Origin of the sequence: Flavobacterium rarum (SeqCode) (assembly GCF_965234445.1) — a bacterium.
GTDB classification, from domain to species: domain Bacteria; phylum Bacteroidota; class Bacteroidia; order Flavobacteriales; family Flavobacteriaceae; genus Flavobacterium; species Flavobacterium rarum.
In genome coordinates this window covers 1-115,343 of the sequence record NZ_OZ248505.1, presented here as the reverse complement: position 1 = coordinate 115,343, position 115,343 = coordinate 1, and the positions used below count along the sequence as shown (strand labels likewise).

Annotated in this window: 101 protein-coding genes and 3 tRNA genes (1 of these 104 running past the window's edge); 83 read left to right on the top strand and 21 right to left on the bottom strand. The window is 32.5% G+C overall.

All coding sequences use genetic code 11. The features are described 5' to 3' along the window. From AC8GF4_RS16600 to AC8GF4_RS16585, 4 genes are all read right to left on the bottom strand, one after another. A protein-coding gene (locus AC8GF4_RS16600; protein WP_506596245.1) for a M15 family metallopeptidase crosses the window boundary here: on the bottom strand, positions 1-563 show its 5' portion. Its footprint begins 94 nt before the window's first position; the window shows 563 of its 657 coding nt (coding positions 1-563); the start codon lies at positions 561-563; the stop codon falls past the left edge of the window. Positions 564-888: 325 nt separating this feature from the next. Beyond that, positions 889-962: transfer RNA gene (locus AC8GF4_RS16595), tRNA-Arg, on the bottom strand. A 20-nt stretch (positions 963-982) separates the two neighbouring features. Next, positions 983-1,057: transfer RNA gene (locus AC8GF4_RS16590), tRNA-Pro, on the bottom strand. Positions 1,058-1,133: 76 nt separating this feature from the next. After that, a tRNA-Ser gene (locus AC8GF4_RS16585) sits at positions 1,134-1,217 on the bottom strand. Positions 1,218-1,673: 456 nt separating this feature from the next. Between AC8GF4_RS16585 and AC8GF4_RS16580 the strand changes: the two genes are divergently transcribed. Both AC8GF4_RS16580 and AC8GF4_RS16575 read left to right on the top strand, forming a co-directional pair. Continuing rightward, positions 1,674-2,855 (top strand): acetyl-CoA C-acyltransferase, encoded by a 1,182-nt coding sequence (locus AC8GF4_RS16580; protein ID WP_506596244.1) that lies wholly within the window; start codon positions 1,674-1,676, stop codon positions 2,853-2,855. Between the two features lie 115 nt (positions 2,856-2,970). Continuing rightward, on the top strand, positions 2,971-3,732 hold the full coding sequence (locus tag AC8GF4_RS16575; RefSeq protein WP_506596242.1) for a C40 family peptidase: 762 nt from the start codon (positions 2,971-2,973) through the stop codon (positions 3,730-3,732). 279 nt (positions 3,733-4,011) lie between these two features. Here AC8GF4_RS16575 and AC8GF4_RS16570 read toward each other — a convergent pair whose 3' ends face one another. The 3 genes from AC8GF4_RS16570 to gyrA all read right to left on the bottom strand — a co-directional run bounded on the left by AC8GF4_RS16570 (position 4,012) and on the right by gyrA (position 10,169). Next, the gene (locus AC8GF4_RS16570; protein WP_506596241.1) at positions 4,012-5,076 is read right to left on the bottom strand and encodes a tetratricopeptide repeat protein; all 1,065 of its coding nucleotides are present in this window, start codon (positions 5,074-5,076) and stop codon (positions 4,012-4,014) included. Between the two features lie 1,140 nt (positions 5,077-6,216). Further along, positions 6,217-7,485, bottom strand: coding sequence for a tetratricopeptide repeat protein (locus AC8GF4_RS16565; RefSeq protein ID WP_506596239.1), 1,269 nt, complete (start codon positions 7,483-7,485; stop codon positions 6,217-6,219). A gap of 38 nt (positions 7,486-7,523) precedes the next feature. Continuing rightward, positions 7,524-10,169 carry a DNA gyrase subunit A gene (gene gyrA / locus AC8GF4_RS16560; protein ID WP_506596237.1) on the bottom strand — a complete coding sequence of 882 codons (2,646 nt, stop codon included), beginning with the start codon at positions 10,167-10,169 and terminating at the stop codon, positions 7,524-7,526. A gap of 262 nt (positions 10,170-10,431) precedes the next feature. Between gyrA and AC8GF4_RS16555 the strand changes: the two genes are divergently transcribed. The 3 genes from AC8GF4_RS16555 (at position 10,432) to AC8GF4_RS16545 (ending at position 15,157) form a co-directional block, all read left to right on the top strand. Then, a complete protein-coding gene (locus tag AC8GF4_RS16555) occupies positions 10,432-12,999 on the top strand; it encodes an ATP-dependent Clp protease ATP-binding subunit (protein ID WP_506596235.1) in 2,568 nt (855 codons plus the stop codon). 139 nt (positions 13,000-13,138) lie between these two features. Then, positions 13,139-14,509, top strand: coding sequence for a 30S ribosomal protein S6--L-glutamate ligase (rimK, locus tag AC8GF4_RS16550; protein WP_506596233.1), 1,371 nt, complete (start codon positions 13,139-13,141; stop codon positions 14,507-14,509). 132 nt (positions 14,510-14,641) lie between these two features. Further along, on the top strand, positions 14,642-15,157 hold the full coding sequence (locus AC8GF4_RS16545) for a DUF421 domain-containing protein (protein ID WP_506596231.1): 516 nt from the start codon (positions 14,642-14,644) through the stop codon (positions 15,155-15,157). Between the two features lie 319 nt (positions 15,158-15,476). Here AC8GF4_RS16545 and AC8GF4_RS16540 read toward each other — a convergent pair whose 3' ends face one another. From AC8GF4_RS16540 to hutH, 3 genes are read right to left on the bottom strand one after another with little or no spacing between them, the layout of a single operon-like run. After that, positions 15,477-16,760 (bottom strand): inorganic phosphate transporter, encoded by a 1,284-nt coding sequence (locus AC8GF4_RS16540; RefSeq protein WP_506596229.1) that lies wholly within the window; start codon positions 16,758-16,760, stop codon positions 15,477-15,479. A gap of 30 nt (positions 16,761-16,790) precedes the next feature. Next, complete coding sequence (locus AC8GF4_RS16535; protein ID WP_506596227.1) at positions 16,791-17,435, bottom strand: DUF47 domain-containing protein; 645 nt, start codon at positions 17,433-17,435, stop codon at positions 16,791-16,793. A gap of 49 nt (positions 17,436-17,484) precedes the next feature. Next, positions 17,485-18,999 (bottom strand): histidine ammonia-lyase, encoded by a 1,515-nt coding sequence (gene hutH / locus AC8GF4_RS16530; RefSeq protein ID WP_506596225.1) that lies wholly within the window; start codon positions 18,997-18,999, stop codon positions 17,485-17,487. Between the two features lie 728 nt (positions 19,000-19,727). On the opposite strand from hutH, the gene thrA reads away from it, so the two are divergent. From thrA to thrC, 3 genes are all read left to right on the top strand, one after another. After that, positions 19,728-22,175 carry a bifunctional aspartate kinase/homoserine dehydrogenase I gene (gene thrA, locus AC8GF4_RS16525; RefSeq protein WP_506596223.1) on the top strand — a complete coding sequence of 816 codons (2,448 nt, stop codon included), beginning with the start codon at positions 19,728-19,730 and terminating at the stop codon, positions 22,173-22,175. A 153-nt stretch (positions 22,176-22,328) separates the two neighbouring features. Continuing rightward, positions 22,329-23,249 (top strand): homoserine kinase, encoded by a 921-nt coding sequence (locus AC8GF4_RS16520; protein ID WP_506596222.1) that lies wholly within the window; start codon positions 22,329-22,331, stop codon positions 23,247-23,249. 106 nt (positions 23,250-23,355) lie between these two features. Then, positions 23,356-24,651 carry a threonine synthase gene (gene thrC, locus AC8GF4_RS16515; RefSeq protein WP_506596220.1) on the top strand — a complete coding sequence of 432 codons (1,296 nt, stop codon included), beginning with the start codon at positions 23,356-23,358 and terminating at the stop codon, positions 24,649-24,651. Positions 24,652-24,740: 89 nt separating this feature from the next. Here thrC and AC8GF4_RS16510 read toward each other — a convergent pair whose 3' ends face one another. After that, positions 24,741-26,030, bottom strand: coding sequence for an ATP-binding protein (locus tag AC8GF4_RS16510; RefSeq protein ID WP_506596219.1), 1,290 nt, complete (start codon positions 26,028-26,030; stop codon positions 24,741-24,743). 507 nt (positions 26,031-26,537) lie between these two features. On the opposite strand from AC8GF4_RS16510, the gene AC8GF4_RS16505 reads away from it, so the two are divergent. Next, complete coding sequence (locus AC8GF4_RS16505) at positions 26,538-27,728, top strand: BaiN/RdsA family NAD(P)/FAD-dependent oxidoreductase (protein WP_506596217.1); 1,191 nt, start codon at positions 26,538-26,540, stop codon at positions 27,726-27,728. A 198-nt stretch (positions 27,729-27,926) separates the two neighbouring features. Here AC8GF4_RS16505 and AC8GF4_RS16500 read toward each other — a convergent pair whose 3' ends face one another. The 3 genes from AC8GF4_RS16500 to AC8GF4_RS16490 all read right to left on the bottom strand — a co-directional run bounded on the left by AC8GF4_RS16500 (position 27,927) and on the right by AC8GF4_RS16490 (position 30,527). Continuing rightward, positions 27,927-28,310, bottom strand: a complete 384-nt coding sequence (locus AC8GF4_RS16500) for a DUF3037 domain-containing protein (RefSeq protein ID WP_506596215.1) — start codon at positions 28,308-28,310, stop codon at positions 27,927-27,929. Continuing rightward, positions 28,288-29,082 carry a HipA family kinase gene (locus AC8GF4_RS16495; protein ID WP_506596213.1) on the bottom strand — a complete coding sequence of 265 codons (795 nt, stop codon included), beginning with the start codon at positions 29,080-29,082 and terminating at the stop codon, positions 28,288-28,290. The genes AC8GF4_RS16500 and AC8GF4_RS16495 overlap by 23 nt, the downstream gene beginning before the upstream one ends. A 596-nt stretch (positions 29,083-29,678) precedes the next feature. Continuing rightward, positions 29,679-30,527, bottom strand: a complete 849-nt coding sequence (locus AC8GF4_RS16490) for an NAD(P)H-hydrate dehydratase (protein ID WP_506596212.1) — start codon at positions 30,525-30,527, stop codon at positions 29,679-29,681. A 722-nt stretch (positions 30,528-31,249) separates the two neighbouring features. On the opposite strand from AC8GF4_RS16490, the gene AC8GF4_RS16485 reads away from it, so the two are divergent. Then, on the top strand, positions 31,250-31,375 hold the full coding sequence (locus AC8GF4_RS16485; RefSeq protein WP_506596210.1) for a hypothetical protein: 126 nt from the start codon (positions 31,250-31,252) through the stop codon (positions 31,373-31,375). A 317-nt stretch (positions 31,376-31,692) separates the two neighbouring features. Continuing rightward, complete coding sequence (locus AC8GF4_RS16480) at positions 31,693-32,274, top strand: hypothetical protein (protein WP_506596208.1); 582 nt, start codon at positions 31,693-31,695, stop codon at positions 32,272-32,274. Positions 32,275-32,348: 74 nt separating this feature from the next. On the opposite strand, the gene AC8GF4_RS16475 is transcribed toward AC8GF4_RS16480, so the two are convergent. From AC8GF4_RS16475 to AC8GF4_RS16465, 3 genes are all read right to left on the bottom strand, one after another. Continuing rightward, entirely contained in the window at positions 32,349-32,897 is a 549-nt protein-coding gene (locus AC8GF4_RS16475) for a helix-hairpin-helix domain-containing protein (RefSeq protein ID WP_506596206.1), read from the bottom strand. A gap of 23 nt (positions 32,898-32,920) precedes the next feature. Next, complete coding sequence (locus AC8GF4_RS16470; RefSeq protein WP_506596205.1) at positions 32,921-33,505, bottom strand: OmpA family protein; 585 nt, start codon at positions 33,503-33,505, stop codon at positions 32,921-32,923. A 370-nt stretch (positions 33,506-33,875) separates the two neighbouring features. Continuing rightward, positions 33,876-34,322 (bottom strand): DUF1572 family protein, encoded by a 447-nt coding sequence (locus AC8GF4_RS16465; RefSeq protein ID WP_506596204.1) that lies wholly within the window; start codon positions 34,320-34,322, stop codon positions 33,876-33,878. 346 nt (positions 34,323-34,668) lie between these two features. Between AC8GF4_RS16465 and AC8GF4_RS16460 the strand changes: the two genes are divergently transcribed. The 15 genes from AC8GF4_RS16460 (at position 34,669) to AC8GF4_RS16390 (ending at position 49,879) form a co-directional block, all read left to right on the top strand. Continuing rightward, positions 34,669-35,721, top strand: a complete 1,053-nt coding sequence (locus AC8GF4_RS16460) for a serine hydrolase domain-containing protein (RefSeq protein WP_506596202.1) — start codon at positions 34,669-34,671, stop codon at positions 35,719-35,721. A gap of 32 nt (positions 35,722-35,753) precedes the next feature. Beyond that, positions 35,754-36,461 (top strand): DNA alkylation repair protein, encoded by a 708-nt coding sequence (locus tag AC8GF4_RS16455; protein WP_506596201.1) that lies wholly within the window; start codon positions 35,754-35,756, stop codon positions 36,459-36,461. A 20-nt stretch (positions 36,462-36,481) separates the two neighbouring features. After that, a complete protein-coding gene (blaOXA, locus tag AC8GF4_RS16450; RefSeq protein WP_506596199.1) occupies positions 36,482-37,297 on the top strand; it encodes a class D beta-lactamase in 816 nt (271 codons plus the stop codon). A 220-nt stretch (positions 37,298-37,517) separates the two neighbouring features. Then, positions 37,518-39,380, top strand: a complete 1,863-nt coding sequence (locus tag AC8GF4_RS16445; RefSeq protein ID WP_506596197.1) for a peptidase U32 family protein — start codon at positions 37,518-37,520, stop codon at positions 39,378-39,380. Positions 39,381-39,728: 348 nt separating this feature from the next. Next, positions 39,729-40,322 (top strand): hypothetical protein, encoded by a 594-nt coding sequence (locus AC8GF4_RS16440; protein WP_506596195.1) that lies wholly within the window; start codon positions 39,729-39,731, stop codon positions 40,320-40,322. A 216-nt stretch (positions 40,323-40,538) separates the two neighbouring features. Next, positions 40,539-41,114 carry a DJ-1/PfpI family protein gene (locus tag AC8GF4_RS16435; protein ID WP_506596194.1) on the top strand — a complete coding sequence of 192 codons (576 nt, stop codon included), beginning with the start codon at positions 40,539-40,541 and terminating at the stop codon, positions 41,112-41,114. 421 nt (positions 41,115-41,535) lie between these two features. Continuing rightward, positions 41,536-42,042 carry a GNAT family N-acetyltransferase gene (locus AC8GF4_RS16430; RefSeq protein ID WP_506596192.1) on the top strand — a complete coding sequence of 169 codons (507 nt, stop codon included), beginning with the start codon at positions 41,536-41,538 and terminating at the stop codon, positions 42,040-42,042. A 53-nt stretch (positions 42,043-42,095) separates the two neighbouring features. Beyond that, complete coding sequence (locus AC8GF4_RS16425) at positions 42,096-42,560, top strand: Mpo1 family 2-hydroxy fatty acid dioxygenase (protein WP_506596190.1); 465 nt, start codon at positions 42,096-42,098, stop codon at positions 42,558-42,560. A gap of 301 nt (positions 42,561-42,861) precedes the next feature. Beyond that, entirely contained in the window at positions 42,862-44,436 is a 1,575-nt protein-coding gene (locus AC8GF4_RS16420) for a contractile injection system sheath protein (RefSeq protein ID WP_506596188.1), read from the top strand. Between the two features lie 33 nt (positions 44,437-44,469). Beyond that, positions 44,470-44,934 (top strand): phage tail protein, encoded by a 465-nt coding sequence (locus AC8GF4_RS16415; protein WP_506596186.1) that lies wholly within the window; start codon positions 44,470-44,472, stop codon positions 44,932-44,934. Next, positions 44,927-45,352 carry a phage tail protein gene (locus AC8GF4_RS16410; RefSeq protein ID WP_506596185.1) on the top strand — a complete coding sequence of 142 codons (426 nt, stop codon included), beginning with the start codon at positions 44,927-44,929 and terminating at the stop codon, positions 45,350-45,352. Before AC8GF4_RS16415 ends, AC8GF4_RS16410 begins: the two co-directional genes overlap by 8 nt. A 40-nt stretch (positions 45,353-45,392) precedes the next feature. Further along, entirely contained in the window at positions 45,393-47,192 is a 1,800-nt protein-coding gene (gene vgrG, locus AC8GF4_RS16405; RefSeq protein WP_506596182.1) for a type VI secretion system tip protein VgrG, read from the top strand. 5 nt (positions 47,193-47,197) lie between these two features. Next, on the top strand, positions 47,198-47,497 hold the full coding sequence (locus tag AC8GF4_RS16400) for a PAAR domain-containing contractile injection system baseplate protein (protein WP_506596180.1): 300 nt from the start codon (positions 47,198-47,200) through the stop codon (positions 47,495-47,497). Between the two features lie 164 nt (positions 47,498-47,661). Beyond that, positions 47,662-48,666: a metal-dependent hydrolase gene (locus AC8GF4_RS16395; RefSeq protein WP_506596178.1), complete on the top strand. Its 1,005-nt coding sequence runs from the start codon at positions 47,662-47,664 to the stop codon at positions 48,664-48,666. Between the two features lie 16 nt (positions 48,667-48,682). Further along, a complete protein-coding gene (locus AC8GF4_RS16390) occupies positions 48,683-49,879 on the top strand; it encodes a phospholipase D-like domain-containing protein (RefSeq protein WP_506596176.1) in 1,197 nt (398 codons plus the stop codon). A gap of 18 nt (positions 49,880-49,897) precedes the next feature. Here the strand turns inward: AC8GF4_RS16390 and AC8GF4_RS16385 are convergent, their stop codons facing one another. The 3 genes from AC8GF4_RS16385 to AC8GF4_RS16375 all read right to left on the bottom strand — a co-directional run bounded on the left by AC8GF4_RS16385 (position 49,898) and on the right by AC8GF4_RS16375 (position 52,812). Then, positions 49,898-51,736 (bottom strand): adenylate/guanylate cyclase domain-containing protein, encoded by a 1,839-nt coding sequence (locus AC8GF4_RS16385; RefSeq protein WP_506596174.1) that lies wholly within the window; start codon positions 51,734-51,736, stop codon positions 49,898-49,900. Then, positions 51,733-52,269 carry a hypothetical protein gene (locus tag AC8GF4_RS16380; protein ID WP_506596172.1) on the bottom strand — a complete coding sequence of 179 codons (537 nt, stop codon included), beginning with the start codon at positions 52,267-52,269 and terminating at the stop codon, positions 51,733-51,735. Before AC8GF4_RS16380 ends, AC8GF4_RS16385 begins: the two co-directional genes overlap by 4 nt. Before the next feature lie 90 nt (positions 52,270-52,359). Continuing rightward, positions 52,360-52,812 (bottom strand): hypothetical protein, encoded by a 453-nt coding sequence (locus AC8GF4_RS16375; RefSeq protein WP_506596170.1) that lies wholly within the window; start codon positions 52,810-52,812, stop codon positions 52,360-52,362. 492 nt (positions 52,813-53,304) lie between these two features. On the opposite strand from AC8GF4_RS16375, the gene AC8GF4_RS16370 reads away from it, so the two are divergent. The 55 genes from AC8GF4_RS16370 (at position 53,305) to AC8GF4_RS16100 (ending at position 105,633) form a co-directional block, all read left to right on the top strand. Continuing rightward, on the top strand, positions 53,305-54,192 hold the full coding sequence (locus AC8GF4_RS16370; RefSeq protein WP_506596168.1) for a YitT family protein: 888 nt from the start codon (positions 53,305-53,307) through the stop codon (positions 54,190-54,192). 36 nt (positions 54,193-54,228) lie between these two features. Continuing rightward, the gene (locus AC8GF4_RS16365) at positions 54,229-54,891 is read left to right on the top strand and encodes an HD domain-containing protein (RefSeq protein ID WP_506596166.1); all 663 of its coding nucleotides are present in this window, start codon (positions 54,229-54,231) and stop codon (positions 54,889-54,891) included. Positions 54,892-55,213: 322 nt separating this feature from the next. Further along, a complete protein-coding gene (locus tag AC8GF4_RS16360) occupies positions 55,214-55,681 on the top strand; it encodes a DUF1569 domain-containing protein (RefSeq protein WP_506596165.1) in 468 nt (155 codons plus the stop codon). A 980-nt stretch (positions 55,682-56,661) separates the two neighbouring features. Next, positions 56,662-57,705, top strand: coding sequence for a tyrosine-type recombinase/integrase (locus AC8GF4_RS16355; protein WP_506596163.1), 1,044 nt, complete (start codon positions 56,662-56,664; stop codon positions 57,703-57,705). A gap of 643 nt (positions 57,706-58,348) precedes the next feature. Next, positions 58,349-58,846: a hypothetical protein gene (locus tag AC8GF4_RS16350; RefSeq protein WP_506596161.1), complete on the top strand. Its 498-nt coding sequence runs from the start codon at positions 58,349-58,351 to the stop codon at positions 58,844-58,846. Positions 58,847-58,983: 137 nt separating this feature from the next. Continuing rightward, a complete protein-coding gene (locus tag AC8GF4_RS16345; protein WP_506596159.1) occupies positions 58,984-59,556 on the top strand; it encodes a hypothetical protein in 573 nt (190 codons plus the stop codon). Between the two features lie 43 nt (positions 59,557-59,599). Next, positions 59,600-60,007: a hypothetical protein gene (locus tag AC8GF4_RS16340; protein WP_506596158.1), complete on the top strand. Its 408-nt coding sequence runs from the start codon at positions 59,600-59,602 to the stop codon at positions 60,005-60,007. Positions 60,008-60,189: 182 nt separating this feature from the next. Beyond that, on the top strand, positions 60,190-61,317 hold the full coding sequence (locus AC8GF4_RS16335) for an FAD-dependent monooxygenase (RefSeq protein WP_506596156.1): 1,128 nt from the start codon (positions 60,190-60,192) through the stop codon (positions 61,315-61,317). A gap of 1 nt (position 61,318) precedes the next feature. After that, on the top strand, positions 61,319-61,747 hold the full coding sequence (locus AC8GF4_RS16330; protein WP_506596154.1) for a DUF3995 domain-containing protein: 429 nt from the start codon (positions 61,319-61,321) through the stop codon (positions 61,745-61,747). Positions 61,748-61,907: 160 nt separating this feature from the next. Beyond that, positions 61,908-62,474 (top strand): hypothetical protein, encoded by a 567-nt coding sequence (locus AC8GF4_RS16325; protein ID WP_506596152.1) that lies wholly within the window; start codon positions 61,908-61,910, stop codon positions 62,472-62,474. Between the two features lie 247 nt (positions 62,475-62,721). Continuing rightward, complete coding sequence (locus AC8GF4_RS16320) at positions 62,722-63,630, top strand: hypothetical protein (protein WP_506596150.1); 909 nt, start codon at positions 62,722-62,724, stop codon at positions 63,628-63,630. A gap of 35 nt (positions 63,631-63,665) precedes the next feature. Continuing rightward, on the top strand, positions 63,666-64,130 hold the full coding sequence (locus AC8GF4_RS16315; RefSeq protein ID WP_506596148.1) for a hypothetical protein: 465 nt from the start codon (positions 63,666-63,668) through the stop codon (positions 64,128-64,130). Between the two features lie 11 nt (positions 64,131-64,141). Further along, positions 64,142-64,369, top strand: a complete 228-nt coding sequence (locus tag AC8GF4_RS16310; RefSeq protein ID WP_506596146.1) for a hypothetical protein — start codon at positions 64,142-64,144, stop codon at positions 64,367-64,369. Positions 64,370-64,535: 166 nt separating this feature from the next. After that, positions 64,536-65,288, top strand: coding sequence for a hypothetical protein (locus AC8GF4_RS16305; RefSeq protein ID WP_506596144.1), 753 nt, complete (start codon positions 64,536-64,538; stop codon positions 65,286-65,288). Between the two features lie 454 nt (positions 65,289-65,742). Continuing rightward, the gene (locus AC8GF4_RS16300; protein ID WP_506596142.1) at positions 65,743-66,120 is read left to right on the top strand and encodes a hypothetical protein; all 378 of its coding nucleotides are present in this window, start codon (positions 65,743-65,745) and stop codon (positions 66,118-66,120) included. Positions 66,121-66,844: 724 nt separating this feature from the next. After that, positions 66,845-67,846, top strand: a complete 1,002-nt coding sequence (locus AC8GF4_RS16295) for a hypothetical protein (protein WP_506596140.1) — start codon at positions 66,845-66,847, stop codon at positions 67,844-67,846. An 897-nt stretch (positions 67,847-68,743) separates the two neighbouring features. Beyond that, on the top strand, positions 68,744-69,145 hold the full coding sequence (locus AC8GF4_RS16290; RefSeq protein ID WP_438064631.1) for a hypothetical protein: 402 nt from the start codon (positions 68,744-68,746) through the stop codon (positions 69,143-69,145). A gap of 169 nt (positions 69,146-69,314) precedes the next feature. After that, complete coding sequence (locus AC8GF4_RS16285) at positions 69,315-69,974, top strand: hypothetical protein (protein ID WP_506596138.1); 660 nt, start codon at positions 69,315-69,317, stop codon at positions 69,972-69,974. A 185-nt stretch (positions 69,975-70,159) separates the two neighbouring features. Continuing rightward, positions 70,160-71,482, top strand: a complete 1,323-nt coding sequence (locus AC8GF4_RS16280) for a tetratricopeptide repeat protein (protein WP_506596137.1) — start codon at positions 70,160-70,162, stop codon at positions 71,480-71,482. A gap of 206 nt (positions 71,483-71,688) precedes the next feature. Further along, the gene (locus AC8GF4_RS16275; protein ID WP_506596136.1) at positions 71,689-73,023 is read left to right on the top strand and encodes a metal-dependent hydrolase family protein; all 1,335 of its coding nucleotides are present in this window, start codon (positions 71,689-71,691) and stop codon (positions 73,021-73,023) included. Between the two features lie 695 nt (positions 73,024-73,718). Next, on the top strand, positions 73,719-74,243 hold the full coding sequence (locus tag AC8GF4_RS16270) for a hypothetical protein (protein ID WP_506596135.1): 525 nt from the start codon (positions 73,719-73,721) through the stop codon (positions 74,241-74,243). Positions 74,244-74,428: 185 nt separating this feature from the next. Then, complete coding sequence (locus tag AC8GF4_RS16265) at positions 74,429-75,286, top strand: hypothetical protein (protein ID WP_506596133.1); 858 nt, start codon at positions 74,429-74,431, stop codon at positions 75,284-75,286. 218 nt (positions 75,287-75,504) lie between these two features. Continuing rightward, positions 75,505-76,527, top strand: a complete 1,023-nt coding sequence (locus tag AC8GF4_RS16260) for a hypothetical protein (RefSeq protein ID WP_506596131.1) — start codon at positions 75,505-75,507, stop codon at positions 76,525-76,527. A gap of 348 nt (positions 76,528-76,875) precedes the next feature. Then, the gene (locus AC8GF4_RS16255) at positions 76,876-77,289 is read left to right on the top strand and encodes a VOC family protein (RefSeq protein ID WP_315145199.1); all 414 of its coding nucleotides are present in this window, start codon (positions 76,876-76,878) and stop codon (positions 77,287-77,289) included. A 211-nt stretch (positions 77,290-77,500) separates the two neighbouring features. Continuing rightward, positions 77,501-78,010, top strand: a complete 510-nt coding sequence (locus AC8GF4_RS16250; RefSeq protein ID WP_506596129.1) for a nuclear transport factor 2 family protein — start codon at positions 77,501-77,503, stop codon at positions 78,008-78,010. A 286-nt stretch (positions 78,011-78,296) separates the two neighbouring features. Next, the gene (locus tag AC8GF4_RS16245; protein WP_506596127.1) at positions 78,297-78,758 is read left to right on the top strand and encodes a Crp/Fnr family transcriptional regulator; all 462 of its coding nucleotides are present in this window, start codon (positions 78,297-78,299) and stop codon (positions 78,756-78,758) included. 226 nt (positions 78,759-78,984) lie between these two features. Further along, positions 78,985-79,542: an RNA polymerase sigma factor gene (locus AC8GF4_RS16240; RefSeq protein ID WP_506596125.1), complete on the top strand. Its 558-nt coding sequence runs from the start codon at positions 78,985-78,987 to the stop codon at positions 79,540-79,542. 114 nt (positions 79,543-79,656) lie between these two features. Continuing rightward, the gene (locus tag AC8GF4_RS16235) at positions 79,657-80,859 is read left to right on the top strand and encodes a M23 family metallopeptidase (RefSeq protein ID WP_506596124.1); all 1,203 of its coding nucleotides are present in this window, start codon (positions 79,657-79,659) and stop codon (positions 80,857-80,859) included. A 467-nt stretch (positions 80,860-81,326) separates the two neighbouring features. Next, positions 81,327-82,034: a class I SAM-dependent methyltransferase gene (locus tag AC8GF4_RS16230; RefSeq protein ID WP_506596122.1), complete on the top strand. Its 708-nt coding sequence runs from the start codon at positions 81,327-81,329 to the stop codon at positions 82,032-82,034. A 200-nt stretch (positions 82,035-82,234) separates the two neighbouring features. Next, positions 82,235-83,458 carry an aminotransferase class V-fold PLP-dependent enzyme gene (locus AC8GF4_RS16225; protein ID WP_506596120.1) on the top strand — a complete coding sequence of 408 codons (1,224 nt, stop codon included), beginning with the start codon at positions 82,235-82,237 and terminating at the stop codon, positions 83,456-83,458. A gap of 243 nt (positions 83,459-83,701) precedes the next feature. Beyond that, positions 83,702-84,259, top strand: a complete 558-nt coding sequence (locus AC8GF4_RS16220) for an RNA polymerase sigma factor (protein ID WP_506596119.1) — start codon at positions 83,702-83,704, stop codon at positions 84,257-84,259. 173 nt (positions 84,260-84,432) lie between these two features. After that, entirely contained in the window at positions 84,433-85,305 is an 873-nt protein-coding gene (locus AC8GF4_RS16215) for a DoxX family protein (protein WP_506596117.1), read from the top strand. A 43-nt stretch (positions 85,306-85,348) separates the two neighbouring features. Beyond that, positions 85,349-86,017: an MBL fold metallo-hydrolase gene (locus AC8GF4_RS16210; RefSeq protein ID WP_506596115.1), complete on the top strand. Its 669-nt coding sequence runs from the start codon at positions 85,349-85,351 to the stop codon at positions 86,015-86,017. Between the two features lie 137 nt (positions 86,018-86,154). Further along, positions 86,155-86,625, top strand: coding sequence for a hypothetical protein (locus tag AC8GF4_RS16205; RefSeq protein WP_506596113.1), 471 nt, complete (start codon positions 86,155-86,157; stop codon positions 86,623-86,625). A 101-nt stretch (positions 86,626-86,726) separates the two neighbouring features. Continuing rightward, positions 86,727-86,921, top strand: coding sequence for a hypothetical protein (locus AC8GF4_RS16200; RefSeq protein ID WP_506596111.1), 195 nt, complete (start codon positions 86,727-86,729; stop codon positions 86,919-86,921). 253 nt (positions 86,922-87,174) lie between these two features. Continuing rightward, positions 87,175-87,768 (top strand): Crp/Fnr family transcriptional regulator, encoded by a 594-nt coding sequence (locus AC8GF4_RS16195; protein WP_078213297.1) that lies wholly within the window; start codon positions 87,175-87,177, stop codon positions 87,766-87,768. 56 nt (positions 87,769-87,824) lie between these two features. Beyond that, positions 87,825-88,244 (top strand): hypothetical protein, encoded by a 420-nt coding sequence (locus AC8GF4_RS16190; RefSeq protein ID WP_223253757.1) that lies wholly within the window; start codon positions 87,825-87,827, stop codon positions 88,242-88,244. After that, complete coding sequence (locus AC8GF4_RS16185; RefSeq protein ID WP_506596108.1) at positions 88,219-88,659, top strand: hypothetical protein; 441 nt, start codon at positions 88,219-88,221, stop codon at positions 88,657-88,659. The genes AC8GF4_RS16190 and AC8GF4_RS16185 overlap by 26 nt, the downstream gene beginning before the upstream one ends. Positions 88,660-88,906: 247 nt before the next feature. Then, positions 88,907-89,815 (top strand): WD40 repeat domain-containing protein, encoded by a 909-nt coding sequence (locus AC8GF4_RS16180; protein ID WP_506596107.1) that lies wholly within the window; start codon positions 88,907-88,909, stop codon positions 89,813-89,815. Positions 89,816-90,531: 716 nt separating this feature from the next. Next, the gene (locus AC8GF4_RS16175; RefSeq protein WP_506596105.1) at positions 90,532-91,707 is read left to right on the top strand and encodes a hypothetical protein; all 1,176 of its coding nucleotides are present in this window, start codon (positions 90,532-90,534) and stop codon (positions 91,705-91,707) included. Between the two features lie 251 nt (positions 91,708-91,958). Continuing rightward, entirely contained in the window at positions 91,959-93,098 is a 1,140-nt protein-coding gene (locus AC8GF4_RS16170; RefSeq protein WP_506596103.1) for a GmrSD restriction endonuclease domain-containing protein, read from the top strand. Continuing rightward, entirely contained in the window at positions 93,077-93,913 is an 837-nt protein-coding gene (locus AC8GF4_RS16165) for a HEPN domain-containing protein (protein ID WP_506596102.1), read from the top strand. The genes AC8GF4_RS16170 and AC8GF4_RS16165 overlap by 22 nt, the downstream gene beginning before the upstream one ends. A gap of 168 nt (positions 93,914-94,081) precedes the next feature. Then, positions 94,082-94,648 (top strand): Crp/Fnr family transcriptional regulator, encoded by a 567-nt coding sequence (locus AC8GF4_RS16160; RefSeq protein ID WP_506596100.1) that lies wholly within the window; start codon positions 94,082-94,084, stop codon positions 94,646-94,648. Between the two features lie 61 nt (positions 94,649-94,709). Then, positions 94,710-95,165: a DoxX family protein gene (locus AC8GF4_RS16155; protein ID WP_506596098.1), complete on the top strand. Its 456-nt coding sequence runs from the start codon at positions 94,710-94,712 to the stop codon at positions 95,163-95,165. Between the two features lie 696 nt (positions 95,166-95,861). After that, on the top strand, positions 95,862-96,611 hold the full coding sequence (locus tag AC8GF4_RS16150) for a hypothetical protein (protein ID WP_506596096.1): 750 nt from the start codon (positions 95,862-95,864) through the stop codon (positions 96,609-96,611). A gap of 225 nt (positions 96,612-96,836) precedes the next feature. Beyond that, positions 96,837-97,199, top strand: coding sequence for a hypothetical protein (locus AC8GF4_RS16145; protein ID WP_506596094.1), 363 nt, complete (start codon positions 96,837-96,839; stop codon positions 97,197-97,199). Between the two features lie 169 nt (positions 97,200-97,368). Then, positions 97,369-98,259, top strand: a complete 891-nt coding sequence (locus tag AC8GF4_RS16140) for a hypothetical protein (protein ID WP_506596092.1) — start codon at positions 97,369-97,371, stop codon at positions 98,257-98,259. Further along, positions 98,240-98,764, top strand: a complete 525-nt coding sequence (locus AC8GF4_RS16135) for a hypothetical protein (protein ID WP_506596090.1) — start codon at positions 98,240-98,242, stop codon at positions 98,762-98,764. Before AC8GF4_RS16140 ends, AC8GF4_RS16135 begins: the two co-directional genes overlap by 20 nt. A gap of 175 nt (positions 98,765-98,939) precedes the next feature. Further along, the gene (locus tag AC8GF4_RS16130) at positions 98,940-99,188 is read left to right on the top strand and encodes a hypothetical protein (RefSeq protein WP_506596088.1); all 249 of its coding nucleotides are present in this window, start codon (positions 98,940-98,942) and stop codon (positions 99,186-99,188) included. A gap of 14 nt (positions 99,189-99,202) precedes the next feature. Beyond that, the gene (locus tag AC8GF4_RS16125) at positions 99,203-99,655 is read left to right on the top strand and encodes a hypothetical protein (protein ID WP_506596086.1); all 453 of its coding nucleotides are present in this window, start codon (positions 99,203-99,205) and stop codon (positions 99,653-99,655) included. 1,687 nt (positions 99,656-101,342) lie between these two features. Next, positions 101,343-101,726, top strand: a complete 384-nt coding sequence (locus AC8GF4_RS16120; protein WP_506596085.1) for a ubiquitin family protein — start codon at positions 101,343-101,345, stop codon at positions 101,724-101,726. Beyond that, the gene (locus tag AC8GF4_RS16115; protein ID WP_506596353.1) at positions 101,723-102,583 is read left to right on the top strand and encodes an IS3 family transposase; all 861 of its coding nucleotides are present in this window, start codon (positions 101,723-101,725) and stop codon (positions 102,581-102,583) included. Before AC8GF4_RS16120 ends, AC8GF4_RS16115 begins: the two co-directional genes overlap by 4 nt. 322 nt (positions 102,584-102,905) lie before the next feature. Next, positions 102,906-103,919 (top strand): IS30 family transposase, encoded by a 1,014-nt coding sequence (locus tag AC8GF4_RS16110; RefSeq protein ID WP_506596083.1) that lies wholly within the window; start codon positions 102,906-102,908, stop codon positions 103,917-103,919. A 162-nt stretch (positions 103,920-104,081) separates the two neighbouring features. Continuing rightward, positions 104,082-105,209, top strand: a complete 1,128-nt coding sequence (locus tag AC8GF4_RS16105) for an FAD-dependent monooxygenase (protein WP_506596082.1) — start codon at positions 104,082-104,084, stop codon at positions 105,207-105,209. A gap of 1 nt (position 105,210) precedes the next feature. Further along, entirely contained in the window at positions 105,211-105,633 is a 423-nt protein-coding gene (locus AC8GF4_RS16100) for a DUF3995 domain-containing protein (protein WP_506596081.1), read from the top strand. 395 nt (positions 105,634-106,028) lie between these two features. On the opposite strand, the gene AC8GF4_RS16095 is transcribed toward AC8GF4_RS16100, so the two are convergent. Further along, positions 106,029-108,626, bottom strand: a complete 2,598-nt coding sequence (locus AC8GF4_RS16095; protein WP_506596079.1) for a DUF6923 family protein — start codon at positions 108,624-108,626, stop codon at positions 106,029-106,031. Between the two features lie 768 nt (positions 108,627-109,394). On the opposite strand from AC8GF4_RS16095, the gene AC8GF4_RS16090 reads away from it, so the two are divergent. Continuing rightward, entirely contained in the window at positions 109,395-111,200 is a 1,806-nt protein-coding gene (locus AC8GF4_RS16090; protein ID WP_506596077.1) for a serine hydrolase domain-containing protein, read from the top strand. A gap of 632 nt (positions 111,201-111,832) precedes the next feature. After that, a complete protein-coding gene (locus AC8GF4_RS16085; RefSeq protein WP_506596075.1) occupies positions 111,833-114,661 on the top strand; it encodes a M16 family metallopeptidase in 2,829 nt (942 codons plus the stop codon). The last annotated feature ends 682 nt before the right edge of the window (positions 114,662-115,343 follow it).

Sequence of the window (115,343 nt, the reverse complement as noted above, 5' to 3'; positions counted from 1 at the left end):
TGAGCTTTAATCATAACTTTTCTCAAAAGATTTCTATTATACTTTATACTTTTTGAAAATTCAGGATAATCATGGCCAGCTTCTTTGCCAAAGTAATCAAAAGTAGTACCCATATCCAATTCCTTTCCTTCAAAATCTACCAAAGTAATATCAACAGCTCCTCCTCTATTATGAATTGAACCTTTGCTTGGATTAGCAACATATTGGGGATTTGGCACAATTGCCCACATTCTTTTTTGAATATCCAAAGGACGATAGCAATCGAAAAGCTTAATTTTCAATCCCTTTTTCATGAACTTATGATTTGCTTCTAACAATGCTTTAACTGTCTTGTATCGCAAATAACATTCGGCACAATCATATACTCTCGCTTTCAAAAAATTATCATCAGTTGCATATTTCATGTCATACACAAAATCTTGACTGTAATCCTTTAGATTTACAAAAGTGGTATCACTTACTGTATATAAATTTTCAGTAGCGGTTTCAATGGATTGCGAATTACAATTTATTAAGCAAAAAAGAAAAAAGAAAACTGAAAAAGGTTTGAAATAATAAATCATGTCTAATAATTTTTAATAAAAATAGAAAAATTAAAAGTAACAAAAGTATTTTAAAAAAAAGATACTCTTTCTAGTGCTTATTTTCAATTGAAGAATGAAAGATCCGAAACTTAGACTGTTCTGATTATTAATCGAGACGCGCTATCCAGCTGATCTATGACGTTTTAGTAATGATCATTTTCTGAATTCGTTTGATTAAATTTTTACTTACCTCCAACTTTTACGATTTACCCTTTTTTTCAACTTTTTAAACTTAAGAAATTAAAAAAAAAATAACGAAAAGTATAAAACACAAAAAACCCACTGAAATCAGTGGGTTTCTCTGTGAAGGCAGAAGGATTCGAACCTTCGACCGCCTGCTTAGAAGGCAGGTGCTCTATCCAGCTGAGCTATGCCTCCATTGCTCTTGAATAATCTAGTCGGGGTGGCAGGATTCGAACCTGCGGCCTCCTGCTCCCAAAGCAGGCGCGATAACCGAGCTACGCTACACCCCGAAAATGCAATTTATGTTTCATTATGAAATATCAATGAAGATATTGAATTTTGCTAAAATTCTTAACATAAAAAAAGCGGAGAGACAGGGACTCGAACCCTGGCACCGATCACTCGATGACAGTTTAGCAAACTGCTCCATTACCACTCTGGCACCTCTCCAAAACCCTAGGAAACGTGTCCTGTTTTGCGGTTGCAAATTTAAGACATGTTTACGTTTCTCACAACTTTTTCGATGCTTTTTTTTGTTTTTTTTTAATAAAATATTAAAATGACTTCACTATCAATCATATAGAAAACGAATAAAATCAATAAAATCATAGTTTTACAAGTTGTAATTAAATTAAAACTCCTTTATTAAAAAAATCAAAATCCTAAACTACTTTCTAAATAGATACCTTTAAATATAAATTTAAAACAAAAACACTATATATTGGTTATTGTTCTCATTAAATTACAATAAGTCAAAGACTATTTTTAAAATAAAACTTTATTGATTCTATCAAAAAAATACAATTAATAGCGAATTAACTAATAAAATATCATTATTATTCCCTAAAACATTTTAATTCACTAAAAAAAGATTAAATTTGCATTATAAACCAACATATCATAAACATGAACAAAAGAGTTGTTATCGTTTCTGCAGTTAGAACACCTATCGGCAGTTTTTTGGGAGGATTGTCTACTGTTACTGCACCAAAACTAGGAGCTATTGCTATAAAAGGCGCTTTAGATAGAATACAATTAGATCCAAATTTAGTAGATGAAGTTTTTATGGGAAATGTTGTTCAAGCTGGAGTTGGTCAAGCTCCTGCTAGGCAAGCCGCTATTTATGCCGGACTTTCTAATGATGTTTCATGCACAACTGTAAACAAAGTTTGTGCTTCCGGAATGAAAGCAATAATGCTTGGAGCTCAAGCAATACAATGTGGAGATGCAGAAATTGTTGTTGCTGGAGGAATGGAAAATATGAGTTTGATACCACATTATATGCATTTGAGAAATGGTACGAAATTTGGACCAAGCACAATGGTTGATGGTTTGCAAAAAGACGGCCTTACAGATGCATATGACAATAATGCAATGGGAGTTTATGCAGACTTATGTGCTACAGAATATAATTTCACAAGAGAAGATCAAGATAATTTTGCAATTCAATCTTATGAGCGTGCTGCTAAAGCATGGAATGAAGGTAAATTTGATAATGAAATTGTCCCAGTTCCTGTTCCGCAAAGAAAAGGCGAACCAATCTTATTCTCAAAAGACGAAGAATACACTAATGTTTCTTTGGATAGAATACCAACCTTAAATGCTGTTTTTACAAAAGACGGAACTGTAACTGCTGCCAATGCTTCTACAATAAATGATGGAGCAGCTGCTGTAATTTTAATGTCAGAAGAAAAGGCATTATCATTAGGTCTAAAACCTTTAGCTTTCATAAAAGGATATGCAGATGCAGCACAAGAACCAAAATGGTTCACTACAAGTCCTGCAAAAGCAATTCCGAAAGCATTATCAAAAGCTGGAATATCTATAGATGATGTTGATTATTTTGAATTTAATGAAGCTTTTTCGGTTGTTGGATTAGCCAATGCTAAAATACTAGGTTTACCGAATGACAAAGTAAATATAAATGGAGGCGCAGTTTCATTAGGACACCCTTTAGGCTGTTCTGGTGTTCGAATTATTGTTACCTTATTAAATGTTTTAGAACAAAATAATGGTAAAATTGGTGCTGCCGCTATTTGCAATGGAGGTGGTGGCGCATCAGCAATTGTTATTGAAAGAAATATTTAATAATTTAATTTATTTTACCTAGGAATAAAACACTTTTTTTTAAACTATACGAATTGAAAATCATTAATTTTGCCAATATTTTCAATTCGTATTTTCTAATTTCTAATTTATATAAATGTTTGGAATTTGTAATTTAGCCATAATCCCACTTCGTGCAGAAGCTAGCGATAAAAGCGAAATTGTTTCTCAAGTTTTGTTTGGAGAACATTTTGAAGTTTTGGAACAGCAAAAACAATGGTTTCGAATTAAGTTACAATTTGATAATTATGAAGGCTGGATAGACTCAAAACAGTGTCAACAAATATCTGAATCAAATTACAATCAAATCTCCTCAGAAGCTATTATTCTAAATGCAGATTTAATTGAATATATTACAGGACCATCAAACTTATTAATGCCAATACCTTTGGGTGCTTCATTATCTTTTTTAAATTATAATGAAATAAATACTTCAAACTTTGAATTTGAAGGAACAAAAATAAGCGGTGTTAAAAACAAGAAAAATCTCTTGAATTTTGCATTTATGTACTTAAACGCTCCCTATTTATGGGGCGGAAAAACACCATTTGGAATTGATTGTTCAGGATTCACTCAAATGATTTATAAGCTAAATGGGCATAAATTATTTCGTGATGCATCTCAACAAGCTTTACAAGGAGAATCATTAAGTTTTATTGAAGAAAGTGAAGCTGGTGATTTAGCTTTTTTCGATAATGAAGAGGGGAATATTACTCATGTTGGTATTATTATGGAAAATAACTATATAATACATGCTAGTGGCAAAGTACGCATAGATCGTATTGACCATTTAGGTATTTACAATGCAGAAACAAACAAACATACCCATAAACTTAGAGTAATTAAAAAAATTATATAATCAAAAAGAATTAATACTAACCCGTTGGGTGAAATTCAAATAAAATAAAAAATTAACCACATAGAATCATAGATTAATGCTGAATAGGCAAAGAATAAATAGAAATAGTACTATTTCACACATAGAATAGCTATGTGAATAGTAAAACGTCTATCTCTTTCTTTTAAGAACTATAAATTCTATGTTTCTATGCGGTAAAAAATAATTTCACCCAACGGGTTAATACTAATAAAAAATGCTAGAAATCATCTAGCATTTTTTATTTAAAAGTAAAGTTTTTTACATAGTAGATTTTAAAGCATTATATTCATTTGTCATATCCAATGCCCTATAAACACCCATTAGTGATTTCAGTACATCTTGATTCTTTGGCTCAATTACTAATGCTTTCTTTAAAAAAGGAATAGCACTTCTTATCAAATCATCTTTTTTAATTTTTAATTTATCATATTGATCCATTTCTTGAGGCGTATTTCCCAACGCAGCCATTTGATCTACAAATACTTTTTTCCCTTCTAATTTCACATAAGCAAGATTAATATAGGCATCAATATAATTAGGATCCATCTCAATTACTTTATTGTAGCAAATTTCGGCATTTGATAAATTATTTTTTTCTAAATAAATAAATGCCAAATTTTTATTAATCTCTAACTTTTTAGAGGGAGAATTTACATTCCTAGGTTTCTCATAAAGTTCAGCTTTTATTGCAGCATCTCTAACACTTGAAGAAACAAAAGATTCTTCAACTTTTGCTTTTTTATTAAACGCATAAAAAATAACACCTTTCCCAGAATAATTAATTTTCTTTAATTCTTCATAATATTTAATAGCTGAATCGTAATCTTTGGCCATCATGGCAGAGGACGCAGCATTGAATAAATTGAGAGTATCTTTTTTATCGAATAAATACACTTTATAACTTTTCTCCGAACCCTCCTTAAATCTACCAGCTCCATAATCATCGGCCGCTCCATTTACAAGTGATGATTTCATCTCTCTTAAAGATGCATTAGCCTGTAAGGTATATTTAAATTTACCTGACTCACTTTCAGCATTAATTAATTCTTGATAAGCTCCTGATGCCAATGTGTAATTATTAGACATGTCAATATTTTTCGAAGCCAAATCTTTTAAAACATTTCCTTTCAAAAAATAAAAATCTGACTTGTCTTCATCTGTTGCGTTAATAATAAGATATTCGGCTGATTTTAATGTAGCTAATGCTTCTTTCGACTTTCCACTACCAAAATCAATTTGAGCATTTTTAATTTGATCTTTTTGAGCATACACTCCAGCATTTACCAATAATACTATTGATAGCATTAGAAATTTTCTTTTCATCGGGGTTAAGTTTAATTGTTAATTATTTAATTTGGGGTTTACCTTTCATTCTTAGTACAAACTTTTTTATTGTGAATTTATCTTCAATTATTTAACATATAAATCATTAAATTGTAAACAATGTAAGAAATAAAATAAATTAATTGTAATTTTCAAACACATAAAATATTATTTATACAATTAACACTATTAAAACTACAGTGCTGTTTTTTTTAAAGCAATTTTATTTATAGCTTAATTTTTGCTCTAAAATAAAATTAAAATTTGACTACACAACTAATTTAGCCGTAAATTTTTAACTTTAATATAACGATTTCGTAATTAAAATATAAATGGTGGAATTTGGAAAGAAATTTCAAATATTTTGTACTGATTTTCAATTATCAAATAAAACAGCCTTCATCAATTGATTAATCTTTTATCCAAAAATATTTCCAATTATTAAACGGAACTACAAATTTCCGAAATGCTTTATTTTCCATAATCAAATAAAAGCATAATATTAAAAACTCAAACCTAGAATCCGCATTAGACTTCGTCACGAAACTGAATTATTCAATAAAAGCAAGAGCTCACGGACTATTTTTGAAGATGTAATACTTTCGTATTTTGAATTTAAAAATAGGAGAATCAAGCGAAGCGTATCTTGAACTCCAATGTAAAATATAAAACGTGAAAAAAGTTCTTGGTTTTGAAAAAGAATTCAGATGCAGTAGATTTCTAATGCGGAATCTGGGTTAAACTAAGCTCATTTAATACCAAACACAAATACTATATAGTCCAAAGGCCCATTCTAATTTGGAGAGCAATAGTAAAAAAAGCAACCGCTCCTGATATTTATCGGGACGCAGAATATTCCTTAAAAAAAATAAAATTTTAAAGAAATTAATTCGCGCTAATTCCGCTGTAAGTGGCTAATTTATAGATTAACTTATATTTGAAATCTGCGAATCTGCGGCAAAACAAATCATACGCTTGTCTTGGGGAGAGAGTTTGGGTTGAGGATAAATAATTGGACTAATTTATATATGTGTTTGGTATAAGATCTAATAATTTCAATTCTTCTTGAAAATTAATACAATAAAAAAATCCTGCATTGATAATTATCATGCAGGATTTTTTTTATTAGTTCTATTTTATTTACATTTTTGCTTTCAACGCTTTATATTCAGTAGTCATTTCAAGAGCGCTATAAACATTCAACAATGTCTTTACAACATCCGTATTTTTAGGCTCTAATTCTACAGCTTTTGAAAGATAAGGTATAGTACTTCTAAACAAATCTTCTCTTTGTTTTTTCAATACATCATAACGTTTCATATCATTAGTTGAAGTACCTAGTTTATTCATTTCGTCAATGATTACTTTTTCATTGTCTAATTTCAATGCCGCCATGTTAATATAAGCATTAATGTATTTTGGATCTAATGCGATAACTTTATTATAAAATTTTTCAGCTTCTACATTATTTTTAGCTCCTGCACTTACAACTCCAAGATTAAAAATCAAATCAACGTCGTTTGGATTTTTCTCTAATGCTTCAGAAATTAATTTCTTGTAGGTTTCCATATCTTTAGATTCAAGATATAAATTAGCTTCTGTAAGAATTAAAGAAGTGTCTTCTGGATTTGCTTTTCTGGCATCAGAAACTGCTTTTTTAGCCAGATCCATTTTACCTTCTTGAACATAAATCAAAGCAACGTTTTTGTATATTTCTCCTCTTTTTGACAATATTTTTTCGTCTCTAGGTTTTTCATGCGTTCCCATTTTTACCAAACGATCCCTATCCGCTGCATTGTTAAAAAAATCTTCTTGACTATTCACTTTATTAACTGCGTAATAGTAAGTTGCTTTACCCGAATAGTTTAATACTTTTAACTCTTCATACAATTTAAGTGCATTATCATAGTCTTTTGCATTTACAAAAGTAGACGCTGCATAATAAAGATTTATAGTATCTTTCTTATCCAACATATATGCTTCATACAATTTCTTAGCACCGTCAGCATCTTTTGAAGCTTTAGTGTCAGCAATTGCAGAATTTATTAATTTCCCCTTAATCTCAGTGATTGAAGTTGCTGCTTGTGTTGAATATTTAACTTTACCAGAAGCTTTTTCTAATTCTAACAATTCCTGATACGACTTTGCAGCAAGACTCAAATTTTTACCTTCTTCTACATTTTTACTTGCCAAATCCAAATATGCATTACCTTTTACAAAATGATACTGTGCTTTTTCTACTTCTTGAGCATTAGTCATTAAGTATTCTGCACCATTCAAAATTGTAATTGCTTCTTGAGAATTCCCTCCTTTAATAGCTTTTTCAGCTGCTTTTATTTCATTTTTTTGAGCAAAACTTGCTGCTGATAAAAATAATGCTGACGCTATTATTACATATCTACTTTTCATATTAATCTATTTTTATTTATTATTCTATTCTCTTTTATTTAAGCTTCATCATCAGAATCATCATCTTCTGAATCATCCTCTTCTACTTCTTCATCTTCGTCTTCTTCCTCTTCTTCTATAACTCCGTCATCTTCTAGAACTTCTAGAATAGGCTTAACTCTTTCGATAGCATCTGTTTCTATAACATTACCATCTTCGTCAACAACTACTTCAGCCACATCGTCTTTCATAACTTTGGTAACAGCTGCAATAGAGTCTTTCCCTTTTAGATTTATCAATTTAACACCTTGAGTAGCACGTCCCATTACACGTAAATCTTCAATAGCCATTCTAATAGTTAACCCAGATTTATTGATAATCATCAAATCATCTGCATCTGTAACGGCATTTATAGAAATTAGTGTTCCTGTTTTTTCTGTAATATTTAGTGTTTTAACTCCTTTTCCACCACGATTTGTAATTCTATAAACATCTTCACCATCTTCATCAACCAATTTGGTACGTTTACCATATCCATTTTCAGTTACTACTAAGATTTGGGAATCGTTAATATTATCTTTATCAACAGTAACCATACCTATCACTTCGTCAGAATCATCTTTCAAAGTAATACCTCTTACTCCAGAGGCCGTTCTTCCCATCGGACGTGTTTTGGTTTCTTCAAATCGAACTAATTTACCGGATTTAACTGCTAAAATAATCTGACTTTCACCATTGGTTAATTTAGCTTCCAACAACTCATCCCCTTCTTTAATAGTAATTGCAGCAACACCATTTACTCGAGGCTTAGAATACTTCTCTAAAGAAGTTTTCTTTACCTGTCCTTTTTTAGTTACCATTATAAGGTTATGACTATTGATATAGTCTTTATCTTTTAAATCTTGAGTACAAATAAAAGCTTTCACTTTATCATCACTTTCAATATTTACAAGATTCTGAATTGCTCTACCTTTAGCAGTTTTACTTCCTTCTGGTATTTCATAAACACGCATCCAGAAACATTTTCCTTTTTGAGTAAAGAACATCATATATTGGTGATTTGTCGCAACAAACATGTGCTCTAAGAAATCTTGATCTCTTGTTCCAGCACTTTTTTGCCCAACTCCACCTCTATTTTGTGTTTTGTATTCCGAAAGATTGGTTCGTTTGATGTATCCTGCATGCGATATTGTAATTACAACATTTTCATCAGCAATTAAATCCTCAATACTTACATCACCTCCTGAATATTCAATTTGAGAACGACGTTCATCACCGTATTTATCACGAATTTCAGTTAATTCTTCTTTAATCAAAGCAATTCTTAAGTTTACATCTGCTAATAAAGCTTTTAAATGCTCAATTAACTTCATGATTTCTTCGTATTCTGATCTTAACTTATCTTGTTCCAGTCCAGTCAATTGACGCAAACGCATTTCTACAATAGCACGAGATTGAATATCCGACAAATTGAATCGTTCGATTAATTTTTCTCTAGCTTCTTCTGTACTTTTCGACGCTTTGATTAATGCAATTACTTCATCAATATTATCTGAAGCAATAATCAACCCTTCTAATATATGTGCCCTTGCTTCTGCTTTCTTTAATTCAAATTGCGTTCTGCGAGTCACAACATCATGACGATGTTCAATAAAATAATGAATCAGATCTTTCAGATTCAACATTTGTGGACGACCTTTTACAATAGCAATATTATTTACACTGAAAGAAGATTGTAATTGTGTAAATTTATATAGCGTATTCAAAACTACATTTGGTGTAGCATCTCGTTTTAAGATGTAAACAATACGCATTCCGTTTCTATCCGATTCATCACGGATATTAGCAATACCATCAATTTTCTTTTCATTTACTAAATCAGCAGTACGTTTGATCATATCTGCTTTGTTAACTTGGTATGGAATTTCGGTAACAATAATACTTTCTCTTCCGTCAACTTCTTCAAATCCAACTTTGGCACGCATTACTACCCTTCCTCTTCCTGTTTTGAAAGCTTCACGAACTCCTTCATAACCATATATTATTCCTCCAGTAGGAAAATCTGGAGCTTTGATATGTGTCATTAACTCATCAACTTCAATGTCATTATTGTCCATATAGGCCAAAGTACCATTAATTACTTCCGTTAAGTTGTGAGGAGGCATATTTGTAGCCATACCTACTGCAATTCCTGTTGCTCCATTTATCAATAAAGTAGGAACACGAGTTGGCATTACTGTTGGTTCTTCTAGTGTATCATCAAAATTTAGTTTAAAATCAACTGTTTCTTTATCTATATCTGCCAAGATTTCTTCCGAAATTTTACGCATTCTAGCCTCAGTATAACGCATGGCTGCTGGACTATCCCCATCTACAGAACCAAAGTTACCTTGACCATCTATCAACAAATAACGCATACTCCATTCTTGAGCCATACGAACCATGGCATCATAAACAGATGTATCACCGTGCGGGTGATACTTTCCAAGAACTTCCCCCACAATTCTGGCGGACTTTTTGTGTGCAGATCTTGAGTTAACCCCTAAATCATGCATTCCAAATAATACTCTTCGATGTACTGGTTTCAAGCCATCTCTAACATCTGGAAGCGCTCTGGATACAATTACTGACATCGAATAATCGATGTAAGCTGTTTTCATTTCATCTTCGATGTTAATAGGAATTAACTTTTCTCCTTCAGACATAATATATTCTTAAATTAAAATTATTTTGTTTTAAAAAATCCCGCTAATATAACCTTTCTCAATATGTTTTCACTTATAAATAAACATATTTTTTTTTGATTTATTAACAAATTATTGTTGTCATTCGGTTAATAAATTAAGTGTACTTTAACTTTAAATTTATTTATTTTTTTGTCAATTAGCCAAACTAGTTATTTAAGGTATGATTTTTGTATTTCATTAACTTATTTACTAAATTTACAATACAATAAACATAGAAAATATGGATGATAATTTTTCACCTAGAGTAAAAGACGTAATAACTTATAGTAAAGAAGAGGCATTACGTTTAGGGCATGACTTTATAGGTACCGAGCATTTAATGTTGGGAATACTAAGAGATGGTAATGGAAAAGCAATTCATATTCTGAATAATCTATCCATTGACCTTGATCATTTGCGAAGGAAAGTAGAAATATTAAGTCCTGCAAGCCCAAGAGTAGAAGTGAGTGTAGAAAAGAAAAATTTACATCTTACTCGTCAAGCGGAACGGGCTTTGAAAACTACTTTTCTAGAAGCAAAAGTTTTTCAAAGTTCTTCTATTAGCACTGCACATTTGTTACTGTGTATCCTAAGAAATGAAAATGATCCTACAACCAAGTTATTGAATAAACTTAAAATAGATTATGATATAGCTAAAGAACAATACGTTAATATGACTCCAAACGAAGAAGAATTTTTAGAAAACTTACCAAAAAACGAATCATACAATGATGATTCAGGACAAGATGACAGTCTTAAAGAAGGTAATTTTAATAACCCAGCCAACAAATCAAATAAAAAATCTAAAACACCAGTACTTGACAATTTTGGAAGAGATTTAACAGAAATGGCTGAAGAAGGCAAACTTGACCCAGTAGTTGGACGTGAAAAAGAAATTGAACGTGTTTCTCAAATTCTAAGTCGTCGTAAAAAAAACAATCCGCTATTAATTGGTGAACCTGGTGTTGGTAAATCAGCTATTGCAGAAGGACTTGCTTTGAGAATTATTCAAAAGAAAGTTTCTCGTATTTTATTCAACAAAAGAGTGGTAACACTTGATTTGGCAAGCTTAGTTGCCGGAACAAAATACCGTGGACAGTTTGAAGAACGCATGAAAGCGGTTATGAATGAATTGGAAAAAAATGACGATATCATTCTTTTCATTGACGAAATCCACACTATCGTTGGTGCAGGTGGTGCTACAGGGTCACTAGACGCATCAAATATGTTTAAACCCGCTTTATCAAGAGGCGAAATTCAATGCATCGGAGCTACTACTTTGGATGAGTACCGTCAATATATCGAGAAAGATGGCGCTTTAGAAAGACGTTTTCAGAAAGTTATTGTTGAACCAACATCTGTTGAAGAAACAATTACTATTTTGAACAACATAAAAGACAAATACGAAGATCACCATAATGTTACTTATACACCAGAAGCAATTGAAGCTTGTGTAAAATTAACAAATCGTTATATGTCCGAGCGTTTTTTACCGGACAAAGCCATCGATGCGTTAGACGAAGCAGGATCTAGAGTACACATAACCAATATTGATGTTCCCAAACAAATTTTGGACTTGGAACGTCAATTGGAAGAAGTACGTGAATTAAAAAATCTTGTAGTTAAGAAACAAAAATACGAAGAAGCTGCAAAACTACGAGATGACGAAAAAAAGTTAGAAAAAGATTTAGCTATAGCTCAAGAACAATGGGAAGAAGATTCAAAAAACAATCGAATTCTTGTAACTGAAGATAATGTTGCCGATGTTGTTTCTATGATGACTGGAATTCCTGTAAACCGTATTGCACAAACTGAAAGCAACAAATTAGCTAAGTTACCAGAATTAATTCAGAACAAAGTAATTGGTCAAAACGAAGCAGTCTTAAAAATTGCCCGTTCAATTCAAAGAAATCGCGCAGGATTGAAAGATCCTAATCGACCAATTGGTTCGTTTATTTTCTTGGGACAAACCGGAGTTGGAAAAACACAATTGGCCAAAGTTCTTGCCAAAGAATTATTTGATTCCGAAGATGCTTTAGTTCGAATAGACATGAGCGAATACATGGAAAAATTTGCAATTTCAAGATTAGTTGGAGCGCCTCCGGGATACGTTGGTTATGAAGAAGGTGGCCAATTAACCGAAAAAGTTCGCAGAAAACCCTATTGTGTAGTATTGCTAGATGAGATTGAGAAAGCACATCCAGATGTTTTCAATATGATGTTACAAGTATTGGATGATGGATATTTGACTGACAGTTTAGGACGTAAAATTGATTTCAAGAATACTATTATCATTATGACTTCAAATGTTGGAGCTCGTCAATTGAAAGATTTCGGACAAGGAGTTGGATTTGGAACAGCCGCCAAAGTAGCACAAGCTGATGACAATTCGAAAAGTATCATTGAAAACGCTTTGAAAAAAACATTTGCACCTGAGTTTTTAAATAGGATTGATGATGTGATTGTGTTTAATACATTAGAAAAAGAAGATATTAATTTAATTATCGAAATCGAATTAAAAAAATTAGTTGACCGTGTTAAAGAACTTGGCTATCAATTGAATCTTTCTGATAAAGCAAAAGCTTTTATTGCAGATAAAGGATTTGACAAGCAATTTGGAGCTAGGCCACTAAAAAGAGCCATTCAAAAATATGTAGAAGATGCACTTGCTGAAGAAATTATAACTTCAAAAATAACTTCTGGTGACGAAATCTTTATGGATATAGAAGAAGGAGCTCAAGAATTGACTGTAAAAGTTCAAAAAGCAGAAGAACCTTCAAATCAAGCCGAAGAGCCTACAAATCAATAATTTAGATCAAATCACATATTTACAAACCCGTTACGTTTTAATAACATAACGGGTTTATTCTTTATATGAATTTATCGTATTTTTTAAAAACAAATATTTACATTTGATACTATTATAAAATTTCAACTAAAATTATTTTATGCTTCAAAATAAAGTTATACTGGGTAGTGAAGAATGGTGCTCTTTTCCAGAATTAGGAATTCCAACAATAAAAGCACGAGTTGATTCAGGTGCTAAAACATCTGCTCTTCATGCAATCAACATTGCTCCTTTTATAAAAAACGAAGCCAATTGGGTTAAGTTTGACATTAACCCTATTCAAAACAACATAAAAACAGTTATACATTGCGAAGCGCCTTTGGTTGACAAGCGTATTGTAAAAAGCTCTAGTGGTTTTAGAGAACATCGTTATGTTATCCAGACCAATCTGGCTATAGGCGATTCGAAATGGCCAATCGAAATGACTTTGACAAATCGAGATTCGATGGGTTTCAGGATGCTTTTGGGACGCGAAGCTATGAGTGGGAGAATTTTGGTAGATCCAGAACAAAAATATCTTTTAGGACAACCTACTCCCGAAAGTTTAAAAGAATTGTATGTTAATTCGGAAAAAGCTAGTTCAGGATTGCGCATTGGTCTTTTGGCTAGTAATCCAGAATTATACAGTAACAAACGCATAATGGAAGCTGGAGAAATGCGAGGACATGAAATGCATTTTTTAAATATTAAGGAGTGCTACATGAAATTGGATGCCAAAACCCCAGAAATTCATTATCGTGGCGGAAAAATATTAAATCAGTTTGACGCCATTATTCCAAGAATTCGGCCAAGTATAACTTTTTATGGCTGTGCTTTAACTAGACAATTTGAGGCTCTTAAAGTATTTTGCCTAAACTCCTCTACTGCAATCACACAATCGAGAGACAAGTTGTTTTCATTACAATTATTACTAAATCATGGTGTTGACATTCCAACAACTGGTTTTGCCAACTCCCCTTTGGATACAGACAACTTAATAAAAATGGTTGGCGGTTCTCCTCTAATTGTAAAATTATTAGAAGGAACTCAAGGAAAAGGAGTTGTATTGGCCGAAACCAAAAAAGCAGCAGAAAGTGTAATTAATGCTTTCAAAAGTTTAAATGCCAATATTTTGGTGCAAGAATTCATCAAAGAAGCCAATGGAAAAGACATTCGTTGTTTTGTAATTGACGGAAAAGTAGTAGCCGCTATCCAAAGAGAAGCTATGCCTGGTGAATTTAGGGCCAATATTCATCTTGGTGGAACTGCATCAATAATTAAAGTTACACCTGAAGAAAAAAAAATAGCAATTAAAGCAGCCAAAGCTATGGATTTGAAAGTAGCTGGTGTAGATATCATTCGTTCGGCAAAAGGGCCATTATTACTTGAAGTCAATTCCTCACCTGGTTTGGAAGGAATTGAAGGTGCTACCAACAAAGACATTGCTGGAGAAATGATAAAAGCTATTGAAAAGAACTTTAAAATTAAGTAATCAGTATTCAGTTTTTAGTATTCAGTGATTTTACTTAAAGGCTCGTTGCTAAGTAGCTAAAAAACAAGTAAAAAAATTGCTTTCTATTCTTAATCTGAACACTTAAAAACTGAACACTGATCACTAAAAAAAATGAATCCATACCTAGACATTGTCGTTCGCAGTGCTGCTGTATATTTATTTATGGTAGTTGCCTTACGTATTTTTGGTAAAAAAGAATTATCACAACTCAACACTGCCGATGTAATATTAATATTATTGATAAGCAATGCGGTACAAAATGCGATGGTAGGCAATAACACTACGCTTTGGGGAGGTATTGCTGCTGCTACAGTATTATTCGCAATTAACTTCGTATTAAAAAAGTTGATGTTCCGCTATAAAAAATTCAGCGAATTTATGCTTGAAAAGCCTGAAATCCTGATTCACAATGGAGCTTTAGATTTTAAAATTTTAAGCAAACTAAACATCACTTCGGATGAATTAAAAGAAGCTATGCGAGAGCATGGTGTTGAATATTTCAAGGATATAAAACTAGCGATGCTTGAAATTGACGGAAACATTAGTATTATTACTGGAGACAAAACTTTAAAACAAACCCATTACAAACGCAGAAAAAATCATAAAAATTTAATGCAAGGGAACTAAAATTATTTCAAAATTTAATTTTGAATTTTTTTCATATTACCTCTAAACTCCTATTTAAGTAGATTTTTTTTTGGAGGAAAATTTGAATATAAAACTAAATTTGTGGTTTAGCCCCGATGGAAGCAAGTATCCTTTTGCCCCAGGTTTTGGGGTAAAAGATACTGTGAACAGCGGGACTGATCTTCTTGATTACGGAATGTTATGCTTCTAAAAAAATAACTGAATACAATTTAACTTCACAATAGAATATTTTTCTTTGAGGCATAAAAAAACCATCAGCAACTACTGATGGTTTTTAAATTTTTAAATCTTGTGTATTTTATTTTACGAACACACTCAGTATATAGTAAATCAAAGCGGCTAACAGAGCTGAAACTGGTATAGTCAATACCCAAGCCCAAACTAAGCTAACAGTTACTCCCCAACGAACAGCAGAAACACGTTTTGTTATCCCTACTCCAATAATAGAACCAGTAATAGTATGCGTGGTACTTACAGGAACTTTAAAATGTTCTGTAAAATATAATGTTAAAGCTCCTGCAGTTTCTGCAACAACACCTTCAAAAGAAGTTACTTTGGTAATCTTAGACCCCATTGTTTTTATGATTTTCCAACCACCACTGAGTGTACCCGCAGCAATAACAGAATAACAAGCTATGGGAATCCAAGCTGGCATTTCGGGTTTTATACCTTTATCTTCATCTGGAAGAACTACATTTAACCAATCTGGCATAACTTGTCCATGACCCGTTGTATTGATATAAACTGCAACAGCAGCTGCTATTATACCCATAACTTTTTGAGAATCGTTTCCACCGTGTCCTAAACTAAAGGCTGCAGAGGATAATAATTGCATTTTCTTAAGAGCTGAATTTGATTGACTTAAATTTAAGCTACTAAATATAAGAGCAAAAAGACTCATAGAAAGTATAATAAAAGCAACAATAAACCATTTGATGTTGTGCTTTTCAAAAATAAAACTCAAAAAAGGAGAATCAAATCGAGGCTTTTCTATCTCTTCAAAAGGAATTAATTGTCCTGAAATATACCAAATAGACAATCCCATTAATGCAAGAGTAAACAATTTTGGAAAAATACTTTTCTTTGAAGCATTAAGCAACCAAATAGACATCAAGTAAGAAATCAACGCCCCCAGCAATGGAGCTAAAACAATAAAAGCTACGATAATTAAAACACCTGAAGGCATTCCTCCATCTTTTCCTTCTTTGTACCATGAAACTACACCAAAACCAGCATGAGCAATAGCTGCTCCAGCAAATCCGCCTATTAAAGTATGCGAAGAACTAGAAGGAATACCTAACCACCAAGTCGCTAAATTCCAAATAATTGCAGCAATAATACCCGCTAGAATTACAACTAGATTGATATCCATAGTACTAGCCGTTTTTGCAACCGTATCAGCTACTCCAAAACCAAATACAAAGTATGCTAAAAAATTAAAAAAAGCAGCCCAAACAACTGCTTGAAATGGAGACAAAACCTTGGTTGCTACAACAGTAGCAATAGCATTGGCAGCGTCATGAAAACCATTAATATAATCAAATATTAAGGCTAGAACAATAATAATTAAGAGTAAAGTCATATCTATATCTTAGATTGAATAAGAATTAAATTAAGAATGTTTTACTGTAATAGATTCTAAAACACTGGCAACACTCTTACATTTATCAGTTGCAGATTCTAAAACTGACAATACTTCTTTATATTTAATAATGTTTTTGACATCCGTTTCATTTTCGAAAATCTCAAAAACAGCTTTATTATACACCATATCTGATTTATTTTCCAACTTATTGATTTTGGCGCAAGCATTGGTTATCATTTTCATGTTATGCAAGTTTTTCAACTCCTTAACCGCTATATCAATATTTTGACAGGCTTCTAGATTGATTTCTGTCATTTTACGTATTGATTTTGTGATTTTATCCACTTGATACAAACGCATTCTACTTGCTGCTCCATGAAGATAATCGGCAACATAATCAATAGAAGTAATTAAAGCATAAATATCTTCTCTATCAAAAGGAGTGATAAAATTTCTGCTCAATTCCAGATTAGTTTGACGGGTAATATCCTCTCCTTTTTGTTCTAATTCATCTATTTTAACAAACAAAGCTTCTCTTTCTTTCAAAGGAAGGTTTACAGCTTCGTGCAAAATTGAAGCTAATTCGATTAAATTACTTGACGCTTCTTCAAAAAGAGGAAAGAATTTTTTGTCCTTCGGGACTAAAAATTGAAAAATACTATTTAATGACATTTGTATATTTTTTAGTAGTGCAAAATTACTTCATTATTTAATGCTAATGTTAAGCTAATGTTAATAAATTTTCTTCAATTTGAAAACTATTTAGGAAAGCTACCGTTTTTTCAATGTCGTAATGTAAGATCCTATCTTCATTTACCAAAGGAACTTCTTCTCTGTAAGATTTTAAAAACATTTCGATAAAATTGCTTGATTGTAAAGGCCTTCTATACTCAATTGCTTGGGAGGCATTCATTAATTCGATAGCCAAAATACGTTCTAAATTATCCATTACACGCAAGCATTTTGTAGCTCCATTTGCTCCCATACTTACGTGATCTTCCTGACCATTACTTGAAACAATACTATCCACACTTGATGGAGTCGCCAACTGTTTATTTTGACTTGCAATACTAGCTGCGGTATATTGTGGTATCATAAATCCGGAATTCAGCCCTGGGTTGTCAACCAAAAAAGCAGGAAGGTTGCGTAAACCTGAAATCAATTGATAGGTTCTGCGTTCAGAAATACTTCCCAATTCTGCCAAAGCAATTGCCATAAAATCTAGCGCTAAAGCCAAAGGCTGACCATGGAAATTTCCACCAGAAATAATCTGATCGCTTTCTACAAAAATATTTGGATTGTCTGTAACCGAATTAATTTCGGTTTTGAATACTTTTTTCACATAGTCAAAGGCATCTTTTGAGGCACCATGCACTTGTGGAATACAACGGAAAGAATACGGATCTTGAACATGTGTTTTGGATTGCTCAATAATCTCACTACCGTTTAGAAAATCTTTTACTCTTTTGGCAGTTGCAATTTGACCGTTATGTGGACGTATATAATGTATCAACTCATTAAATGGCTCAATTCTTCCATCAAAGCCTTCTAAGGAAATAGTTCCAATTAAATCAGCTAAATAAGAGAACTTATTGGCTTTCATTACAATATAAGCACCATAAGCGCTCATAAATTGAGTTCCGTTTAACAACGCCAATCCTTCTTTGGACTTCAAAACAATAGGCTCCCAACCAAAATGTTTTAATACTTCACTCGAATGCACTTTTTTACCTTCAAACCAAACGTCACCTTCACCTAATAACGGTAGCGACAAATGTGCCAAGGGCGCTAAATCTCCAGAAGCTCCGAGAGAACCTTGAGTATATATTATAGGTAGAATATCATTATTATAAAAATTAACCAATCGTTCTACCGTTTGCAATTGAATTCCTGAGTGACCATAACTCAACGATTGAATTTTTAACAACAACATCAATTTAACAATATCGTTTGGGACTTCTTCACCAGTTCCACAAGAGTGCGATTTCACAAGGTTTTCTTGAAGTTTTGAAAGGTTTTCATTGGATATTTTCACATTACAAAGAGAACCAAATCCAGTATTGATGCCGTAAATAGGTTCCGAATGCGAAGCCATTTTTGCATCCAAATAGTCTCTACACTTTTGAATATTTATTTTTGCTTCATCTGAAAGTGCTATTGTTTTATGATGTGAAATAATCTCGTTTAATTCTTCGAAAGAAAGTAAGCTTGTACTTATATAATGTGTATTCTCCATTTTATATGTAGATTTTTATTGATTTTTTTATAGGTCATATAGAATTCGCATATCATAGTTGGTGCCAGTGTCCAATTTAAAGTATGCTCATTTCATTTGATTTTAAGAGTCCAAAATTCAACAAATCAATATTAAAAAGCAATATTTTTTAAGGATTATTTAATAATTGATTCGAAATAAAACCTAGACCCTACTCCAATGATTCATTTTGTATCAATATTCACCACATTTATGCTTTCACTCAAACAATCTATTATTTTTAAAACCCAAATACCTTTGTTTTCAAACTTTATCCATGACTTAATAAAGCTAAATCCTCAGATTAAAAAAAGAGTAATCTCAACAAACAAAGAAATAATTTATGCAATGTTTATTTTCAAGGTATAATGATTTAAATTATTAAACTATTCGTAAAAAGAACCTTAAATGCTTTGTTCTTTTATAAAAAACAGTACTTTTGAAAAATCAAAATGAAGAAAATTAACAGCACATATCATCCTTCGATAACAACTCAAATCAGAGTTGCACTTGCTGTTACAACTACATCTACTACAACTACTACCCCTTAGGGGTATACATTTTACATATAATCCAGTTAAAGCACTTTTTTCTTAAAAGAAAGAAAGTCTTGGGTGTATAAAAGACATTTGCATTAATAACAAACTAACAATATACATCGTCTTATTTTAAAATAAAAATGACGATTCTATTCCATAATAAACCAGCATATGAAAGTATTAAAATTTGGCGGCACTTCGGTAGCCAATGCAGAAAACATAAAACTAGTTTTAGACATAGTAATAAACAAAGCCCAAGATGAAAAGCTTGTGGTTGTAGTATCCGCTTTAAGTAAAGTAACCGATTTATTGCAATTAGCGGCGTCAAAAGCGGCTGCCAATGATGAAAGTTTTAAAGACATCGTTGCAGAAATTGAGAAAAAACATTTAGAGGCATTAAAACAACTTATTCCAGTAAGCGAACAAAGCGGTTTGTTGAGCCATATTAAAAGAATCATAAACCATCTGGAAACTTTATTGGATGGTTGCTTTTTGTTGGGAGAACTTTCCCCTAGAACTTTAGATACTATTTTGAGTTTTGGAGAATTATTATCTTCTTATATTATTGCCGAGGCTTTAAAACAAAAGCTAAAAAACAGCAGTTACAAAGACAGTCGTGAATTGATTAAGACCAACAATCAATTTGGAAAAGCAACAGTAAACTTTGAAGTTTCAAATCATTTGATCGCTCAATTTTTCGCTTCCAATGATAATCAAGTAGTAGTAATGCCAGGTTTCATTGCCACTTCTGAAGATGGAATCAATACTACATTGGGTCGTGGAGGATCTGATTACACAGCAGCAATAATAGCGGGAGCTTTGAATGTAAGCGATTTAGAAATTTGGACTGATGTTAACGGAATGTTTACTGCGAATCCTAAAATTGTAAAACAAGCACAGCCAATTGCCACAATTTCGTACCAAGAAGCGATGGAGTTGTCTCATTTTGGTGCCAAAGTATTGTATCCGCCAACTATTCAGCCTGTTCTTAGAAAAAACATTCCTATTTATATCAAGAATACTTTCGAGCCAACAGCCGAAGGTACTTTGATTTCTAACACCGTTTCTCCTCAAAGCAATCCGGTAAAGGGAATAACTCATATCGACAACATTACTTTGATCACTCTGGAAGGTTCCGGAATGATTGGTGTTGCTGGTTCATCCAAAAGATTATTCGAAGTACTATCGAATGAAAGTATCAACGTAATTTTTATTACTCAAGCTTCATCGGAACATTCAATCTGCATTGGTATTTTAAATTCGGATGCTGATACAGCTGAAATTGCCATAAACAAAGCTTTTCTAATAGAAATTGCACAAAACAAAATAGATCCTTGTATTGTAGAACAAAACCTTTGCATCATTGCCTTGGTAGGTGAAAACATGAAAAACCATCAAGGATTAAGCGGTAGAATGTTTAGTACTTTAGGAAAAAACAATGTCAACATACGTGCGATTGCGCAAGGTGCTTCTGAAAGAAACATCTCTGTTGTTATCAACGAAAGAGATGTCAAAAAAGCACTAAACACTTTGCACGAAAACTTCTTTGAAGAAAATACAAAGCAGTTAAATTTATTTGTAATGGGTGTTGGAAATGTAGGAGAGAAATTCATTGAACAAATCCACCAGCAAAAGAAATTCCTAAAAGAAAATTTAAGAATTAACTTAAGAGTTATTGCAGTTTCCAATTCCCGAAAAATGTATTTTGATGAAGATGGAATACCTTTAAAAGAATGGCAATCGCTTCTTGAAAAAGGAGAAACTGCCAATAAAGAACAATTCATATCAAATGTAAAAGCACTCAATTTACGCAACAGTATTTTTGTTGATATTACTGCCAACGAAGAAGTTTCTAAAACTTACGAGCAGTATTTAAAACAAAATGTAGCAGTAGTAACTTGCAACAAAATTGCTTGTTCATCTGCTTATGACAATTATAAAAACCTAAAAAGTTTATCCCGTAAATTCAATGCACCTTTCCTTTTTGAAACTAACGTTGGAGCTGGGTTACCGATTATAGATACTGTAAAAAACCTAATTGCATCTGGCGATAAAGTACATAAAATTCAAGCCGTTTTGTCAGGTAGTTTAAACTTTATTTTTAACAATTTTGATGAAAATAATACTTTTCATGACGTAGTCAAAGAAGCTGGAGTTCAAGGATTTACAGAACCAGACCCGAAGATTGATTTGAGCGGAGTTGACGTTGCCAGAAAAATTCTTATTTTGATTCGCGAAAGCGGTTACCAAATGGAAATTGAAGATATTGAAAACAAATCTTTTCTTCCTGCAGCATGTATGGAAACTACAAATAACGATGCTTTTTTCGCTTCATTAAAAGAACACGCCAAACACTTTGAATCCATTTTGGCAGAAGCCAATCAAAAAGAAAGCCGATTAAAATTTGTCGCTCAGTTTGAGAATGGAAAAGCTAGCATAGGTTTGCAATTCATTCCAAAAGACCATCCTTTTTACAATTTGGAAGGAAAAGACAATATCGTTTTATTCTATACAGATCGTTACGTAGATCAGCCGTTATTGATAAAAGGTGCGGGTGCGGGTGCTGCAGTTACAGCATCAGGAATTTTTGCCGATGTTATTCGAATAGGAAATATATAAAAAAGTTGCTAAGATGCTAAGAATCTAAGATACTAAGCCATCTCAGAAACATAGGATCTTAAAAAGCTGATAAGAGACTTAGAATCAAAGATGTTAAGTCATCTCAAAAACTTAGAAACTTAGCATCTCAGAAACTTAGAAACTTTAAAAAAAATGAAAGAAATAAAAATATTTTGCCCAGCCACTATTGCGAATCTTTCGTGCGGTTTTGATGTACTCGGTCTTTGCTTAGCGACTGCTGGCGATGAAATGATTATTCGTAAATCAGATGTAAAAGGAGTGCGTATTACTAAGATATTTGGTGCCGATTTACCAATGGAAACTGAAAAAAATGTGGCCGGTGTTGCTGCTTTGGCGATGCTGGAAGAAGTAGAAACGGAATTTGGATTTGAAATCGAGATCTACAAACACATCAAGGCTGGAAGCGGAATTGGAAGCAGTGCTGCCAGTTCGGCGGGTGCTGTATTTGGAATTAATGAGTTACTCGGACGACCTTTTACCAGAAAAGAATTGGTGAAATTTGCCATGCAAGGCGAAAAATTAGCCAGCGGTAATGCCCATGCCGACAACGTAGCCCCTGCCCTTTTGGGAGGTTTCACTTTGGTAAGATGTTCGAATCCTTTGGATATCATCAAAATTGAAAGTCCATCTGAATTGTATGCTACTGTAGTTCATCCTCAAATTGAACTGAAAACATCGGATGCGCGTTCGGTATTGAAGCAAACCGTTTCTTTAAAAAGCGCCATTACCCAGTGGGGAAATGTGGGCGGATTGGTAGCCGGATTGTACACTCAGGATTATGATTTGATCGGACGTTCCTTACACGACGAAATAATAGAACCTGTTCGCAGCATGTTGATTCCCGGATTTGACTTAATCAAACAAACGGCCTACGAAAACGGAGCTTTAGGTTCGGGAATCTCTGGTTCAGGCCCTTCTATTTTTGCTTTAAGCAAAGGAAAGGAAAACGCCGACAAAATTGCCAAAGCCATGTGCGCCGTTTACGAAGAAATGAATTTGCCTTATGAAATTCACGTTTCCAAAGTTAATGACGAAGGAATATCAATAATATAAACACGAATTTCACGAATTAGCACGAATTTTTATCGAGTAAAATTTCACAAAACAGTAAAAACATAATTCGTGTAAATTAGTGCAATTCGTGTGAAAAATTTTAAAAATGAAATATTACAGTTTAAACCATAATGCACCCAACGTTTCTTTTCAAGAAGCGGTAATACAAGGATTAGCAACCGACAAAGGATTGTATTTTCCAGAAACAATTACACCTTTAGAGCCAACATTTTTTGATGCTATCGAAAGTTTATCTCATGAAGAAATCGCTTATGAAGCGATAAAACAATTTGTGGGTGACGAAATCCCAACCGAAACTTTAAAAGAAATCATAACCGAAACGCTTTGTTTTGAATTCCCATTGGTAGAAGTTGAAAACGGAATCTATTCCCTTGAATTATTTCATGGTCCAACCATGGCGTTCAAGGATGTTGGAGCGCGTTTTATGTCCCGTTGCCTCGCCTATTTCAACAAAGACAATGCCGAAAGCAAAAATACCGTTCTTGTAGCGACTTCTGGAGATACAGGAGGTGCTGTAGCCAGTGGCTTTCTTGGTGTAAAAGGTGTTGATGTTGTAATTCTTTACCCTTCCGGAAAAGTGAGTGACATTCAGGAAAAACAATTAACGACTTTGGGTCAAAATATAAAAGCGCTTGAAGTAGACGGTGTTTTTGACGATTGCCAAGACATGGTCAAAAAAGCGTTCTTGGACGAAAGCCTGAACCACATTCAATTAACGTCTGCCAATTCTATTAATATTGCGCGTTGGTTGCCACAAATGTTTTACTTTTTCTTTGCTTTCAAAGCGTTAAAAAGTCAAGGCAAACCATTAGTTTTCTCTTGTCCAAGCGGCAATTTCGGAAATATTTGCGCGGGTATCATTGCCAAGAAAATGGGATTGCCTATTGAGCATTTTGTAGCTTCTACCAATGTAAATGATACCGTTCCTAGATTCCTTGCTAACGGAATTTACGACCCAAAACCATCGATAGCTACGATATCGAATGCTATGGACGTTGGAAATCCAAGTAACTTCATTCGTATTCAAGAGATGTATCAAAATGATTTGGAGCAATTCAAAAAAGATTTTAGCTCTTATACGTTTACCGATGCAGAGACTTTAGTGGCTTTAAAAGCCATTTATAACGAAAGAGGTTATATCGCCGAACCACACGGAGCTGTAGGGTATTTGGGATTGAAAAAAGAATTGCAAAACTTACCCAACGCGATTGGTGTTTTCTTGGAAACCGCACACCCTATCAAGTTTTTGGATGTAGTAGAACCTGCTTTGGGCGTTACTATGCCTCTGCCGAAACAAATAGAAAGCGTAATGAATAAAGAAAAAGTAAGCGTTAAAATTTCGAGTTATGAGGAGTTGAAGGCTTTTTTGAATTCGAAGTAGTTATTTTTTAAATCCCATAAGTCATAAAAGACCATTTAAGTTTTGCTGTTGATTAGTGAAATTTGAGTGGTTTTTTTTTGAAAAAAAAATTAGCTAACAATTTCGCCTATTGCATATAAAGGAACATTGGTAAGCCAACTTTCTGTTCTAAATTTACTCATGGAAGTTCTTATCGCATTTTTATTTTCAAATTTTTCAACGAATGTTTTCAAGCTTTTAGACTTTAAATTTTCTTCCGCTTTTACTTCAACAGGAATAATTTCATTATCCTGTTGAAAAATAAAATCTAATTCAGCAGTTGCATTTGGAGCTGTCCAATAATAAATTTCAGTTTTAATTTTTAATTGCTGACATACAAATTGTTCCGTTAACGCACCTTTGTATTCTGTTAAAATGGAATTGCTTTCCAATATTATTTTTTGATCCAAATTACCTATGGCATTGAGCAATCCAATATCCAAAAAGTATAATTTAAATGAATCAAAGTCAGCATAAGCGTTTAACGGCATTGTTGGTTTTTCAATCCGATTTACTTTTAAAACCAAACCAGCATCAACTAGCCAGTTAATCGCCATTTCAAAATCTTTGGCTCTTGCCCCTTTTTTAATTTGACCATAAATAAACTTTCTGTTTTCTTTAGCTAATTGACTAATCAAGGAATTCCATACCATTTTTATTTTCGGAACAATTTCATTGGGAGCATATTTGGCAAAATCATTCTCATAACCAATACAAATTTTTTGTTGCAAAGCTCTTACCGATTCTAGACTTTTGTTTTCTAAATAATTAAATACAACTTCGGGCATTCCTCCAATAAAATAATACAATCGCAATTGCTCAATTAATTGTTCATGAAAAGAACTGATCAGTTCCCAATTTTTATATTTTATTTGTTCTAACAAACGCTGTTGCCCGCCATTATAGAGAAATTCCATAAAACTCATTGGATACAATTTCATAAAATCAACTTTTCCAACAGGAAAAGAATTATTCTTTTGCAATGAAACACCAAGCAATGACCCCGCAGCAATAATATAATACTGTGGTGCTTGTTCTTGGAAATATTTTAAAGCGGTCAATCCTTTTTCGACTTCCTGAATTTCATCAAAAATCAGTAAAGTAGTTTCTGCAATAATTTTTTGATTGGTTTCTATTTCAATCACTGCAATAATTCTTTCAATATTAAAATCGGCCGAAAATAAATTATTTAAACGGCTGCTGCTTTCAAAATTGAGATAAACAACTTGTTCAAATTCTTGATTTCCAAATTCCTTCATGAGCCAAGTTTTTCCAACTTGCCTTGCACCTTGAATGATTAATGGTTTTCTATTTTTAGTATTCTTCCAGATAATCATCTCCTGAATCAACAATCTTTTCATAAACAGCAAATTAAATTAACATCAAGGCAAAATTACACTTTTTCAAATGAATAAATGTAATTCAACACACTATTTCAAATGAATAAATGCAACACATCACACTTTTTAAAAGGAAAATATTAAAAAAGATTAAGAAAACACCTTTTAAATATGTAAAAATACTGTAAGGTATCCACCTTTTTAACCATTATTTCTTCCACAACATGAAGCTCTCGTAAGGGATTACCTCACATTGTAATCATTTTCTTTGGAGTTCAGTGAATTTCATTTGCGGCGAAATCTCCCAATTTATAAAAACAAGGCTTTTTAGCCATAGTTTTTATATCGGGAATAAAGCCAAAAGCCCAACCCAAAGCCAGCAGATAGATGAATCATAAACGAAATCTTCTGCTTTGGAGTTACGCCCAAATTCTAAAAATAACAGTATATTTTGGCTCGGGAACCAAAATAGCCAATAAAAACCCAGATATCCCAGTTAATAGATAAAACAAAACCTATTTTTGCAACGTGAAAAAATCAGTTTCAATTATAGGAGGAGGTCCTGCAGCACTTTTACTCGCCATATTTTTGGATAATCAGAAATTTAAAGTCACTATCTACGAGAAAAACAAAGCCTTGGGAAGGAAATTTATGGTGGCTGGAAAAGGGGGATTCAACCTGACCCACTCGGAACCCATTGATGAACTCATTGCGAGATATACCCCTTCTGATTTTTTAAAAGAAGCATTACTGTCTTTAGACAACCAGGATTTTCGGGAATGGATGGACACCATCGGGATTCCAACCTACATAGGCAGTAGCAAAAGGGTGTATCCTAAAAGTGGTATTAAACCCATTGCGGTGCTCAACGCAATACTAGCTGTTCTCGAAAAGCAAGGCGTTGACATACAATACCAACACATTTGGACTGGTTGGAACAGCAACCAAAATATTGTTTTTAATACCGACACAGAAATCAAATCTGATTATACCGTTTTTGCCTTGGGCGGAGGCAGCTGGAAGATAACAGGCTCTGATGGTTCCTGGCTTGATCTATTCAAAGCACAAGGAATTGACACCTCCCCTTTTCAGGCTTCAAATTGTGGGTACGGTGTGCACTGGCCTGAAGATTTTATTATGGAACATGAAGGCAGTCCGCTAAAAAATATAGCCATTAGCTGTTTGGATAAATGTCAAAAAGGCGAAGCGGTTATCACCCGTTTCGGCTTGGAAGGCAACGCGATTTATGCACTTAGTCCGCAAATTCGGAAGGAGTTGAAAAGCCACCAAAAGGCCACCCTCTTTTTGGATTTAAAGCCTACATTAAGTTGTGCTATTTTGGAGCAAAAAATTAAAAACTCAACTGCAAAAAAAACAAGCGATACACTAAGAAAAGAATTGAAATTGACCGAAGCACAGATTGGGCTTTTGAAAAAATACCTTTCAAAAGAAACGTATCTGAATCCGGAACTGCTTGCGCAAAATATTAAAAAACTTAAGATAGAAATCACTGATGCTGCACCACTAAACGATGCTATATCTACAGTTGGAGGTATTCCATTGAATGCCGTGGATACAAACTTCGAATTGAAAAAGCTAAAAAATCAATATTGCATTGGCGAAATGTTAGACTGGGATGCTCCCACGGGTGGTTATCTGCTCCAAGCTTGCTTTAGCATGGGTGTGCATCTTGCGCGTCACCTGAATGGGATTTCTTGATTTTTTTGGAGGTTAAATAGTTAAGCCACAAATTATCACGAATTAATTCTATCAAACTCTTTTATTTACCGCAAAGAGCGCAAGGATTTTAATCTCTATGTCTGTATTCCGTAAAGTTGGCAAAATTTTGCGATCCTTGCGCTTTTCAATTAAAAAAATCATTGCGTCCCTTGCGGTTAAAATTATTTTAGTAATAAATTACAAAACCAATTCCTCAAACAAACGTTGGATCGTTTTATCCAAATCGGTGCAGAAACCTGTATGCGGTCTTGAAGTTTGTATTGCTGAGCTTCGGATAGCGGTTAGCCAACGAAAACGGGACGGAATGTCAAACTCGCCAATTGGTCCACCAGCTTTGCCTCCATCTGCGATTGTTTGGAAAGAGGCTAAGTTTAATTCGAGTTGTTCCAAATCAAAATCTTCTGAAAATAATAACAATTTAGCTTCATTAACAGAATACAGCATTTTTATGAATTTGGCGCTTTTGCAAAACAGAATTACGCCTACATTCAGGAATTCTTCTCGTTCTACCCTTGGCACAACGCGAATAACGGCATATTCATATAAGTTTTTCTCTTGCATTTTGGGCTTCATTTATAAAAATTTCTGAATGATTTAATCGCGTCCATAAAAACTGAAAGTAAATGGCTCTGATTTCGTCTGGAGTTTGCTCGCTGTCTTCCCAATGGAGCCAGTCTTCGGGTACGTAATTAACAATATCCTGCAGTATTTCTTTGGTAAGTAACTTTCTGAAAGCTATATCTGTTGTTATCAATTCACTGGCTTGAGGCAATAAGACATGATCTTTTATAAGAGCAAAAGGACTTTTAGCATGTGTTTCCCAAGTATTCCAAGAATGATGAAAATATAGCGATGCACCATGATCAATAAGCCATAATTCTTTGTGCCAAATAAGCATATTGGTATTTCGGAACGTACGATCGACATTGGTAATAAAAGCATCAAGCCAAACAATTTGCGACGACAATTCTGGAGACAATTTGGTCACTACAGGGTCAAAAGTTATGGCTCCCGACAAAAAGTGCAATGCCAAATTGAGTCCTTGACTGCCTTGCAATAAATCCTGAATTTCCTCATCACCTTCAGTGCGACCAAAAGCTTCGTCGAGATTGGCAAATACCAATTCGGGCATTTTTAGATTCAAGACTCTGGCAATTTCTCCGCCAATCAGTTCGGCAATCAGGGCTTTTACACCATGGCCCGCACCTCTGAATTTCAAAACATATTTAAAATCATCATCCGCTTCGGCAAGTGCGGGCAACGAACCACCTTCCCGCAGTGGCGAAATGTAGCGCGTAACATTTACGGTTCTTAATTCAAGTGGTTTTTTCATGGTACAATTTTACGATCTACAAACTTACAAATAACTATTCTTTTTGAAGAGCCTAAGTTACTAAGATGCTATGAAATCGCCATTAACAACTAGTTTGTTGCAAACAAACAAAAACAAATAAAAGGAGATACCATATATGACCGTCGACAAATAAATTTTACATATATGAAACTAAGATTTGTATCGGATATTAAAACTACTTTTTGATTATGCCAGAGCCAACTGTTTCAATTATAGGAGAGCAATTTGAAAATTCAATATTAAAAAAATGTTCCTCGAATCGTTACCCACCGTTGAAACCGCGGGCTATAGCATAAATACTAACAAAACTGAATATTAGCCGCATTAATTTAAATGAATGTCCGTAATATCCTAGGGGAAAAATGGCACACAGATGACACGGATGGAACGGATTTTAAACAGATTAAAATAACAGGCTGAGTAGCCAAGTGAAAAAATGATTGTATAAAATTTCGCAAACCCTTAAATATTGAAACCTTAATTTTTTACGAACAATAAAACCTTAAACAATTAACCTTCATGCAATTAACCTTTAAACAATTAAACCTTTAAACAATTTAAACTCTTAAACAATCTTAAACGCTTAAACTCAAATACGCTTTTCCAATATGATCAATAATAGACGAAGCGATAAAGGATTGGTAACCCGTTTCGGGCAAAGAAATATCGGCGGTAAAACCATGGAGATACACACCCAGTATTGCCGCATCGACAGCTTTGTAGGATTGCGCCAGCAGACTCGTAATCATCCCCGTCAGGACATCTCCGCTTCCGGCAGTGGCTAGGGCGGCGTTTCCGGTAGTGTTTTCATAAATACTTTCGCCGTCAATAATATAGGTTGGTGCGCCTTTCATAACAATAACCACTTGGTTTACTAGCGAAAAAACAACCGCTTTACCCAACTTCTCTTCTTCGGTGTACCATTTCCCGATCAAACGTTCCAGTTCTTTAGGATGCGGTGTCAAAATTGTTCTTGGAGGAACTAGTGCTACCCAAGACGGATTATGAGCCAAAATATTCAGCGCATCGGCATCAATTACTAAGGGAAGACTGGTATTAGAAAGAAAATCATGGAATGCTTTTTGGGTTGCCATTTTCTGACCCATTCCAGGACCAATTCCTATAGCATCGGCCTCCAATTCAAAACTAATATCCGTCAAGTATTTTTCGTGTTCATCCGTCACAACCATCACTTCGGGAATGGCGATTTGCACAATTTCGTAACCACATTCTGGTACAAAAGTAAATACCAACCCGCAACCGGTTTTCAGTGCTGCTTTGCTAGAGAGACACATTGCACCAATCTTGCCGTAGCTCCCGCCAATGAGCAAAGCGTGTCCTTGAATGCCTTTGTGTGTGAATTTATCAATGGGTTTGTAGCGTTTCAGCGCTTCATTTCGGTCAATTGGAATTGGAGTATTCATGAGATTGGAATTTCCATTAAAAGTACGAAATTTTGAAGAGCAAAGAGCAAAGAGTAAAAAGCAAACAGCAAAGAGTAACGAGCAAAGAGCAAAGGGCAAAAAGTATTTGAAAAAAATAATAAAAAATAAAATTCTAAAATCTTAATTCTAAAATCTTAGTTCTAAAATTTTAATTCTAAAATCTTAAATCTTAATTCTTAAATCATTAGGGAGTGACCCCAGTAGAAAAAGAGGCTGAAGTTTCAGACCGCTTATGCAACCACTTTCTCTACTGCGGTCGGGCTATATGGGCTACTACGGTAGCTTCCGTCTATCCCTCACTCAACTTACTAACAAATTTTAAGGAAAACCAGAAGATTTAGTCAAACAATGATTTTTTTTCAATACATATTCTATAAAAACAGTTTAGATTTAAATGTAATATTTATCAGTTTTATCTGATTTAAAATATATGAAAATACTTTTTATCGATATATTTTGTATTTCATACTTATTTAAAATGAGTTTCGCGTCATAATTGAAAACAATGTGAAATCAATACTTAAAACCAACAAAATGAAAAAGGTACTAATTTTAGTTTTACTTACAATAGGTTTACAAGCCAATGCTGCACAAATAGTTACAACAAATGTCGACTTTCTGACTCAAGTAGAAAATCGTCTACTACCAAAAACGGTATTGTTAAAAAAACAAATGGCAAAATTGTCTCTACAAAGGAAACCATGTCTCTGGAAATAGTCCCTTGCAACCATAAAGTTCTTGTACAATTGAACAAGAAAACATACGACTTAGTACTTTACAAAACAGACGACGCAGGAACTATTAATGCTGCAACTCTTAACGGCTAACAAATTGTCAAAATAAACATCAATACAAAAACCAATGAAGTGAAAACTCTGATTGGGGATTTGGTATATACTACTTTTATAGATAGTAAAATTGTTTATAACAGACCAATTGCTGTGGAGGATTATTAAATCGTAGTTTGAAGACTTGGCTAGACGTGAAACCTACAAAACTTAAATCAAATTCGTCTTGTTTAAAAAATCAATTCCTAAACTTATAAAAACACAACACGGCTTAATCGTAACTTAATACTAGATTAACATTTCAGCCAGTAAATTCAAATATTTTTGCAAAAAACTTATAAAATCTAAAACATTAAATGAAAAAACTATTACCAATTGTTGCAATCCTATTAGTTTCTTTTTACGCAAATAGCCAAAACAAAAACTATGCAACTCTTAAAGTAAAAATCAACAATAAAGCTGTCGATTCATTAGTAATTGTATCATACAAAAATCCAAATTTCAAGAAAGTCATAAAAGTTGATCAAGAAGGTAATTTGAAAGACACTTTGAATGTAAAAAGCGACAAATATTACATAAGCAATCTTACGAGTCTTTTTCCAAATGGTATTTATCTTAACAATGGTTACGATTTAAAAACAACTGTTGATGCTCAACAAACTGGAAAACTTCCAGAATTTACTGGAAAAGGTGCTATTGAAAACGAATTTGTAAATACTTTTGCCAAAAACGAAGAGGAGTTCGATTACGAGTCCCTAATGCAATTGGACGAAATAGCATTCAACAAACAAATTGAAAAAATACGATTGAATTTATTTTCTTCTCTTGATAAGAAAAAATACGCATCCGATTTTGTAGTTTACCAAACTGCTTATTTGGACAATTTTATAGAAATGAAAACGCAAGCTTACAAGACCATTTCTGAAGCAAGACAATAAAAAAACATTCTTTAACTGCATAAAAAAACTGGCAAATCGCCAGTTTTTTTATGCAGTTAAAAGGACTTAAAAAATCATTCTTTTCCACCATCCAAAACATCTTGCCATTCTTTAAGTTCTTTCCATTTTCCTTGATAGGCTAAGGCAGCCTGTTTTGCCCAAGTTCCAGGATTATGAATTGCATAGCTCTCACCAGCAGCATCTAAAATGGATTGCATTTTTGAAGTTGAAGTTTCAGACAAAGCCAACCATGTTTTTATTCCTGCAGCATGGAAAAGCTCTTCAATTTTTGGTCCAATTCCCTCAACTACTTTCAAATCATCTTGCTTTATTTTTTTACCAAAAATAGAGGCATACAAATCAGCATCAAAAAGCATAACTGGAGCAGTTGCTGCTAATGATTGAGCCATTTTTAATTTTGAATTTGCCAATTCACTTTCCAAAGCAGTAATTTTTGCTGTTAAGCTTTTGGAGTTGGAACGACAAGCTTCCAATTCAGATTGAATAGCCAGTATTGCTGAATCATCTCCTCCCTTGGATAGCATTTTTCCAATTAAATAGCCTAAAACTCCACAGATTAAACCAACGATTGCTGGTATTAAGATACAAGGTATATTGCTCATAATTATATTTTTTTTAAATTTGTTTATTGAATTGTAATAACTGCACGTCTATTTTTTGCTCTTCCAACATCCGAGGTATTATCGGCTATGGGTTCATCAGGACCTTTAGATTCAGTGGTAATTTTATTTCCATCAATTCCTTTTTCCACTAGATAGCTTTTGGCAAATTCCGCACGATTTTTTCCTAAAATTATGTTTGATTCATAACTGCCAACATTATCAGAATAGCCTACAATCAAGAATGTTGCATCGGCGACATTTTTGGAATAATCAACTAAATCGGTTACTTTTTTAAGTTCCTCTGTAGTTAAATTTTCATTTGACTTAGCCGTTTCAAAATAAAGTGTTAGTGGATTCGCATTAAACTTTTCTTTTACGGAAATCCAATTTGTTTTTGAATTTACGCTTAGAGTATCAACACTATTCTTAATTTCACCTGATAGTGTGTCAACAGAGTTCGCACTTCCAATTGGAGTGGTTTCAGTTCCAATTTTCGAATTACTTTTGGAGTAACCTGCACAACAATTACAACAAAATTTCTGGTACAAAAACGTACCCAAAATAATGGTAATGGCTATGCCTAAAAGATAAATAATTTTTCTAGACATAATAATTGATTTAAGATTCCATCAAATTTAATAAAAAATCAATTACACAAAAATCTACAACACAGCCATTTACATTAATTCTATGTTGCCATTAGAAAAAAGTAACATTATATTAAACCCTCATAAAAAATCGAGTTTAAAAAACTGCTTGTGTTTTTTTAAAAATTTCTCTAGGTGGATTGAGTCGGTTTTCGCCAGCAAAATAAAATACAATTTGATTTGGATCAATATCTTTGAAACGGCTTCATACCAATAATCAGTGGCAAAAAAAAACATATTAGTCAGCGCGAAATGTACCATTGTAGATAGTTTAACTATTTCTGAGATCAATAAATAGTTTCAACTGAAATAATCTTCAAGTCTTAAAAAACTATATATCCAAAAACCGTCTGTGGTAATTAATCTGTCCCAAATGATACGCCAAATGCAAACTAAGATGAATTAAATATTGAAATGTAGTAGATTCTTCCTTACCTGGATCAACAGGATAGTCATCCAAAAGTTGTGATTCGGTCAAACCAGAAAGAGTCTTTTTCAAAATAATTTGAGTTTCCTCAATAGCCTCAATTAATTCGGCTCTAGGAACATTGGCATTCGAAAATTCTAGTGGCCGATCCCGAACATAATGAATATTCCCTAGTGTAAAGCCAATATACGTTTTAAGATTCCCAATCAAATGCAAACATAAATTCCCTCCTGAGTTTGAAATATTTCTGTCAACTTTCCAAAGGTTTTGTTCATTTTGATAAGCATTTATTTCAGCTTTTAATTTGTTTAGGTCTCTTTCTAATAAGTTTTGCAGGCTGTCTGTTAACATTGTCTTTGTTTTAAAGGTAGATTCAATTGATAAAAATAGTAAATTGTATGGTTCAAAATTTAGTATTTAAACAATAAGTACAATTTTATAATTACAAACAGAATTTGGGCGTAACCCCATTTAGCAAAGTGGCCCAATATTCATGCCGCTTATACGGCCACTTTCCCAAATGCGGTCGGGCTATTTGCGCTACTTCGGTAGCTAGCGCCTATCCCTTACGCGTTCAGATCCATAATCTTCCAATAAATCATTCAATAAATTACTTTTATATTAAAAATTTTACACTACACTTTTATATTTAAAACATATATTAGCAGTAGCTTAGCATGTTAAAAATTAATTATAAATGAAGAAAATCACTCACTGGTCAATGTTGATTGTATTGCTAAATTGTCATTTTACACATTCACAAAAAACAAATGACTATTCTAGTAAAATTGACTCTTTGATTCAGAATAAAACAACAAAACCATTTAACGGAATTATTCTAATTTCACAAAATGGTAAAATCAGATATTCCAAAATTGTTGGTTATTCAGACCTTGAAAAGAAAACCCCTTTACAAATCAACAACCAATTTGTAATAGGCTCCATAAGCAAACAAATTACTACAGTCTTGGTTTTGCAAGAATTTGAAAAAGGGCATTTAAAAATAAATGAACCCATACACACCTACTTACCCAAACTCACACAAAAATGGTCAGATACCGTTACAATTCATCATTTATTAACCCACATGCATGGTATTGTGGCACTGGACAAACCAACAGCGTTCAAAGTTGGATCGCAATTTAATTATTCCTATTCCAATACAGGTTACGAATTATTATCAAAAATCACAGAACGAACTTCGGGAAAATCCTTTGCTACACAATCAAAAGAATTGTTCCAAAAATGCGGCATGAAAAACACTTTTCATCCCGATAATGAAGGATACAAAAAGTTGGCAAAAGGATACTCCGAACAAGAAAATGGAGAATTGTTAATTGAATATAAAAGCTTCAGAAATTCGCCTGCAGCAGGTTCCTTTGTTTCTACAGCGCCCGATTTGTTACTATGGAATCAAAATCTACAAGGCGGCAAACTGCTCAAAAATTCGACTTTCAAAACAATGACCACACAACAAGAAGGAGCCATACGGCAACATCCACTTACTGGAATAACATACTATGGCTATGGTTGTACCGTAACTACAAAAGACAATTTGATCCAACTGGGACAAACTGGTTTTGCGCCCGGATTTGCTTCAATGAACTTTTATTTTCCAGCAACTAAAACAACTGTTGTCATTTTGGAAAATACAACCTATGACCTAACCGATTTAAAAAAAACGTTCTTTTATCATTCCGAAATTTTAAAAATAGTCAGGTCTGAAATTCTTTCAAAAAATAAATCCTGAAATTTTTATAACACTATTAAAACTGAAATCGTATGACAGCAACCGAAATTCTCAAAGAACTGGAAGAATATGGAGATCTTCAAACCAAAAAAACATTGCTAAAACACGGGGCACAAGAACCTTTTTTTGGAGTAAAAGTAGCCGACTTAAAAAAGATTCTAAAAAAAACAAAAAAGAACCACGAATTGTCATTAGAACTTTATAAAACTGGCAACTCAGATGCCATGTATTTGGCTGGATTAATGGCAGACGAAAAAAAGATAACCGAATCAGAACTTAATGAATGGGTCGAAAATGCTTATTGGTATTACTTAAATGAATTTGCCGTTCCTTGGGTAGCTGCCGAAACTTCTTTTGGTTTTCAACTTGGATTAAAGTGGATTCAATCCGATCAAGAAAAAATTACAGCAGCAGGCTGGGTTACTTTATCTTATTATGCCAGTTTGCATCCTGATACGGCATTAGACATTGAAAAATACAGTCAATTGTTGGACAAAGTAGCTTTAAAAATTCATCAATCTCCAAACCGAGTACGCCATACTATGAATGCATTTGTAATTGCTATTGGCATTTACATCAAAGAATTAACTGAAAAATCAATTCAGATAGCTCAAAAAATCGGAACGGTAAATGTCGATATGTTTGGTACCGCTTGCAAAGTTCCACAAGCAACTCATTATATTCAAAAAGCAATTGATAATGGAACTATTGGCAAAAAACGCAAAACAGCTAGATGTTAAACCTTAACTTACAAACATAAATGAAAGAAATTAAAAAGCTGTTGTATCTGTTTTTGCTTTGTTCAGTAAACCTTTATAGCCAAAACCCAAAATCGGTTGCCGTTTTAAAACCGGAATTCAATTCCATCTTGGAAAACCTAAAAGTAAAAGGTGCCATTTTAATTTATGATGTAAAAAACAACACTTACTATTCAAATGACTTTGCTTGGACAAAAAAAGGAATCATTCCAGCTTCCACTTTTAAAATCCCAAATTCGATTATTGCTTTGGAAACTGGAGTAATAGCAAACGATTCGGTTGTTTTTAAGTGGGAGGGAGAAAAACGCAAATTCAAGAAGTGGGAGCAAGATTTGACTTTCAAACAAGCCTTTCAAGTTTCCTGTGTGCCTTGTTACCAAGAAATAGCTCGAAAAATTGGCGTTAAGCGCATGAAAACCTACCTGAAAAAATTGAATTATTCCGGAATGGTTTTTGACACTTTAACCATAGACAATTTTTGGCTGACAGGGAAATCAAAAGTAACTCAAATGCAACAAATTGATTTTCTTAAAAGGCTTTATTTTTCGAAATTTCCCATTAGTAAAAACACTGTAAATGTACTGAAAAACATCATGTTAATAGAAAAATCAGAAAGTTATACTTTAAGTGGAAAAACAGGCTGGGGAATGCGAAGTGATTTGGATAATGGCTGGTTTGTAGGCTATTTGGAAACACAAAATACCGTTTACTTTTTTGCTACCAATGTAGAAATGAAAAATGCAACTATGGATGATTTTCCTGCTATTCGGATGAATGCAACCAAAGAAGCGTTTAGAGAATTGAAGTTGATTAATTAAAAATCGATCAAAATTTAAACTTAAGAATAAAGCCTACAAAAAATTAAAAAGGCTTTTACATTATTCCCTATTTCTTTAGATAATTACCTGTTTTACGAACTACATTTTAAAAAAAATCCTTTTGGGTTAGAAATCTTGGAATAATTATAAGAACTTTGCACGCTTTTTGAGAATACTCAAGCAAACTGCATTTTAGAAATAATAAATTGATCATCAACTGATGAATAAGAAGAAAGTAGAAATATTAGCGCCCGCAAAAGATTTAATTCATGGTATTGCCGCCATCAATAGTGGTGCAGATGCCGTTTATGTTGGTGCACCTCAATTTGGAGCTCGTTCCAATGCCACCAATTCGATTGAAGATGTTGCCGCTTTGGTGCAATATGCCCATTTGTACAATGTTCCCGTTTTTGTGGTTTTGAACACCATTCTTTACGATAATGAATTGGAAACCTGCCGTCAACTGATTTGGAAATTATATGACATTGGTGTCGATGCGTTGATTATTCAGGATATGGCCATTATGGAAATGGACTTGCCTCCTATCATTTTGCATGCCAGTACTCAAGCCAACAACAGAGATGCCGACAAAATGAAATTCTTGGCCGATGCTGGAATCAAACGTGTTGTTTTGGCTCGCGAATTAAACCTACACCAAATCAAAGAAATCAGTACTGCAACCGATGTAGAGCTAGAATTCTTTGTAACAGGTGCTTTGTGCGTTTCTTTCAGTGGAAACTGTTATATGAGTGTTGCCAATGGAGAACGTAGCGCCAACCGTGGTTCTTGTGCCCAAAACTGCCGTTTGCCCTACAACCTGATTGATGGTCATGGTGAAACTTTAATCAAAAGCACACACTTACTTTCTATAAAAGATTTTGATGTATCAAACGAAATTCCAAATTTAGTCGAAGCAGGTGTTTGTTCTTTTAAAATCGAAGGGCGTTTGAAAGATATTGTCTATGTAAAAAACAATGTTTCTTACCTCAGACAAAAACTGGATAGTTTCTTAGAAAATAATGACAAATACACTAAAGCTTCTTCTGGAAAATGTACTTTTACGTTTGACTCTGCTTTAAACCGTACCTTTAATCGTGGTTATACCGATTATTTTGTAAATGAACGACACGACACTATTGGTTCATGGGAAAGCCCAAAATCAAAAGGACAATACATTGGTAAATTAATCAAAACCATCGGAAATGCCTATGAAATTGAAAACGGAAACATTTTAAACAATGGAGACGGTTTGTGTTACATTAACGACAACAATGAAGCTGAAGGTATCTATGTCAATAAAGCAGAAAATGGTTTGGCTTATCCAAATGTGCTAAAAGAAATCAAAGACGGTACTTTCATATACCGTAACAATGATGCCGCTTTTATCAAAATCGTAGAACGTGAAGACAGTGCTGTTCGAAAAATCAGTACATCATTACTATTATTCGAAAATGAAACTGGTTTTGAATTACTAGCTACCGATGAAGATGGGAATATGAGTACAGTTCAATTGGTTCATCCGAAAGAGCCAACCAAAAACAATCAATCTATCGAAGAAAACATTAAAGCTCAATTGGCTAAAACAGGTTTTACTCCTTATACAGCCGATGAAATTTCAGTTCAGTTTTCAGACAATTGGTTTTTACCCATTTCAAAAATCAATGAAATGCGTAGAACGGTTTACGAACAATTATCGGAAACTCGTTTGAAAAATTACAAACGCGAAGAACGTAAAATCGAAAAAACGTCTCATCCTTATCCCGAAGAAAAATTGGATTTCATGTATAATGTTTCCAACAAATTGGCTCGTAAGTTTTATGAGCGCCATGGTGTAACCGAAATCGAAAAAGCATTTGAATTGCAATGGGATCCTGGAAAATCGCGGGTAATGACCACTAAATATTGCATTAAATACGAATTGGCTAAATGTCCAAAATACCACAAAGACACGATGGAAACCAAGCTAAAAGAGCCTTTGGTTTTGAAACAAGGAGAATTGGAATACAAACTAAAATTCAATTGCAAACCTTGCGAAATGGAAATTTGGGAAAAAGATGCCGAATTTGAAATTGAAGAAGATTAAATAAAAAAACAGATTGCACAGATTTGCGCAACTCATCATTGTTTCTATATCATCAGAAACCGCAAAGTAAATTTCTTTTATTTTGTGGTTTTTTTATATTAGTATCGGTTACTATTACGAAAAAGTTGGCCACAGTTTAAAAAGATTTACACAGATTTCATTAATAATGCGCATAAATTCAGTAAAAAATCCGCGTAATCAGTGAGAAAAAATATATTTTACACTTTTCCGAAAGTCCCGTTTTTTCAAGTTTCACTTTACGGCGCATCTCCATGAAAATAACGAAACCTGAAATCAGTGATGTATTATTTAAAATCCTAAATTTGTAACAAACCAATAAAACCAATCATGAAAAATCTATTTACCCCCCTATTCATTATAGCATTTGTATTGATTTCTTGCAAAAATGAAACTGAAAACCAACCTCCTAAAGCAGTTGTTCCTTTTTATCAAGTTGCCAATCAGCAACAAAATCAAACGCTAAAAGCCCCACAAGCAAACCAAAGTCAAAGTCTATACCCAGCAACACCACCTCAAAATACAACAACTCAGACACAAACCGTAGCTACTCCAGTAGCAGTTGCAAAAGGAATGAATCCTGCTCATGGACAACCAGGACACCGTTGCGATATTCCTGTTGGAGCACCGTTAAATACTCCTGTGACAACAGCAAAAACTGCAACAACTCAAGTTACTTCTAAACCAACTGTAACAGTACTTCCTTCTACAACCTCAACAATTTCAACTCCTCCTACTCCAAAAGGAATGAATCCTCCACACGGACAAACTGGCCATCGATGTGACATACCTGTAGGATCGCCATTAAATTCTCCTGTAGCCGCCAATAAACCAGCAATACAACAAGCAGCTCCAAATTACATTTTAAACCCACCTAAAACAAACGAAACTGCGACTCCTACCACAACAACTAGTGATCAATAAGCATACAATTTAAAAAAGTTAGACAACTAAAAATCAATTTTATACATCCTTTTTTCATAACTTTATAAAAACATAAAAATCAGATTCAACTTACACCATTTGTGATTGAACTATTTAAGAAATGTGTTTGGTATTATTTAATCTTTGTCAAAATTTAAAATTTTGATAAAGATGTTTTAATAAAAAACTGGTATTAATTTTTAAAATTGAGATAAAATGAAAAAAGTATTGTTCTTAACAGGTGATTTTACCGAAGACTATGAAACTATGGTTCCTTTTCAGATGCTGGAAATGGTGGGTTATACTGTTCATGCCGTTTGTCCTAACAAAAAAAAGGGAGACACTATAAAAACCGCCATACACGATTTTGAAGGTGATCAATCCTATACCGAAAAACCAGGTCATAATTTTGCTCTGAATTATAGTTTTGAGGATGTCAAGGTGAATGATTATGACGGATTAGTAATTGCAGGAGGAAGAGCGCCAGAGTATTTGAGATTGAACGAAAAAGTGCTTGATATAACCAAACATTTTTTCACCACCAATAAACCCGTTGCAGCCATTTGTCACGGTATTCAGATTCTGACTGCAGCTGGCGTTGTCAAAGGACGAAAATTAACTGCTTATCCTGCTGTGGGTCCTGAAGTAACATTGGCTGGCGGAGAGTTTCAATCCATTCCAGTAGATGGGGCTTTTGTAGATGGAAACTTAGTCACCTCACCTGCTTGGCCCGCTCATCCGAGTTTTATAAGAGAATTTCTCAAAATTATGGGAGCCAAAATTGAAATTTAAAGAATTAATAAAGAAACGCATGAGTCTTTTTACCGCAGACTCGCAGATTTTGATAAATTTTTTATTATAAATTATATGAGTATCCGTGAAAAATACCAAAACGGAAAAGTTGGCCATAGATTAAAAAGATTTATACAAATTTCTTTAATAATGCGTAAAAAATCTGTGTAATCAGTGGCTGAAAAATATATTTAGTTCACTTTGCGGACAGTCATAATAAATTAAACCCTTTCATAAGAATTAGGCTAATTGGGTTTTCAAAAATCATATTTTTTTTAAAGAGAAATCTGCGAATCTGCGATTTTTTAAATTCATTAGTTTGCACAAACAAGAACTACAACCAAAGCTAATTTTGTTGTAGTTTTTTTTACCTTTGAAAATCATTCCCTTTTAATACAAATACAAGATTACAATTAATTTTATGATTACAATTGCAACACTAGAAGATGTATTTTCTTTAGAAAAATTAATCAATTCTGCCTACCGTGGAGAAACTTCAAAACAAGGTTGGACCACAGAAGCAAACCTTTTATCTGGAAAAAGAATTACTTTAGATGAATTATCAGAAGTTATTCAAAACAAAAGCAATACCATTTTAAAATACACAAAAAACAATCAAATCATTGGATCTGTTTTACTGGTAAATAAAGAATCCAAACTGTATTTGGGAATGCTAACCGTTTCACCAGAATTACAAAATAGCGGTATTGGAAAAATATTACTAAAAGAAGCCGAAGTTCATGCTTTGACTTTAGGTTTGCCTAAAATTGTAATGACCGTGATCTCTATCAGGAAAGAATTAATTGAATGGTACAAACGTCATGGCTATGAGGACACGGGAGCAAGAGAGCCATTTCCGCTTAATGATACTGATGCAATTATTTCCAAAGAACCATTGGAATTTATAGTTTTAGAAAAAACACTTTAGTTCTTTTATATCTATTGATTATTATTTTATAAATTAGTAAAAAAAAAATAATTATGAAAACATTAGATCAATGGTTTGAAGAATATGCTGTAAGCCACCAAAACCCAAAAAACAAAGCTATTCACTATATTTGTGTTCCTGCCATTTTCTTTTCAGTATTGGGTTTATTGATGAGTATTCCGAGTGGATTTTTGAATTCAATTTTTCATTTAAACCAACCTATTATTGAAAACTGGGGATTTGTAGCTTTACTATTTGTTTCTATATTTTACATCAGATTGTCTGTTGAAATGGCAATTAAGATTATCATTTTCTCATTTATTTGTTTGATTCTAAATTATTATATAGGACAGTTTGTGCCACTTTGGGCTTTCTCAATCGGAGTTTTCGTTATCGCTTGGATTGGTCAATTTTATGGTCATAACATAGAAGGTAAAAAACCATCATTCTTGAAAGACCTTCAATTTTTGATGATTGGTCCAGCTTGGGTGGTCCAAAATTTATTTTCTAAAAAATAATTGATTTACAAATTTCATAAAAAAAACTTTTAAAAGTCCTTTAACAACTCCTTGTTTTAGGACTTTTTTTTACAATTTAAATTTAAAATTTTTTAAGAGTATCAAAACAAAATTATGATGTAACTCATATAATTTCAACTTATTAAAAACATAAAAACTTTAAGAAACCCTATTAACAGTAAATAATTTATTACTTTTACTAGTTGTGTTTTTAAAATAAAAAATCAATTTTACGCCTTTCGCAAGGAATTACGGAATTATTTATTTCTTTTATAGTATAGCTTTAATCAAAACCAAATCAATGGACTTAACAAATAAACCAAAGCCAGGCGTTTATATTCAAGAATTAAATGCTTTCCCAAATTCAGTTGTAGCAGTTGCAACGGCTGTACCAGCATTTATTGGTTATACACCGCAAGCAGTATACGAAGGAAAATCATATACAAATGTGCCCGTAAAAATCACCTCATTCCTTGATTTTCAAGACATATTTTGCATACCCGATTCTCCGCTTCTTGCAAATCCTACTAAACAATACTGCCCAGAATATTACTTAATTGAACAAAAAAACGAACCAGAAAAGGGAGATTTCATGTTGATTGATGAAACTTATTATTCTATAGTCCCAGACCCCAATACAATTTATTATATGTACAATAGCGTAAAGCTTTTTTATGAAAATGGCGGTGGTGAAGCGTATATTGTATCAGTTGGTACTTACGGACCTTCGTCTAAGAAGCCGAAGGAAATTGACACCCAAATAGTAAATCCAAATGTGCAACTAAATGACTTATTAGCTGGTATTGCTTTATTACAAAATGAACCAGAGCCTACATTATACATTTGTCCAGAAGCTACTTTATTAAGTGTAGACAACAATGCAACACTTATGCAAGAAATGCTCCAACAATGTGCAACAATACAAACCGCTATGTGCATTTTTGATATTATTGGAAGTAATGACCCTGACCCTATTTTATATACTGAAGATATTTCAAATTTTAGAAATAATACGGGATCACTTGGTCTGAACTACGGAATGGCATATTATCCTTTTATTGGAACTGACATCATGGATAATGAGGATATCGATTATACCAACTTATTCGGTGGTGATCTAAAACAATTGGCCCCCATAATCAATCCTGCAAGTACGCCCAACGTTAGTGTAGCATCAATAATTGCAAATATTCAAAATCCAGAAAGTACATTAAATTCAACTCAGAACAATAATGCGCTTTTGAATGCTAGTTTAGAGTATACGTACATCACAAAAGAAGTGCTTCGAATTGCAAGCATCCTTCCTTCAAGTGGTGCAATAGCTGGTGTAATTACTATGGTCGATAATCAAGTAGGTCCTTGGGAAGCTCCAGCAAACAAATCAATTGTTGGCGCCATTTCATTGCCCATTAAAATTTCCGAAAGTCAACAAGCCAATTTAAACGCAGATGCTGTTTCGGGAAAATCAATTAATGCAATACGACTTTTCAACGAACTTGGCATTCTAATTTGGGGAGCAAGAACTTTGGATGGAAATAGTCAAGACTGGAGATATATTCCTGTACGAAGAACAATGATTTTTATAGAACAATCTTGCAAACTAGCCGCTCAATCTTATGTATTTCAACCCAACGACAAGAATACTTGGGAAGCTGTAAAATCAATGATAGCAACCTTTTTGACAGAGGTCTGGAAACAAGGTGGTTTGCAAGGAGCTAGTGCATCAGACGCCTTTTCTGTTGATTGCGGTTTGGGAGTAACAATGACTGCAGACGATATTTTGAATGGTTATATGACTATCAGTATAAAAGTTGCAGTTGCGCACCCAGCTGAGTTTATTGTTATTACTTTACAACAACAAATGGAAACTGTTTGATAATCAATCTTTTTAAATTTATAAAAACCTTTTATGAATACTAACAAAAACAACATTGAAGATCCATCATGGCCTATGCCAAAATTTAGATTTGAAGTAGACTTAGGTACAGAACTTACAAAAGTAGCCTTCCAGGAAGTGTCTGGAATGGATGTAGAAACTCAAATAATAGAATATAGAAGTACGAATAGCCCTTTGTTTTCTACAGTAAAAATGCCTGGCATTACCAAATACGGGAATGTTACTATGAAGCGAGGCATCTTTGTGAATGACAATACTTTTTGGGATTGGTATCAGCAAGTAGTGATGAATACAATCAAAAGAATAACCGTTGTTATTAAATTATTGGACGAAAATGGAAATGTAACTATGCAATGGACATTAAACAACGCATGGCCCACAAAAATCACCAGTACCGATCTAAAATCAGATGGAAATGAGGTAGCTGTTGATACCATAGAAATTGCTTACGAACAATTAATTATTACAAATGGATAATTATTTTCCGATAGGATTTTATTTTAAACTTACTTTTAAAGGTCAAGATATTGCTTTCCAAGAAGTTTCGGGTATTTCAAAAGAATTAAGTATTGAAGAAGTTGCTAGCGGAGGAGTAAATCGGTTTAAGTACCGTTTGCCAAATGTTTCTAGTAGCCAAAACTTAGTGCTCAAGAGAGCCATTGCACCTGTTGATTCCTTATTAATAAATTGGTGTGCTAGCTGTATTGATCAAGGACTATCGAATCCAATTCAACCCTACAATGTAACATTAAGTTTAGTCGATGCAAACGACCAAACAATTATGCTATGGACTTTTCATAACGCTTATCCTGTAAGATTTACTATTTCTGACTTGAAAACACAGGAAAGTGCCATTATTATCGAATCATTAGAACTGGCCTATTCCTATTTTTAAATTTCTCCAATTACAACTATTAATCTTTTTACCTAAACCAATGAGTACAACAAGCGAAATATCTAGTGGTGGAACTGCCTCCTTTTCTATAAAAATTAATGGGAATGCAATACCGGATACACTGTCAGTGTTTTCTGTTCATATTGAAAAAAAAGTAAACCGAATCCCAAATGCCAAAATAGTAGTTCTGGATGGCGAAGCAAATACGGGGACGTTTGACGCTAGTTCATCTTCTATATTTCTACCTGGAGCCATAATTAGTATTGAAGCAGGATATGATTCAAAAAATGAGTTGATTTTTAAAGGAATAATTACAAGTCAATCCCTTCGTATCGATAATATAATTGGTTCAGCTCTAGAAGTTGAATGCCGAGATCCAGCAGTTAAAATGATTGTGGGTCGAAAAAGCATTACCTACAACAATAAAAAAGACAGTGATATTATTTTGTCTATTATTGGAGGGTATTCCGATTTGTCTGCTGATGTAACTACTACAAATACAATTTGGCCCGAACAGGTTCAATATTACACAACCGACTGGGATTATATTTTGGCTCTGGCCGAAGCAAATGGATTAATCGTCAAAGCATTGAATGGAAAAATTTCTGTAAATAGTCCTGACAGCAATACATCATCAGTTCTTACAGTTACTTATGGAGACAATTTAATGGAATTTAATGCCAAATTAAATTCCATCACTCAACTTGGAAATGTAACTTCTAATTCATGGGATTTCAAAAATCAAACACTACTAAATGGTCAAGCTACTCCAAATGATTCAGGAGCCGGCAACTTAACCACAAAAAAGCTATCCGAAGTAGTTGGTCTTTCTGCCTTTCAATTGCAAACATCGGCACCATTAGAAACTGCCGATTTAAACAATTGGTCTAAAGCACAAATTGTAAAAAGTGAGTGTTCTAAAATAATAGGCGAAGCCCAATTTCAAGGTACGAGTTTAATTGACCCAGGAAAATACATGACTTTTGCTGGGCTTGGAGACCGTTTTAATGGGGATTACCTCATCTCCGGTGTTGTTCATGAACTATCTCAAGGAAACTGGATATCCGTAGTGAGTCTTGGTCTTTCTCCAAATTGGTTTACAGAAGAACCCGATGTAATGGCGCCACCAGCATCTGGACTTTTGCCTGGAGCTCGAGGCCTTTTGAACGGAACAGTCAAACAACTATTTGGTGACCCCGATTCTCAATATAGAATACTCGTAGATGTCCCTTTATTTGATACAAACGGCTCGGGTATTTGGGCAAGACTTTCCAATTTTTATTCTACTAGTGGTGCGGGGGCCTTTTTTTTGCCCGAAGTAGGTGACGAAGTCATACTAGGTTTTTTAAACGAAGACCCCCGTTTTCCTGTAATTTTGGGAAGCTTGTACAGTTATTCGAAAATTAAACCTTTTAGTGGATTGGAACCCAACGAAAGAAACTCAATGAAAGCCATCGTTTCAAAATCTGGAATTTCAATTGAATTTGATGATGAAAATAAAATCTGGACAGTAGCCACACCCAATAAGAACACAATCATCATTAGCGATAAAGACAAACAAGTTACAATAAAAGATGAAAACCAAAACAGCGTTGTAATGTCCAGTAGCGGCATTGATATGTCGAGTCCAAAAAGCATAAATATTTTTGCCCAAGAAAAAGTAACCATCAAAGGAACTCAAGGAATTGAAATTGAGTCCAATGGCGGTGATATTCAAACAAAAGGGTTGAATATAAAAGAATTTGCAGCAATGCAATACGTCGCTAAAGGCGGACAAACTGCACAAGTATCCGGAGGAATAGAATTAACGCTGAAAGGCGCAATGGTAATGATAAACTAGACGATATGCCAGCAGCAGCAAGACTTACAGATTTTCACGAATGTCCAATGGTAACACCAGGCTTACCTCCTATTCCACATGTTGGCGGTCCAATAGTTGGTCCGGGCGAACCAACCGTATTAATAGCAGGATTGCCTGCCGCAAGAGTTGGTGACATGCTGGTTTGTGTTGGCCCACCCGATTCGATTGTAAAAGGATCGTCTACAGTACTAATTGGCGGAATGCCAGCAGCAAGAATGGGTGATCAAACAGCACACGGCGGGACAATTATTCTTGGAGCACTAACCGTAATGATTGGTGGATAGAAAATTGAATACACAATTGCATCATAAAAGTAACTTTGTTATTTGGAATAATAAATCTAAGTTTCATTCTTAATAGAAAAACAATCCTATCATAGTATAAAAACTGTAAATTTATAATGAAAAAATACAGCTGAAAAACACTTTAGAAAAACTACCAATAACAGATGGATACGGTAACACATACACTTTTGGGAGCTGCAATTGGTGAAGTAATTCTAGGAAAAAAAATGGGCCAAAAAGCTATGTTTTATGGTGCTTTGATGAGCAATATTCCTGATATTGATGTATTAGGGGTGCTTTTTCTAAGTGATTCAAAGCAGTTGTTGTTTCACCGTGGCATTACCCATTCTTTGTTTTTTTTTGTACTCTTTTCATTTTTAATGGGTTTCTTTTTTTATAAGTGGCACAAAAACAACTGGAAACAGTTGACAGGATTGTGCTTTACAGCAATACTTTCTCACCTATTCTTGGATTCCCTCACTTGTTATGGACTCGGATTGTTTGAACCTTTTGATAATTATAGGTTATCTTTCAACACTATTTTTGTAGCTGACCCATTTTATACAATACCATTACTTATTGGTGTAATAGTCCCTTTTATTAGAAAAAGAGATTCGGAAAGAACAGCAAAATGGAATTCAATTGGCTTAATTATTAGCTGCTGTTATTTAATTTTCGCCATCTTTACCCACAACTATGTGTTACAAGTTATGGAACAATCGTTTAAAAAACAAAAATTAATTTCGGATGATTTTACCGTAACTCCTACTCCACTCAATACTTTCTTGTGGATGGCTTATTCGCGAGATAAAAAAGGGGCGTGGATTGGTTATTACTCCATTTTTGATAAAAATAAAAAAATAGATTTCCACAGACAGGAACGAAATGACTCACTACTAATTCTGTTTGAAAAGGAAGAATTAGTAAAAACCCTAAAGCAGCTTTCAAAAGGAAACTATTTCATTTCAAAAGAAGATTCTGTTGTCTATTTTAATGACATCCGTTTTGGTCAAGTTAGTGGTTGGGATATTACCAAAGAGGAGCCTTACGCTTTTAAGTTCAACCTCAATAAAAGTGCTAAAAATAAAAGAGCTTTGAATCGAATCAAATTTAAAGAATCAAAATATGAATGGATTTCCTCATTAGTCAATAGAATTAAAGGGAAGTAATTTTAATTTTATACTAATGATAGAGCAAAAAAAACAATCTCCAATGTATCAAGACATTGATAAATACCCAGAAAAGATAACTCTTGTTCACAGCGGAGAAGATTATTTTTTGTGTGCAAAAAACATGATTTTAAATGCACAATCCGAGATTCACCTTCAAATGTATATTTTTGAATTTGACGACACTGGGATTGAAATTATAAATGCATTAAAAGAAGCCGCTCTAAGGAATGTGAAGATTTATATTTTACTTGATGGCTATGGCTCCTATTCGTTCCCAAATGCAATCATTAAAGAACTTATCCATTTAGGTATTAACATCCGATTCTTTTCACCTTTTTTTTCTGGTAATAATTTTTATATCGGCCGAAGATTGCATCATAAAATAATTACAGTCGATGGAACTGTTGCGCTTATAGGCGGAATCAATATTTCAAACAATTATAAAGGCACGAATACAGAAAAACCTTGGCTTGATTACGCCATTCAGATAGATCATAACAAAACTGCTTTACATCTAGAACAATTATGCCAAAACATTTATTTTAAACATAAAAGAACAAAAAATATAAAATTTCCGACTGTTTCCTATTTAGACAAAAAAGCAACTGTTAGCATCCTCCAAAATGATTGGCTAAAAAGAAACAATGAAATTGCAATGGCATATGTGAAGTCCATCCAAAAAGCACAAAAAGAGATCATAATCGTTGGGTGTTATTTTTTGCCTGGTCGAAGATTTACAAAAGTTTTAAAAAAAGCAGCCAATCGAGGTGTAAAAATAAAACTAATACTTTCTGGAATATCCGATATCCCTTTCATGCAAAGAGCTACCAGTTATCTGTACACTTCGCTTCTTCAAAACAATATTGAGCTGTACGAATGGAATACATCCGTTTTGCACGGAAAAGTAGCTTTGGTAGATGCTAACTGGGCCACAATTGGCTCTTTTAATTTGAACCATTTGAGTTCCTTTGGAAGTATTGAAACCAATGTAGCAATAGAATCAACACCGTTTGCCAAAACACTGGCATCCGATTTAAACAACGTGATTTCTCAATGTGAAAAAATCTCCTACGAAACTATTAAAAAAAAGAACAACCGTTTTTCTATAGTTGCAAATTGGTTTTCGTATCAATTTGTGCGAATGACATTGATAATCATAACTTATATGCCCTACAATAGATTTATGAACAAATACAGAGAAGAAAATTGAAAACTAAATTAATACCCGCTAAGGCAATAATTTTCTATCTTTTACAAAATACATTTTCATCATTCCTCTATTTTTTACATCAACCTCTCCCCTATATTCGCAGTCAAAAGAATCTTTGATGAACTGATAGGTGTTTTCGGAAATATTAATTTTCCCAGGAATTGAATTGGTTTCCATTCTCGAGGCAATATTTACGGTGTCTCCCCAAATGTCATAGGCAAATTTCTTTGTTCCTACTACTCCAGCTACAACTGGGCCTGTATTGACACCTATTCTGATTTTGAAGCGGGTTTGTTGGAGCGGATTATCACTAAAGGAATTCTCAACAAATTCTAAAATATCTATTGCGGCAAGAATCATTTTTTGCGGATGGTCATCGGTTTCAAAAGGCAATCCACCTGCACACATGTAAGAATCACCAGAAGTTTTTATTTTCTCCAAATCATGTTTTTCAATTATCGCATCAAATTTTGAAAAATAATAATCAATGCTTTCCACCAATTTTTCGGGAGCCAAATTTTCGGCATATTGGGTAAACCCTTCAAAATCGGTAAACAAAACCGAAACCGACTCGAATCTTTTGGCTTGTACCTTTCCGTTGTGTTTTAATTCAAAGGCAGTTTCTTCGGGAAGAATATTCAATAACAAATCATCAGAACGTTTTCTTTCTGCTTCGATTATGACATTGGTTTTTTTTATAAATCGATACCTTCTAAACAAACCAACGGTTATACAAAAGACAAGAACTAATGATAAAACAGATGCAATTGTAAATATTCGTTCATTTCTTTTTTGCTGTTGTACTAAGTCTACTTCGGTTTGTTTCTTGGAAACCTCAAAATTTGTTCTTAAATCGGCCATTTTTTCTATCGCATCCAAATTGTTGATACTATCTCGATAGACAATATAATTTTTATAATAAGTATACGATTCTGGGATATTTCCTGTTTTTTGATAGAGCTCCGAAAGCAACAAACTGGACCTACGAACTTGATCTTTCAACCCTTGTTTTTGAGCTAAATCTAAACTTTTTTTGGAATAATTGAGTGCCGTATTCCAATCATTGCGACTAAAATAAATATCAGCCATAGAAGATAGATAATCCGAAATTCCATAATAATCTTCTTGTTTTTCTAGCATAGTAATCGCTTCGGTAATGTTTTTTATAGCCAAATCATCTTTACCTTGTTTGGCATAAACCATACCTTTATTCCCTAGAGTATAAGCAATACCAATTTGATATTTTTCTTTCTTAAAAATAGTTCCGGCTTCATTAAAATAATTAAGAGCCAAATTAAATTTTAAATTCTTAGAATATTCATCCCCTGCATTCAATAAGGCTAAAGCTAAAGAATTACTATCAGTTGTTCCCCTTAATATTTGAATGGATTTTTCGTAGTACAATTCAGCATTTTTAGAGTTGCCTATATTTGAATACACATCTGCAATACATGTATAAGACATCCCTTCTCCTGTTACAAAATTTGCTTTAATTGCGGCATCGATACTTTTGAAATAAGAATCTAAAGCTTTGTTAAAATCACCAGAAATATTGTGTTTGTTTCCTTTTTGACTATAACCTCTATACAGGTACAAATAATTTTTTTCTTTTTTGGACAACGCAATGAGCTCTTCGGCATATTGCATTGATAATTCAAGATTATTGGTTTCGTTGAAAGCTAAATTCCGCAACAACTCCATTTTATCAACTTTAGAAAGTGTATTTTTTTTATAAATTGCAACAAGACTATCAGCTATTTTTTGATCTTGAGCAATAGCATAAAATTGATGAAAAAAAAACAGTACAAATACTACTCTCTTAACTTTAATACTATCAAATAGTTGTTTACTAATCATAAATTCCCAGTTATTTTTGGATCAATACGAAATTTTTGTCTTTGCTCACCTTCTTCATAAACACTACATTGCATTGTATACGTATCTTCCTTGTTGATTAATTGCAAATTTTCTTCAACTCTAGCTTTTACATAACTTTTGGGACCTCTAGTGCCTTTTATTATACTATTCGGAAAAAATTTGGGTGCATTTGGATCAATTATTACTGGTTCGCTCACAATTCTATCAATAGCTATAGAATAGTTTTCGTCTGTAGACTTGCCTACCCATTTTACATTTTTATGTAGATATACCTTCGATATAAAATTGTCTATGCTTTTTTGGGATGTTTTTCCTTTGTTGTTATCATACAAAATACAATAACTATTAACAAGGTGCTGATCGGGTTGTTGGGGAGGTATTATCGTTTTCAAATAGTCATGAAGTCCTTTTGTGTCGGTTACTTCCAATGTAATTTTAATTTTACCTCCATTGGACAATTTGATTTTCAAAAAACCTTTTTCTGTCAAATACATTTTTACTTTTCGTTCCATTTTTATTTTTATAAAAAGTTTAAAATTCAAAAATTTGATTAACGATAGGTTAAAAAAAAAGGTAGAATTTTAGGGATAAAACAGTTTCTATTAAGTATTCGAAAGCAACTTAGGATCAATGAGATAGGTTTTGGAACTATTATTATAATGAACACTAAACTCAATCTTGTAAATATTCAATGTTTGTGCCATGTCCAGTTGGTCTTTTATGGTAGCCACCACTTTGCTATGACATCCGCCTGTTCCCAAAATAGTAGTGTCATCTTCTAAGAAACATTTGTCATTGGGATCATTCAGATCAAAGTCATACACAATTCTATCAATAGCTATAGAATATCCCGTATCGGTTGTTGAACCAATCCATTCTACATTTCGACCCAGATATACATTTGATAAAAAATCTTGTACTTTTCCATTGTCAGAAACACCATCATTATCGTCGGATAAAGTGGCCATTGTATCTATTTCTTCTTGGGATGGATTTGACATTTGATAGAGACTGCTGGCATCAACAGTCAAAACTATCTGTACATTTTTACTCATAAATATTAGAATTAAAATTAATTTTTACTAATAATTTATAGGTTAAAACAAGACTTTGGGAAAGAAAAAATTCAGAATATAAAGAATAGTAACTATTCGATTAAAATTCTAAGTTGCTAAAATTCTAAGTTTATAAAAAAAGTTTTCAAAATCTTTTTCAAAAATCATACCTATTATTCTTCAATTTTTGAGATAATTATCATTTCACATTTAAAAATACCTAGTAAAATGACAGCACCTTAGAACATTAGAAATTCAGTAACTATTGAATAGATACAAAGAGTTTAATTCAAAACTTGACCAAATTTACATTTTTATAAATTAAAATTTAACATTTTTAAAGAAAATAATATGTTTTATAGCCTAAAAAAAAATAAACATAAAAGTTATTATTAAAAGAAGTATTTTTCTTAAATTTACATCGATAACTTATTGTTTTATAATATAATACAGTATTCAAACACAATTTTTACTCATTAAACTAATTCAACTATGAAAATAAGCGATGAACCTATTGACTGGAAAGAAATTTTTGAATTAAAAAACATCATTCTCAATTTAGTAGGTGTTGCTTTAATGACACTGGCATTAAAAGGTTTTATGATACCCAATAAATTTCTGGACGGTGGTGTCATTGGTGCTTCTATTTTGATTCACGAAATATCACACATCCCATTTGGCATTTTAGTTTTGATATTGAATATTCCTTTTTTGTTTATAGGCAATTCGGTACTCGGCAAAACGTTTACTATTCAATGTTTGATTACCTTTTTGTTGATTGCAGGCAGTATGACCTTTATAGACATACAACCAGTAACATCCGACAAGTTATTAATAGCATTATTTGGGGGTTGCTTGATCGGAATGGGAATGGGATTTGTCATTCGGAGTGGTGCAGCAGCAGATGGAATTGAGATATTGGCTTTGTTCACTACAAAAAAAATTGGACTTAGTGTCTCCGAAGTCATCTTTGGAATAAACACAATCTTGTTTCTTAGTGCAGCTTATTCCTTCGGGATTAGTACCGCATTATACTCAATCGTAACCTATTTTTCGGCAATAAAATCGCTCGATTACATTGCACACGGAATAGAACAATATACTTCTTTACATATTATATCGTCCAAAAGCGAAGCCATTAAATCTCTAATTGTAGAGCAATTTGGCAAAGGAATAACCGTAATCAAAGGAGAAAGAGGTTATTTGCCCAATACTTTTCATATAAAAACAGATTGTGACATCATTATAACAGTAGTAACACGATTGGAATTACTGAGAATAAAAGAAGAAGTGAGTCAACTGGATCCACACGCCTTTATGTACATACAATACATCAAAGAAGCGAGGGGCGGAATATTAAGAAACAAGGCTAAGCATTAAGATTTGAAATCACCATTTTTTCAAACCTAAACTTAAATGAAAAATGGCAAATCGAGCGGTAGCAAACAAACGAAGCTTACTATAATCCTTAAAAACAAATATTACCTGAATATGAAAAACTGGGACTTATTGTGTCATACGGTCATCAATACATTAAAAGAGAACTTAGCTCCTTTTTTAACCTACCACGATTGGAAACATACCGAGCATGTCATACGCATGTCCGAATACATAGCGCGTAAAGAAAATACATCCGAAAATGATATTTTACTTATTAAAACAGCCGCATTGTTTCATGACGCCGGTTTTATCAACACAATTTCAGACGGACACGAAGAAGAAAGCATACGACTGGCCCAAGAAAAACTTCCACATTTTGATTACACTACAGCAGAAATTGATATTATTGCCGGTATGATAAGAGCCACTTCCATCCCTCAAAGACCAAATACAAAACTAGAATGCATCATAGCCGATGCCGATTTGGAATACCTAGGAACCGATAGTTTTGAGCGAATAGGCAACAATCTATTTCGAGAATTGAAACATTTTAACCCAAACCTGGATACAATCCAGTGGAACGAAATCCAAATCAAGTTTCTACAATCGCATTCGTATCATACCCGTTATTGCATGGAACACAGAGCGCCGATCAAAGAAAAAAATATTGAAAAACTGATCCAGCAACAGAACAATTAAAATAAAATTTCAGTTTTAAAAAACAAACACATCAGTTGTTTTTACCGCAGATTCGCAATTTTATTTATACTTTCAATTTTATACAATCACCTTCAGCGTAATTAGCGCAAATTTGTTTCTATAAAACCACAAAATTTAAGTTTTAAAAACTAAATCTGTTAATCTGCGGTAGTTTTTAAAACTCATCCTTTTGCAGATACAATTTTACATTTTTTTCCACAATACAATCAAATTCTGTTATATTTACAAATGCAAAACAAATAGAAGACAACCTTTTGAAGTGTTCGCAAAAGCAAATAACAAACCAATTCTAATTTTCCATATGCAAAAACTAAACCAACTAATTCAAGAATTAGAAAATGCCATACAAAATCAAGAAATTCTAAATCCATCAATCTCTAAATCATCTGTGGGTTGGCATATCGAACATTGCTTATTGGTTTTGAACTCAGTTGTAAGCGCTGTTGAAAAATCAAATCCTAAAGATTACAAATGGAAATTTAATTTTGTTCGCATGCTGGTAATGACAACAAAAAAAATCCCAAGAGGAAAAGCCAGAGCCCCAAAAACAGTTCAGCCAACTATAGATTTTGATACTGAGTCTTTAAAAAACCATCTCGAAAAATCCAAAATTAATATACAAAAACTACAAACAACAGACTCCAATCATTATTTTGAACACCCCTATTTTGGCCATTTAAAATTAAAACCAACCATCGAATTTTTGGAAATTCATACCCACCATCATCTCAATATTATAAAAGATATTGTAAAAAGTCCAAAAACATAGATCAAAAACAAATATCATTTGGGCGAGCCACCATAAAGACAACGGGCCAACTATACAAACCGCTTATTCGGCCCATTGTCTTTAAGCTGTCAGGCTGTATGCGCTACTTCGGTAGCTTGCGTCCATCCTTCTCGCGGGCTTTACGGTATAAAAACAAAATTTGGTTTCAACCACAATAAATATTTAATAAATAAACCCCTTGGGTGAAATTCAAATAAAATAAAAATTTAACCAAATAGAATCATAGATTAATGCTAAATAGGCAAAGAACAAATAGAATTTTTACTTTTCACATAGAATTTCTATGTGAAAAGTAAAAATTCTATTTCTTTCTTTTAAAAACGAGAAACTCTATGTGGTGAAAATAATTACAACCAACGGGTTATACCAAACACATATATAAATTAGTTCATTTATTTATCCTCAACCTAAACTCTCTCCCCAAGACAAACGTATGAGTTGTTTTGCCGCAGATTCGCAGATTTTAAATATAAGTTAACCCGTTGGGTGAAATTCAAGTAAAATAAAAATTTAACCACATAGAATCATAGATGGATGCTAAATAGGCAAAGAATAAATAGAAATAGCACTATTTCACACATAGAATAGCTATGTGAGTAGTAAAACGTCTATCTTTTTCTTTTAAAAACTATAAATTCTATGTTTCTATGTGGTGAAAAATAATTTCATCCAACGGGTTAAGTTAATCTATAAATTAGCCGCTTACAGCGGAATTAGCGCGAATTAATTTCTTTAAAATTTTATTTTTTAAGGAATAATCTGCGTCCCGATAAATATCGGGAGCGGTTGCTTTTTTTACTATTGCTCTCCAAATTTGAATGGCCTTTGGACTATATAGTATTTGTGTTTGGTATTAAATAAATTTCTCCATTCAAAAAACATCACCCTGCATCGTAAGATCTGCAATCTTTTCCTTATCTTTATAGTTCAACTATACGCCATACCCAATTATACGCCTTATGAACTGGAAAGCACAACTCATCAAACACCGTGGTGTGAGCAGAATCGCCATTTATTTTGACAAAAATCAAAATTGGATTGAACGAATCAAACTGCAAGAAGGCTCTCGATGGAGTCAAACATTAAAAGTTTGGCACTTGCCCGACACTTTTGAGAATCGAATATTATTTAAAATTCACGAAATTCCCACACCAAAACCATCTTTAGAAGGAATCGAACAAATTAAAAAATTCAAGTATTGGTTATTATCCCGTCGTTATAGCGAAAGTACAATAAGAACCTATAGTGAGGCGTTGAAATCCTTTCTTACCTTTTACAATGACAAAGCAGTTGCCGAAATTAACAATAATGATGTCATTCGCTACAATAACGAGTACATTTTAAACAATAAATTATCGGGTTCTTTTCAAAATCAAATTGTCAACGCCATCAAACTATTTTTCTCAACGGTTCTAGAAACCAAAATTGAGCTAGATAAAATTCACCGTCCCAAAAGAGAAAAAATACTTCCAAATGTTTTGAGCAAAGAAGAAGTAAAATTGATATTGAATGCTCACAGCAACCTCAAACACAAAACAATGCTCAGTTTAATTTATGCTTGTGGATTACGCCGTAGCGAACTCTTGCATCTAAAACCAAATGATATAGATTCAAAAAGAGGCATTGTAATTATAAGACAAAGCAAAGGCAAAAAAGACAGAATAGCTCCATTATCAGACAAGATATTGATTATGTTACGGGATTATTATTTGGCATTCAAACCAAAAACGTGGTTGTTTGAAGGACATATAGCTGGGGAAATATATTCTGAAAAAAGTTTGCAAAGTGTATTAAAAAAAGCGTTGAACAAATCAGGAATAACAAAGCCAGTTAGTTTGCATTGGTTGCGACACAGTTTTGCTACTCATTTATTAGAAAGCGGAACCGATTTGAGGTATATACAAGAACTTTTGGGTCATAATAGTAGTAAGACCACAGAGATTTACACACATGTAAGTACAAAAAACATTCAGCAAATAAAGAGTCCATTTGATGATTTATAAGAATTATTTTCTATTTTAGCAAAATCAAATGGTATGACATTTATCAGACCTATCTCCCCATTTTTGGGTTAATAGGTCTGACGATGTAAGACCTATATACTAGTTGGTGGCAAGTTGCCGAAATTACGCAGGTAATTTCGATCTGAAAAAAAAATCTACAGCCCGCAGAAACTAAAAAAACAGAAGCGTGAAAGTTGAAATTTGCTAGCGGAAGCGTGAAAAGTGGAAACTTAAAAAATGTTTCGCCTAAAATTGAAAACAGAAAAGTTTAAACGTGAAATTTGGAATATTCCAGCGGAAACGTAAAAAGTGGAAACTTAAAAAGTATTGTACCTAAAATTCAAAATAGAAAAGTTCAAACGTAAAAATTGGAATTTACTTGTGGAAGCGTGAAAATCGGAAACTTAAAAAGTTTGTGTATAAATTGAAAAAGTAAAAGAGTAAAAACTTTTCGGAAATTCGTAATTTCGGTAAAACAACCAGCCACCAACACACGCTAGAAGCAATTTGGGTATTTAACTTATTTTGAAATTGGTTTTGTATTTGGAAAATTTGGCTAATCCGAATAATGGGCTTAATTTAGTCCCAAACTGCTTCTAGCGCGGGAACGTTACCAGCAAGCTCCAAAAAAAATTTGCTTAAAATGAACATTTTTGACAAAATCAAATACTTTTTCTTTCCAGCCGAATACTATTCAGCCGAAAATCTCACGTTTGAAAATCCGTCGTTAGAATTTAAAAAACTCGAAGATGAAGAGATCCTAAACATAACAGAATATATAAAAAAGTATCTATTCGAAGTTCCAAAACTTGCTACAAAAAACTTAAAATCCAAGCAAGCGTTTGAGTTTGAAAAAATTGACGATTTAATAATTTTTATGGTTAAGGCTCTTGAATTTGATTATAGAGAAATGGAAGCGGAAAAGTGGAAGTTTGAATATTTTATCAATCATTATTTCTTAGATAATAAAACAATTTGCATTTATAACAAGTTCACAAATGCGGAAACAGAAGTTGGGAATATGATTTTAACCTTAATCTCAATCAGAAAATTTAATGGAAAATATTATTGCTGGATAAATATTGACGACTACGAGCCAGCTGGTAACAGCCACTACAACGGATTTGGGCATTTGGCTTAATGGAAAAATGGTTTTGTATTTGGGATGATTAGGCAAATCCGAAAATAAGGCTTAATTTAGTCCCAAACCCGCTGTAGTGCCAGAACGTTAGCGGTAATTTTGCCCTCGAAAATAAACATTAATATAAAAACAACTAAATGAATTTAGAAATTTTAGACAATTTAATAGACGAAGGAGAAATTTTATCACAAACAATAAGCTACGTTCCTGCTGGTCAAAATGTAATAAGAACATATTCCGTTTATAATACTTCACAGCAAGACAAATATCAAAACTGGCAATCATCTGTTTTAAGATTTATTAAAACTTATCATCCTAGTGATTTGGAAGAAACAAAAGAAGCTTCAAAAAAATTAAGTTCCGAAAATCATAGAAAAATCCTAGGTATCTTAAAGGCTATTAAGCTACTCCCAAATGAACCGAAAAAAAATTATACAGAAGAAAAAACATCCACAAACAATATAAACATTACGAATAATCAAACTGTTTCTCAGCAACTAACATTAAACTTATTCCTCGATGCTATTAAAGATGAACTAACAGGAAAAGACTTTAAAGCATTAAAAGAAATAATGAAGGATTATGAAAATGAACCCGAAAAGACAAAAAGTACGTTGATAGAAAAAATAAAAGGATTTGGTGGAGATGTATTATCTAATATAGTAGCTAATATTTTGACAAATCCGACGATTTACAATGGTATTCTATAAAGAATAAAATAATGAATTAAATTCAAAATTAAGCATATAAAAAATGAGAAAACTGATAATTTGCGTATTAATATTTACATTAGGAATTTTTAAAATTAACGCTCAAAATTCTAACAATGATAGAATAATAACAGCGGTAAGCTTCGATAAAGAAAAAATCATTTTAAATAATGTAAATTGTTATAATTATTTACGAGAAGGAAATGAATTTAAAATACTTGACTTAAATCAAAAAGAATTAATAATTGGAAAAGTTGAAAAAAACTCGAATAATGAATTTGAATGTGTTGTAACTTTTGTAGAAATAAACAAACAATTTAGCAACAAAAAAATGATAGGTCGAAATGGAATTATTTTTGGATTAGTAAATAGCAACGTGATTGAAAAGAATTTTGAATTCAACAAAGAAAAGTTAAACAAGTTTATCGATGAATTTAACGAAATCAAATAAAAACTACCGCTAACACACGCTACAAGCAAGCTGGGCAATTGGTTTAATTTGAAAATAGTTTGTATTTGATACATTTGTTTTTAACTGAAAGATTACGCATCTTTAATCCCAGCCTGCGTGTAGCGCGGGAACGTTAGCAGAAATTTTAACGAGACACCTCACAACAAGAAACGACAGAGCAAGTGACAGAAACAGTAAACATAATTGGAGCAGGAATTGGCGGACTGACAACTGCCTTGACATTCAAACAGAGAGGAGTGAATGTTAACCTATTTGAAAGTTCGGCAGAAATAAAGCCTGTTGGAGCAGGAATAATATTGGCAAACAATGCAATGCAAGTATTTCAAAAATTAGGCATTCAAGACAAAATTGAAAAAGCAGGAAATAAAATTTCCTTTATGAAAATTACTGACGACCAACTCAACCCCCTTTCAGTTGTCAATCTTTCGGAATACGAACAAAAATATGGCGTTTCAAATATTGCCATTCACAGGGGGGAATTGCAAAAAATATTGGCTAACGAAATTGGCTTTGACAACATAAACCTTTCAAAACGCCTTTCAAAAATTGAAAAAAATAGACTTTTCAAACTAACTTTTGAAGATAACTCAACGATTGAAAGCAAACTTGTAATTGGTGCAGACGGCATAAAATCAGTGGTTAGAAATCAATTATTTGAAAAAAGCACATTGCGTAACCCAAATCAAATCTGTTGGAGGGGAATTTGTGAAATAGATTTACCACAAAAATATCATAACGAACTGAACGAAGCTTGGGGAAAAGGGAAACGTTTTGGTTTTGTGAAAATAAGCGACAAGAAAGTATATTGGTATGCTTTGACAAACTCAAAAAATGTAGAGATAAGCGATGTAAATCTGACAGAATTTTTTAGTGAATTTCATTCTGATATTTTAAATATTCTTTCAGCTACTAAAAAAGAACAAATTATAGTAAGCGACATTTTTGACCTAAAACCAATCGACAAGTGGCAAAATGAAAATGTTTGCTTAGTTGGCGATGCGGCTCACGCCACAACACCAAACTTAGGACAAGGTGCTTGCCAAGCCATTGAAGACGCTTACGTTTTAGGTAAACTTTTAGACAATGGAATGCCTATTGAAAATACTTTTAAAGCGTATGAAAAGTTAAGAAGGAAAAAAGCTCATACCATTGTAAGCACAAGTTGGACAGTTGGAAAAATGGCACACATTGAAAATAGGCTTGGAATATGGTTGCGAAACTTGGTGATGAAAAATATGCCAAAATCAGCCAACAAAAAACAAATGGATATGATATTTAACTTAAACTAATATGACAACAATAATAGCTATAATTTTATTTTTAATCTTCTTGTTTATTTCCTCAATTCACTTCTATTGGGCATTCGGAGGGAATTGGGGAAGCGATGCAGTATTGCCAACAAAAGATGATAACAATACAAAAGTTTTAAATCCTACAATTTTACCAACATTAATTGTTGCGTTTGGTTTATTAGGTTTTGGGCTTTTCATTTTATTAATGTCGGGACTGATAACTTTTAACACACCTCTGTGGCTTTCTAAATATGGACTTTGGATAATTGCAAGTATTTTTACTTTGAGAGCAATCGGAGATTTTAATTATGTTGGGTTTTTCAAGAAAATAAAACAAACAAAATTTGGGAAAAATGACACGAAATATTTTTCACCTTTATGTTTGACAATAGGAATACTGACTATGGTTTTAGAACTAACAAAATAAAAACTTCTGCTAACAGCTAGTAAGCAATAGTCGGGAATTAGGCTTAATGGAAAAATGGTTTTGTATTTAGGAAATTAGTGATAATCCAAAAATAATTGCTTTATTTAGCCCGACCATCGCCTACTAGCAAGACGTTAGCAGTTATATTAGAAACCAAAAGATGATAACAGAAATTTTCACAGAGTCCGAGCAACAAAATTGCGAAATCAGAATAAGAGTGAGGTCTGATAAATGGGGCTCAAATGATGAATATTGGGGTATCCAAATTGACAATACAATAACTCCTTTATTCTGTTGTAATTGTAAGACACAACTAAGAAACTTTTACAAATTAAATGGTGGACGCTATGGGCAAGTTGGGACTGTTGAGTGTATTTGTGGTGCAGAAATACATTGTTTTGACAGTGACAATATAGTTGAATATCTTGACACATCAACTACATTTAAACAAAACTCAATTGACAAATATCATATTGACTATACAAAAATGTATAAACTTGAAAACATTTATTTTTTGGCACTTAGAGATATAGTTGGCTTTGATATTTTTCGTCAATATGCAGATCAAACAATTGACTTAAAAAAAATTATAGAGGAATTAGAAGTTAAATATGGGCTTAAAACAGAAAATGAATTCAATTTCTCATTTGACAAAATTGAACGTTTACCTAAGACAATTAACAAATGGCTTACAATTTTAGACAGCATAAATAAATACAACTGCTAACACACGCTACAAGCAATTTGGGTATTAGGCTTAATGGAAAAATTGGTTTGTATTTGGAAGATTTGGCAAATCCGAAGAATGGGCTTAATTTAGTCCCAAACTGCTTGTAGCGCGGGAACGTTGGCAGCAAGCAAGACAGACTTTCGTTCAAAAATAATCAGCATTAATTAACACATTACATATGCTTCTACTACAAAATGCAAACGTTCTAGAAATACATTATTGGTTGCAAAATGATTCACATACAATGGACGCAATAGTTGAGAACAAATGTGAACGTGAAATTTTAGAGATTATAAAAGAAATTGCGAGTATCTATTCAATTGAAATAAGAATAGAAACAGAACCTACTGCTGAGGGAGGTTTAAAAAAATGGTTAACAATAGTCTCAAAAGAAGAAAATGCAAAAGCTACTATTACAACAACAATTATTGTAGCTTTATTAACTGTTTTACTTACAACTCCTATTGCAAAAGTTTCAGAAAAAGTAATAGATAAAATATTTGAAGATACTGAATTACAAGACTTAGAAAAAGAAAAAATAAAACTCGAAATTGAAAAATTAAAAGACGAAGCTGCTGAGAGAAACAAGCAAGTAAATAATAATGTTTTTATAAAAAAAAGAAAATCAAATTTTTATGAAATGTTAAATCATTATTCAAAAATTACAAAAGTATCTTTTTCCTCAACAACAGAAAATAAAATTAATTTCTCACAAGAAAAAACAGTCTATAAAGATGAATTTAAAAATTTCATCATAGTAAATGATGACCTAGAGCCAATAGAACTTGAAGCTGAAGTTATTGAAATCATAGCTCCTGTTTTAAAAAAAGGTAAATACAAATGGATTGGTTACTACAATGATGAAATAATATCTTTCAATATGCAATCAAACGAATTCAAAACATTAGTCCAAAAAGGCGAAATTGAGTTCAAAAATGGTTCTTCAATAAACTGTTCTTTAATAGTTAGAAAGAAAGTTGATAACGAAGGATTAGAAAAAATCGTTGGTTATGATGTTTTAAGGGTAAATCATTATTTTCAAAATGATAAGCCTATAGAAACCAGTGAAGGGAAAAAGCATAGACAAATAAAAGAAGCTATCAAGAATCAGACAAGAATGTTCGATAGTGATTTATCTCAATTAGAAGATTAACCGTCGGCTCAAGATATCAATAATAAATAAACTGTATGAGAGAATGGTTAAACAATAAATATGGAACCAACTTTAACGAGGAAGAGTTGCAAAACATTAAAAATTTTTCATTAATTTGGAATGTTTTTGAACACAATATTTGCGGTAACAACTTTTCAATTCACAGTTTACAACAAGAGTTAGCAAATAGAAATATTGATTCTAATTTATTCCAAAGTCATTTAGACTATTTTAAAAATAGATATGTTAATGATGGAATATTTACTCACCGCTTTCAATTCCTTTATTTTCGAAATAATGACAGACAACAGCTCGTTAAAGAAGTACTTTTAGGTATTAACAATAATTCAAATGACAAAATTCTTGCAATAGCAATTATTGTCTATAGATTTAGAAACAACCTTTTTCACGGCTTGAAAGAATTTCAATATATTGACCAACAAAATCAAAATTTCGAAATAGCAAATAGTTTTTTAACATCATTAATTGATAACTTTTAAAAATAAAAAAAATGGCATTTACAGTAGATTCATTAGTTCGTATTGCAGCATCAGGTGGCGGACTTATCATTGATTGCAAAGGTTTTACGGTTGACAGTTTAGTAAGAATAGCTGCATCAACTAAATTAAAAGGAGCAAAAATCACCTTTGTCAACTTAAAAGGTTTTACGGTTGATTCATTAGTAAGAATTGGTTCAGCAGGTGAAGGTAATGTAGTATTTGATACTTCAAAAGAATAATGCCAGCTGCCAACACTTGCTACAATTGATTTGGGTAATTGGTATAATGGGAAAATGGGTTTGTATTTGGGATGTTTAGGCAAATCCGAAAATAAGGCTTAATTTAACCCCAAACCACTTGTAGCAAGGGAACGTTGGCACCAATTACTAAAGAAAATCAGAACTTATGAAAAAAATTATCCAAATAATATTACTTCTATTTTCTGGAGCAGTGTTCGCTTGCACTTGTGACCCTCCTAAAGTAACAGAAAAATATATCGAATCTGATTTTGTCGCTAAGGCTAAAATTATTAAAAACTATAAAAATGTAAGTTCGGAAGAACTGTATAAAGCAGACATTTTAATTAGTGAACTTTTTAAAGGAGAAAGTTTAAAATCAATTTATGTTGCAGGGAGAAGTGATGGAAATATGGGGAGTTCTTGTTTTATATTTATTCCTGAAAATACCGAATTGATTATTTATGCCCGAAAAGATAAAGATGGAAAATACAGAATCGGAATGTGTTCGGGTTTGCTTTATATAAATAAATCTAATCCGAAAATACAAAAACGAGAATTAGAAATATTAAAAATGTTTAAGTCAAAAAACATAGTTTTCACCGACAAAATAAATTACCGTGAAAAAAGTGATATTCATGCAGATTTAAAACAATTTAAAGGAATTGAACTTGATAAAGAGTACGGAATATATGAAATTACTTTCGGTGAGGATTTGACAATTAAAACCGTAACTGAAATTAGTGGTTTTGGAAATCAAATAGATCAAAAACTAATTGAAATTATTAAAAAAAGTAAATGGTCTAGTTTTAACAACGGTATAAAAGATAAAGTCCCAGACAATAGCAAACTGATAATTGGAATATATTTTTATCCTAAAGAAAAGAATGACTTGAGTTTCTTAAGTCAGTTTTATCTATAAAGTAACTGGTGCCAACACACGCTACAAGCAATTTGGGTATTAGGCTTAATTTGAAATTGGTTTTGTATTTGGGAAGATTTGGCAAATCCGAATAATGGGCTTAATTTAGTCTCAAACTGCTTGTAGCGCGGGAACGTTAGTGGCTATGCGAAAAAAAAATGAAACGGAAATTACAGTAAATTAGACAATTAATTAGGGATTAATCATATAATACTAAAAATAACAAATTATGTCAAGAGTTGGAATGGTAATAGGTTTGGTCATCGCCTTTATAGGTTGGATTTTATATCATCTTATAATTAAAAAAGACTTAAAGAAAAATTTAAACAGCCTATATCTTGGACTATTTTTTATAGGAGTATGGGTATTATTCTATTTTTTTATTGTTGATTTTTTTTAATAGTCGGGTATTAGTGGTGATGCACCAGCAGAAGTCGAGAAATAGGAATTAATTATGAAAAAAAAACTTGCCTTAATCTTATTTCTTTTTTCATTTTGTATTTACTCACAAAAAGGAAAATCCGCAGAAGAATTTATACTTTCTGAAATCACCAAAATTGAAACTAATTTAATTGGAAAAAATGACACTATAAACTTTAAAACTCCAAATGGAATAGTGTGTCTAACAGGAATTTCGACAAAAAAAGTTTCCCTAAGTTACATAGGAATAATTTATTATCCGACTTTGGAAGATGTAAAACTATGGCGAGAATGGATAAGTAAATATCACGGGAAATTTTACTACGACCCAAAGGAAATAGATAATCCAGATTACAAAAAAGTAGTAATAGAATATGAAAAAGATAAATTTAGAAGCAATTATTGTAAATAACAAGCACAGCCACTAACAGCCACTACAACGGATTTGGGCATTTGGCTTAATGGAAAAATTGGTTTTGTATTTGGGATGATTTGGCAAATCCGAAAATAGGGCTTAATTTAGTCCCAAACCCGCTGTAGTGCCAGAACGTTGGTGGCAAGTTGCCGAAATTACGCAGGTAATTTCGATCTGAAAAAAAAATCTACAGCCCGCAGAAACTAAAAAAACAGAAGCGTGAAAGTTGGAATTTGCTGGCAGAAGCGTGAAAAGTGGAAATTTATAAAGTGTTGCTCCTAAAATTGAAAACAGAAAAGTTTAAACGTGAAATTTGGAATATTCCAGCGGAAACGTAAAAAGTGGAAACTTAAAAAATATTATACCTAAAATTCAAAATAGAAAAGTTTAAAAGTAAAAATTGGAATTTACTTGTGGAAGCGTGAAAATCGGAAACTTAAAAAGTTTGTGTATAAATTGAAAATGAAAAAGTAAAAGAGTATAAACATTTCGGAAATTCGTAATTTCGGTAAAACAACCAGCCACCAACACACGCTAGAAGCAATTTGGGTATTTAGCTTAATTTGAAAATGGTTTTGTATTTGGAAAATTTTGCTAATCCGAATAATGGGCTTAATTTAGTCCCAAACTGCTTCTAGCGCGGGAACGTTGGCTGTAATGCTACTGCAGAACGTGAAAAATGGACTTAAAAATAAATTATATAATTAAAAATAGAATAGTTATGAGCAGTATTGATTTTAATAAAGCAGAAAATAAAATATATCGGATTACAAGTTTAACAGCATTTATATATTCTGCTATCTTATTGTTTTTCTACATTTATAAAGAAACTCTATATGTTGATAAAACTTGGTTTCACGGTTTTTTTACAATGTTTTTTTCAATATTTAGTTCAATTATTTTCGTTAGCATTTTATTTGTATTTTCAAAATTTGTAGATAAAATTATTGATTATAGAAAAGCAAATATTTTAATATACAGCTACATAGCTTTTACGATTTTATCAACTTTATCAATAATTTTAGTATTAATTAGTTCTTTAAAAGTTTATTCGCAACAAACTGATATAAATTCTTTAAGTAATTTTGCTGAAACTTCTTCATCAAGTGCAGTTTTACTAATACTTTCACGAATTGGACTTTTTTTTATAGCTATTTTATTAGGTAACAGAATCAGAAAAATAAATTTTACCAAAAATTTAATCTTTAAAACTTTAGGGATTTTATTTATTGTTTATAAACTTATTGCTTCATTAGAATCGATTAACATTATCAAAACCGAAATAATTTCAGGTTTTATAAATGTTGCCATAGTTGCTATAATTGGGTATATTTTAAGTTTAAAATTTGAAAATAAAGAAAATGAAATTAAATCTTTTGAGTCATTAATCAACGAATCAACAAGTCGAAATAAAGAAATTTTATTAAATGAATTAGAAAATGATTATTCTACTTTGCAATCTCATAATGATAATTTTAAAGAAAATGATTCAATAGAAATTAAAACCGTTGAAGTCGAAAAAAAAGATTTAAATCCTTTAGAATATAAAAATGAAGCAGTTAACTATTATAATAATTTAACTAATGAGGAAAAAATAAGATTAAATTATATTATAACTAAAAAGAATGATTCATTATCATCTGAAAATGAAATATATAAACTTGTGATTTTATACATTATTGAAAAAAAATTATTTGACAACAACAGATTTGCACCAAAATAAATACAAGCACTACAGCCAACAGCAGTTTGCAGAAATAGCGGGTTTAGGCTTAATTTAAAGTTGGTTTTGTACTTGCAAATTCAGTAAATAACCGAAAGATTAGGCTTCCTTAATCCGCCACTTCTGCAAGCTGCGACACGTTGGCAGTAATGCGCCGAAAAAACGGAAAATTCTGCAATAAAATTAAAAAAATGAATAACATTAATCCTAAAATTATTTTAATTCAATTTATCGGTTGTGTTTTCTTAATTCAAGGAATTCAAAACATATATTTTGCAACTCAGAATGAAAAATATGAATGTTATTTAAAATATTTTACAAAACAGAAATCTGATTGTTTTAAAAACTTAAACTTGATAGAAGCAGTTGGTCCATTTATGTCGAATATCTATTTATGGTTTTTTTACGGGTTTTTAATTGGTGTTTTTCTACTTGGAATAATAAATTGGAAAAAAAAGAGAAATCTAATAAATACTGTTTTAATAACAGTTCTCTTATTTTCTCTTTTTCCCTTAAAGTTTTTCAGAAACGAATATGTAAGTTTTGCATTTAGACAAATTGGAAATTTATTTAGTGAAAATTTTGGAATTCAAAATTGCATAAACGGAATAATATTTACGACAATTGGAAGTTTAATATTGTGGAAAAGTTATAAAACCGAATAAGCACTACTGCCAACACACGCTACAAGCAATTTGGGGATTTGGCTTAATGGGAAAATTAGTTTGTATTTGGAAGATTTGGCAAATCCGAATAATGGGCTTAATTTAGTCCCAAACTACTTGTAGCGCGGGAACGTTGGCAGTAATATTGACACCGAACCAGAAAAAAAAGAATTAGCTTCTTCACTAAAATACTTATATAGCTTTGAAGTAATATTAGAAAATCACATATGAAATGAAAACAATAATTAAAAAATTTCTCTTAGCCTTTTTGCTTGTATTTCTAGTAAGTTGTGACCCAGCACACGATATTGTATTTACGAATAATACAAATTCAGTAGCTAAGGTTAAATTCAAATTAAACCCGAAATTTAAAAACTATCGTTTAAGCGAATCCTTAACTGGAGATTCAATTGTGTTTAATTTAAAGCCAAAGGATACTTCAAATTTATATTTTGGAATTGGAGTTTGGGATGACAATGAAATAGACCAATTATGCAATTCCATAACTAGCTTAGAAATTGAGAATAATGACTTAAAAACTGTCTATAAATCTAAAAAAACAATAAAAAATATCCTTGAAAATAATCAGGAGGGATTTTGGTGGAAAACTAGGATAGCAATTGATATTGAATAAAAATACTACTGCCAACACACGCTACAAGCAAGCTGGGCAATTGGTTTAATTTGAAAATAGTTTGTGTTTGATACATTTGTTTTTAACCGAAAGATTACGCATCTTTAATCCCAGCCTGCGTGTAGCACGGGAACGTTGTGCGCTATATTAAAACCGTAACCAAATCATAATGAAAAACAAAAACCAGCTTTCAATAGTTTTAATTTTTGGAGGCTCTCTTATAGTTTCCTTAATAGCTTATGTATTAAAATTTAGAACTTTATCTTTTATAAATTCAATTCCTGAAGATTGGAATATTCTTACCTCCTATTTAAGCAATATAATAAATCCAATTCTCGCATTAATAAATCTAGTAATATTTATTAAGCTTACAAAATCAGTACAAAGAGCATCTGAAAACAAAGCTTGGGTTGAAAGAACAGAAAATTTAACTTTCAGTTTAATTGACATAGTTTCAAAACAAGCTGCGTTTCTTGTAATAACGACTGAAAATATTCTTAAGATAAACTTAGAAGAGCAACCTGCATATTTAATCCAAAATAACGTTACACAGGTTATATCAACTTATAATAATCTAATAACAGAAGAGCAATATAAATTGAGATTATATGTAGAGAGCAATATTTTCAATAACTGCATTAATCGTGATTCATTTTTAGAATCAATTAATCACATTATACCCGAAATTAATAATGTCTTAGATATTTATAAAGCCCCTGCAGCAGATAATACAGAAATTTTACGCATCGCATTTACAAAAATTGAAGATCACATAAAAAATGTTATTCAAAACGGAAAGAAATTTTGTGATGAAATATATAATCTATAAAAATACAGCGCACAACAGCTAGTAAGCAATAGTCGGGAATTAGGCTTAATGGAAATATTGTTTTGTATTTGGCAAATTAGTGATAATCCGAAATAATTGCTTTATTTAGCCCGACCATCGCCTACTAGCAAGACGTTGGGTGCAATTATAAAAACTACTCGAAACCAATGATATACGACAAAAATATGAACAAATTTACACTGACATTTTTAGGGCTTTTTACTTTTTTCAGTTGCTTTTCCCAAACGCTAACTAAAAATAGAGAGCAAATTGAAAAATCACAAAAAGACTTACAAAATGAAATAAATACTTTCAGTTCTTGTATTATAAAATCAGACTTAAATGTTTGTGTAAATACACTAATCAAAAGTGCTGACAATGAATTTAAAAAATATACAGTTGCAGGAATGCTTTATGAAATTGACCCTCAACAGTCTTTCAATCTGCATGAACAAGCATATCTGACGAATAAATTTGACGAAAACTTTGTTCTTGAATACGCTATCGAACTTCACAGAAAACTTCGATATAAAGAAGCTGCTAAATTATATGAAGCATATTTTGTTAACTTTCCAAAAGATTTCAGAATAAATGTTTGGCTATCTGACTGTTACATGAATATTGGAGAAGTAGAAAAGGCTATTGCCAACTGGACCTATGCACGACATTATGAAAATCATACTTCGATTGACAATGCAATTTTTACAATCTATGGAAATGCAAATCAATTGAAAATCCGAAATGACTTGAAGGTTGGCATAGAACAAGGCAAAATTTCAAACTTTTATCCGTTGATTTTTTTAGACAATAATTGGGAATTTGATTGGTGGAATAAAGGCTCACAAGACTATTTTTTAAATGAAGACCTCGAATTAGCCAAAACCAAATTAGGTCAATCCAGTAGTGACTTTAAAACCTTAACTGCATATTTGAAAATCAAAAAGTTGGAAAGTAAATTTGAGGCGGACAGTATAAAAAAGGTACTAATTGACAATAAAATCATTTTAGATAACAACCCTTTGCCTGCTTATGGAGAAATTTCATCTGACTTGTTGAGAATTTGTTTTAGCAATAAATTATTAGACGAAAAGACATTTTACAATACGAGAGGGCAAGAGATACTCGAATTTGCTAAGAAAACAAAAGACATCGGCATTTTGAACATATACGCATATTTGCAAGTAACCGTTGACGGCGTTGTAAAACCTGAAATAGATAAACTTGGTTGGAAAGAGTTTAATTCTGAAAAATTCGCAAAAAGCTATTTCACAATTAGAGTTGATAAAATAAAATCGGACGACAAAGAACTTAACGAAGCGATGGCAGACTTTCCAAATTCTGCTTATCTTTATTGGGTCAAAGCAAAATGTAACAAAGTTGAGAACAAGCCAGTAAGAGAACATTTGATTGAACTCATAAAAAGAGAATTTAGGACGTTGGACACTGACCCAAGTAGGTATAGTTACAGACTTAAATCATACTTTAACACATTGGCGAACGAAAAATAACTGCACCCAACACACGCTACAAGCAAGCTGGGCAATTGGTTTAATTTGAAAATAGTCTGTATTTGATACATTTGTTTTTAACTGAAAGATTACGCATCTTTAATCCCAGCCTGCGTGTAGCGCGGGAACGTTAGCGGTCATGCTCTGACGATCTCGGAACCTGAAAATATTTACTATAAATTGACATTAATAAAATAAGAAAAAACATGAAACAAATTATCAGACTAAAATCAATTGTTACGATTGTTATTTTACTCAGCGCATTTATTGCAAAATCTCAAAACACCATTCTAATCAACAACGTCAAAATTTTTAATGGGAAAGACGCAAAAACCATTTCTGGAAATGTACTCATTGAAAATAATCTTATCACAAAGATTTCCACTGGTCCAATACTAACAAACAAAAGTGGAGACACTAAAATTATTGATGGTAAAGGAAAGTATTTAATCCCAGGCTTAATTGATAATCATGTACACTTAGCAATGAACACTGCGCCTCAAGAAGTTTTACTTACTTTGTCTGTTGCCAGTTTAGATTCGCTTCAAATAATTGAAGGAAACAAAATGCTGTTGCGTGGTTTCACGACTATTAGGGATTTGGGCGGGCCAGTTTTTACAGCAAAGAAAGAATTTGATAAAGGAACATTTCCAGGTCCAAGAATATTTCCAAGTGGCGCAATGATTTCTCAAACATCAGGTCACGGAGATGCCCGTATGCCTTTTGAAAAATCAAAACACTATGGTGGCGAAGTATCAAAAGCCGAACTGATGGGAGTAAGTTATATAGCAGATGGTGTACCTGAAGTTTTAAATGCTGTTCGTGAAAGCTTGCGTTCAGGAGCAACACAAATTAAAGTTCACGCTGGTGGTGGAGCAGCTACTTTATATGATCCATTGGATGTTTCACAATACACTTTTGAAGAGTTAAAAGCTGCCGTAGACGCTGCAGAAGATTGGGGTACTTATGTATGTGTGCATGCATATACTAGCAAAGCAGTTAGACGCTCCATAGAAGCAGGAGTTAAAGTAATTGAGCATGGACAGTTGTTAGATGATAGCACCCTGAAATTAATGGCTGATAAAGGAATATTTTTAAGTCTGCAAGCATTAGATCCCGCTCCGCCACAAGCACCAGAAGCTGTAAAAGTGAAAAAACAACAGGTAATTGATGGTACTGATTTAGCATTCATTACAGCAAAAAAATACAATATAAAAATACTCTGGGGCACGGATTATTTATTTGACCCAAAATCAGCAGCAAGACAAAGTACAGATATACTAAAACTAAAAAAGTGGTTCACCCCATTTGAAATACTAAAACTTATTACATATGACAATGCAAAAATTTTTGAACTAAGTGGTCAACGTAACCCTTATCAGGCTGGCAAACTTGGTGAGATTTCAGAGGGTTCTTATGCTGATGTTATTTTAGTAGATGGTGATCCATTGAAAAATATTGACTTAGTAACAAGTCCAGAAAAAAACTTTGTTTTAATAATTAAAGACGGGAAAATTTATAAAAACACCCTTAACAAATAGCCTACATTAATAAAGCACGAACCGCTAACACACGCTACAAGCAATTTGGGTATTAGGCTAAATTTGAAATTGGTTTTGTATTTGGAAGATTTGGCAAATCCGAATAATGGGCTTAATTTAGTCCCAAACTGCTTCTAGCGCGGGAACGTTATGCGGGAGTTGCCGAAATTACGCAGACGAATCCAATTTGGAAATCACGTTTGGTAATCGCAAGAAAATCTGAAATCGGAAGCGAAAAAATTGGAGGCGAAAACGGAATCTAACTTAACGCTGACGAAAAACTGAAGCGTGAAAATTGGAAACGTGAAAGTTGGGATTAGTCTACAGAACAGTGAGACAACGGACAAGTGAAGCAAGCGTGAAAATTGGAACCCACCTACTCTAACCTGAAAAGTGAAAAATGTGAAATTGGAATTTATTGCCAATAAATATATAACTGAAAAAACGAAACGTTGAAAAGCCAACGAAAGTCAAAAAACTGAACCTTATAGTATTGGATTCTATGGACAATTTCGACAAAACAACCCCCGCATAACACACGCTAGAAGCAATTTGGGTATTTGGCTTAATTTGAAATTGGTTTTGTGTTTGGAAAATTTGGCTAATCCGTATAATGGGCTTAATTTAGTCCCAAACTGCTTCTAGCGCGGGAACGTTGTAGGCTATACTAAAACCAAACTGCAAAAAATTGAAATATGAAAGAACTACTTATTTCTAAAATTAATAACATTCAAAATGTTGTTCCTACTATCGATGATTTTTTAGATCGAAATTTTGATATGGAGTATGCCAAAGAAATTAGTAAAGATTATAAAATTTGCCTAAAAGATAATTTTAAAGAAGTTCCAGATAAAAGTTTGACAGAGTTGTTTAATCAAAACGTAAAATTTAAAGGTTTTACTTTTTTGGGTTTTTACTTCTGTGAATTTGAGGAATACGAAGATTTTATACAGATAGGGAACCGAGATAGTGATATAATTATTATAATAAAACAAACTGACGAAATTGCTTTGCTTAATACTGACACAAATGAAATAATATCTTTTCTAGCTAAAAACTTTGCAGAATTACTTGACATAATTCCTATTTTGATTTCATACGATAAGATTGGTTTTTTAGGCGAAACTTATACCGATGAAATTAAAAAACAAACTCTAGCTAATCTTAAAAAATCTTTAGAAAAAAAATATTTCAAGTTTTATGAATTTACTTTGTGCTAAAAGTACAGCCTACAACAGCTACTACAACGGATTTGGGCAATTGGCTTAATGGGAAAATGGTTTTGTATTTGGATGTTTAGTGATAACCGAAAAATAAATCTTAATTTAGAACCCAAACCCGCTGTAGTACCAGAACGTTATGTGGCATTTTACAAACGAAGAGGAGAATTCAACAATTTTAATAAATGAAAGAAAAAAGTATCTATATTGCTGAAACGTCGCTTGAGTTTATAGGAGAAAAATATTATGAAGAAATAATTGAAACACAAATTACGAACCTAGACACAATTGTTAATCTTGGAAGAGGAACTGAATTAGTATTTGTAAACGAAAAACTTTCAAAAATATATGAATATTATGAAGAACAACATGAAGTCTATCGAAAACAAAGGATAATTAATGAAACAGAAATAAACTATAAAGAGCCTCATTATCCTCAAAAATCTATACTCCGATACGAAGAAAACGTTGATGGTTTTCATCAATTAGGTGGGGATTTTTCAGAAGAATTTGTAGAGCCAGCTCACAATTTATCTGTTCCTTTTCAATACATTGGGTACATCAATAATCTTGACCCAAATTTTGAATGGATTCCCAATAAATTACATTTAATGTTTCCTATTTATCTTGGTGTTGAAGAAGTTTATCTTGATTATTCTGACTGTAAAAAACCAAAAATTGTAAATATTGAAGAATTGAATAAATGCAATTCTTCTCTTGATGAAGTTAATAAAGATTCTAAAATAAATTATAGAACAAAAAAATTTAATTTTATTAAAAGCAATGATTACTCACTTTATGCAAATTCAGGAATTCCTAATTGGATGCAAGGGCAATATATACCCAAATGTCCAATAACAGGAAAAAAAATGAAATTTATATGCCAAATATATAAAGGAACTGAAACAGAACATTGCAATATTATTCCAAATGACGATTGGAATAAAAATTATTTTAAAAACATGAGTTTTTTTGGTTCAGATTTGTACATTTTTTTTGAACCAACTTCAAAAATAGCCTGTTATTTCACACAAGGAACATAAAAAAAAACGCCACATAACAGCCACTACAACGGATTTGGGCATTTGGCTTAATGGAAAAATGGTTTTATATTTGGAATATATAGCAAATCCGAAGAATGGGCTTAATTTAGTCCCAAACCCGCTGTAGTGCCAAAACGTTATAGGGCAGTTTAGCTTCGAAAGTGAAAAATCAATATTTATCCAAACAATAACCCTAATTATAAAAAACAAAATAGAAATTGGATTCGCAAAATAAATCAAAAAAAATAACAAAAAGATTAATAGAATATGACTTTAAACCAATGATATTTAAATTGGGAGTTTTATCTTTAATTATAACAGTTTACGTTGCTTACAAAGTTTTTATAGAAAATAAAAATATTATTATTTCATTTAGTTTATTTTTTTTATTGATAGGATTGTTATATCAAGGTTTCAGAATTTCAGAAAATGCAAAAGATTTTATTTTTTCAATTATCGCGTCATACTCGGCAAGTTTATTTCTTAGTTTTCAATCTTTATTTTATTCCGATTTAATTTTTTTTTTAGAAACTTGGCCTTATCTTTTTATTATAATTTATACTATAGGCATAGTTAGTTTTAACAAGGAAAGGGTAACGGCCCAATTAACCGAAGGAATTACTCTACTCCTATCTTTATCTATTATTTACTGGTCTATAGATTATGGATTCGTTAATATTCAAAGTTTGTTTGTAAAATCAATTTTAATTATAGTTTTAATAATTTCTGGATTTTCTATAGTGAATGCTTTGACAAATATTAAACTATCAAAGACTACTAGGCTTATATTAAGCATCTGGAGTACAATTGTTATGTTTTCTTTCTCAATTGATAATATTTTAAGAGTATTTAATAATGGAGACATTGAAATCGATAATTTATCTCAAGGAATTTCTATTAGTCTGCAATATTTTCTTTTGGGAGTTTCTGCAGTCTATATTATGCAAAACTTATTGTTATTAATATCTCTTTTGCCTCAAAAAGGTGGGAATTATAAAAAAGATCTTACTGTGAGTAAGAAAGAACATATTAACAGATACTCAGACAAACAAGTAAATATTAAGCTTTCTTTGTTTTGCATTTTATACTCAGTGACAATTTATATATTAAACTTTAAATTTCAAATTTTGCCAAGACACACAATGATATGGTTTGTTTTTTTTACCTTTCCCATAATTACATATTTTACAAAAAGACTAAATGAACAAACTATAGCTAAAATAAGTATCAAAAAAAACTAATCTGAAAAATCTACCATTAAAAATTCTTATCTAAAATCGTAGAAAGTAGAAACAAACAAAAAAACCGCCCTATAACACACGCTACAAGCAATTTGGGGATTTGGCTTAATGGAAAAATTGGTTTGTATTTGGAAGATTTGGCAAATCCGAAAATAGAGCTTAATTTAGTCCCAAACTACTTGTAGCGCGGGGACGTTAGCGGTAAGCGTAACAGACGACACAACAGACAATAAACATTCAGTCAAAATGAAAAAGACGACATTAATAATTTTAGCAATTGCGACATCATTCTGTTTTGGTTTCGCATTTAAGACAATCATAACAAAACGATCTAACGACCAGACAAAAATGAAAAAAGTAACAGGCATTGGCGGTATCTTTTTTAAGTGTAAAGACCCCAACAAAATGAAAGAATGGTATAAAACTCATTTGGGTTTAGACACAGACCAATATGGGACAAACTTTGAGTGGCGACAAGGTGCAGACACAACAAAAAAAGGTTTTACGCAATGGAGTCCATTTGCCGAGACAACAAAGTATTTTGAACCTTCGACAAAGGACTTTATGATAAACTACCGAGTTGAAAACATAGAAGAACTTGTTGAGCAATTAAAAAAAGAAGACGTAACAATTACCGACAAAATTGAATCATTTGAATATGGCAAATTCGTTCATATAATTGACGTTGAAGGAAACAAAGTTGAGTTATGGGAACCCAACGACATTGAGTACGACAAAATCGTAGGCGGACGAACAAAATAAATGGAGACAAAGCGACACCGAAAAGAACGCCTAACCGCTAACAGCACCTACAAGAAATTGGCGGTTCAGTGGTTAAATGAAGCTTTGTGCTTCGTATCAAGTTCAGGGGTGGCAGACAGTTTAGTGCTTCGAAATCGCCAACTTCTTGTAGCTGCAAAACGTTAGCGGTCATTGTAAACGACACCATGACAACAAACAAAATATAAAAGAAATGACAAAATCACTTCTAATAATAGCAGTTACATTTTGCCTTACTTTGGCATACGGACAAAACAAACAAACGACAACAATTACAAACTCAAATAAAACGAAATCAGAAAAAATGGGAAATATTGAAACAGTAAAAAAAATGTATGAGCTTTTTGCTACCAAAGACAACAATGCAATTAGACAAATATTTGACGAAAACATAAACTGGAATCAAATGAAAGGTTTTCCGGGTGGTGGACAACATATCGGAGCAGACGCAGTATTTGAAAAGGTTTTTGGTGGATTCAGACAGAATTGGACAAATTGGAAAGCAACAATTACTTGTTACATTGACAGCGGTGACGGAGTTTTTGTTATTGGTTTTTACGAAGGAACTTTTAACGCAACAGGAAAATATATGAAATCTGATTTTGCCTGTGAATACAAAGTAAAAGACGGAAAAATAACAGAGTTCAATCAGTATACTGACACATTTCTTATTGGACAAGCAATGGGACTTACCAAAGAATAAAACAACGAACCGCTAACAGCACCTGCAAGAAATTGGCGGTTCAGTGGTTAAATGAAGCTTCGCGCTTCGTATCAAGTTCAGTGGTGGCAGACAGTTTTCGTCTCCGAAATCGCCAAATTCTTCTAGCTGCAAAACGTTGGATTACTATCCAATTTTTACTATTTTTGATGATGAAAATTAATTAAAAAACGGTCAACTCTAATTAGTGAAGTCCATATATTTACTAATAAAAATTATAACCGTTGTATTTAATTTGAATGATCATCAAAAAAAGGACGTTGGGGCAATGAAAGTAAAAAAGGGACAAATACTTCAACATGCTGGAGAGCTAAATACAAAAGTTTTCGTTGTTGAAGCTGGTTTACTACGAAGCTATACTATTGACCAAAAAGGGAAGGAACACATTTTTGCCTTTGCAAATGAAGGTTGGACTATCGCAGACCTTTGTGAAGTAACTGATCCATGTGAGTTGTTTATTGATGCATTAGAAGATTCTACGGTTACTGTTATTGAGAAAGAAGAAAGAAAAAGACAAGTTGACATTAATACGGTGGTCAATCGTGTCTTTGTTTTACAAAAAAGGGTCATTATGTTGATGAGTGCTACTGCCATTGAACGTTATGAGCATTTTGTAAAAATATACCCAAATATTGTTCAAAGAGTGCCGCAAAAAATGATAGCCTCTTATTTAGGAATAACTCCTGAAGCTTTATCCAGAGTTAAAAAAGAGCAAACCAAAGCAAAGTAATATCTCCAAATTCATTTCTTAACCTACATCAATGCACATCTTGTCAAAAGGTGTCATTTTTGCATTATCTATTACGATAAGTTTTTTAATGCGTTAAGAAAATGAATCTACAAAATAAGGCCACAGGATTTAGAGCGGCAAAGAGACACGATGATTCAAAGTCAGCTGTTACTGTTGTTAGAGGCATTAAGAGAAACGCTCAGTAACAATCTTAAAAAAAACAAATATGGGCTTAATCAATCAAACTGACCTTGAAACATTTAAAGGCTTAAAATCGAAAGACAATAAGGCTTATGAAATCTTGTATAAGTTTTATTACCCACCAGTAAGGAACTTTATTTTAAAAAACAATGGCAATGAGGATGACGCCAAAGATATTTTTCAAGAAACAATTATCGTCTTGTTGGAAAAAGTACCTAAAGATGACTTCAATTTAACTTCTTCGTTGAAAACGTTCATCTTCGCGATAAGCAGTAATCTATGGTTAAAACGTTTAAGAGACTGTAACAAAATGGTCAAATCGGAAGTAGGGATTTATGAAAAATACTTAATCGATTATGAAGAAGCCGAAGAAGAAATTCATCATTCAAACTCCAACAAGGTTGTTTCTTTATTTAAGGCTGTAACTAATAAATGTATTGTGCTGCTGAAAGCTATTTTTTATGATGATAAAGATATTGATAGCATCACCAAAGAGTTTGGCTACACCAATAAACACAATGCTCAAAACCAAAAATACAAGTGTTTAGAGCAAGCCAGAAAAGGCGTTGAAAACCTAAACTAAATACCTGAATTTATTTTTAAGAAAGCTAATTATGCAAATTGTTTACTTTTTTGTTGCAATAGGGTGATTTATACACGCCTTTGGGTATTAATAAGATTTTAAACAATTTAAAAAATGAAAAACATGTTTGGATTAACTACGAAAAAAAATATTGCGATTGTAATCAATTGGGTCGTAATGATCTATTTGGTTACAACACCAGCGCATCTGACGGCACAAACTTTAAAATCCGATAACAAGAATAATACAAAAAAGTCTTTTTCCTGGCCGTTGCAAATTGAGGCACGTGTGCCGAACGAGCCAACAGTGTTCCCAAGTGGCCAGCATTTATATTTGTTCTACGAGTTGTACCTCACGAACTTCGGTTCATCTCCCATACGTATAAAAAACATTGAAGTAGTTGATGCCGATGAAAAAGTAATTACCCCAATTGCAACTTTTGATGCAAGCCAGCTTCAGACAATGATAAGATCTTTAGGCGCCACCGGAACTGACTCTATTGGAAAATTGACTATTACCCCAGGAAAATGTGCAATTATCTTTATGCAAGTAACGATAGACCGTAAAACACTTATGCCAGATAGAATCTTACATCGCATTATTTCTGATAATGACACACTAAACTGTGGTAGTATACAGACGCACCAAACTAATTTGCAAGTATTTGGCCCTCCATTAAAAGGTAAAGACTGGCTTGCAAATGACGCTCCCAGTAATGATGAATCCAATCATCACCGCCGCGGAATCATTATTTTAGACGGCCTTTCTATACATTCACGGCGGTATGCAATCGACTGGCAAAAAGTTAAAGATGGTAAACCTTTTTTAGGTGACTCACGCAATGTAAACGCTTATTTCTGTTATGGAGAACCAGTATTTGCCGTTGCTGACGGCCAGGTAATTGAGGCCAAAGATGGTTTGCCTGACAACATTCCGGGCCACGGTGAATCATTTCATCCGGCTGTTCCTATTACATTCGAAACCCTTGGAGGCAACAGTTTAGTAATTGATCATGGCAACAGTCACTTTGCTCACTACTTACATTTGAAGCCGGGGAGTTTGCTTGTTAAAGCTGGAGACCGTGTGAAAAAGGGGCAGCTGATAGCAAATATTGGAGCTTCAGGTGATGCCCGCGAGCCGCACTTACACTTTGAGGTTACAACCTCTCCAACACTTTTGCACGGAGAAGGATTACCGTATGTCATAGACCGTTATCGTCTAAGTCCAGCAAAAAATGGAGCTGCCAGCATACATATTAATGAGCTGCCTCTCGACGATGAAATAGTTGATTTTGGAGAGCATAAAGTTGAGAAATGACATACGATAATTCATAATAGGCATACATGAAAATGGAAATGAGAACGTGATAAAGTTTTAATAGTTATTGATAACCAGTTGTATATGAATTAAGCAGCCACTATTGTTGGACTTAATCGGCTTACAAATTTATTTACTACAGCTAAAAAAATGAACATGGAATCTATCAAAAATATAGTTGACTTAAAGCCAAAAATTCTTTGTTTTGGACACAGACCTGTTTTTATGATAATGGGGAATTAGAAAAATTCGTGAGTAAAATGAGTTAATACAATTAAATACTACAGTACTAACAATAACATATTAAACTGAAAATTACAGCTCAATGGGTATTAAAAGCGAACTAATTTAAATAGTTTGCTTTTTTAGTTGCAATTGGGTGATTAAATGGAGTAGACAGGTATTAACTATTTGCCTGCAAGCGTAGCAGACGAAATCAACAAGTCAGAATTCAAAAAAAATAGCAAATGAATAAATCAACAGTAGATGAAATTAAAGAACGGTTTGACAATGATGTAGAACGATTTTCAAACCTTGACACTGGACAACTTTCTACAATAGATGCAAAAGTTTCATTAGAACTAATTACAGAAGCATCAAAAAGAATTGTTCCCAATGCTGAAAACTTATTGGATGTTGGTTGTGGTGGAGGAAACTATTCATTAATGATGCTGACAAAAATTCCTGACCTAAATTGTACTTTGGTAGATTTAAGCAAACCTATGCTTGATAAAGCACTTGAACGAGTATCTCAAAAGACAAAAAATAGTGTTGCCATTTTACAAGGCGACATAAGAGAAGTTAAGCTAAATGAAAATCACTATGACATTATTTTAGCGGGTGCAGTTTTACACCATTTAAGAGATGACAATGACTGGGAAACGACTTTTGAAAAACTTTTTAAATTACTTAAACCAGGAGGTTGCTTAATGGTTTCTGACTTAATTACACAAGACACAGAATTATTAAGCGAATACACTTGGGAAAGATATGGCGATTATTTGGAAGGGCTGAACGGAAAGGAATATCGACAAAAAGTTTTGGATTATGTAGCGAAAGAAGATTCACCAAGGTCAATGAATTATCAGTTAGACCTTATGAAACAAGTTGGTTTTAGTAAAGTAGAAATCCTACACAAGAATATGTGCTTTGGTGCATTTGGAGGAATAAAATAAAATAACGAACAGCTAACAGTTATTGGCAAAAAAGGGGATGAAGTACAAGACTCAACAATTGTTTGTCATATTCATCAAATTGTATAATTGACCCGTTTTGATGCATAAATTTAAATTAAATCTATATAATTACAGCTTTTTTGAGCAAAATAAACATAATAATGACGCTGGTTTTGCATAACAATTTAAAAACAAAAAATATGAAACAAATTAATAGTGTTTTTAGCAACAATGAAATTGCTACATTTAGAAATGAAACTAACGGCTGCAAAAATGTAATTCACCTTAACAATGCTGGTGCAGGGCTAATGCCTAATAGTGTAACCCAAGCTCAACTTGATCATATAAAACTCGAATCAGAAATTGGAGGTTATGAAGCAGCGGCTATGATGTCTTCAGAGATACAAAACTTTTATATACAATGTGCAAAATTATTTAACTGTAAGCCAACAAATATTGCATTCACAGCCAGCGCAACAGATTCTTACACAAGAGCATTGTCGTCAATTCCATTTAATAGTGGCGATGTAATCTTGACCGATAATGATGATTTTGTTTCAAATCAAATTCAGTTTTTATCGTTACAAAAAAGATTAGGCGTTAAGATAGTAAGAATCCAAAATGCAATTATTGGTGGTGTAGACTTGAATGATCTGGAAGAAAAACTTAAAAAATACCAACCAAAACTTTTAGCAATTACTCATATTCCAACAAATTCTGGATTGGTACAGCCAAATGATAAAATTGCAGAAATTTATAGTAATTATATAAAACAAAACGTTGAAAGGACTTGGTATATCTTGGACGCTTGCCAATCAGCTGGGCAAATGAAATTGGATGTAAAAAAGTTAAGATGTGATTTTTTAAGTATTACTTGTAGAAAATTTTTGAGAGGACCGCGTGGAACTGGTGCATTGTATATTTCAGACAAAGCATTAGATGCAGGTTTAGAACCAATGTTTATAGATATGAGAGGTGCTGAATGGATAGAAAAAGATAAATACAAACAACAGCCGGATGCAAAAAGATTTGAAGATTGGGAATTTGCTTATTCAACTGTACTTGGAACAGCATCAGCAATTGAATATTGTCTTAAGATTGGAGAAGATAAAATTTGGCAACAGGTTAAATATTTATCAGGAAATTTGAGAAATCAACTTTCTCAATTAGATAAAATAAGAGTTTTAGACAAAGGTCCAGAAGTTTGCGGTTTGGTAACTTTTCACATTGAAGGTTCTGACCCAAAATATATTGTGAATGAATTATTAAAAAGAAAAATTAACGTGGTGCCAAGTTATAGGGCTTTTGGAATTATAGATTTTGATGAAAAAGGAGTCGAATGGGCAGTTCGTGCTTCACCTCATTATTATAATACAAATGAAGAAATTGACATTTTCATAGAAAGCATTAAAGAAATTTTGTAAAATTTAGTAATAGAATATCCTTTAGATTTTTAAAGTAGTTTTTTGGTAAATTTAAACTAACAAAAAAACAGACAATCTGCGCCTTCGAGCTAGCATTAAGATTGGTTAAAAATCATAGGTTAATTTTAATCGAAAAGGAAAAATTATCTGCAATTATAAAATATATTTTTATTCTTGGGTGATTTTTTTATTGGTAATGGTATAAATACAATTATACTATAACCATCATTTAAAATACACATTATGGCAATAAAAAATCAATCCGATCAAGAAACATTTTTAGGACTTAAATCTAAAGACAACTATGCCTATGAAATTTTGTATAAATTCTATTACCCATCAGTAAGGAACTTTATATTAAAAAATAATGGAAATGAAGATGACGCCAAAGATATTTTTCAAGAAACTATTATTGTTTTATTGGAAAAAGTACCTAAAGATGACTTCAATTTAACCTCATCATTGAAAACGTTCATCTTCGCCATAAGCAGTAATCTTTGGCTAAAGCGATTAAGAGATTGCAATAAAATTGTAAAATCGGAAGTTGGGATTTATGAAAAGTATTTAATTGACTATGAAGAAGCCGAAGAAGAAATCCATCAATCGAATTCCAACAAGGTTGTTTCTCTATTTAAGGCTGTAACCAATAAGTGTATCGTGCTGCTGAAAGCTATTTTTTATGATGATAAAGATATCGATAGCATTACCAAAGAGTTTGGTTACTCCAACAAACACAATGCACAAAACCAAAAATACAAGTGTTTGGAACAAGCCAGAAAAGGCGTTGAAAACCTAAACTAAATACCTAAATCTATTTTTAAGAAAGCAAATTATTCAAATAGTTTGCATTTTATTGTTGCAATTGGGTGATTAAATGGAGGGTCAAATTTATATTAGAAAACTCTAACTTCGTTTAGCTTCCATCCGTTGGTACCGATTTTGCTTAAAAAATTAAAAAAAAACAAAATATTAAAATGAATAGACATATTATAAGTTTGACATTGCGAATTGTATTAGGATTGAATTTTTTATTTGTATCTATTGCACACCTAAAATTTTGGAAATTTTATCTTGAAGACCCAGCAAAAATAACTTCGTGGATTACAAATATTTCTATGTTAAGTAATATTATTGCGTTTGGATTTTTAATAACTTCTATATTTTTATTGATAGGTTACAAAACAATTTGGGCAACACTCTCCGCAATCGCATTATTATTGATAAATCATATCGCATTATTGTTTACTGAACCTGCAAACGAACCATTCAACGGACCTTTTTACAATTCATTTCATCATTCAGTTCCATTTTTTGGCTTTTCAATAATTCTTTTATACGTTATATCTGCAAAGAATGACTTTTCAATAGATAGACTTTTGAAACTAAACGAAAATGAATTAACATCACAAACTAAAAATGAAATCGTTTTTTTGGCTGCCAGAATTTTCGTTGGGACAATATTTTTTGTACAAGGATATCATTTATTAACAGGAAAAACAACTTTGATAAGTTTTGCTGAAAATGTATATGTGAAGTCATATGAAATGACTTTTATTCCCAAATTTTTATTATGGTTTATGGGACTTGCTAATCCTTGGATTTTGTCTATCGGCGGAGCTTTACTAACCGTTGGACTAAAAACAAAGTGGATAGCCTATATTCTAGCATTTTTTATGATAAGTATTTCATTCGGACATTTGTTGGGAGATCCTTATGAAACTACTGGAGATATTAGCATGTACGGTTTTAACAATTTAGCTTTTATTATTCTCATACTCTGGTTGGAAAACGGGCAAAACAAGTACAATATTGACATGCTTTTGCGAAAACCGCAACTACAAACATGACTAAATATTTTTTAAACACATAATAATTATAAAACAAACAAAAATGAAAAAGATAGCAGAAAATGTATTCCAAATACCACTAATGCCAAGAAGCGGTATCAATTGTTATGTAATTGACGATATTCTAATTGATTCAGGCATTAAAAGCTCTGGAAACAAAATTTTAAGCGCAATTAAAAACATTGAAATAACTAAACATGTGCTGACTCATGCTCATGCTGATCATCAAGGTAGCAGTGACTTTATTTGCAAGACTTTAAACATTCCTCTTTGGACATCTGAACTTGAAAAGGAGAATGCAGAATCAGGAAATGTTATTTATGAATACCCGAATAGCAATGGTTTGATAGCAAAATTTCAACAGAAATATTGGGCAGGTCAGGGCCATAAAGTAGCACAAGTGCTTAAAGAGGGTGACGCTGTTGGAAGTTTCACTGTTATTAATACGCCAGGGCATTCTAAAGGACATATTTCCTTTTTTAGAGAACGGGATAAAGTCTTAATAGTTGGTGATGCTCTTGTAAATATGAATTTAGTGACCACTGTTGTTGGACTTAATCAACCACCAAATTTATTTACTACAGATAAAAAAAGGAACATGGAATCTATCAAAAAAATAGTTGACTTAAAGCCAAAAATTCTTTGTTTTGGACACGGACCTGTTTTATATGATAATGGGGAATTAGAGAAATTCTTGAGTAAAATGAGTTAATAAACAATGTAAAGCAAACTACAAGTCACTGTAAAGCGAACTAATTTCAAATAGTTCGCTTTTTTTATTTTCAATTGGGTGATAAAATGAAGTGTATTGGTATTAACTACTATATAAACAATTTAAATAAATTAAAAATGAAGAAATTAAGAGTAATTATGGCGGCTTTATTATTAGCTACCAGTTTTGGAAGTATTGCCCAAACGATTGAACATTCGGAAAATCCAAAATTGATTGCAGTCGTAAACACTGCCAAATGGTGTGGTGTGTGTAAAGCAAATGCGGCAAGATTTGGCGCTGTTTTAATGCCTTATGCTGCAAAAGGGGTTAACATTTACATGAATGACATTACTGACGAAACAACCAAAGAAGCTTCTAAAAGAGAATTAGAAAAAGCCAATGCGTATGTTGCTGTATCTACAATTCCTAGAAAAGGGATGGGAAAAATGCTTAAAGCATGTGGATTAGTAAGTGACAAAAAACAGACACAAGATGTGTCCGGTATTGTAACTTTTATTAATCCTATAACGCACAAACAAGTAAAACAATTAAGTATTGCAGAATCTGATGAAGTAATGAGATCAACTATTTATAATCTATTAAAATAAAAATCATGAAAAAGAAAACAAAAATCATTCTTTTGATTGTATCGGTTATTATGATGGCAATGTGTACCTATTACTTTTTTGGATAACAAATAGCAAACAAGATGATAGAGTCAGTAAACATTTGGGGAATCAAAGAATTTGAAGGCGATGGAAAAAGTTGCGCTATAGTTCCAACAAACTTACCTTTTTATAAAAAATTTGTTTTATTTTTCTTTCGCTTCGGTATTTGTCCAGTTTGTGTTACTATGAGTTTGGGGTACAATCTAAAAAAGTCATTGAGAAAAATTGCAAACTAATAATCAGAAAAAGTAATACTAAATTATGTGCTTGAAATTGACTTTGTCTTTTCAAGCACATTTTTTTTATATATCACAAGAAGTAAAAAACACCTATAGTAAATATAACAACGAACCGCTAACAGCCGTTTCAAGAAATGGCGAAAAATCTGCGAAATTCACGTTTTTCTTTCGCAAGAATCTTTATCTTAGTGGAAAATATGTCGTTACGAAGTTCGCCACTTCATGAAGCGGCGGAACGTTATGCGTCATTATGAAAAACACGACCGACATAGAAAACGCAATTGAAACCATTAGCGAAAATTATTCGCACTTGACTGTAGACTGTAAAAACGACTTAAAAAACTCGTGCAAATTATTATGTTTTGACAAATTATCACTAATTGTAAAAGAAGGACAGTTTGCGGACAAAATGTATTTTATTGTTAGTGGTTGCGTAAGAGCATTTTACTATAAAAACGACAAAGAGATTACAGATTGGTTTGCTTTTGAAGGCGATTTTATGAGTTCTATAAACAGTTTCTATCAAAACGTATCAAGCAAACATAATATTGAATTACTTGAAGAAACTACTTTTTTAGAAATAACAAGAGAAGCTATTTTCACACTTACAGACAAACACCATTGTTTTGAGCGATTAGGGAGAATTGCGGTAACAAAAACAATGCTTCAACTACAAGAAAGAATAGTTTCTATACAATTTGAGACGGCACAACAGAAATATGAAAGTCTTATAAATATGCGTCCAGATATAGTTCAAAGAGTACCGTTAACATATATCGCATCTCATTTAGGTATAACACTTGAAACTTTAAGTAGAATTCGTAATCCCAAAAATCGAATTTGATTTACATCAAATAGATTTCGTTACTTTTTATAGAACTTTGCAAAAAAATAAATGAAATGAAAAAAATAAACATTCCAATTCTACTTGCAAATATTTTGACTGGGTTAGCCTTTTTAGCCCACACAATTGGTGGAGATATAGAATTAACAAGCATTAGACCTGACATAAATATAAATAATTGGGCAGAAAAGCAACAAATTTGGACGATGGCAAGGTGCGGTTGGCATTGGATTTCTTTTGACTTACTTTTTGCTTCTATTGCTCTTGCTCTCATAAATTTTACCAACTATTTTGAGAATAAAAAGACAATTTTACAATTGCTTTCAATCTATTTTTTTGGGTATGCAATAGTTTGGTTCATTGTAATTATAATTTCACCATCGTTTCCAAGCAATTTTATAAATCTTGGTCAATGGATACTCCTATTAACAATTGGAGGACTTATTAAATATGGAACAAAGAAATATTATGTTTAAACTAGGCGGATATATAAACATTTTAATTGCTGTCGGACATTTAGTTGGACTATTTTGGGCAGACAAAATGTTTGAAGTAACAGGTATTGGAAAAGAAATGACCGAACTTGCTCAAACTCATTCTACCTTGCCATATTTACTAACCATTTCTGTATCAGTCGTATTTTTTATTTTTGGTTTATATGGACTTTCGGCTGCCAATAAATTTAGACAATTACCTTTTTTAAAACCTGTAGTTTTCACTATAGCAGGAATTTATTTATTGCGCGGAATTGGGGAACTAGTATTTGACTTGGAAAGACAACAAGCAAACCAATTTTGGGAAATAACCTATTCACTAATTGCAGTCTTTATTGGACTTTTGTTTTTAATTGGAGGACTTCAAAAATGGAAACTGTTGATACCGAAAAAATAACGAACGCATAACATGCGTTTGGCAAGATTGCGAATTTTGTAGTAAAATCACGTTTACATTTCGCAAGAAATTTTATCTTTGATAGAAAATAATCAGTTCCGAACTTCGCAACCTCGCCAAGCGCCGGGACGTTAGTGGCAACCCTAAAAAGAAAACGTACAAAATGACGAACCGAATTAAAATATTGACAATTCTAAATTTTCTGATTATTATTTTCTGCAATCAGACATTTGCTCAAAATGCTATAATGAAGGAAATTCTTTGGACAACAGATTGGAGTCCTAATGGAAAATTCATAGCGATTGGTGGAAACATAGACACTTTAAAAATTTATAGTGAAAGGAATCTAAAACCATACAAATCATTTCATATAAAGAATACTATTACTCGTATAAAGTGGCATCCTTCAAAAAATATAATTGCTGTAACAACACAGATGTCAGGTGACAAATCGAGTATTATTAATTTAGAGACGAATGAAAAAATTGAATTAAACGGAATTTCATCAGATGGGGCAAGAGGAATTGATTGGAACAATACAGGTGAATATTTAGCTGTTGCCGACAATGACGGACAAATATTGATTTATAATATAAAAGGTGAATTAATTAGAAAATTTAATAATGAAAATACCAAGAGCATAACAGCTATTGATTGGCATCCTCAAAAAAATATTCTTACAACAGTTACAGACAAAATACGCTTTTATGACATTGAAGGAAATTTGCTAAAATCAATAAAACATAGACAAGAAGAAGTAATGTTATTGAGTATTGCTTGGCACAAATCAGGTTCTTTTTTTGTTACAGGCGACTACGGTGATGAAAAAGACAAATCCTTACTTCAATACTTTGACGAGAACGGTAAACTATTAAAGTCTATTGATATAAGTAAAGGTGAATACAGGAATTTGACTTGGAATCCAAAAGGGAACAGTTTAGCAACAGCAAGTGACGCATTGAGGATTTGGGACACCAAAGGCAACCTTATTTCAGAAGGCAATTCTAAAGAATATTTATGGGGTGTTTCTTGGAATAAACAAGGGAATAGAATTATTACATCAAGTGTGGAGCAAAATATAATACTTTGGAATAATAAAGCCGAAAGAATATTAGCTATAGAACAAGGGCAGCCACTAACAGCTAGTAAGCAATAGTCGGGCATTAGGCTTAATGGAAAAATGGTTTTGTATTTGGCAAATTAGTGAAAATCCGAAAATAATTGCTTTATTTAGCCCGACCATCGCCTACTAGCAAGACGTTACTGGAGACTAGTGCGAAATTACGCAGATAAAACCAATCGAAAAATCAAGATTTGCATCCGCAAGAAATGCTGAAGCTTGAAAGTTGGAAATTATCCGTGGAAACTTGAAAAGCTGAAGCTCGAAAATTGGAACTTAGTTACTGACGAAAACTAAAGCGAACAATCGAAGCGCATATGAAAAGCTAAACGTCTAAACTTTGAAATTACTATCGGAAAGTAGAAACTGAAATTGACGCCGAAAACGAAACGTGCCGAAGCTGGAAAAATAGAATTTATAAACGGAAAATCTGAAACTTGAAAATCCGAACTTGCCGAAGAGAAACGAAAAATTGACACTTGATAAATTGGGGTAAACCAAAGTAATTCCGCCAAAAACTAGCCTCCAGTAACACACGCTACAAGCAATTTGGGGATTTGGCTTAATTTGAAGTTGGTTTTGTGTCAGGAAGATTTGGCAAATCCGAAAAATGGGCTTAATTTAGTCCCAAACTGCTTTTAGCGCGGGAACGTTGTAGGCAAGCATTGCCGAGCAACCTACAAATTGAAACTTACTTGAATTAAACTATTTAGATAAGTTATAGTCTAATATAAAATCTAAATTTTATAACGATGAGAATTTACTTTACTACACTTATACTTTCAATTTCATTTTTGACTTCTTGCTCAAAAGAAGACGACACAACAACAAACCCTATAACTCCGACAGTTTTTACTCCAAATGATATTGTGGTTGGCAACAACTTTGTGCAAGTTGAGTTTTCCGATGATAGTCGTTCGATGACTTGGATAGAACCAAGTGGTGGCGTTCAAAAAGTGTATTACGCAGATATGAATTTAGAAACAGGCTTACCCGATTTAGCAAACAAACAATTTATTGACACTATTCAAGGGCAAGGTTGGCCTTATTGGGGCAAAGACAATCAAGGCAGTTTTTTTGTGATAATGAATGCAAGTAATCAATTTAAAGTAATTCGTAGAACAGGCACAAACACACTTACCGCTACAAATTTAGGAACAATAAATAGTGATGTAAAGTCTTTAATTAATGTTTCAAACGACCCAACAAAATCCTACTTTTGGATTAGTTACGTTGTAAAAACAACAGTTACAGGTGGAAAAGATAAATTATATTGTTTTCGTTCTGACAATACTAGCAACCGAATATTTGTGAACGAAGAAGTTCCTAATACGGCAGGTTCAGCATACGAATTGACATTTCCACGTTGGGTAAAAAACTCTGAAAAATTATTGTATCCATTTCGCGGAAATCCAGCCATTCCAAAGTTTGATATAAAATTTTGGGACGGTCAAACTTCAACTTCTACCCAAGTAACCAATGACGGTAATGCCTTTCACCACGTAGATGATTTGGCTTTTAGAATCAATAATCAGAATTATTTGTTTAGTAGCAAAGATGCAAGTATCTTGACCATTTGCAAACAGCAAACCAACGGACTTTACACAGAAATCGAAAGCTATACCACACCAACAACCATTACGCCATACACTTTAACTTCTTTTGAACCTTTTACAATCAATGGTAAAACCTACGGTGCATATCAAGTCTATAACGGTGGTGGAATTCCGGGAAGCACAAAAGGGGAAATTTGGCTTAAAGGAATTTTGGGCGAAACTTTGCAAACAAAAATTAGCACGTTAGATGGTGTTTCTGTCGACCCAGAATATGTAATCGGTAATCATAAAGTTTGGATATATTATTACGGACGACCAATAGGACAAACAACTTATGACCTTCACCGTTGCGAAACACCTATAAGTTACTGACAAGTATGCCTGCCTACAACAGCGGTTTTAAGAAATTGGGGTTTTTGGGCTTAATTTAAAGTTTGTTTTGTACTTTTGAACTTCGGTGTTTAATCGAAAGTTTCGGGCTTACAAATCCCCAACTTCTTAAAGCCGCGAAACGTTAGCGGAAATTTCACCTCACCGACGACGAAAAACCAATCTCTTATGAAATACAATCATAAATTATTATTTTTTACATAAATTTGGTGATGGTTAATTTAACATAAATAATGGAAAATTTAAAATATAATCTATCTGTTTTACAAGAAAAAGCAAAAGAAAGAACTGTCAAAACTCAAAGTATCGAATACGATATAGAAACACTTATAAAAAAACTTGACAAAAACATTATAAAGCTTGACCCTGAATATCAAAGAAGACATCGTTGGGACAATAAGACATCATCTCGATTAATAGAAAGTCTAATATTAAATATTCCTATACCTACTATTTATATATCACAAGACATTGATGTAGATGAAGAGACAGATGGTGAAGAATTTAGGTACTCTGTAATTGATGGCCAACAAAGATTAACAGCAATTAAAAATTTTTTAAAAAATAAATTTGAATTAGAAGGTCTTTATAGTTTAAATGAGCTTAATGGTTGTTTATATAAAGATTTACCTCCATTTTTGACTAGAAGATTAGAAGAAAGAAGTATAAAGTGCTTAAGAATTGATTCCACTCTTGATTCACAAGTAAAATTAGACATCTTTGAAAGATTAAATTCAGGTTCTGTAAAATTAGAAGCACAGGAATTAAGAAATGCTGTTTATAATGGAAAATTCAATACAATAGCTAAAAGCCTTTCTAAAAACAGTCATTTTAGAGAAGTATTACGAATAAATACCGAAGTACCTGAAGAAAACAATAAAGTTAAAAAAATGGAAGATGTAGAAATAGTTCTTCGTTTTTTTGCTTTAATAAACAATAGATTTGCTCAATTTAAGAAAACGAAAGAAAAAGGGTTTTCTAATTTTCTAGATGAATCTTTAGAAGAATTTAATAAATTAGATAGTGTTGCAATTAATGTAATGGAACAAGAATTCATTAAAACAATGACATTTATAAATTCTAATTTTGGAAATGAAATGTTTTCTAAATATAAAACTGATCCAAATGATGCTGAAAAATTAATTCTTCAATCTAAATTTAATATTGCTGTTTATGACTCATTTGCAATAGCAATTCACGATGCATTAGTAGAAGGTATCAACATATTGGATAAAAAGAAAGATTTATTAAACTTATTTCTTGAAAAAGAATTTTACGAATCTATTTCAGGCAGTTATTTAGACACAAATAAACTTAAATACCGCATTGAAAAAGCTAAAAAAACTTTAGGATGTCAGGAAATACTTTTATAAGTAGCAGACTTGAACTAATAGAAAATAGGTTCAAAGAAATTGATACTTTATTAGACTTAGCTCAAAAAAACATTACCGATCCTACTACTTATTCTACACTTTGTAGATCTGCACACGTACTACTTGTTAGTCACGTGGAGGGAATATATAAAGATATAGTTCGTGATACGATTGATGATTTGAATAGAAATACAGATTTTATTACCATCAAAAAATCTATTTTTAAAACTCACAGTTTACACTTCATCCAAAACAGAGAAAACAGCAATTTCAGTGACAATAGTAAATTTACAGAGAACGAAAAATTTACAGAAGTTATAAAAGACAGATTATGGGAAGCTTTTAAAAATAATAAAACAGAGCTAATTTTAGAACCATTTTTAAGGATTGATAATAAAAATCCAACTCCAAAAATTCTTGAAGAAATTTTAAAAAAATTTGGTGAAAATTCATTTTTTAATTCACTTAAAGACTCCAGACTAGAAATTGTTTTTGAAAATGACTCTAAATCTTCAATACGAGAATTAAATAGAATAAAAAAATATCTAAATAAGGGTGTACAAAACTTCCCTTATAATGTAGATAAAAGTTATTTTTATAATAATGACACTACAAAATCAAAAAAAGATAAAGGATTATTTGAAGAATTTTTAAATGAATTCTTAAGTGATAGACATAAAATTGTACATGGACAAACTTTAGATAATCCCAAAAATGATAAAGAAATTGAAATATCTAAATTGAAAATTGAAATATTAATATATGCTTTTATAATTTCAATATGTCATTGTAGTAATCCAATAATGCATTTATAAAAGAAACTTCCGCTAACAGCTAGTAAGCAATAGTCGGGAATTAGGCTTAATGGAAAAATGGTTTTGTATTTGGCAAATTAGTGATAATCCGAAAATAATTGCTTTACTTAGCCCGACCATCGCCTACTAGCAAGACGTTAGGCGTCATTTTAAAAACAGACCTTATAAATGAATGAAATAAGAAGATACTTTGAGAAATTCGTAACCATTTCAGATAGTGATTGGGCTTTATTTTCATCCAAAATGGTAAGAAGAGAATTTTCCCAAAAATCACTTTTATTAAAAGTAGGCCAAAATGAAAATTACTTGTCTTATATAGAAAAAGGAATTATTCGTTTTTGTATTCCAACAGAATTTGAAGACTTAACTTTCGGTTTTGCATTTGCGGGCAATTTTGTAAGTGCTTACGACTTTTTTTTAACGCAAAAACCTTCAACTTACCAGTTAGAAACAATAACGGAAACCATTCTTTGGAGTTTGACCTATGACGACTTACAACAGATATATTCTGAAACAAAAATAGGTAATAAAATTGGACGTCTTGCAGGCGAAGACCTTTTTCTGAAAAAATCTATACGTGAATTAACATTATTAACTGACTCGGCAGAACAACGTTATTTGAATTTATTTACAGAACAACCGCATTTATTGCAGCTGATACCACTAAAATATATAGCATCCTATATTGGAATTACACCGCAGGCTTTAAGTAGAATTCGAAAACGAATTTCTTAACTTGGGTTCATTGCGTAAGATTTTATCTGTAACGACATTTGCAAAAATAAAATCATAAAAAATGAAACCATTAATAGTATTAATTGCAGTTTTCTTAATATCAATCCTTGCCATTAGGTTGCTAACTCAAAAATACGACTTGTTATTATCCGCAAGAATTGGAATGTGTGTTATGCTTTTCTTTACAGCGATAGGACATTTTGCTTTTACAAAAGGTATGACGATGATGATGCCATCCATAATACCACTAAAAACTGAAATAGTATATCTAACTGGTGTATTAGAAATTCTATTAGGAATCGGATTGATAATTCCGAGTTTTAGAGTTTATTCGGCTTGGGTTTTGATTATCTTCTTTATATTGCTACTTCCAGCAAACATTAACGCTGCCGTAAAACATATTGACTATCAGAAAGGAACATTTAACGGAAGTGGAGTGACCTATCTATGGTTCAGAGTTCCTTTACAAATACTATTTATTTTCTGGACATATTTAAGTTCAATAAAAATATGGTGAAAGGACTACAGTATAAAAAAACGACCGCCTAACAGCGGTTTGGCGCAATTGGGGTTTTAGGATTTAGGGAAACTTGGTTTTGTACTTGGAAGTTCGGTTTTTAATCGATACATTTAGCTAATCAAATCCCCAACTGACGCCAAGCCACGGGACGTTATGCGGGAGTTGCCGAAATTACGCAGACGAATCCAATTTGGAAATCACGTTTGGTAATCGCAAGAAAATTTGAAATCGGAAGCGAAAAATTGGAGGCGAAAACGGAATCTAATATAACGCTGACGAAAAACTGAAGCGTGAAAATTGGAAACGTGAAAGTTGGGATTAGTCAACAGAACAGTGAGACAACTGACAAGCGATGCGAGAGTGAAAATTGGAACCCACCTACTCTAACCTGAAAAGTGAAAAATGTGAAATTGGAATTTATTACCAATAAATATATAACTGAAAAAACGAAACGTTAAAAAGCCAACGAAAGTCAAAAAACTGAACCTTATACTATTGGATTCTATGCACAATTTCGACAAAACAACCCCCGCATAACACACGCTAGAAGCAATTTGGGTATTTGGCTTAATTTGAAATTGGTTTTGTGTTTGAAAAATTTGGCTAATCCGAATAATGGGCTTAATTTAGTCCCAAACTGCTTCTAGCGCGGGAACGTTAGCAGGCATTTAACCGCAGAAAACTAAAAACCAAATGAAAAAAGGACTTCTAATTCTAGCTTTATTGTTTAGTCTAAAATCTATTTCCCAACAGAAAAATGACATCAAACTTTCCGAAATAAAATTGTGCGAACTAACTTTAGACAATTTAAAGCAAAATGATGTTGAATTAAAACAAATCAATTTGGAAGAAATGGATTTGTGTTCAGATGGTTTTGTACAAGATGGAAGGTTTGAAAATAGAATTGGATTTACTTCAAAATTATATCCAGGTGTTATCTTCCAGAAATATCGTAAAGATTTAAATTCAATTGCAAAAATTCATTTAACAAAAGATTTTAAGGGATATTTACCTGACGGAAAATATATTGACTTAAAGAACATTAAAGCGGGGGAACTTATCGCAAAATATGACAGTTTAGATATTTGGACTTCTCGTGGTTGTTCTGATTATTTAGGAATAAATAGAAACAAAGAAATTTATTTTTATGTGAAATTAAATAAGAAAAAAGAACCTCGTTATCCAATAGATGATAAATATTATGCCGAACAACAAATAGAAGGAATTGATATTGTTTCTGATTGTTATTCAACTCAAAAAAAAACTCAAAAAAACAAACCTTTATATATCGTCGAAGGTAAAGAAGTGACCGAAGAGATTATCGCCGAAATAAAACCTGATGACGTAGAATCGATAAATGTCTTAAAAGATATAAGCGCAACCAAAAAATACGGCGAAAAAGGAAAAAATGGAGTTATAGAAATTTACTTGAAAAAGAAGTAAAAAAAACGCCTGCTAACACACGCTACAAGCAAGCTGGGCAATTGGCTTAATTTGAAAATAGTTTGTATTTGACACATTTGTTTTTAACCGAAAGATTACGCATCTTTAATCCCAGCCTGCGTGTAGCGCGGGAACGTTATAAGCAAGCCAACCAAAATTACGCAAACGGATAAATGAAATGAATTAACTAAATCATTTTGCAGCTAAGCAACAGTAAAAAATAAAATGAGTAAAAATAACAAGCCTCTAAAAAGTACGCCAAAAGAGAAAATCTACATTTTTCTTATTATACTCGGAATGTCAAGCATTATATATTTTATAGCAACGGGCTTAAGAAATCAGGAATTACAAAATATTGAATTTATAAAACGAGATTATAAAATCACACGTGGAATAATTACTAAAAAATCTGTTCATAAAGGCAGACATATTACAGTCGAGTATATAGTTGAAGGGAAGATGTATAAAGACAGTGATGGGTTTAATGAAAATGACAAAATTCAAGAAGGAGATAGTGTTTATGTGAAATATTCTAAATCGAAACCTGAATTAATGATAACTGAATTTAATGACGAATATAATAACTAAATATGGCCAGCTTATAACAGCTACTACAACGGATTTGGGCAATAGGCTTAATAGGAAAATGGTTTTGTATTTGGATGTTTAGCGATAACCGAAAAATAAATCTTAATTTAGTTCCCAAACCCGCTGTAGTACCAGAACGTTACAGGCAAGCTTAACAAAGAAACAGACAATGATAGACAAAAGGTCACCATTTTTCGCTTATAGATATTTAGTAACTCCGACAAGTGAACAGGTTTCTATTTTTCAAGAGTTGAATAAAAGCAAAGAAGAACTAATGACTGATATCATTAGTTACCTTGCTCTAAATACTAAATCTGAATGGACAAAAGGTAATAAACGGTTTCTTTTTTATGGTTTTCAGCACAAAGACGATATTTATATTATAAAATTCGCAAGAGAGACAAATGAGAATATTTATATTGAAGGAGATGATGATATTGAAATTAGAGGAATTAAAGAAGCTAAATATGTTTATTTGATAGTTGACACCAAACATCAAATTGTTCTTATAGAAAAAAATGTTTCAGTATTCCAACATATAGAAAGTTCTGTAAATACACTTGCGGATTATTTTAGAAGCCAAATGAGGAATTTTGACTATGTAGTTAATATTTATCCGTTAGTTTCAAAAAAGAAATTTTGGAATTACGTTGATTCGGCAGAAGAAATTTACGAACTTTCATTGGAAATGAATGCTCCAAATATGGCACTATTTGGCAATTCAGACACAAGAAATGTGTTGCAACAAATTAAAGAAACAACTAACAACGAAGTATTTGATATATCCTTTAAAAATAAAGAAGGACAACTTAAAGTATTGCGGGAAGCACTTGGTGGCTACATTGACTATGTTAGAGAAGTTGGCGGAAAATATCTACTTAAATTCAAAAGAAACGGAATTCGAGAAACCAAATCCAGTGAAACAGATACTGCTAAAATTTATATTGAAAGAAAAAAAACAGAAAAATATTCCGACGAAGAAATTCAAATTATTAGCGAGAAGTTGAATACAATTCATACACTTGAAAGTAGAGAAGAAGATGAAAACGAAAAAGAATAAAAGAATTCTATTGACCTTGCTGATAGTTTCAGCAATTGGCTTCGTTTCCAATTACATAGTAATGACTACTCCTATTTCGTCATTTTCAATTTTTGACACATCAAATTTATTTACTTATTTTGGAGTTTTAATTGGATTTGCTTTGACAATTTACACTTTTGGACTTTCAATGGTTTCTGATATTAAATCAAAAATCGACACACACAAGAAGTTATCAGAAGAGCAAAAAAAAGTAATGTATATAAATTTAGTTAGCGGTTTTAGTGAAATCAAAGGAGATATTTGGCTAATATTTTACTCAATATTGATTGTCATTGGATTTGCAATTGCAAAAGAAATTCCAAATCCGTTCGGTTGGCAAGTAGAACAATTAAAACTTCCAGACACCGCTAATTTGACACTTTTCATAACGACAACTATTGCAATGTGGGACATTATGCAGACACTTTTTAACCTATCAGAAATAAATCTTGAACTAAACAAGGACGAGAAAGCCAGCCTGTAACAGCTAGTAAGCAATAGTCGGGAATTAGGCTTAATGGAAATATTGTTTTGTATTTGGGAAATTAGTGATAATCCGAAAATAATTGCTTTATTTAGCCCGACCATCGCCTACTAGCAAGACGTTATGCGACATTTCCACAAGATTACGGATAAAACGAAAGCAAAAATATTAACTAATGGCAACACAAATTTGTCCAAACTGCAATGAAGATTCGTTTACTTGGGCAACTGATGAAAATAAAAATGGCGAACTAATCACAACTTGGGGTTGTTCTTGCGGCTACTTTGCTTATGAAGATGAATCAAAGGAGAAAACTTGCAGAGATTGCGAAAAACGTACTAAAAGTGAATTAGAAGATGAAAACAAAATATACTGGTGGTGTTCTAATTGTAATCGTACCGAAATAATTAAAAATAAGAGTTAAAAAACTAAACCTCAATGATGAATAAATTTACTTTATCTTATATCATTTTTGTAAATACCGCAATAATTGCTCTTGCAATTGCAAATATGATTTCAGGAAATATTTTCTTTAAAGATATTTTTTTTATTATTAATTCTATCGTTTCAATTTATTGTGTTTTTAACGTTGGCAATAAATATGCATATCATTATTTGTGCATTACTAATTTCATCCAAGCTTTCTCATTTATACTGTTTGGTTTTGCCTTCAAATTTCTATTAGGACCTGACTTATCATTTTATTTTTACAGCGTAGATGATTTATTAACAAAATTTGAATTCAAGATTTTTAATGGTGCTTTTATTCACTCAAAAGATTTAAATATTGATAATTGGTCAATCGGAATTAATTTTATACATCTCTCCATTGCTTTCTATTTATATTCTCTGATTTCTAAAGCGAAAGCGAAAATAAGTAACGTCGCATAACACACGCTACAAGCAATTTGGGTATTAGGCTTAATTTAAATATGGTTTTGTATCAGAAATATTTGGCAAATCCGAATAATGGGCTTAATTTAGTCCCAAACTGCTTTTAGCGCGGGGACGTTAGCGATTATTGTTCCGTTGAAATCGAGCAATTTACGTTAATAAGAATGGAAAAATAGAAACTAATCCGCTCCTACTCTGCCGACAAAAATCGAACGGAATTGTTTGCGAATTTTGAAAGTCGAGTTTCAAAATGGAATTAGAAAGTCGATTTTTTTTTGCGGACTTTTTTTGCGGACTTTTTTCGCTTATTTTTTTTTTGAGGTTTATGAGGAATTTTATTCTCCTGATTTTTGGATTGCTTGAAAGTGTTTTCGGGACGGATTTTGAAAGTGGATAAACTTCCGCAATTGGAATGGATTATTGGAATCGATAATCAAAGGTGCTTAACTAGTGTGTCACAACAATCGCTAACACACGCTACAAGCAATTTGGGTATTTGGCTTAATTTGAAATTGGTTTTGTATCAGAAAGATTTGGCTAATCCGAAAATAGGGCTTAATTTAGTCCCAAACTGCTTTTAGCGCGGGAACGTTACTGGAGACTAGTGCGAAATTACGCAGATAAAACCAATCGAAAAATCAAGATTTGCATCCGCAAGAAATGCTGAAGCTTGAAAGTTGGAAATTATCCGTGGAAACTTGAAAAGCTGAAGCTCGAAAATTGGAACTTAGCTACTGACGAAAACTAAAGCGAACAATCGAAGCGCATATGAAAAGCTAAACGTCTAAACTTTGAAATTACTATCGGAAAGTAGAAACTGAAATTGACGCCGAAAACGAAACGTGCCGAAACTGGAAAAATAGAATTTATAAACGGAAAATCTGAAACTTGAAAATCCGAACTTGCCGAAGAGAAACGAAAAATTGACACTTGATAAATTCGGGTAAACCAAAGTAATTCCGCCAAAAACTAGCCTCCAGTAACACACGCTACAAGCAATTTGGGGATTTGGCTTAATTTGAAGTTGGTTTTGTGTCAGGAAGATTTGGCAAATCCGAAAAATGGGCTTAATTTAGTCCCAAACTGCTTTTAGCGCGGGAACGTTACTGGAGACTAGTGCGAAATTACGCAGATAAAACCAATCGAAAAATCAAGATTTGCATCCGCAAGAAATGCTGAAGCTTGAAAGTTGGAAATTATCCGTGGAAACTTGAAAAGCTGAAGCTCGAAAATTGGAACTTAGTTACTGACGAATACAAAAGCGAACAATTGAAGCGCATATGAAAAGCCAAACGTCTAAACTTTGAAATTACTATCGGAAAGTAGAAACTGAAATTGACGCCGAAAACGAAACGTGCCGAAGCTGGAAAAATAGAATTTATAAACGGAAAATCTGAAACTTGAAAATCCGAACTTGCCGAAGAGAAACGAAAAATTGACACTTGATAAATTGGGGTAAACCAAAGTAATTCCGCCAAAAACTAGCCTCCAGTAACACACGCTACAAGCAATTTGGGCATTTGGTTTAATTTGAAGTTGGTTTTGTGTCAGGAAGATTTGGCAAATCCGAAAAATGGGCTTAATTTAGTCCCAAACTGCTTTTAGCGCGGGGACGTTATAAGGCATATTATATTATGCATCGTCCTAAAATAGGTTGACTAAAAATTAAACACTTTTAGTACCTATGGAAACACCAACAAATCAAGCCTGTCGAAAAGATGGCTATCAAAAAGTAACCTTCGAGCACAAACTTTTTGTCATTGACCAAATCAATAATGGTCAAATTTCTGCTAACTTCGCATCCAAGAAGTACAACATTTCAAGAGCCACAATACACTACTGGATGAAAAAATTAAGCAACTATTCCAATCAAAAAACCTTCATTTCAAAGGATGATGAAATTCGAAAACTCAAAGAGCGTATCGAAGATTTAGAAGGTATAAAAGAGTTTCAACAAGAACTAATCGTTGAATTTGAGAAAGTTACAGGGGAGGAACTCTCAAAAAAGTACTTGCCCGAGGGGTTAGCAAACGAAATTCAGACAAAGAAGAAAAAGCTTTCAAAATAAAATGGATTTATGAATCACTCGGGGTTACAAAACAAGCTTATTATCAAGGTCTTGAACGAGAAAAAACCAAAGAAATAGAACGTGAAAATGTTCTAGATTTGATTGTCAAATATCGAAAAACCTTGCCCAAAACTGGCACTCTAAAATTGTATGAATATTTGCAACCTAAACTAATGGAAATCAATATAAAAATGGGACGTGATGCCATAAACGATTTGCTTCGTTCAAGAGGAATGCTCATCAAAAAAACAAAGCGCTATTTCATCACAACCAACTCTAATCACTTCTTCTATAAATCACCTAACCTACTCACTGATTTAAAGATAACACACAGCGAACAAGTTTTCGTAAGTGACATCACTTATATCAAAACCGATTCAGGTCACGCCTATTTAGCTTTAGTAACCGATGCTTATTCTCGCAAAATTATGGGCTGGAGTTTACAAGATAATATGAAAGTTTCGATGGTAAAAGACGCACTAAATATGGCATACAAAAACTGCATTTTCAAGCACAAAAACATTATCCATCACTCCGATAGAGGAATTCAATATTGCTGTCCCGATTATTCTCAATACGCAGAAAACAAAGGGTTTGTCCTAAGTACAACCCAACAATATGACCCTTATGAAAACGCAATTGCTGAGCGAATTAATGGAATATTGAAATATGAGTTTGGATTAAAAGCAACCATTAAGTCCATAGAACTGGCACAAAAAATGGTAAAAGAAGCTGTGGATCTTTATAATAACCAAAGAATGCACTGGAGTTTGGATTTAAAAAAACCACAAGAAGTTCATATTCAATACGATAAACAAAAAAACAAGAACTATAAAAGAGAAAGAAAAGTAGCCTAAATTAAATTAAAATTCCTATTTTTGAGTTGTTTATGTGAGGATGGAAAAGAGCTCTGCAGAGGTGCAACTCGTATAGTGCCAAAACCATAATCGTACAAAAATGAATGCGACAATCTACAAAAAGCTTGTCGCTTCTTGAAAACCTAATTCATTTTTGGGCAGAAAAAACTAAAAAAACCTACCTGCAAATTGGCTGGCCAATTTGACATTTTTAAACCTGTTTTTTAACAAAAAAAAGGTCAACGTATTCTAGGATAAGACACAAAAAAGGAGAATTCAATAACCTAACGCAACAAATGATAAATATTATCTTTGTTGAATTATGGAAAAAAAGTACAAACGCTTAACTTTAAAAGAGCGTATTATAATCGAGACATTACTCAAAGAGAATCGGTCTAAAAGTTACATTTCAAAGCAACTAAATAGAAGCCGATCTACCATTACTAAAGAAGTAAAACTTTGGGTATTAAAACCAACGGATTTTTACAAAGCTGATTTAGCCCATTGGTATGCTTTAGAAACCAATAAAAACAAACGAACACTGGATAAAATCAACACTTATCCAAAACTTAAAATATTTGTATACAGAAACTTACTCTTAGGAACAAGCCCAGAATTATTGGCTGGAAGAATCAAGGTATCGTATCCAAATGACCCTATTATGTCGATTTCCTATGAGTCTATCTATAAACACATTTATAGGCACAGACAGTCCTCTTTAGGTAAAAAACTGATAAAATTACTTCCTTATCACCATCACAAAAGAAGAGACAAAAGGAAATTTTGCAAAAAAAGAACACGAATCAAAGACCAAGTCAGTATTGACAATAGACCATCACACATTGAAGAACGTCAGGAGGCTGGACATTTAGAAGGGGACTTAATGATTGGAGTGGCACATAAAAGCGCTATAGGAACCATTGTAGATAGAAAAACAAGATATGTTATTATAGTAAAAATTCCAAACAGAAAATCAAAAACAGTAACTCAAGAATTTGCCAAACATTTAAATAATCAACCTAAATACCTCAGAAAAACAATGACATACGACAACGGAATAGAAATGGCAAATCATAAATGGCTCTCTGAAAACACCGGAATGGACATTTATTTTGCCCATCCTTACTCCTCGTGGGAAAGAGGTACAAATGAAAACACCAATGGATTAATTAGAAGATTTTTACCCAAAGGAACGAACTTTAACACCATCACTACTGAAGAGCTAAAACAAATAGAAAATAACCTAAACAACAGACCCAGAAAGGTTCTAGGATTCAAAACACCAAACGAAATCAGGAATAAGGAAATAAACGAATGGAATCACACACAGGCTTAATTTCGGAAATAACTTTTGGCTTCTCAAAAAGCCAAAAAAGTTATTCTGAAATTAAGCGCATTGTCTAAGAAAAATACTAAATTTGATTTATTAAAAATAACTAACGGTGTTGCGTTAGACCCTTGAATCCGCCCACCTCATAACAAAAGAACCGACAGAAAAATGAAAGAAACAGTAAACATAATTGGAGCAGGAATTGGCGGACTAACAACTGCCTTGACACTCAAACAAAAAGGACTGAATGTAAACATTTTTGAAAGTTCGGTAGAAATAAAACCTATTGGAGCAGGAATAATACTTGCAAACAACGCAATGCAAGTGTTTCAAAAAATAGGCATTCAAAATCAAATTGAAAAAGTAGGAAACAAAATTTCCTATATGAAAATTACAGACACACAACTCAATACTATTTCCGTAGCTGACTTAACCCAATATGAAAAAAAATATGGAGTTCATAATATTGCCATTCACAGAGGAGAATTACAAAAAATACTTGCCAATGAAATTGGCTACGACAATATAAAATTATCAAAACGCCTTTCAAAAATTGAAAAGAATGAACTTTTTAAGCTGACTTTTGAAGACAATTCCACCATTGAAAGCAAAACTGTTATTGGTGCAGACGGTATCAAATCAGTTGTTAGAAATCAACTATTTGAAAAAAGCATATTACGCAACGCAAACCAAATATGTTGGAGAGGAGTTTGCGAAATTGACTTGCCACAAAAATATCATAACGAACTGAACGAAGCTTGGGGAAAGGGTAAACGTTTTGGGTTTGTCAAAATTAGCGATAAAAAAGTATATTGGTATGCTTTGGCAAACTCAAAAAATGTAGAAGTAGATGGAGTAAACTTGACAGAGTTTTTTAGTGAATTTCATATAGATATTTTAAATATTATTTCAGCTACCACAAAAGAACAAATAATTGTAAGTGACATTATTGACCTAAAACCAATTGACAAATGGCAAGGCGAAAATGTTTGTTTGATTGGAGATGCGGCTCACGCCACAACACCAAATTTGGGACAAGGTGCTTGTCAAGCCATAGAAGACGCTTATGTTTTAGGCAAACTGCTTGACAATGGACTTGAAATAGAAAAAACTTTTGCAACGTATGAAAATTTAAGACGAAAGAAAGCCCATACAATTGTAAACACAAGTTGGACAGTTGGAAAAATGGCACATATAGAAAACAGTTTTGGGATTTGGTTGCGTAATTTCATAATGAAAAATATCCCAAAATCAGCCAACAAAAAACAAATGGATACGATTTTTAACTTGAACTAACATGACAATAGCAATTATATTATTTTTAATTTTCTTGTTTATTTCCTCAATTCACTTCTATTGGGCACTTGGAGGAAAATGGGGAAGTGATGCAGTGTTACCCACAAAGGACGATAACAATACAAAAGTGTTAAACCCTACTGTTTTACCAACTTTAATTGTTGCGTTTGGATTATTAGGTTTTGGTCTTTTCATTTTAGTAATATTAGGACTTGTAGCTTTTAACACACCACAATGGCTCAATAAATATGGACTTTGGATTATTGCAGGCATTTTTACATTAAGAGCAATTGGTGATTTTAAATATGTTGGTTTTTTTAAGAAAATAAAACAAACGAAATTTGGCAAAAATGATACGAAATATTTTTCGCCTTTATGCTTGAAAATTGTAATACTGACAATAATTTTAGAACTGACAAAATAAAAACCTCTTGCAACCGCCGTTTGGCTTTATGGTAGGTTTAGACATAATTTCTAGATAGTTTTGTACTTGAAAAATTAGGCATTTACCGAAAATTTAGGCTTTATTAATCCGCCACATCGCCAAGCAGCCAAACGTTAGGCGCAAGTTGAAATTGAACTAAAATAAATTCCTTAGAAAAATTAACTTTGAGTTACTAGATTATTAATGAACCTGTTGAGATGGGACCTTGAATCCGCTAGGGGGTTCTTTTAAAAAATGACCATTCCATAGTATAAACGCTATGAAATGGTCAAATTTTGTTGTTGGGATTTTATTTAGGAAGAATTATTATGATATAGTTTGTAGAATGAAATTTAAAACCGATTTAATTCTCTCATTACAATAATAATGCAAAGCTATTTTACAATCAACTTTTGAGCCTCAATGTTAATTGAAGTACCAGATATTTTACAAAAATATACTCCGGAGGCTAAATTATCGCGTGATATATTAATTTGGTTAACTCCACTCCCAACCTCTACCACCATTTCTTTAACCAATGACCCAGAGGAATTAAATATCTCTAGCTTCGCTTTTCCTGAGAATGTTGAAGTGAATTTTAAAATTGTATTTTGACCCATTGGATTAGGAATCAGAGAAATAGTGTTTTCAATATCTTTAAATGCAGGAGCTGTAAGAGTCAAGTCTTTAGAGAACTGAATCGTCTGTAGATCCATTTCCTTTACCGAACTTTGTCCATCTGAACTAGTCATTTTAAAAGTTATCGTTTTTAAATCATTTAAAACTAAAGGTAAACCAATACTCGAACTAAATTCCGAAAGGGGAATTGCAAAATCTTTCAACTCATCACTTATTACAATAGATTTTTTATATTGTTTTTCCCAATCAGAAATACTGTTTTTAATCAAAATTATTTCAAGTATTCCGTTTCCTTTCGCTTTCAAATGCAAACTTTTGTATGCAGACAAATCAACAGGAGCAAATCGTGGAGTGAGCGCTTTGTAAACAGAAACGTAGTCAGATGTTATGGCTTTCAATATTACATTCCGTTCAATTTTATAGGCATTATCAGCAAACTTTTCTGAATTTTGATTTACAGTATATTGAGTTACAGATGAATTATTTTGAGGAGCGTCAACTCCCCAAGAGCCGTCAGATAAAAACAAATCGTCAGGCGTAGCAATACCATCTCCAATTCTAAACCCGATATCAAACAAATTGCCCGTTTCAATAGTTATATTAGACAAAAACTTTTTATCTAAAGTCAAAGAATTGTTTAATTTTTCTTCTACTGATGTTTCAGTTTTTCTAATTCCTGCATCAAAAATTACTGATCCTGTAGCATTGGTATTTACAATTTGCAGTTGAAGCTGCCCATTTACATAAGCTCCTTTTCTAACAAAAACTGTTGGCGGTGTAGAAGTTTTATATTCCAAAATAGATTTCTGTTGATTTAGTAAATTAATAATCTCAAGCCCTAGACTATAAAGATCATCTACTGAATTACTCCAAATTTGAAAATTGTAATATCCAACATTTTCTGTGTATTTATCTATATTCCAATGACTTTCAATGCCAAAATTCGCATCGTTATTAATTTTCTTGGCAGAAAAACTAAGCACATATTCGGTTGAATTATCCGCGTTTTTAATTATTGTTTTGATAAACGGTTCGTCGTTGATATGAATAGTCGAAACCGAGATGATTTGTCCTCCAAGTAACCGATCGCAAATATACTTTGTGTGTTCGTATACTTTGTTTTCTGTTTTCAAGGCTAAAATAGAGGCTACTGTAAGATTATTTCTTATATAATCTACCGAGTAGACTTCTGATGCATTAGTGATCGCTGATAAATCAGTAGGAGTTGAATTTACAACTTCGTTTTCATTAATTTTACCAAGTGGAATATATTGTTTTAAAATTGATTCACCAGAATTTTTTGAAAACTTATCTTGTTTAAGTACTTTTTTGGCTTTTTTTACGTCGAATTTGTAGGCTGTTTTTGTTCGATCATAATTCCGTTTTGTGATCAATTCTGAAAGTCGGTTATTACTTTCTAGTCCGCCTTGATTTCCAGTAGAAACATTTTGAACAATTACAGGACAACCCGAATATCCGGAACAAGATGGATCTTCGCAATCTATTAAACCGTCTGCATCGTCATCAATGCCATTATCGCATTCTTCAATGAGAACAGGTGCTGTGGGACAACGCGCACCGTCGTTTGAGCTCGCAGAGGGTCCGTAGGCAAAAAGGTTAGATACTATTGCATTTGAACCTGTTAATACCGAAACATTCTTAACGATATAGACCGTTCCTGTTTGGTTGGTAGAAATATAAAAATTTCCCGCTTTATCAAAATACACAGCACCATAGGTATAATTATTACCAGCCAATATCGGAACCAAACCAAGGTTAGTAATCCCTCCATTTTGGGGATCAATTCTGTACAAAGTATTACCTCCTTGGGATACAGCATACAAATTACCATCAACACTATTGAAAGCCCAATCGTGAATAACAATATCATAAGCAAGTGTGTTTAGGCCAAGATATTGTAAGTAATTGGGAGACAAAGGATTTAGATCTACTTTAGAAAACGAAGACCCACTACCTTTACAATAATAGATACCGTCGGGGCTTATATCGCCTACATAACTGCCGCTAGTTGGTAACTGCTCTATATTAAAAATCGTGGGCGTAAAATCTTTCCCAACACGAACAATCGATTTTGAGGGGGAGCTCAGATATCCCCAAATGTAACCATCTGTAGGATTATATCCTACAGCATTAATACTACCCGGTGTGACATTTTCCTTCAATAACACAGAAGTACCAGACGCCAAATCTATCGCATACACGTCATTGTACTGAAATAGATAAGCATTAAAATCGCAGTTAAAAGGGAGACTTTGTGACGAAACACAGTTGAAACAAAAATTCAACACTACTAAAAACACTAAAGGCTTTGGGTAAAATAATTTTCTTTTCATAACATTCATTTTTTAGGTTATATTATACATCAGAAATGGTGACATGTTGTTTGAACTTACATTTATTTTGGATTTTAAAAAAAAACTTTAATTTTTATATTTTTTTTTTAAAACGTAAATAAAGATAACTAAACCCAGTTAATAAACAATAAACAAATCACAAAAAAAACACATAACATATTGTTTTGTAATACTTTATACCTAACATAGACGAATTGAAAAACAAATTTTAATATTGACAAATTAAACTTAAAACTAGATTTTGCATTAGAAATCTACTAAAATTAAACTACTTCACCATTTTTATACTTTTTAGTGAAATTCAGTGAATGATTTTCTTCTCTCGCGCATCGAAGTATACAAAACGCTGAAGTATGCTGTGCGAACGTCTCCGACTTCTCACTATTTTCAAAAAAGGTTATCATCCGTAAACACGAAAAAAGTGATACGATTTTTTACGCTAAATACGATGAGAGTAATGGCTTTTAAAAACACCAAAAATGACCTTTTAGCTTTTTTTATGATTTTTTGGCGTTAAGTAGCAACTTAAGAATTTCTATACAAAGTGAGCGAATTTGTAATACTATTACAAGAAAAATCGATAGACTATTCGTATATTTATGTTTTTGAAAAAAAGCTATAATACCCTTAAAATAAAGAAATTTTCATAACGAGTTATTTAGTAAAAACCAAAAAATTAATTTTACTTTAGTACCAAACCCACTATAGCATCAGAACACTCTTTGATATTTTTAATAAACGTTTAATATGAAAATAAGTATCTTAATGCTATCTCTTGCCCTTTTTGGACAAACTTTTGGACAAACTATGCAATTACAAGAGAAAATTAGTCAAGTAGAAAACAACCTAATTCCTTATGTGCCTGTGAAAGGTTTTAAAGGTTGGAATATTATTGATAGAATGAAATATTACAAAGTACCAGGATTAAGTATAGCCGTTATTAAAGACTATAAAATTGACTGGGCAAAAGGGTATGGTTTAGCAGACACCCTCAAAAATAGACCTGTTACAACTGAAACAATGTTTTCAGCTGGCTCAATCAGTAAATTTTTGATGGCAGTTACAGCATTAAAAATGGTCGACAACGGTCAAATTGAATTGGAGCAACCTATCAACAACTATCTTACATCTTGGAAAATTGCCGAAAATGATTTTACAAAAAAGACCCCCATAACGTTAAGAATGCTATTGAGCCATACAGCAGGTACTTCTCAAACTTCCTATTTTGGTTTTACACCAACTGAGCCATTACCAACGATTGTTGACGTTTTAAGTGGTGCAAAAATTTCACAAACAAGAGCTGTCGTTGCAAATAGCGAACCTAATAAAGAGTTTCGCTATTCACGAGGTGGAAGTATGATTGCTCAGTTAGCATTAATAGACGTTTCTAAAAAAAGCTTTTCTAGCTTAACACAAGAAATACTTTTTGACAAACTTGGAATGAAAAATTCAACCTTTGAGCAACCTGTTCCAGCAAAATTTTCAAAACAAGTTTCTTGGGCTTATTCTTTTGCTTCTTGGTTTAAAGGTATGCCCTATGTTTACCCACAACAAGCAGCAGCAGGGCTTTACACTACACCAACAGACCTTGCTAAATTTTTTATTGATGTTCAAAAATCATACTTAGGCAAAGGAAAGATTTTGAGCAAAGACATCACTAAAAAAATGCTCACTGCACAAATAAATGTTTCAGACGGTGGCTATAAAGAACAAATGGGGATTGGACCATTTTTAATTCAAAGAACAGATAACAAAGACCCAAAGGGCGTTTTCTTTGAATTCACAGGAGTAAATGCAGGTTTTTTAGCTTATGGTATAGCAAGTGTTGAAGGTGGGAATGGTGTAATTGTAATGCTCAATTCAGGCGACAACCAAAATGGAATTGGTAAAGAAATAAGAAGAGCAGTTGCAAAAGTGTATAATTGGACAACCTATTTACCAACCGAAATAGATCCAATACTTTTATCCGATGTCGAATTAGATAAACTTGCAGGTCGCTACAGAATGGGAACAGACGATGTGCTTTATCTGCGAAAAGAAAAAAACTATTTAGTTGAAAACATCAATAATGGACTTGATATTTATTGTTTCCCAATAACAAAAGACACTATTGTTTTTACAGATTATAACATAAAAGGTTTTTTCAAAAGAAATGAAAAAGGAGAAGTTACTGGGCTACAAAATATTTATCAAGAAAAGCCAATGCCGAAAATGAAAGACGATGAATTTTCACCAACCGAATACCTGAATATGCAAAAATATGATGAAGCAAAAAAGGCATTTAGCGCAATGAATATGAACGAAGGGCAAATTACCTATTTAGCTTACGACTTAATGAACAAGAAGCCATTAAACGAAAAAGCAGTAAAAACAATTTTGGATGTTGCTATTGAGCAACACCCAAATTCATCAATGGTTTATAGTCGTCGGGGCGATTATTTTTTAAAAATCAATGACAAAACTAATGCAATTAAAAGTTATCAAAAAGCTGTAGCGCTTGACCCTTACGATCTGCAAACAAAAGACATTTTAGAAACTTTAAAAAAGGAATAGACCTAATGTTAAAAGTATAATCATCACTTCTCATTTTAGCTTTGTTTTTTGTTTCTAAAAATACAAAAGCTCAGAGCGTCTTGAAGATTAATGACTTAAAAGACTTTGACAAAGTGCAAAAATTAAAAGCTTTAAAAGTGGCTCTTTATCTATGCCATAATTTTCATTTGCAAACAACCTAGTTTGGTTTCCCACTAATTTTGCGAAGAACCATAAATCTTTTATTATAAAAATATAAAAAAAACCGATTTATAAACTATTATTGTTTGGGTTTATATTATTTTTTACACTTAAAATTCGATAATCTTTATCGTAAAAAGTTTTATTTTGATATCTTCTCAAAACTGTACAAAAAATTGAAATTTGGATGTAAACATAGCAATCATTAATATAAAACATAATTTTCACTTTCCATAAAATAACTAAAAATAAAAATTGTTTATTTATAAATTCATAAATTAGATCCCTAAATAAAACGAATAACAACTAAATTCAATCCAATCATTGTTCAAAATAAAAAAATTAAAATTAAATACAATTGACAAGGTAAATAAAAACAAAGAGCGCAAAACTCAACTTGTAAGTATTGGAATCAATTATAAAAAAATTAAATAAAAAAAGAGAACCTACACATGAAATCAAATCAAACATTGTTTTTGCTACTGCTCCTTTTTGGTAATTTTGCAATACAAGCTCAAAATAAATCAAATCCTCAAAACGAGTTTAATGTTGATTTTGAAGAATATACTCTAGAAAATGGTCTTCATATAATTTTACATAAAGATCAATCCGATCCTGTAGTTGCTGTTGCACTTACCTGCCATGTTGGTTCTGCTAGAGAAATTCCCGGTCGAACAGGTTTTGCCCATTTATTTGAGCACTTACTTTTTTTGGAATCAGAAAACTTAGGAAAAGGCGGATTAGATAAAATGAGTGCCCGTATCGGTGGCGAAGGGGCAAATGGATCAACTAGTAGAGATCGAACCAATTATTTTCAAACAGTTCCAAAAGATGCTTTAGAAAAAATGATTTGGGCCGAAGCTGATAAATTAGGTTTTTTTATAAATACAGTAACAGAACCTGTGTTGGCAAAAGAAAAACAAGTGGTTAAAAATGAAAAAAGAGAATCTTACGACAATCGTCCCTATGGTTATAATAATGAGGTTATCAATAAAAATTTGTATCCAGTCGGACATCCTTACAATTGGGAAGTTATTGGATCATTAGAAGATCTACAAAATGCTACTTTGGAAGATGTTAAAAATTTTTATAACAAATGGTACGTTCCAAACAATGTAACCCTAACAATTGCAGGAGATTTTGATTCCCAACAAACCAAAATTTGGATAGAAAAATATTTTGGAGAAATTAAACGTGGAAATGACATTCCAAAAATAGATAAATATGCTGTTACGCTACCTGAAACCAAGAAACTCTATTTTGAAGACAATTTTGCTCGTTTGCCACAGCTTACAATAGTTTGGCCTACTGTTTATGAATACCATCCAGACAGCTATGCTTTGGAAGTATTGGCAACATATTTGTCTGTAGGAAAAAATGCTCCATTGTATCAGGCTTTAGTCGAAAATAAAAAAGTAACCGATGCCGTTTCAATTTATCAAAACAATTCAGAAATTGCAGGTCAATACAAACTGACTGTCAGAGCTTTTGACAAAACTGATTTAAACCTTGTTCTTGAAGGAATAACCGAAGGGTTTGCCAAATTTGAAAAAGAAGGGATTTCTCAAAAAGATCTTGAGCGTATTATAGCCAAACAAGAAACAGATTTTTACACCAATTTATCCAGTGTTTTAGGCAAAGGATTTCAGTTGGCACAATACAACTTGTATACAGGTTCGCCTTCCTATATCAAAAATGATATCAAAAATATTTTGGCAGTAACTCCTGCAGATGTAATGCGTGTTTACCAAAAATACATCAAAGAAAAAAACTATATTGCCTCAAGCTTTGTACCAAAAAATCAAGCCAGTTTAGCACTCAAAAATTCGACTTTGGCAGTTATCGCAGAAGAAAAAATCATTGCTGGAAATGAAGAAGCTTTTGATGCAAGTATAATAGCAAATTATCCGAAAACACCATCTAGTTTTGATAGAAGTATAGAACCTCAATATGTTGATAATCCAACAATTAAAACACCAAAAGTATGGGAAGAAAAACTTTCGTCTGGTATTCAACTCTACGGAATTGAAAACAATGAAGTGCCTTTGGTTCAGTTTCAATTGCAAATAAAAGGAGGTCTTTTGTTGGATAAAAATTCCAAAATCGGTACTTCAAATCTAGTGGCCAATTTAATGACCAAGGGTACCAAAAACAAAACTACCCAAGAGTTGGAAAATGAAATTGAAATGTTAGGAGCTACAATTAAAATTAATTCCTCAAATAATGCAATTATAATTTACGGTTCGACTCTTTCAAAAAATTATGATCAAACAATACAACTAATAGAAGAAATAATTCTGGAACCACGTTGGGATGACTCTGAATTTGATTTGATTAAAAAAAGTACTTTAAGCCAAATCAATCAGCAAAAAGCAGATCCAAACAGCATAGCAAAAAATCAATTCAAAAAATTAATTTATGGTCCAGACACCAAACTCTCTTATGCATTAATCGGAACAGAATCAACAGTTAATGACATTTCTATTGAAGACTTAAAAAATTATTATTCACAAAACTTTTCACCTTCAGTATCAAACTTTCAAATTGTTGGCGCAATTCCAATGAAGAAAGTACTTGAATCCTTAAATAATTTAAATAACAATTGGACTACCAAAAAAGTACTTACCCCTATCCCTTTTATAGCCAGCAAACCTGACAAATCAACTATTTACTTTTATGATGTACCAGGCGCTAAACAATCTGTATTGCGAATTGGAGCTATTTCTTTGCCTGCAACAAACCCTGACTTTCATTTGGCCAATGTACTCAATTATCGATTAGGAGGTGGCGGATTTGCATCTCAGTTATTACAGCAATTACGCGAAGAAAAAGGATATACGTATGGAATAAATTCTAGTTTTGAAGGCAATGAGTACAAAGCACCATTTCAAATAAGCACTAGTGTACGTTCTAACATCACATTTGAATCATTGCAATTAATAAAAAACATACTAGAGAATTACGGAAAAAATTACAATGTCAATGACCTAGAAATCACTCAAAGTTATTTGATAAAAAGTAATGCTCGAGCTTTTGAAACTTTGGATGCAAAACTCAATATGCTTAATGAAATTTGCAATTACAATTATCCAATTGATTATGTTAAAAAACAAGAAATAGAAACCAAAAAAGCAACTGTTTCTGATATTAAGAAACTTTCAGATAAATATCTCAATACCAACCAGATGATCTATTTGGTAGTTGGTGATGCAGAAACCCAATTACAAAAATTAGAACAAATAGGTTTTGGAAAACCAGTTTTATTAAATCCAAAGAAATAGACTAGTCACTTTTTATTAAAACTACACTGAAATTTCAATGATACTAAAAAAAAAAAAAAATCAAGTTGAGCTCTAACCTTTGTAAAAGTTATTGTGATAGCTATTTTAGATTTATAAAATTGTCTTTATAAATCTAAGCAATTTACAATCGATTAAAAAGGTATAATGCTATAAAAACAATAATTTACTTTTATAAATTATACCATTAATGTTTACAAAACAGTCCAAAGATGGGAAGTTATTTTTTTTCAAGACAACGATTTGATTATACCATAGCCAACGGTTTCAACCGTTGGAGACAATATTAGGGGAAATTCAATGTCTAAAAAAAATGTTTATCGATACGATACCCTGGGTTAAAACCGCGGGCGATGTTAGAATTGCTGATAAAACTAGATCTTAATAGAATTGATTTATTAAGAATACGTAAAAAAAGGGCTAATATTTGTGTTCACACGATAGGATAGCTCCTATGTTTGCAAAGTTAAAAATTTCAGAAATGGAATGATTAAATTTGTAGAAATAAAGTAAGAAGAATGAGAGTACACCGATGGCTAAATAACTCAAGAAGTATATTGTTCGATAGAAACCACCTCATTCTTTTTTATCTTTTAGAGTCTGAACAGAATGTAAGGAATTATGCTAGTCGTAATATCCAGAATATCCAACCAGGAGAAAAGAC

What these genes read in the sequence shown, in the direction of transcription:
- AC8GF4_RS16580 (WP_506596244.1), top strand. Translation starts at nt 1,674, where the DNA reads ATGAACAAAAGAGTTGTTATCGTTTCTGCAGTTAGAACACCTATCGGC.
- AC8GF4_RS16575 (WP_506596242.1), top strand. Translation starts at nt 2,971, where the DNA reads ATGTTTGGAATTTGTAATTTAGCCATAATCCCACTTCGTGCAGAAGCT.
- AC8GF4_RS16570 (WP_506596241.1), bottom strand. Translation starts at nt 5,076, where the DNA reads ATGAAAAGAAAATTTCTAATGCTATCAATAGTATTATTGGTAAATGCT.
- AC8GF4_RS16565 (WP_506596239.1), bottom strand. Translation starts at nt 7,485, where the DNA reads ATGAAAAGTAGATATGTAATAATAGCGTCAGCATTATTTTTATCAGCA.
- gyrA (WP_506596237.1), bottom strand. Translation starts at nt 10,169, where the DNA reads ATGTCTGAAGGAGAAAAGTTAATTCCTATTAACATCGAAGATGAAATG.
- AC8GF4_RS16555 (WP_506596235.1), top strand. Translation starts at nt 10,432, where the DNA reads ATGGATGATAATTTTTCACCTAGAGTAAAAGACGTAATAACTTATAGT.
- rimK (WP_506596233.1), top strand. Translation starts at nt 13,139, where the DNA reads ATGCTTCAAAATAAAGTTATACTGGGTAGTGAAGAATGGTGCTCTTTT.
- AC8GF4_RS16545 (WP_506596231.1), top strand. Translation starts at nt 14,642, where the DNA reads ATGAATCCATACCTAGACATTGTCGTTCGCAGTGCTGCTGTATATTTA.
- AC8GF4_RS16540 (WP_506596229.1), bottom strand. Translation starts at nt 16,760, where the DNA reads ATGACTTTACTCTTAATTATTATTGTTCTAGCCTTAATATTTGATTAT.
- AC8GF4_RS16535 (WP_506596227.1), bottom strand. Translation starts at nt 17,435, where the DNA reads ATGTCATTAAATAGTATTTTTCAATTTTTAGTCCCGAAGGACAAAAAA.
- hutH (WP_506596225.1), bottom strand. Translation starts at nt 18,999, where the DNA reads ATGGAGAATACACATTATATAAGTACAAGCTTACTTTCTTTCGAAGAA.
- thrA (WP_506596223.1), top strand. Translation starts at nt 19,728, where the DNA reads ATGAAAGTATTAAAATTTGGCGGCACTTCGGTAGCCAATGCAGAAAAC.
- AC8GF4_RS16520 (WP_506596222.1), top strand. Translation starts at nt 22,329, where the DNA reads ATGAAAGAAATAAAAATATTTTGCCCAGCCACTATTGCGAATCTTTCG.
- thrC (WP_506596220.1), top strand. Translation starts at nt 23,356, where the DNA reads ATGAAATATTACAGTTTAAACCATAATGCACCCAACGTTTCTTTTCAA.
- AC8GF4_RS16510 (WP_506596219.1), bottom strand. Translation starts at nt 26,030, where the DNA reads ATGAAAAGATTGTTGATTCAGGAGATGATTATCTGGAAGAATACTAAA.
- AC8GF4_RS16500 (WP_506596215.1), bottom strand. Translation starts at nt 28,310, where the DNA reads ATGCAAGAGAAAAACTTATATGAATATGCCGTTATTCGCGTTGTGCCA.
- AC8GF4_RS16495 (WP_506596213.1), bottom strand. Translation starts at nt 29,082, where the DNA reads ATGAAAAAACCACTTGAATTAAGAACCGTAAATGTTACGCGCTACATT.
- AC8GF4_RS16490 (WP_506596212.1), bottom strand. Translation starts at nt 30,527, where the DNA reads ATGAATACTCCAATTCCAATTGACCGAAATGAAGCGCTGAAACGCTAC.
- AC8GF4_RS16485 (WP_506596210.1), top strand. Translation starts at nt 31,250, where the DNA reads ATGTCTCTGGAAATAGTCCCTTGCAACCATAAAGTTCTTGTACAATTG.
- AC8GF4_RS16480 (WP_506596208.1), top strand. Translation starts at nt 31,693, where the DNA reads ATGAAAAAACTATTACCAATTGTTGCAATCCTATTAGTTTCTTTTTAC.
- AC8GF4_RS16475 (WP_506596206.1), bottom strand. Translation starts at nt 32,897, where the DNA reads ATGAGCAATATACCTTGTATCTTAATACCAGCAATCGTTGGTTTAATC.
- AC8GF4_RS16470 (WP_506596205.1), bottom strand. Translation starts at nt 33,505, where the DNA reads ATGTCTAGAAAAATTATTTATCTTTTAGGCATAGCCATTACCATTATT.
- AC8GF4_RS16465 (WP_506596204.1), bottom strand. Translation starts at nt 34,322, where the DNA reads ATGTTAACAGACAGCCTGCAAAACTTATTAGAAAGAGACCTAAACAAA.
- AC8GF4_RS16460 (WP_506596202.1), top strand. Translation starts at nt 34,669, where the DNA reads ATGAAGAAAATCACTCACTGGTCAATGTTGATTGTATTGCTAAATTGT.
- AC8GF4_RS16455 (WP_506596201.1), top strand. Translation starts at nt 35,754, where the DNA reads ATGACAGCAACCGAAATTCTCAAAGAACTGGAAGAATATGGAGATCTT.
- blaOXA (WP_506596199.1), top strand. Translation starts at nt 36,482, where the DNA reads ATGAAAGAAATTAAAAAGCTGTTGTATCTGTTTTTGCTTTGTTCAGTA.
- AC8GF4_RS16445 (WP_506596197.1), top strand. Translation starts at nt 37,518, where the DNA reads ATGAATAAGAAGAAAGTAGAAATATTAGCGCCCGCAAAAGATTTAATT.
- AC8GF4_RS16440 (WP_506596195.1), top strand. Translation starts at nt 39,729, where the DNA reads ATGAAAAATCTATTTACCCCCCTATTCATTATAGCATTTGTATTGATT.
- AC8GF4_RS16435 (WP_506596194.1), top strand. Translation starts at nt 40,539, where the DNA reads ATGAAAAAAGTATTGTTCTTAACAGGTGATTTTACCGAAGACTATGAA.
- AC8GF4_RS16430 (WP_506596192.1), top strand. Translation starts at nt 41,536, where the DNA reads ATGATTACAATTGCAACACTAGAAGATGTATTTTCTTTAGAAAAATTA.
- AC8GF4_RS16425 (WP_506596190.1), top strand. Translation starts at nt 42,096, where the DNA reads ATGAAAACATTAGATCAATGGTTTGAAGAATATGCTGTAAGCCACCAA.
- AC8GF4_RS16420 (WP_506596188.1), top strand. Translation starts at nt 42,862, where the DNA reads ATGGACTTAACAAATAAACCAAAGCCAGGCGTTTATATTCAAGAATTA.
- AC8GF4_RS16415 (WP_506596186.1), top strand. Translation starts at nt 44,470, where the DNA reads ATGAATACTAACAAAAACAACATTGAAGATCCATCATGGCCTATGCCA.
- AC8GF4_RS16410 (WP_506596185.1), top strand. Translation starts at nt 44,927, where the DNA reads ATGGATAATTATTTTCCGATAGGATTTTATTTTAAACTTACTTTTAAA.
- vgrG (WP_506596182.1), top strand. Translation starts at nt 45,393, where the DNA reads ATGAGTACAACAAGCGAAATATCTAGTGGTGGAACTGCCTCCTTTTCT.
- AC8GF4_RS16400 (WP_506596180.1), top strand. Translation starts at nt 47,198, where the DNA reads ATGCCAGCAGCAGCAAGACTTACAGATTTTCACGAATGTCCAATGGTA.
- AC8GF4_RS16395 (WP_506596178.1), top strand. Translation starts at nt 47,662, where the DNA reads ATGGATACGGTAACACATACACTTTTGGGAGCTGCAATTGGTGAAGTA.
- AC8GF4_RS16390 (WP_506596176.1), top strand. Translation starts at nt 48,683, where the DNA reads ATGATAGAGCAAAAAAAACAATCTCCAATGTATCAAGACATTGATAAA.
- AC8GF4_RS16385 (WP_506596174.1), bottom strand. Translation starts at nt 51,736, where the DNA reads ATGATTAGTAAACAACTATTTGATAGTATTAAAGTTAAGAGAGTAGTA.
- AC8GF4_RS16380 (WP_506596172.1), bottom strand. Translation starts at nt 52,269, where the DNA reads ATGGAACGAAAAGTAAAAATGTATTTGACAGAAAAAGGTTTTTTGAAA.
- AC8GF4_RS16375 (WP_506596170.1), bottom strand. Translation starts at nt 52,812, where the DNA reads ATGAGTAAAAATGTACAGATAGTTTTGACTGTTGATGCCAGCAGTCTC.
- AC8GF4_RS16370 (WP_506596168.1), top strand. Translation starts at nt 53,305, where the DNA reads ATGAAAATAAGCGATGAACCTATTGACTGGAAAGAAATTTTTGAATTA.
- AC8GF4_RS16365 (WP_506596166.1), top strand. Translation starts at nt 54,229, where the DNA reads ATGAAAAATGGCAAATCGAGCGGTAGCAAACAAACGAAGCTTACTATA.
- AC8GF4_RS16360 (WP_506596165.1), top strand. Translation starts at nt 55,214, where the DNA reads ATGCAAAAACTAAACCAACTAATTCAAGAATTAGAAAATGCCATACAA.
- AC8GF4_RS16355 (WP_506596163.1), top strand. Translation starts at nt 56,662, where the DNA reads ATGAACTGGAAAGCACAACTCATCAAACACCGTGGTGTGAGCAGAATC.
- AC8GF4_RS16350 (WP_506596161.1), top strand. Translation starts at nt 58,349, where the DNA reads ATGAACATTTTTGACAAAATCAAATACTTTTTCTTTCCAGCCGAATAC.
- AC8GF4_RS16345 (WP_506596159.1), top strand. Translation starts at nt 58,984, where the DNA reads ATGAATTTAGAAATTTTAGACAATTTAATAGACGAAGGAGAAATTTTA.
- AC8GF4_RS16340 (WP_506596158.1), top strand. Translation starts at nt 59,600, where the DNA reads ATGAGAAAACTGATAATTTGCGTATTAATATTTACATTAGGAATTTTT.
- AC8GF4_RS16330 (WP_506596154.1), top strand. Translation starts at nt 61,319, where the DNA reads ATGACAACAATAATAGCTATAATTTTATTTTTAATCTTCTTGTTTATT.
- AC8GF4_RS16325 (WP_506596152.1), top strand. Translation starts at nt 61,908, where the DNA reads ATGATAACAGAAATTTTCACAGAGTCCGAGCAACAAAATTGCGAAATC.
- AC8GF4_RS16320 (WP_506596150.1), top strand. Translation starts at nt 62,722, where the DNA reads ATGGACGCAATAGTTGAGAACAAATGTGAACGTGAAATTTTAGAGATT.
- AC8GF4_RS16315 (WP_506596148.1), top strand. Translation starts at nt 63,666, where the DNA reads ATGAGAGAATGGTTAAACAATAAATATGGAACCAACTTTAACGAGGAA.
- AC8GF4_RS16310 (WP_506596146.1), top strand. Translation starts at nt 64,142, where the DNA reads ATGGCATTTACAGTAGATTCATTAGTTCGTATTGCAGCATCAGGTGGC.
- AC8GF4_RS16305 (WP_506596144.1), top strand. Translation starts at nt 64,536, where the DNA reads ATGAAAAAAATTATCCAAATAATATTACTTCTATTTTCTGGAGCAGTG.
- AC8GF4_RS16300 (WP_506596142.1), top strand. Translation starts at nt 65,743, where the DNA reads ATGAAAAAAAAACTTGCCTTAATCTTATTTCTTTTTTCATTTTGTATT.
- AC8GF4_RS16295 (WP_506596140.1), top strand. Translation starts at nt 66,845, where the DNA reads ATGAGCAGTATTGATTTTAATAAAGCAGAAAATAAAATATATCGGATT.
- AC8GF4_RS16290 (WP_438064631.1), top strand. Translation starts at nt 68,744, where the DNA reads ATGAAAACAATAATTAAAAAATTTCTCTTAGCCTTTTTGCTTGTATTT.
- AC8GF4_RS16285 (WP_506596138.1), top strand. Translation starts at nt 69,315, where the DNA reads ATGAAAAACAAAAACCAGCTTTCAATAGTTTTAATTTTTGGAGGCTCT.
- AC8GF4_RS16280 (WP_506596137.1), top strand. Translation starts at nt 70,160, where the DNA reads ATGAACAAATTTACACTGACATTTTTAGGGCTTTTTACTTTTTTCAGT.
- AC8GF4_RS16275 (WP_506596136.1), top strand. Translation starts at nt 71,689, where the DNA reads ATGAAACAAATTATCAGACTAAAATCAATTGTTACGATTGTTATTTTA.
- AC8GF4_RS16270 (WP_506596135.1), top strand. Translation starts at nt 73,719, where the DNA reads ATGAAAGAACTACTTATTTCTAAAATTAATAACATTCAAAATGTTGTT.
- AC8GF4_RS16265 (WP_506596133.1), top strand. Translation starts at nt 74,429, where the DNA reads ATGAAAGAAAAAAGTATCTATATTGCTGAAACGTCGCTTGAGTTTATA.
- AC8GF4_RS16255 (WP_315145199.1), top strand. Translation starts at nt 76,876, where the DNA reads ATGAAAAAAGTAACAGGCATTGGCGGTATCTTTTTTAAGTGTAAAGAC.
- AC8GF4_RS16250 (WP_506596129.1), top strand. Translation starts at nt 77,501, where the DNA reads ATGACAAAATCACTTCTAATAATAGCAGTTACATTTTGCCTTACTTTG.
- AC8GF4_RS16245 (WP_506596127.1), top strand. Translation starts at nt 78,297, where the DNA reads ATGAAAGTAAAAAAGGGACAAATACTTCAACATGCTGGAGAGCTAAAT.
- AC8GF4_RS16240 (WP_506596125.1), top strand. Translation starts at nt 78,985, where the DNA reads ATGGGCTTAATCAATCAAACTGACCTTGAAACATTTAAAGGCTTAAAA.
- AC8GF4_RS16235 (WP_506596124.1), top strand. Translation starts at nt 79,657, where the DNA reads ATGAAAAACATGTTTGGATTAACTACGAAAAAAAATATTGCGATTGTA.
- AC8GF4_RS16230 (WP_506596122.1), top strand. Translation starts at nt 81,327, where the DNA reads ATGAATAAATCAACAGTAGATGAAATTAAAGAACGGTTTGACAATGAT.
- AC8GF4_RS16225 (WP_506596120.1), top strand. Translation starts at nt 82,235, where the DNA reads ATGAAACAAATTAATAGTGTTTTTAGCAACAATGAAATTGCTACATTT.
- AC8GF4_RS16220 (WP_506596119.1), top strand. Translation starts at nt 83,702, where the DNA reads ATGGCAATAAAAAATCAATCCGATCAAGAAACATTTTTAGGACTTAAA.
- AC8GF4_RS16215 (WP_506596117.1), top strand. Translation starts at nt 84,433, where the DNA reads ATGAATAGACATATTATAAGTTTGACATTGCGAATTGTATTAGGATTG.
- AC8GF4_RS16210 (WP_506596115.1), top strand. Translation starts at nt 85,349, where the DNA reads ATGAAAAAGATAGCAGAAAATGTATTCCAAATACCACTAATGCCAAGA.
- AC8GF4_RS16205 (WP_506596113.1), top strand. Translation starts at nt 86,155, where the DNA reads ATGAAGAAATTAAGAGTAATTATGGCGGCTTTATTATTAGCTACCAGT.
- AC8GF4_RS16200 (WP_506596111.1), top strand. Translation starts at nt 86,727, where the DNA reads ATGATAGAGTCAGTAAACATTTGGGGAATCAAAGAATTTGAAGGCGAT.
- AC8GF4_RS16195 (WP_078213297.1), top strand. Translation starts at nt 87,175, where the DNA reads ATGAAAAACACGACCGACATAGAAAACGCAATTGAAACCATTAGCGAA.
- AC8GF4_RS16190 (WP_223253757.1), top strand. Translation starts at nt 87,825, where the DNA reads ATGAAAAAAATAAACATTCCAATTCTACTTGCAAATATTTTGACTGGG.
- AC8GF4_RS16185 (WP_506596108.1), top strand. Translation starts at nt 88,219, where the DNA reads ATGGAACAAAGAAATATTATGTTTAAACTAGGCGGATATATAAACATT.
- AC8GF4_RS16180 (WP_506596107.1), top strand. Translation starts at nt 88,907, where the DNA reads ATGAAGGAAATTCTTTGGACAACAGATTGGAGTCCTAATGGAAAATTC.
- AC8GF4_RS16175 (WP_506596105.1), top strand. Translation starts at nt 90,532, where the DNA reads ATGAGAATTTACTTTACTACACTTATACTTTCAATTTCATTTTTGACT.
- AC8GF4_RS16170 (WP_506596103.1), top strand. Translation starts at nt 91,959, where the DNA reads ATGGAAAATTTAAAATATAATCTATCTGTTTTACAAGAAAAAGCAAAA.
- AC8GF4_RS16165 (WP_506596102.1), top strand. Translation starts at nt 93,077, where the DNA reads ATGTCAGGAAATACTTTTATAAGTAGCAGACTTGAACTAATAGAAAAT.
- AC8GF4_RS16160 (WP_506596100.1), top strand. Translation starts at nt 94,082, where the DNA reads ATGAATGAAATAAGAAGATACTTTGAGAAATTCGTAACCATTTCAGAT.
- AC8GF4_RS16155 (WP_506596098.1), top strand. Translation starts at nt 94,710, where the DNA reads ATGAAACCATTAATAGTATTAATTGCAGTTTTCTTAATATCAATCCTT.
- AC8GF4_RS16150 (WP_506596096.1), top strand. Translation starts at nt 95,862, where the DNA reads ATGAAAAAAGGACTTCTAATTCTAGCTTTATTGTTTAGTCTAAAATCT.
- AC8GF4_RS16145 (WP_506596094.1), top strand. Translation starts at nt 96,837, where the DNA reads ATGAGTAAAAATAACAAGCCTCTAAAAAGTACGCCAAAAGAGAAAATC.
- AC8GF4_RS16140 (WP_506596092.1), top strand. Translation starts at nt 97,369, where the DNA reads ATGATAGACAAAAGGTCACCATTTTTCGCTTATAGATATTTAGTAACT.
- AC8GF4_RS16135 (WP_506596090.1), top strand. Translation starts at nt 98,240, where the DNA reads ATGAAAACGAAAAAGAATAAAAGAATTCTATTGACCTTGCTGATAGTT.
- AC8GF4_RS16130 (WP_506596088.1), top strand. Translation starts at nt 98,940, where the DNA reads ATGGCAACACAAATTTGTCCAAACTGCAATGAAGATTCGTTTACTTGG.
- AC8GF4_RS16125 (WP_506596086.1), top strand. Translation starts at nt 99,203, where the DNA reads ATGATGAATAAATTTACTTTATCTTATATCATTTTTGTAAATACCGCA.
- AC8GF4_RS16120 (WP_506596085.1), top strand. Translation starts at nt 101,343, where the DNA reads ATGGAAACACCAACAAATCAAGCCTGTCGAAAAGATGGCTATCAAAAA.
- AC8GF4_RS16110 (WP_506596083.1), top strand. Translation starts at nt 102,906, where the DNA reads ATGGAAAAAAAGTACAAACGCTTAACTTTAAAAGAGCGTATTATAATC.
- AC8GF4_RS16105 (WP_506596082.1), top strand. Translation starts at nt 104,082, where the DNA reads ATGAAAGAAACAGTAAACATAATTGGAGCAGGAATTGGCGGACTAACA.
- AC8GF4_RS16100 (WP_506596081.1), top strand. Translation starts at nt 105,211, where the DNA reads ATGACAATAGCAATTATATTATTTTTAATTTTCTTGTTTATTTCCTCA.
- AC8GF4_RS16095 (WP_506596079.1), bottom strand. Translation starts at nt 108,626, where the DNA reads ATGAAAAGAAAATTATTTTACCCAAAGCCTTTAGTGTTTTTAGTAGTG.
- AC8GF4_RS16090 (WP_506596077.1), top strand. Translation starts at nt 109,395, where the DNA reads ATGAAAATAAGTATCTTAATGCTATCTCTTGCCCTTTTTGGACAAACT.
- AC8GF4_RS16085 (WP_506596075.1), top strand. Translation starts at nt 111,833, where the DNA reads ATGAAATCAAATCAAACATTGTTTTTGCTACTGCTCCTTTTTGGTAAT.